The 115343-nt window shown below is 41.2% G+C and carries 107 protein-coding genes, 2 pseudogenes and 1 riboswitch (2 of these 110 cut by a window edge); of the genes and pseudogenes, 84 read left to right on the forward strand and 25 right to left on the reverse strand.

From position 1 onward, the window contains the following. Positions 1-962, forward strand: the 3' portion of a protein-coding gene (locus I4V44_RS01520) for a recombinase family protein (RefSeq protein WP_006857572.1). The gene continues 607 nt to the left of window position 1, outside the view; the window shows 962 of its 1569 coding nt (coding positions 608-1569); its start codon lies beyond the left edge, outside the window; it ends in the stop codon at positions 960-962. A gap of 83 nt (positions 963-1045) precedes the next feature. Here the strand turns inward: I4V44_RS01520 and I4V44_RS01525 are convergent. From I4V44_RS01525 to I4V44_RS01560, 8 genes and pseudogenes are all read right to left on the reverse strand, one after another. Then, positions 1046-1366, reverse strand: a pseudogene (locus I4V44_RS01525) (manganese catalase family protein); the annotation flags it as partial. Between the two features lie 129 nt (positions 1367-1495). Next, positions 1496-2911 carry a recombinase family protein gene (locus tag I4V44_RS01530; RefSeq protein WP_196002212.1) on the reverse strand — a complete coding sequence of 472 codons (1416 nt, stop codon included), beginning with the start codon at positions 2909-2911 and terminating at the stop codon, positions 1496-1498. A 169-nt stretch (positions 2912-3080) separates the two neighbouring features. Beyond that, on the reverse strand, positions 3081-3623 hold the full coding sequence (locus I4V44_RS01535) for a Uma2 family endonuclease (protein ID WP_055199929.1): 543 nt from the start codon (positions 3621-3623) through the stop codon (positions 3081-3083). Positions 3624-4052: 429 nt separating this feature from the next. Next, positions 4053-4883, reverse strand: a complete 831-nt coding sequence (locus I4V44_RS01540) for a hypothetical protein (RefSeq protein WP_008704148.1) — start codon at positions 4881-4883, stop codon at positions 4053-4055. 138 nt (positions 4884-5021) lie between these two features. Then, positions 5022-5345 carry a hypothetical protein gene (locus I4V44_RS01545; RefSeq protein WP_330380921.1) on the reverse strand — a complete coding sequence of 108 codons (324 nt, stop codon included), beginning with the start codon at positions 5343-5345 and terminating at the stop codon, positions 5022-5024. Between the two features lie 184 nt (positions 5346-5529). Beyond that, positions 5530-5757, reverse strand: coding sequence for a type II toxin-antitoxin system MqsA family antitoxin (locus tag I4V44_RS01550; protein WP_008704146.1), 228 nt, complete (start codon positions 5755-5757; stop codon positions 5530-5532). Further along, positions 5757-6077: a DUF4258 domain-containing protein gene (locus tag I4V44_RS01555; protein ID WP_008704144.1), complete on the reverse strand. Its 321-nt coding sequence runs from the start codon at positions 6075-6077 to the stop codon at positions 5757-5759. The genes I4V44_RS01550 and I4V44_RS01555 overlap by 1 nt, the downstream gene beginning before the upstream one ends. A gap of 1 nt (position 6078) precedes the next feature. Continuing rightward, positions 6079-6576 carry a helix-turn-helix domain-containing protein gene (locus I4V44_RS01560; protein WP_022381007.1) on the reverse strand — a complete coding sequence of 166 codons (498 nt, stop codon included), beginning with the start codon at positions 6574-6576 and terminating at the stop codon, positions 6079-6081. A gap of 160 nt (positions 6577-6736) precedes the next feature. Here I4V44_RS01560 and I4V44_RS01565 point away from each other — a divergent pair, with 160 nt between their 5' ends. The 4 genes from I4V44_RS01565 (at position 6737) to I4V44_RS01580 (ending at position 9080) form a co-directional block, all read left to right on the forward strand. Further along, the gene (locus I4V44_RS01565) at positions 6737-6970 is read left to right on the forward strand and encodes a DUF739 family protein (RefSeq protein WP_118585484.1); all 234 of its coding nucleotides are present in this window, start codon (positions 6737-6739) and stop codon (positions 6968-6970) included. Positions 6971-7079: 109 nt separating this feature from the next. Beyond that, positions 7080-7235 (forward strand): hypothetical protein, encoded by a 156-nt coding sequence (locus I4V44_RS01570; protein ID WP_196002213.1) that lies wholly within the window; start codon positions 7080-7082, stop codon positions 7233-7235. Between the two features lie 73 nt (positions 7236-7308). Continuing rightward, positions 7309-7602 (forward strand): phage holin family protein, encoded by a 294-nt coding sequence (locus I4V44_RS01575; protein ID WP_020994077.1) that lies wholly within the window; start codon positions 7309-7311, stop codon positions 7600-7602. 44 nt (positions 7603-7646) lie between these two features. Further along, complete coding sequence (locus tag I4V44_RS01580) at positions 7647-9080, forward strand: GH25 family lysozyme (protein ID WP_196002214.1); 1434 nt, start codon at positions 7647-7649, stop codon at positions 9078-9080. A gap of 98 nt (positions 9081-9178) precedes the next feature. Here I4V44_RS01580 and I4V44_RS01585 read toward each other — a convergent pair. From I4V44_RS01585 to I4V44_RS01595, 3 genes and pseudogenes are all read right to left on the reverse strand, one after another. Next, positions 9179-9277, reverse strand: a pseudogene (locus tag I4V44_RS01585) (manganese catalase family protein); the annotation flags it as partial. A 3-nt stretch (positions 9278-9280) separates the two neighbouring features. Further along, positions 9281-9556: a spore coat protein CotJB gene (locus I4V44_RS01590; RefSeq protein WP_008704137.1), complete on the reverse strand. Its 276-nt coding sequence runs from the start codon at positions 9554-9556 to the stop codon at positions 9281-9283. Continuing rightward, positions 9553-9876 (reverse strand): spore coat associated protein CotJA, encoded by a 324-nt coding sequence (locus I4V44_RS01595; RefSeq protein WP_055059535.1) that lies wholly within the window; start codon positions 9874-9876, stop codon positions 9553-9555. Before I4V44_RS01595 ends, I4V44_RS01590 begins: the two co-directional genes overlap by 4 nt. A gap of 364 nt (positions 9877-10240) precedes the next feature. Here I4V44_RS01595 and I4V44_RS01600 point away from each other — a divergent pair, with 364 nt between their 5' ends. Further along, positions 10241-11041 carry an MBL fold metallo-hydrolase gene (locus I4V44_RS01600; protein ID WP_026649085.1) on the forward strand — a complete coding sequence of 267 codons (801 nt, stop codon included), beginning with the start codon at positions 10241-10243 and terminating at the stop codon, positions 11039-11041. Between the two features lie 77 nt (positions 11042-11118). Here the strand turns inward: I4V44_RS01600 and I4V44_RS01605 are convergent, their stop codons facing one another. Then, positions 11119-11778 carry a TetR/AcrR family transcriptional regulator gene (locus I4V44_RS01605; RefSeq protein ID WP_022381012.1) on the reverse strand — a complete coding sequence of 220 codons (660 nt, stop codon included), beginning with the start codon at positions 11776-11778 and terminating at the stop codon, positions 11119-11121. A gap of 337 nt (positions 11779-12115) precedes the next feature. Here I4V44_RS01605 and I4V44_RS01610 point away from each other — a divergent pair, with 337 nt between their 5' ends. From I4V44_RS01610 to xerD, 42 genes are all read left to right on the forward strand, one after another. Beyond that, positions 12116-14206 (forward strand): efflux RND transporter permease subunit, encoded by a 2091-nt coding sequence (locus I4V44_RS01610; RefSeq protein ID WP_196002215.1) that lies wholly within the window; start codon positions 12116-12118, stop codon positions 14204-14206. A 58-nt stretch (positions 14207-14264) separates the two neighbouring features. Further along, complete coding sequence (locus I4V44_RS01615; RefSeq protein WP_196002216.1) at positions 14265-17279, forward strand: hypothetical protein; 3015 nt, start codon at positions 14265-14267, stop codon at positions 17277-17279. A 328-nt stretch (positions 17280-17607) separates the two neighbouring features. After that, positions 17608-18804 (forward strand): FtsW/RodA/SpoVE family cell cycle protein, encoded by a 1197-nt coding sequence (locus I4V44_RS01620; RefSeq protein ID WP_008704125.1) that lies wholly within the window; start codon positions 17608-17610, stop codon positions 18802-18804. Positions 18805-19052: 248 nt separating this feature from the next. Next, positions 19053-19286, forward strand: a complete 234-nt coding sequence (acpP, locus tag I4V44_RS01625; protein ID WP_008704123.1) for an acyl carrier protein — start codon at positions 19053-19055, stop codon at positions 19284-19286. Positions 19287-19452: 166 nt separating this feature from the next. Continuing rightward, positions 19453-20373, forward strand: coding sequence for an ACP S-malonyltransferase (gene fabD / locus I4V44_RS01630; RefSeq protein ID WP_022381155.1), 921 nt, complete (start codon positions 19453-19455; stop codon positions 20371-20373). A 1-nt stretch (position 20374) separates the two neighbouring features. Beyond that, positions 20375-21115 (forward strand): 3-oxoacyl-[acyl-carrier-protein] reductase, encoded by a 741-nt coding sequence (fabG, locus tag I4V44_RS01635; RefSeq protein WP_118408920.1) that lies wholly within the window; start codon positions 20375-20377, stop codon positions 21113-21115. Positions 21116-21129: 14 nt separating this feature from the next. Next, a complete protein-coding gene (gene fabF, locus I4V44_RS01640; RefSeq protein WP_026649079.1) occupies positions 21130-22365 on the forward strand; it encodes a beta-ketoacyl-ACP synthase II in 1236 nt (411 codons plus the stop codon). A gap of 87 nt (positions 22366-22452) precedes the next feature. Beyond that, positions 22453-22914: an acetyl-CoA carboxylase biotin carboxyl carrier protein gene (gene accB, locus I4V44_RS01645; RefSeq protein WP_022381152.1), complete on the forward strand. Its 462-nt coding sequence runs from the start codon at positions 22453-22455 to the stop codon at positions 22912-22914. 19 nt (positions 22915-22933) lie between these two features. After that, positions 22934-23365: a 3-hydroxyacyl-ACP dehydratase FabZ gene (gene fabZ, locus I4V44_RS01650; protein ID WP_055052490.1), complete on the forward strand. Its 432-nt coding sequence runs from the start codon at positions 22934-22936 to the stop codon at positions 23363-23365. 3 nt (positions 23366-23368) lie between these two features. After that, positions 23369-24715 (forward strand): acetyl-CoA carboxylase biotin carboxylase subunit, encoded by a 1347-nt coding sequence (locus tag I4V44_RS01655; protein WP_118408916.1) that lies wholly within the window; start codon positions 23369-23371, stop codon positions 24713-24715. A 269-nt stretch (positions 24716-24984) separates the two neighbouring features. Next, positions 24985-26700 carry an acetyl-CoA carboxylase carboxyltransferase subunit alpha gene (locus I4V44_RS01660; RefSeq protein ID WP_196002217.1) on the forward strand — a complete coding sequence of 572 codons (1716 nt, stop codon included), beginning with the start codon at positions 24985-24987 and terminating at the stop codon, positions 26698-26700. Positions 26701-27589: 889 nt separating this feature from the next. Then, entirely contained in the window at positions 27590-29041 is a 1452-nt protein-coding gene (gene gltX, locus I4V44_RS01665) for a glutamate--tRNA ligase (protein WP_022380849.1), read from the forward strand. A 2-nt stretch (positions 29042-29043) separates the two neighbouring features. Continuing rightward, entirely contained in the window at positions 29044-30870 is a 1827-nt protein-coding gene (locus tag I4V44_RS01670; protein WP_118521353.1) for an ATP-dependent helicase, read from the forward strand. Beyond that, positions 30867-31418 carry a 4'-phosphopantetheinyl transferase family protein gene (locus tag I4V44_RS01675; protein WP_008704112.1) on the forward strand — a complete coding sequence of 184 codons (552 nt, stop codon included), beginning with the start codon at positions 30867-30869 and terminating at the stop codon, positions 31416-31418. The genes I4V44_RS01670 and I4V44_RS01675 overlap by 4 nt, the downstream gene beginning before the upstream one ends. Before the next feature lie 3 nt (positions 31419-31421). Then, the gene (locus I4V44_RS01680) at positions 31422-32552 is read left to right on the forward strand and encodes a hypothetical protein (protein WP_025577324.1); all 1131 of its coding nucleotides are present in this window, start codon (positions 31422-31424) and stop codon (positions 32550-32552) included. A 34-nt stretch (positions 32553-32586) separates the two neighbouring features. Beyond that, a complete protein-coding gene (gene spoIIIAA / locus I4V44_RS01685; protein WP_118521372.1) occupies positions 32587-33525 on the forward strand; it encodes a stage III sporulation protein AA in 939 nt (312 codons plus the stop codon). Further along, the gene (locus I4V44_RS01690) at positions 33510-34028 is read left to right on the forward strand and encodes a stage III sporulation protein AB (protein WP_008704109.1); all 519 of its coding nucleotides are present in this window, start codon (positions 33510-33512) and stop codon (positions 34026-34028) included. The genes spoIIIAA and I4V44_RS01690 overlap by 16 nt, the downstream gene beginning before the upstream one ends. A gap of 81 nt (positions 34029-34109) precedes the next feature. Continuing rightward, positions 34110-34304, forward strand: coding sequence for a stage III sporulation protein AC (spoIIIAC, locus tag I4V44_RS17470; protein WP_008704108.1), 195 nt, complete (start codon positions 34110-34112; stop codon positions 34302-34304). A 52-nt stretch (positions 34305-34356) separates the two neighbouring features. After that, entirely contained in the window at positions 34357-34743 is a 387-nt protein-coding gene (locus I4V44_RS01700; protein WP_020994071.1) for a SpoIIIAC/SpoIIIAD family protein, read from the forward strand. Continuing rightward, on the forward strand, positions 34740-35969 hold the full coding sequence (locus tag I4V44_RS01705; RefSeq protein WP_196002218.1) for a stage III sporulation protein AE: 1230 nt from the start codon (positions 34740-34742) through the stop codon (positions 35967-35969). The genes I4V44_RS01700 and I4V44_RS01705 overlap by 4 nt, the downstream gene beginning before the upstream one ends. A 32-nt stretch (positions 35970-36001) precedes the next feature. Beyond that, a complete protein-coding gene (locus I4V44_RS01710) occupies positions 36002-36568 on the forward strand; it encodes a stage III sporulation protein AF (RefSeq protein WP_008704104.1) in 567 nt (188 codons plus the stop codon). Positions 36569-36608: 40 nt separating this feature from the next. Continuing rightward, positions 36609-36869: a hypothetical protein gene (locus tag I4V44_RS01715; RefSeq protein WP_226839499.1), complete on the forward strand. Its 261-nt coding sequence runs from the start codon at positions 36609-36611 to the stop codon at positions 36867-36869. A gap of 10 nt (positions 36870-36879) precedes the next feature. Beyond that, the gene (locus tag I4V44_RS01720; protein WP_020994069.1) at positions 36880-37632 is read left to right on the forward strand and encodes a SpoIIIAH-like family protein; all 753 of its coding nucleotides are present in this window, start codon (positions 36880-36882) and stop codon (positions 37630-37632) included. 155 nt (positions 37633-37787) lie between these two features. Next, the gene (locus tag I4V44_RS01725) at positions 37788-39377 is read left to right on the forward strand and encodes a peptide chain release factor 3 (RefSeq protein ID WP_026648457.1); all 1590 of its coding nucleotides are present in this window, start codon (positions 37788-37790) and stop codon (positions 39375-39377) included. A gap of 68 nt (positions 39378-39445) precedes the next feature. Next, the gene (locus I4V44_RS01730) at positions 39446-39832 is read left to right on the forward strand and encodes an Asp23/Gls24 family envelope stress response protein (protein ID WP_008704100.1); all 387 of its coding nucleotides are present in this window, start codon (positions 39446-39448) and stop codon (positions 39830-39832) included. Between the two features lie 64 nt (positions 39833-39896). Then, positions 39897-40319 carry a transcription antitermination factor NusB gene (nusB, locus tag I4V44_RS01735; RefSeq protein ID WP_008704098.1) on the forward strand — a complete coding sequence of 141 codons (423 nt, stop codon included), beginning with the start codon at positions 39897-39899 and terminating at the stop codon, positions 40317-40319. Next, entirely contained in the window at positions 40316-41545 is a 1230-nt protein-coding gene (xseA, locus tag I4V44_RS01740) for an exodeoxyribonuclease VII large subunit (RefSeq protein WP_118329954.1), read from the forward strand. The genes nusB and xseA overlap by 4 nt, the downstream gene beginning before the upstream one ends. After that, the gene (xseB, locus tag I4V44_RS01745) at positions 41523-41762 is read left to right on the forward strand and encodes an exodeoxyribonuclease VII small subunit (RefSeq protein ID WP_008704094.1); all 240 of its coding nucleotides are present in this window, start codon (positions 41523-41525) and stop codon (positions 41760-41762) included. Before xseA ends, xseB begins: the two co-directional genes overlap by 23 nt. After that, positions 41746-42633, forward strand: coding sequence for a polyprenyl synthetase family protein (locus tag I4V44_RS01750; protein WP_008704093.1), 888 nt, complete (start codon positions 41746-41748; stop codon positions 42631-42633). Before xseB ends, I4V44_RS01750 begins: the two co-directional genes overlap by 17 nt. A gap of 13 nt (positions 42634-42646) precedes the next feature. Beyond that, the gene (gene dxs / locus I4V44_RS01755) at positions 42647-44518 is read left to right on the forward strand and encodes a 1-deoxy-D-xylulose-5-phosphate synthase (protein ID WP_173684358.1); all 1872 of its coding nucleotides are present in this window, start codon (positions 42647-42649) and stop codon (positions 44516-44518) included. Next, the gene (locus I4V44_RS01760; protein ID WP_008704090.1) at positions 44515-45324 is read left to right on the forward strand and encodes a TlyA family RNA methyltransferase; all 810 of its coding nucleotides are present in this window, start codon (positions 44515-44517) and stop codon (positions 45322-45324) included. Before dxs ends, I4V44_RS01760 begins: the two co-directional genes overlap by 4 nt. A gap of 23 nt (positions 45325-45347) precedes the next feature. Then, the gene (locus I4V44_RS01765; RefSeq protein ID WP_008704089.1) at positions 45348-46208 is read left to right on the forward strand and encodes an NAD(+)/NADH kinase; all 861 of its coding nucleotides are present in this window, start codon (positions 45348-45350) and stop codon (positions 46206-46208) included. 18 nt (positions 46209-46226) lie between these two features. Then, on the forward strand, positions 46227-46685 hold the full coding sequence (gene argR, locus I4V44_RS01770) for an arginine repressor (protein ID WP_008704088.1): 459 nt from the start codon (positions 46227-46229) through the stop codon (positions 46683-46685). Positions 46686-46768: 83 nt separating this feature from the next. Then, positions 46769-48460 (forward strand): DNA repair protein RecN, encoded by a 1692-nt coding sequence (recN, locus tag I4V44_RS01775; RefSeq protein WP_118521356.1) that lies wholly within the window; start codon positions 46769-46771, stop codon positions 48458-48460. A 154-nt stretch (positions 48461-48614) separates the two neighbouring features. After that, a complete protein-coding gene (gene spoIVB / locus I4V44_RS01780; protein WP_020994066.1) occupies positions 48615-49832 on the forward strand; it encodes a SpoIVB peptidase in 1218 nt (405 codons plus the stop codon). 220 nt (positions 49833-50052) lie between these two features. Next, positions 50053-50859, forward strand: a complete 807-nt coding sequence (gene spo0A / locus I4V44_RS01785; RefSeq protein WP_008704085.1) for a sporulation transcription factor Spo0A — start codon at positions 50053-50055, stop codon at positions 50857-50859. A 53-nt stretch (positions 50860-50912) separates the two neighbouring features. Further along, entirely contained in the window at positions 50913-52361 is a 1449-nt protein-coding gene (glgA, locus tag I4V44_RS01790) for a glycogen synthase GlgA (protein ID WP_008704084.1), read from the forward strand. Between the two features lie 344 nt (positions 52362-52705). Continuing rightward, entirely contained in the window at positions 52706-53770 is a 1065-nt protein-coding gene (gene recA, locus I4V44_RS01795; RefSeq protein ID WP_022381059.1) for a recombinase RecA, read from the forward strand. Positions 53771-53772: 2 nt separating this feature from the next. After that, a complete protein-coding gene (locus I4V44_RS01800) occupies positions 53773-54360 on the forward strand; it encodes a regulatory protein RecX (protein ID WP_022381060.1) in 588 nt (195 codons plus the stop codon). Positions 54361-54534: 174 nt separating this feature from the next. Beyond that, on the forward strand, positions 54535-56094 hold the full coding sequence (rny, locus tag I4V44_RS01805) for a ribonuclease Y (RefSeq protein ID WP_008704078.1): 1560 nt from the start codon (positions 54535-54537) through the stop codon (positions 56092-56094). 218 nt (positions 56095-56312) lie between these two features. Further along, entirely contained in the window at positions 56313-56906 is a 594-nt protein-coding gene (locus tag I4V44_RS01810; protein ID WP_022381061.1) for a stage II sporulation protein M, read from the forward strand. 253 nt (positions 56907-57159) lie between these two features. Then, complete coding sequence (xerD, locus tag I4V44_RS01815) at positions 57160-58044, forward strand: site-specific tyrosine recombinase XerD (protein WP_008704075.1); 885 nt, start codon at positions 57160-57162, stop codon at positions 58042-58044. Between the two features lie 250 nt (positions 58045-58294). Here the strand turns inward: xerD and I4V44_RS01820 are convergent, their stop codons facing one another. Together I4V44_RS01820 and I4V44_RS01825 are read right to left on the reverse strand one after the other, a co-directional pair. Continuing rightward, positions 58295-59326, reverse strand: a complete 1032-nt coding sequence (locus tag I4V44_RS01820; RefSeq protein WP_055057376.1) for a 3-deoxy-7-phosphoheptulonate synthase — start codon at positions 59324-59326, stop codon at positions 58295-58297. Positions 59327-59590: 264 nt separating this feature from the next. Then, the gene (locus tag I4V44_RS01825; RefSeq protein ID WP_243100755.1) at positions 59591-60922 is read right to left on the reverse strand and encodes a polysaccharide biosynthesis protein; all 1332 of its coding nucleotides are present in this window, start codon (positions 60920-60922) and stop codon (positions 59591-59593) included. A 186-nt stretch (positions 60923-61108) separates the two neighbouring features. On the opposite strand from I4V44_RS01825, the gene I4V44_RS01830 reads away from it, so the two are divergent. From I4V44_RS01830 to I4V44_RS01845, 4 genes are all read left to right on the forward strand, one after another. Beyond that, positions 61109-61585: an RrF2 family transcriptional regulator gene (locus I4V44_RS01830; protein WP_022381064.1), complete on the forward strand. Its 477-nt coding sequence runs from the start codon at positions 61109-61111 to the stop codon at positions 61583-61585. A gap of 17 nt (positions 61586-61602) precedes the next feature. Then, positions 61603-62787: a cysteine desulfurase NifS gene (gene nifS, locus I4V44_RS01835; protein ID WP_055149412.1), complete on the forward strand. Its 1185-nt coding sequence runs from the start codon at positions 61603-61605 to the stop codon at positions 62785-62787. Positions 62788-62872: 85 nt separating this feature from the next. Then, complete coding sequence (gene nifU / locus I4V44_RS01840) at positions 62873-63322, forward strand: Fe-S cluster assembly scaffold protein NifU (protein ID WP_008704067.1); 450 nt, start codon at positions 62873-62875, stop codon at positions 63320-63322. Between the two features lie 195 nt (positions 63323-63517). Next, positions 63518-66052 carry a cation-translocating P-type ATPase gene (locus I4V44_RS01845; protein WP_196002219.1) on the forward strand — a complete coding sequence of 845 codons (2535 nt, stop codon included), beginning with the start codon at positions 63518-63520 and terminating at the stop codon, positions 66050-66052. Positions 66053-66128: 76 nt separating this feature from the next. Here I4V44_RS01845 and I4V44_RS01850 read toward each other — a convergent pair whose 3' ends face one another. Together I4V44_RS01850 and I4V44_RS01855 are read right to left on the reverse strand one after the other, a co-directional pair. Further along, positions 66129-68240, reverse strand: a complete 2112-nt coding sequence (locus I4V44_RS01850; protein WP_207744213.1) for an amylosucrase — start codon at positions 68238-68240, stop codon at positions 66129-66131. A 257-nt stretch (positions 68241-68497) separates the two neighbouring features. Continuing rightward, positions 68498-69316, reverse strand: a complete 819-nt coding sequence (locus I4V44_RS01855) for a histidinol-phosphatase HisJ family protein (protein ID WP_081016933.1) — start codon at positions 69314-69316, stop codon at positions 68498-68500. Positions 69317-69634: 318 nt separating this feature from the next. Between I4V44_RS01855 and gap the strand changes: the two genes are divergently transcribed. The 5 genes from gap to I4V44_RS01880 all read left to right on the forward strand — a co-directional run bounded on the left by gap (position 69635) and on the right by I4V44_RS01880 (position 75167). Beyond that, complete coding sequence (gene gap, locus I4V44_RS01860; RefSeq protein WP_008704062.1) at positions 69635-70654, forward strand: type I glyceraldehyde-3-phosphate dehydrogenase; 1020 nt, start codon at positions 69635-69637, stop codon at positions 70652-70654. A gap of 158 nt (positions 70655-70812) precedes the next feature. Next, complete coding sequence (locus I4V44_RS01865) at positions 70813-72006, forward strand: phosphoglycerate kinase (protein ID WP_055052483.1); 1194 nt, start codon at positions 70813-70815, stop codon at positions 72004-72006. Between the two features lie 44 nt (positions 72007-72050). Continuing rightward, on the forward strand, positions 72051-72800 hold the full coding sequence (gene tpiA, locus I4V44_RS01870; RefSeq protein WP_022381027.1) for a triose-phosphate isomerase: 750 nt from the start codon (positions 72051-72053) through the stop codon (positions 72798-72800). Between the two features lie 668 nt (positions 72801-73468). Beyond that, on the forward strand, positions 73469-74659 hold the full coding sequence (gene rlmD, locus I4V44_RS01875) for a 23S rRNA (uracil(1939)-C(5))-methyltransferase RlmD (protein WP_025577281.1): 1191 nt from the start codon (positions 73469-73471) through the stop codon (positions 74657-74659). Between the two features lie 34 nt (positions 74660-74693). Beyond that, entirely contained in the window at positions 74694-75167 is a 474-nt protein-coding gene (locus I4V44_RS01880) for a GNAT family N-acetyltransferase (RefSeq protein ID WP_022381025.1), read from the forward strand. 100 nt (positions 75168-75267) lie between these two features. Here I4V44_RS01880 and I4V44_RS01885 read toward each other — a convergent pair whose 3' ends face one another. Genes I4V44_RS01885 through I4V44_RS01890 form a run of 3 tightly spaced genes read right to left on the reverse strand, consistent with a single transcriptional unit; the run spans position 75268 to position 77266 of the window. Next, a complete protein-coding gene (locus I4V44_RS01885; protein ID WP_196002220.1) occupies positions 75268-76638 on the reverse strand; it encodes an NAD(P)/FAD-dependent oxidoreductase in 1371 nt (456 codons plus the stop codon). A 16-nt stretch (positions 76639-76654) separates the two neighbouring features. Continuing rightward, positions 76655-77011, reverse strand: a complete 357-nt coding sequence (locus I4V44_RS18450) for a DUF6783 domain-containing protein (RefSeq protein ID WP_420314752.1) — start codon at positions 77009-77011, stop codon at positions 76655-76657. A gap of 33 nt (positions 77012-77044) precedes the next feature. Continuing rightward, positions 77045-77266: a helix-turn-helix domain-containing protein gene (locus I4V44_RS01890; RefSeq protein ID WP_026648433.1), complete on the reverse strand. Its 222-nt coding sequence runs from the start codon at positions 77264-77266 to the stop codon at positions 77045-77047. A gap of 106 nt (positions 77267-77372) precedes the next feature. Between I4V44_RS01890 and I4V44_RS01895 the strand changes: the two genes are divergently transcribed. The 8 genes from I4V44_RS01895 (at position 77373) to I4V44_RS01930 (ending at position 87060) form a co-directional block, all read left to right on the forward strand. Beyond that, positions 77373-77633 (forward strand): hypothetical protein, encoded by a 261-nt coding sequence (locus I4V44_RS01895; protein WP_008704052.1) that lies wholly within the window; start codon positions 77373-77375, stop codon positions 77631-77633. 53 nt (positions 77634-77686) lie between these two features. Further along, positions 77687-78982 (forward strand): homoserine dehydrogenase, encoded by a 1296-nt coding sequence (locus I4V44_RS01900; protein WP_196002221.1) that lies wholly within the window; start codon positions 77687-77689, stop codon positions 78980-78982. Positions 78983-79177: 195 nt separating this feature from the next. Next, positions 79178-80719: a 2,3-bisphosphoglycerate-independent phosphoglycerate mutase gene (gene gpmI / locus I4V44_RS01905; protein WP_055057372.1), complete on the forward strand. Its 1542-nt coding sequence runs from the start codon at positions 79178-79180 to the stop codon at positions 80717-80719. A 245-nt stretch (positions 80720-80964) separates the two neighbouring features. Then, positions 80965-82305: an MATE family efflux transporter gene (locus I4V44_RS01910; RefSeq protein ID WP_118585605.1), complete on the forward strand. Its 1341-nt coding sequence runs from the start codon at positions 80965-80967 to the stop codon at positions 82303-82305. A gap of 295 nt (positions 82306-82600) precedes the next feature. Further along, the gene (locus tag I4V44_RS01915; RefSeq protein ID WP_196002222.1) at positions 82601-84166 is read left to right on the forward strand and encodes a L,D-transpeptidase family protein; all 1566 of its coding nucleotides are present in this window, start codon (positions 82601-82603) and stop codon (positions 84164-84166) included. A gap of 176 nt (positions 84167-84342) precedes the next feature. Continuing rightward, on the forward strand, positions 84343-84639 hold the full coding sequence (locus I4V44_RS01920) for a DUF3784 domain-containing protein (RefSeq protein WP_008704043.1): 297 nt from the start codon (positions 84343-84345) through the stop codon (positions 84637-84639). A 346-nt stretch (positions 84640-84985) separates the two neighbouring features. Next, positions 84986-86047, forward strand: a complete 1062-nt coding sequence (gene mutY / locus I4V44_RS01925; protein ID WP_196002223.1) for an A/G-specific adenine glycosylase — start codon at positions 84986-84988, stop codon at positions 86045-86047. Then, positions 86044-87060 carry a glycosyltransferase family 2 protein gene (locus I4V44_RS01930; protein ID WP_196002224.1) on the forward strand — a complete coding sequence of 339 codons (1017 nt, stop codon included), beginning with the start codon at positions 86044-86046 and terminating at the stop codon, positions 87058-87060. Before mutY ends, I4V44_RS01930 begins: the two co-directional genes overlap by 4 nt. A gap of 128 nt (positions 87061-87188) precedes the next feature. Here the strand turns inward: I4V44_RS01930 and I4V44_RS01935 are convergent, their stop codons facing one another. After that, positions 87189-87872, reverse strand: a complete 684-nt coding sequence (locus I4V44_RS01935; protein ID WP_022381018.1) for a phosphatase PAP2 family protein — start codon at positions 87870-87872, stop codon at positions 87189-87191. A gap of 305 nt (positions 87873-88177) precedes the next feature. Between I4V44_RS01935 and I4V44_RS01940 the strand changes: the two genes are divergently transcribed. The 4 genes from I4V44_RS01940 (at position 88178) to I4V44_RS01955 (ending at position 92334) form a co-directional block, all read left to right on the forward strand. Next, positions 88178-88846 carry a response regulator transcription factor gene (locus tag I4V44_RS01940; protein WP_008704038.1) on the forward strand — a complete coding sequence of 223 codons (669 nt, stop codon included), beginning with the start codon at positions 88178-88180 and terminating at the stop codon, positions 88844-88846. 211 nt (positions 88847-89057) lie between these two features. Continuing rightward, positions 89058-91262, forward strand: a complete 2205-nt coding sequence (locus tag I4V44_RS01945; RefSeq protein ID WP_196002225.1) for a DNA topoisomerase III — start codon at positions 89058-89060, stop codon at positions 91260-91262. Between the two features lie 26 nt (positions 91263-91288). Continuing rightward, complete coding sequence (locus I4V44_RS01950; RefSeq protein WP_118571550.1) at positions 91289-91666, forward strand: DUF6483 family protein; 378 nt, start codon at positions 91289-91291, stop codon at positions 91664-91666. Next, positions 91666-92334: a YkgJ family cysteine cluster protein gene (locus I4V44_RS01955; RefSeq protein WP_118758977.1), complete on the forward strand. Its 669-nt coding sequence runs from the start codon at positions 91666-91668 to the stop codon at positions 92332-92334. The genes I4V44_RS01950 and I4V44_RS01955 overlap by 1 nt, the downstream gene beginning before the upstream one ends. A 158-nt stretch (positions 92335-92492) precedes the next feature. Here the strand turns inward: I4V44_RS01955 and fliB are convergent, their stop codons facing one another. Together fliB and I4V44_RS01965 are read right to left on the reverse strand one after the other, a co-directional pair. Beyond that, complete coding sequence (gene fliB, locus I4V44_RS01960; RefSeq protein ID WP_196002226.1) at positions 92493-93695, reverse strand: flagellin lysine-N-methylase; 1203 nt, start codon at positions 93693-93695, stop codon at positions 92493-92495. 4 nt (positions 93696-93699) lie between these two features. Next, on the reverse strand, positions 93700-94539 hold the full coding sequence (locus I4V44_RS01965) for an AraC family transcriptional regulator (protein ID WP_196002227.1): 840 nt from the start codon (positions 94537-94539) through the stop codon (positions 93700-93702). A 371-nt stretch (positions 94540-94910) separates the two neighbouring features. Between I4V44_RS01965 and gnpA the strand changes: the two genes are divergently transcribed. Continuing rightward, positions 94911-97067: a 1,3-beta-galactosyl-N-acetylhexosamine phosphorylase gene (gnpA, locus tag I4V44_RS01970; protein WP_118669950.1), complete on the forward strand. Its 2157-nt coding sequence runs from the start codon at positions 94911-94913 to the stop codon at positions 97065-97067. Between the two features lie 199 nt (positions 97068-97266). Here the strand turns inward: gnpA and trpS are convergent, their stop codons facing one another. Further along, the gene (gene trpS / locus I4V44_RS01975) at positions 97267-98328 is read right to left on the reverse strand and encodes a tryptophan--tRNA ligase (protein WP_118669951.1); all 1062 of its coding nucleotides are present in this window, start codon (positions 98326-98328) and stop codon (positions 97267-97269) included. A 271-nt stretch (positions 98329-98599) separates the two neighbouring features. Between trpS and I4V44_RS01980 the strand changes: the two genes are divergently transcribed. From I4V44_RS01980 to ribH, 5 genes are all read left to right on the forward strand, one after another. Further along, on the forward strand, positions 98600-100090 hold the full coding sequence (locus I4V44_RS01980) for an AAA family ATPase (protein ID WP_118137324.1): 1491 nt from the start codon (positions 98600-98602) through the stop codon (positions 100088-100090). 85 nt (positions 100091-100175) lie between these two features. After that, a riboswitch (FMN riboswitch) is annotated at positions 100176-100290 on the forward strand. Between the two features lie 256 nt (positions 100291-100546). Next, a complete protein-coding gene (ribD, locus tag I4V44_RS01985) occupies positions 100547-101656 on the forward strand; it encodes a bifunctional diaminohydroxyphosphoribosylaminopyrimidine deaminase/5-amino-6-(5-phosphoribosylamino)uracil reductase RibD (protein ID WP_196002238.1) in 1110 nt (369 codons plus the stop codon). Then, positions 101637-102284, forward strand: coding sequence for a riboflavin synthase (gene ribE / locus I4V44_RS01990; protein WP_118341682.1), 648 nt, complete (start codon positions 101637-101639; stop codon positions 102282-102284). Before ribD ends, ribE begins: the two co-directional genes overlap by 20 nt. A gap of 164 nt (positions 102285-102448) precedes the next feature. Next, positions 102449-103648 (forward strand): bifunctional 3,4-dihydroxy-2-butanone-4-phosphate synthase/GTP cyclohydrolase II, encoded by a 1200-nt coding sequence (locus tag I4V44_RS01995; RefSeq protein ID WP_128867701.1) that lies wholly within the window; start codon positions 102449-102451, stop codon positions 103646-103648. 114 nt (positions 103649-103762) lie between these two features. Continuing rightward, positions 103763-104230, forward strand: a complete 468-nt coding sequence (gene ribH, locus I4V44_RS02000) for a 6,7-dimethyl-8-ribityllumazine synthase (protein WP_025579513.1) — start codon at positions 103763-103765, stop codon at positions 104228-104230. On the opposite strand, the gene I4V44_RS02005 is transcribed toward ribH, so the two are convergent. Then, the gene (locus I4V44_RS02005; protein ID WP_118569819.1) at positions 104227-105276 is read right to left on the reverse strand and encodes an RluA family pseudouridine synthase; all 1050 of its coding nucleotides are present in this window, start codon (positions 105274-105276) and stop codon (positions 104227-104229) included. The two genes, ribH and I4V44_RS02005, sit on opposite strands and share 4 nt — an antisense overlap. Positions 105277-105452: 176 nt before the next feature. Between I4V44_RS02005 and I4V44_RS02010 the strand changes: the two genes are divergently transcribed. Then, positions 105453-106364, forward strand: coding sequence for a ketopantoate reductase family protein (locus tag I4V44_RS02010; protein ID WP_196002228.1), 912 nt, complete (start codon positions 105453-105455; stop codon positions 106362-106364). A gap of 137 nt (positions 106365-106501) precedes the next feature. On the opposite strand, the gene pckA is transcribed toward I4V44_RS02010, so the two are convergent. Further along, complete coding sequence (pckA, locus tag I4V44_RS02015; protein WP_196002229.1) at positions 106502-108106, reverse strand: phosphoenolpyruvate carboxykinase (ATP); 1605 nt, start codon at positions 108104-108106, stop codon at positions 106502-106504. A gap of 457 nt (positions 108107-108563) precedes the next feature. Here pckA and I4V44_RS02020 point away from each other — a divergent pair, with 457 nt between their 5' ends. From I4V44_RS02020 to I4V44_RS02055, 8 genes are all read left to right on the forward strand, one after another. Then, a complete protein-coding gene (locus I4V44_RS02020) occupies positions 108564-109328 on the forward strand; it encodes a PIN domain-containing protein (protein WP_118571557.1) in 765 nt (254 codons plus the stop codon). A 258-nt stretch (positions 109329-109586) separates the two neighbouring features. Continuing rightward, positions 109587-109928, forward strand: a complete 342-nt coding sequence (locus tag I4V44_RS02025) for an arsenate reductase family protein (RefSeq protein ID WP_055052464.1) — start codon at positions 109587-109589, stop codon at positions 109926-109928. A 178-nt stretch (positions 109929-110106) separates the two neighbouring features. Further along, positions 110107-111123, forward strand: coding sequence for an AAA family ATPase (locus I4V44_RS02030; RefSeq protein WP_055149463.1), 1017 nt, complete (start codon positions 110107-110109; stop codon positions 111121-111123). A 222-nt stretch (positions 111124-111345) separates the two neighbouring features. After that, positions 111346-111822 (forward strand): DUF1653 domain-containing protein, encoded by a 477-nt coding sequence (locus tag I4V44_RS02035; RefSeq protein ID WP_196002230.1) that lies wholly within the window; start codon positions 111346-111348, stop codon positions 111820-111822. 164 nt (positions 111823-111986) lie between these two features. Continuing rightward, entirely contained in the window at positions 111987-112508 is a 522-nt protein-coding gene (locus tag I4V44_RS02040; RefSeq protein WP_118574645.1) for a cysteine hydrolase family protein, read from the forward strand. 84 nt (positions 112509-112592) lie between these two features. Beyond that, entirely contained in the window at positions 112593-113195 is a 603-nt protein-coding gene (locus I4V44_RS02045) for an HDIG domain-containing metalloprotein (protein ID WP_118574643.1), read from the forward strand. A 353-nt stretch (positions 113196-113548) separates the two neighbouring features. After that, entirely contained in the window at positions 113549-114145 is a 597-nt protein-coding gene (locus tag I4V44_RS02050; RefSeq protein WP_118521370.1) for a class I SAM-dependent methyltransferase, read from the forward strand. After that, a protein-coding gene (locus tag I4V44_RS02055) for a DEAD/DEAH box helicase family protein (RefSeq protein ID WP_196002231.1) crosses the window boundary here: on the forward strand, positions 114115-115343 show its beginning. It continues 1270 nt past the right edge of the window; only the first 1229 of its 2499 coding nucleotides appear in the window; it begins with the start codon at positions 114115-114117; its stop codon lies off the right edge, out of view. The genes I4V44_RS02050 and I4V44_RS02055 overlap by 31 nt, the downstream gene beginning before the upstream one ends.

Genomic DNA, 115343 nt, shown 5'->3' on the forward strand with positions numbered 1-115343 from the left:
GAAAGACCGCCATTGCCCGTATGCTGAATGACAGAGGAATACCAAACCCTACGGAATACAAACGACTTCATGGTTTGCGTTACAAGCAGCCTAAAACGAAAAACAGTACCCTATGGAAATATTTTGCCATATCAGATATGTTGGTGAATGAAATCTATATCGGGAATATGGTTCAAGGGAAATATGGCAGCGTTTCTTATAAGACAAAGCAAAACAAACCCAGACCCAAAGACGAGTGGTACAGAGTTGAGGGTACACATGAGCCGATTATTGACCGTGAGTTATGGGATAGGGTTCAAGCATTGGTAGCTCAAAAGGCAAAACCTTTCACAGTTGGCACAATCGGTTTATTTGCCAGAAAAGCTCGCTGTATGAATTGTGGTTATACAATGCGTTCGTCAAAGAATCATGGTAAGCATTATTTACAATGCTCTAACCGCCATGTAGCAAAGGACGCTTGTATAGGTTCTTTCATTTCAGTAGACAAATTAGAAAAAGCTGTGATTGATGAACTTAATAAGTTATCCGCAGAATATCTTGACAAAGATGAGCTTGAACAAAATGTGCAATTCAACAATGACTTGCGAGGTCAAAAAGAAGCTCTGGAAACGGAGATTGCTGCTTATCAAAAAAAGATTGCGGAATATACAAAAGGAATCCGAGAATTATATTTAGATAAGGTAAAGGGTATTCTTTCCGAACTTGATTACTTGGATTTATCCAAAGACTTCTCAACACAAAAAGAAAGGCTCGAAAAACTGATGATTGATACGCAGAAACAGCTTGATGTTATTGAAAGAAAAATGCTGATTGGCGACAACAGACGACAGTTAATCGAGCAATATACAAATCTTGAACACTTAGACAGGGAAACGGTTGAAAAGCTGATTGATTATGTATTGGTTGGCAAAAAAGACCCTGTAACTAAGGAAGTACCTATTGAAATACATTGGAATTTCTAGGGTTCTCATATCTGGCAGCTAGTATGCCAGATTATCGGGAACTTTCTTTTAAAACCTCAATGTTGTCTTTATACAATCGCACCCTCTGCAGCAAGATCCTCGAACAGATCAGTGATCGGATCACCTTTACTCTGAAATTCACATGCATTAAATGGTACGCCACCTGCTGCCTGTGGCCAGACTCCCACTGTGTGATCGATATAATACGGTCCAAATCCGGATTTCTCAATTTCCTCCATGGAAAGGTCCCGGGTAAGCTGATGTACAATAGTGGATACCATTTCCAGATGACTGAGTTCTTCTGTTCCTATGTCGTTGAGCAAAGCAGAAGTCGTTCGGTTCGGCATGGTAAAACGCTGGGAAAGATAACGCAGGGAAGCGCTGATCTCACCGTCCGGGCCACCAGAGTGCAGTACCCTATAATAGTCCCGCAACCCTAGTGTTTATGCGGGTTTGCGGGATTTTCAATTCTGAAAAAATATTACGAAAGTGTTAAAATGACTGAAATGGCACTTTTTATAGAAGTCTGAAATTCAGGAAATAATGATGTCAAAAGACATTTTTCCGGATTCTTTATCATATATAATCTGCTCCACAACACTTCTGATTAGATTTCCTTTTTCTTCATAACCTACGTCTGGATTCTTCAGGACATCCGCAACAGAACGGATCTCTTTCAGGACTTCTTCTGTATTAGGTTGCTCTGACTGTTCTTCCTGTAATAGCTGTGAAAGGGCAGCAGTCAATTCTAATCGGTCTGATACCAGACGATCCTTATTACTCTTGTATTCTTCTAGAGTATCTACGCCTGCCTCATAAGCCTCTTTGATTCTGCTTTCTCTCATGGTGAGCTTACTGATCTCTCTTTGTAACTGTTCGATCTGCAGTGAATGATCAGTCTTTTTCTTTTTGCATACATATGTAAATTCTGCTCCATCTAAGATCTGATCAAAATAACTTATCACAGCTTCTTCGGCCTTTTTGACTGATAAGGCAACAGAAGTCTTATGAAATCCTTTTGCATATTTCCAGCACTGGAAATAAGGACATTTATTATTACCAGTGTAAGAAAGCGTAGCCCCGCAGACAGAACACTTTAAAAGGCCGGATAGCCAGTGCTTACAGGCAGAGACATTCCGTGCCTTGACCGGACGTTTCCGGGAAGTGATCAGCTTCTGACGTTTTTCGTACCGTTCCCTGGAAAGACGTACCTCATGGCTTCCTTCAAATTCCACTCCGTTCCAGACAACAGTCCCGCAATAGAAGGGATTTCCAAGAATCCGGTCAACGCTGCGCCGCTCGAAGAGTTTTCCGCGTTTTGTCCGGTATCCGAGATCATTGCAACGCCTGGCAATAGCTGTCTCATCTAAGTTCTGATTATCATACAGGTCCATGATATAAGAGACAATGGCATATTCAGCCTCATTAATGACATAAGGCTTTCCATGTCCAACTGCAGTATAGCCAAGACAGGGAGATGTCTGATAGCCTTTTTGCAGGGCTTTTTCTTTCATGCCACGCAAGACCTCACCTGACAATCGAATGGAGTAGTATTCATCCATCCATTCGATGATGCGCTCGATCAGGCTACCAAAAGGTCCCTCGATCAATGGTTCAGATACACTGATCACGTCTACATTATCCTTCTTGAGCATACTCTTGTATACGATAGACTCTTCCTGGTTACGGGCGAAACGACTGAATTTCCATACCAGGATCACATCAATGGGGTGAGAGGGCTGCTTCGCCAGGGCGATCATCTTCTGAAACTCCGGACGCTTCTGTGCATGCCGGCCGGAAACACTCTCAGTAAAGATAAAGTCCCCGGAAACAATCATGTCATTCTTCTGAGCATAATCCAGCAAAAGACGTTTCTGCGCATCAGGAGAAAGTTCTGTTTGGTCCTCTGTCGAGACGCGGATGTAAAGACATGCCACTTTACTGCTCATAAATATCACCTCGGTTTTATAAAATATGTAATTTTAAGTATAAAAATAACAGCCACACAAACGTTCTGATTGTGTAACTGCTTCGAAGATGATACAATATCTTTGCCAAAGTACGGAATCTCTTCGGAGATTCTTGAGCCGTCCCTGCTACCAACAGGGGCGGTTTTTATTATAATAATTCAGAGATCACAATTGATAAATCGGGATATATACATACTAGAATTTCATCATCAAAAGAGTATAATCCGGTACCCGATTCATTTTCAAAATCGTAAACGTTTACAATCCCCTTCATAGGATTAATGATCCAGTATTCCCTGACTCCGGACATACGGTATTTAAACAGCTTTATTCCGTAATCTTTACTCTGGGTAGCAGGAGAAACAACCTCAATTACCCAGTCAGGTGCACCATGACAACCTTTTTCATCTACTTTGTCCGGTGAGCAGACAACTGTTAAGTCTGGTTCGACATAGTTCTTGTTATCTTCATTCAGGAACACTGCAAATGGAGAAACATATGGTTTACAGGATCCGTCTTTACTTTTAATGTAATTGCGGATAGTAGCATACAGTTCACCGACGATTACCTGATGTCTGGTATTAGGCGGTGCCATCATATAGATCTGCCCATCAATCAGCTCTGCACGTTCGCCATCCGGAAGAGCGTAGATGTCATCTATTGTATAAATCCGTTCTTTGGGTAATGGCATAATGAAAACTCCTTTCGTTAATCCATTGATGTGATCACATATATACAAATGTTCGACTTGTGTAACTGCTCCGAAGATGATACAATATCTTTGCTAAAGTACTGGATCTCTTCGGAGATTCTTGATCCGTCCCTGTTACCAGCAGGGGCGGTTTTTATATGAATTTTTGTGTGATTAGCTGATTTAAACGTTCAAGCAAATCGTTTGGAAAACCCAAAACATCAAATATGCTTTGACCATTGAAATGTATGTCTTTATAAGGTGAAAGAATATTAAATAATTCGGATCTAAATCTGAATTATTAGATATTCTCAATTCAATCAATTTCTGGTGATTCCCCGTCATTCGAGGCATCTGTTCAAACGAGAATGTTTGGTTGCTGTTACCAGTAAGGGCACTTTTTGAAGACATTATTGAATGCAATGATAATTAAATAAACAGGGATTCTTCAAAAAATCTGCTTGTATAGGAATTAGGGCATCTTACCCATCCAGAAATATCAGCATCCTCAGCCCGGATATATATATAGGCACTGCCGCCAGAATATTTAATTTTATTTACAGTACATACTTCGTAAGCATCTGTTGTATAGATAATATTTCCGTTAGGGGCGTTCTTTATATTCAATGATTTTGCACATTTCCACATATTTTGTCCACCAAGAAGGGGATTGTATGATTTGGAATAAGTGACAGGATATGTAGTTTTGGAAAGCTTCAGAGAGCTTCCGGAAAGTTTATAAGTTATGGTATATTGAATAGAACCGACTCCTCCTGGCATTGACTGCATACGGATTTGAATGTAATTTGCACCAACTTTTTGAGTAAAACTATTATGGCGAGCATTGAAAGCACCTTTACGATGCGACATTAAATTGACAGCAGATACAAGTTTTCCAGATTTATAAGTCAATAATTTGTCGTAATCAATGTGATCATTATCAATGTCTTGGCATTTTAGCTTCAAAAAATGTTTATTTCCATTGAGAGTATAAAGATCTGCATTTACAAGATATATGTTTTGGGCGTTTAAACTAAAACTTTTTTTGCCATTCACCTCAATGTTCAGATAAGATTCCGACTTGAAATTTATTCGAATTTTATCAGCCTTGCCATCACCGGTGATGTCATATTTAGAGTATGCTACATTTGGCCGAATGGAAATGTTACTTTTTTGAGCTGCTTTAACAGTTAGCGGCATAGATATGGTGCTGATTGTAATTAGGGCAACTGTAAAATATTTTAATAATGTCTTTTTCATGTGAAAAACCTCCTGTATTCAAGAACTCATTCGCAGTTCTATGAGCTTTTGGTGATATCCAGTCATTCTAGACATCTGTTCAATAGTAAAATCTCTATATTCTTCCAATAGCGAATCTGGTAATAACGGCTCCGTTCTTTAATCTGCTGATGAAATCATATGTATCACCGCAAATGGTTCAAAATAAATAACATAATTATCAACAACAGCGTATACACCGTATTTAGAATGATAACACTGTATAGCCTCTTTTAAATATTCTTCCGTAGCGTTCAGATATTCAGCCATCTCATAAAGATTCCCACATCCTGCTTCATAAGCGCTGATCAGACCGGTAAGTCCAATCTTTAGATTATACCCATAAAGCCGAGCTCGATATTCCTGCTTTCGGCTTTCTACCTTATTCTGGTCTAAAATGTTTCCGGAGCTGGTGCGATAATGCCCGATTTCTTCGGCAAGCACACAGGATTTTTCTGCTTGTGTTTCTATATCCTTTCGGATTGCTATGCGACTGCCCGGATCAGGTCATCATGTTCAGTAAGAGGTTGTTCTTTAACAAGTAACCCTTCTTGATCGGCAGCAGTCAGTAATTGTTCGTAATTCAATTGGGATCACCCCTTTAGCGATTAAAATAAAACAGTTCTCTCTAAGCTGTTTGCTTGTAGTCAACAACTGCAATTTCAGTCAGCATACCTTTAACTTTTTGAATAATTTCTTCAATTCGTTCAAGTGTTTCACCATTTAAGTATTCTTCCCCACATTGAGAACACTTTTCACAAGGAACATTCTTGATAATGATATAGCATCCCTGATAATCAGTCATGTAAGTTGTTGTAGAAGATTCAATATTACCTTTGCAGTAAAAACAAGTCATTATGCATTCTCCTTTCTGGTTTTGAAATCAGATTCCCATTTATCAAAACTGGGGAAATAAGCTGTTATAAGGAACAAATCCGATTCGTGATTTCCGATGACTACATGAAGATATTTATCTTCGATGCTCATCCCCAGAATTAAACAACTGGGGTAAGGATAATCATCTGGATATTGTTCGATGATTTCTCCATTCATAATACAGGCTATTACATCTTTTAAGAATATCCTACGCTGTTCCAGCCTTTTAGCTGCGTGGAGTGTAATACGAATGTTTTTAGGTATACATAGTTTACGCAATTCCAATATATCTAATGCCATATCATTCCTCCCATTTTGAATCATCATTCATAATATCCAAATCATGCTGAACACCTTCGGGTGTTTGCTCAACATCCGTCCGGGCATGAGCTGCAAGAAGATCTTCTTCCATCTGCTGGGCGGAGAGAAGGTTCTTAGAGTAGGCGAGAACCTTTCTCTGGTTATGAGGAGACAACTGATTGCAGATTTCTATGATTTCCTTGCACTGAGCAGAGACGGAAGAGTTCTGAACAGATTCTGCTTTATAGGGAGTTCTTTCCATAGGAACGTCAAAACCCATAAGCCATGCTTCACTTACGTTCAATGCATTTCCTAGAATAAAAAGCTTTTCCTGGTTAGGCTCTGTTTTTCCAGAACAGTATTGACTTATATCTGACTTATTCATTTTTACACTATACTTTTGACAATATGGAACAGTCAGATTAAGAATATCAACCTGCCGAAGTCCGCGCATATTCATTATTGTTTTTAAACGAATTGCAGTGTTTTCTTTCTTCATAATGTTCTCCTTTTCGTAATTGAAATATAACACATATTATGCAAAAGTTCAATAATAAAAACCTAAAAGTTAAAAAAATTGAATTTTATGTTGACAGAAAATGGACGACGTGATATTACACAGATAATTCAAAAGCTTGAACCGGAAAGGAGGTATCAAGTTGGCATTCGATTATAACAAGCTACGAGGAAGAATCGTGGAGATTTTTAACACTCAGTCGAACTTCGCAAGTGCAATGGGATGGTCGGAGAGCATATTGTCACTAAAGATGAATGGAATGTGTTCATGGAAGCAGATAGATATTTGTAAAGCAATACAGTTGTTGAAACTTACTATTGAGGACATTCCGATCGTATGTACTCGGGTAGGTCACTACTCTGTACTTACAGGATAAGAGCATATGAGAGGAGAGTCAACGAAAGTCGTTCGACAAACTGCTTAAATTTGTATAAACAGTAACTCATACATATCATTTCCCATACCATAAAGAAGAGGTGAGGAAGATGTCAGAATTAAAACTGGTAACAAGAAATATCCGTATTAATGGAATTCAGCATAAAGCCAGTGATATGTCAGAAGAAGAAATCAAATGCCTGCTCATCCAGAGACAGGATATAATTTTTCTGAATATGAATTACGAAAGAAAAGCCGCCGGTTAAGGCGGAGAAAGGAGGAACATATTAAGGTTGCGAATCATAGAATAGAAGACCTGGAAAGAAAAGGAGAATGATTATGGAACAGATCACAAACTATGTAAAACCGGAACTCATCGTAGTAGCTATTGCCTTATATTTCGTAGGAATGGCACTCAAACAGGCACAGGCAGTAAAGGATAAGTACATCCCGCTTATCCTTGGCGGAATCAGCATTGCAATCTGCGCGATCTATGTGTTTGCCACCTGCACCTGCGGTACCGGACAGGATATTGCAATGGCAATTTTTACAGCGATTACACAGGGAATACTGATTGCCGGTCTTTCTACATACGTGAACCAGATCGTAAAACAGGCAAATAAAGACGAATAAGGGATGAGAAACCATCCCTTTTCGCTCTATGAAAGGAGACGGACATGGAAATAAGAGGAATTGATGTATCTGCCTGGCAAGGGAAAATTGACTGGAAAACAGTTGCTGATTACGGCATGGGGTTCGCAATCCTGCGGATTACAGAAGCGGGAAACGTGATAGATAGCTACTTTGAGCAGAACTTCTCTGAATGCCGGAAATACAATATCCCGGTTGGGGCATATAAGTATTCCTATGCCATGACAGTTGCGGAGATACAGAGCGAAGCCAGAAAAGTAGTGGAAGTTTTGAACGGGCGAAAACTGCAGTATCCGGTCTGGCTGGATCTGGAATGGAATAATCAGAGAAGCCTCGGAGCTGAACAGATCCATAAATTGGCAGAAGCATTCGAAAAGATTATCACGGCAGCGGGATATAAATTTGGTATTTATTGCAATGTGGATTGGTACCTGAATGTAATTTGTAGCCATCTGAAAAAATACGATTTCTGGATTGCACGTTATCCGGCATCAGATAACGGTACTTTACAGGAACGACTCCGGCCGGACTTTGGTGTGGGCTGGCAGTATTCCAGTAAAGCAAAGATACCTGGCATCAGCGGAACTGTAGATAGAAATATATTTTACAAAGATTATAACGAAGCAAAAGATATAAAAAAGGAAAACACAGTCATGACAAAGAGTGAAGCTATCAACGTAGTTCTGGGAATTGCAGAAGAAGAGATCGGGTACCTGGAAAAGAAAAATAACAGTAAGCTTGACAGCAAGACTGGAAATGCCGGATCAGCAAACTATACAAAATATTGGAGAGATATAAAACCATCCTATCAGGGGCAGCCCTGGTGCGCAGCGTTTATCTCCTGGTGTTTCATGAAAGCTTTTGGTCTGGATAATGCAAAGAAACTCTTAAAACACTGGCCGTATGTATACTGCCCAACCTTAGGCGTCTTATTTGTAAAAAATGCCAATCCAAAAGTTGGAGATATTGTTATCTTTAAATACGGAGGTACCTTTACCCACACCGGCTTTGTAACAAAAGTAACCGGAGACAGGTTCTGGACGATTGAGGGAAATACTTCCGGAGCATCCGGTATCGTGGCAAATGGTGGCGGGGTCTGCCAGAAGAGCTATTACAACAGTAATCTTCCGGGGACAAAATTTTGTACACCGGACTATTCAATTGTTTTATCTGCAGATAAAGATGAAACAGACAAGACAACAAACCCAGAAGGAGGCAGCTACATGTTTAACCCAGAGACAGTAAAAGCAGGAGACAAAAATACATCTGTGCTTCTCTTACAGGAAATATTAAGAGCCAGAGGCTTTAAAGGCAAAAACGGCAAAGCCCTGAAACTTACATGGACAGCAGATGCAAACACGATTTACGCTCTGAAAGCTTATCAGGAATCCAGAAAAGAAGTTCTGGAAGTGGATGGTATTTGCGGATCTGCTACTTGGAAAGACTTAATTGCGATTTAAAGTAAATATAAATAAAAAAAGAGTATGGGTACAATGAATACCCTTACCCATAAGATATTGTGTCATTTTTCGGTATTTTTATATTATAGGGTATTGCTGTCCGGGCCACCGTACTGGCTCATGATATACTGTGCAATTTTGGCATTGGGTTGTGTGATATTGATCGGATATTGAAGCCTTTTTTCATAATTCCACATAAATTATCTGCACGCTCCTTCCTTTTCCCATGGGAATGGCTGTTCCATCCATTTCCAGATGGATTCTCCGGTCTGATCTGTAATGTCAATAATCAGGGGACCATATGCTTCGGCGTATTCTTTTAATAGCTTTTTTCGTTCCTGCACAAGTTCGTGACAGTAAGTCAGAGCCTTTTCATCACAGGGATGTGTGTCAAGGTACAGAGTCATATCATTGACTGCGAAACTGACCTGATCGATACGGTTTAATAACTGTTTTTGGGAGCAATCTGTTTTCATCTTCGAATACCTCTCTTTCCACAAAATGGTTTGCATAACTGTGGGAAAATGGTTCCTACATTTAATGCATACTGCAGTGGGAAATTCTCTGTAAACTTCTGGCAGGGAACATATGCCATTGCAGGTTCCAGATACTGAAGATGCGAAAACATTTCATGTTTTTTTTCTTTGACACCCGGTATAGTACAGCTACAGCCTGTCGTGTTTCTGACAGAGCATTCGGAACTGTTCATATTTCTATTTGAAGGCTGAGGCATATTCATACCGCAGGTACGGTTATAAGGGCGGTTGCCGGAACATCCCATCCGATAATTTTCCATATATAATTCCTTTCTCTGAAAACTGTTTACATTATATTTTATGTCATGCTCATAAAACCGTGCTCATACAAGTCGAAATTTCATTGCCATAGTGAAGATTCGTTACTGTTCACATACCACTATCCCGCGAGGTGTTTTGGCATGAATATGCCAAAATCCCGAGACATACAAGCCAAAATTCCATTGCCGCAGGCAATCTGGAATGAATTTTGGCTAAGTTACTGTGAACGGAGTGAACAGTAACGAAGATTCATATCGTCTGACAGACAGATTTCTTTTTGTTTTCGAATATGTTATTATATATAGGAAATATTTGCTGCCTTCTAAGTGTCAGCATCCAAAGAAAGTCGGGAGGTACATAAAGATGAAACTTACAATATTGGGAACCGGAAATGCAAAGGTGACGAAATGCTATAACACCTGTTTTGTGCTAAATAAAGATAAAGAATATTTTATGATAGACGGAGGTGGCGGAAATACAATTCTGAAGCAGCTGGAGGACGCAGGAATCAGCTGGAAAGAAATCAGCACTATATTTGTGACACATAAACACATCGATCATCTGCTTGGAATCATCTGGATGCTTCGTATGTATTGTCAGGGAATGGCAAGAGGACAGTTTGGCGGTGAAGTGACTATCTATGGACATGATGAAGTGATCAGCCTGCTGAAACAGATGGCAGAGATGCTTCTCACACCAAAGGAAACGAAATTTATCGGAGACAAAGTCCATCTGGAAGAAGTAAAGGACGGAGAAGATAGAACGATTCTGGGACACAGGGTGACATTTTTTGATATTCTGTCTACAAAGGCAAAACAGTTTGGGTTCTGCATGGAGTACGCAGAGGGAAAGAAGCTGACCTGTTGTGGAGATGAGCCATATAATGAATGTGAACAGAAATATGCCAAAAACAGCACATGGCTTCTTCATGAAGCATTCTGTCTGTTCTCTCAGGCAGATAAATTCAAACCATATGAGAAACATCATTCTACTGTAAAGGATGCCTGTGAGCTGGCACAGAAACTGGAAGCAGAGAATCTGATTCTGTATCATACAGAGGATAAAAATATTTCCAGACGAAAGGAGCTCTACACAGAAGAAGGCAGACAGTACTATAAAGGAAATCTCTGGATTCCTGATGATCTGGAAACCTACAAATTATAAAAAGACAAACCTCCGGAGGCTTGCCTTTTTTACAGCAATCTTTTTAAATGTATCATTTATGAGGGTTGCCATAGTGATTATGCTGTATGGTCCACATGTGTTTTAGTGTCGGAAGACAAAACTTCACATGTAGTATGATCCTGTGAAAAAGTTTCCATAATTCCTGAAATAGTCCTGTGCAGATAAGGACGGTACTCAGCCAGAGATACAGGCTGCTGATACAGAATGCAGCTGTAGCAGGTGGAACCTACCAGCTCAATGATCGTAAAGAGCATCAGTTCCGGATTTTTATAATGTAGTCCGCTTTGAGCAAGCATATCCAGATAGGACTGATAAAAATTATATTCGTCGTCAGGCATTTTTTCCTCAAAAGCACCCTTGAAGACACCCCAGGCAAGATTCTTTGAAATAAACAGCAGGAGAGTACGGTCTTTATTCAACTCAGTAAGAATGTAATCTATAATAAAATGTACCTGCCTGTCAAATTCGCTGATATGTGCATTCTGCACAGCCTCATGGGCCCGGAAAAATAATTCTCCGGTCTTGTGGGAAACCAGTTTATTCCGGATATCATATTTATCCTTAAAATAGAGGTAAAAAGTCCCCTTGGCAACCCCGGCCTGATCTACAATATCTGAAATTGTAGTTTTGGTAAGTCCCTTTGTCGTAAAAAGTTCAAAGGCAGTGTTGAAAAGAGCATCTTTTTTCTTCTTTTTATTCAGCTCCAGTTTTCCCATTTCAGATTCATTCCTTCCTCTATTGTATACATAACATTTTAACCGAATCAGGTAAGTCCCGCTGCGGAGTTTGCGAAAAGCAATAAGCGTCTTACTGTTCACAGCAACATAAGCTTACTTTGTAATTATATTGTGATCATATATAATTACTATTTTAAACAAAAATGACTGAAAGTCAATATTACATTTTTGTTCTGGAAAAATTTAGACAAATTGTGAAGAATGATTATTGACTGAAAGTCATTTTTGTTATATAACATTCCATGAAATAAAAAATGACTGTTGGTCATAGAATGATCAAACAGTATCAATAATAAAGAAAGAAGAGGAGAAAAAGATGATTAAGGTAGGAAAGTGGATTGCAAAACACAAGATACTGATCATTATCATCGGAATTACATTGCTGATTCCTTCATATCTCGGTATGGCGGCGACCAGAATCAACTACGATGTACTGAGTTATCTGCCGGATACCCTTGAGACAGTTGATGGACAGGACATTATGGTAGATCAGTTTGGGATGGGAGCCTTTTCCATGATAGTGGTGGAGGATATGGAACTGAAGGATGTAGCCGCTCTGAAAGAGAAAATCGAAGCAGTTGATCACGTGAAAAAAGTACTGTGGTATGACAGTGTCCTGGATGTTTCCGTTCCTGTAGAAATGCTTCCGAAGGATTTGAGAGAGGCATTTTTTAACGGAGATGCAACTATGATGATCGCGTTGTTTGATAATACAACATCATCAGAAACTTCCATGGAAGCTGTGACGCAGATTCGTAAGATTACTTCAAAGAACTGTTTTGTCAGTGGAATGACAGGCATTGTTACTGATATCAAACAGATCGCACTTAAGGAAATGCCGATTTACGTTGTGATTGCTTCCTGCCTTTCTCTGATAGTGTTGCTCCTTGCAATGGATTCTCTGGTAGTTCCGGTTTTGTTTTTGCTCTGCATTGGTGTTGCAGTCTTGTATAATCTTGGAAGTAATATTTTTCTTGGTCAGATTTCATACATCACTCAGGCACTGACAGCAGTCCTGCAGCTTGGTGTTACCATGGATTATTCCATTTTCCTGCTGAACAGTTATGAGGAGAATAAGAAGCGGTTTGAGGGTGATAAAGAGAGGGCTATGGCACATGCCATCAATGCAACCTTCAAATCTGTAATCGGAAGTTCTATTACAACAGTAGCCGGATTTATCGCACTTTGTTTTATGACCTTCTCACTTGGACGTGATATGGGTATCGTAATGGCCAAGGGAGTTGTTATCGGTGTTCTGTGTTGTGTTACTTTGCTCCCTGCTCTGGTGCTTACTTTTGACGGAGCCATTGAAAAAACAACACATAAGCCGCTGCTTCCAAGCTTTGATAAGGCATCTGCTTTTATTACAAAGCATTATAAAGTATGGCTGATCATTTTCCTGGTAATGCTTTTCCCGGCAATTCATGGAAATAACAATCTGAAGAATTACTACAATATTGACAAGTCACTTCCTTCCACGCTGGACAGTAATGTGGCAAATGCCAAACTTCAGGAAACCTTTGATATGAATAATGTTCATATGGTGTTATTAAAGAAAGGTCTGACATCAAAAGAAAAAACAGAAATGCTTGACCAGATCAAGGATGTTGATGGTGTAAAATGGGCACTTGGAATGGACTCTTTCGTAGGTGCGGCATTCCCGGATACCATGATCCCAAGTAATCTGAAGAAGATGCTGGAAAGCGATGAGTACGAGATGGAATTTATCTGTTCCAAATATAAAACAGCCACAGACGAGGTAAACAATCAGATTGATGAGATCCAGAAGATTGTAAAAGGATACAGTCCGGAATCTATGGTAATCGGAGAAGCACCTCTGACCAAGGATCTTCAGGATGTTACGGATGTGGATTTAAAGACTGTAAATACTATCTCTATCCTGGCAATTTTCATTATTATCATGGTTGTGTTTAAATCCATTTCGCTTCCGTTTATTCTGGTTGCAGTTATTGAGTTTGCGATTTTTGTCAATATGTCCGTTCCTTATTATCAGGGAAAGGAAGTGGTGTTCGTAGCAAGCATTGTTATCGGTTGTATCCAGCTGGGAGCTACTGTTGACTATGCAATCCTTATGACCAGCAGATACCAGAAAGAACGTGGTCTTGGAAAGAGTAAGAAAGAATCCATTGCCATCGCACATAAAACTTCCATGAAGTCAATTGTGATCAGTGGCTGCAGCTTCTTTGCGGCAACTTTTGGAGTTGGTCTTTATACACAGGTAGATATGATCGGAAGTATCACAAACCTGCTTTCACGTGGAGCTGTGATCAGTACACTGGTGGTATTGTTTATACTTCCGGCTATGTTTATGATATTTGATTCTCTCATCTGCCACACATCTATTGGATTTGCCAAGAAGAAACCGGCAAAAGAGAAGAAACAGTGATTCAGGATTTTTAAAAAGAAGCTTATTGTAAAGAGATAGAATAAAGGAGTAAGTTATTATGAACAGAAACAGAAAGAAAGCAGCTGCAGCAACGCTTGCAGCAGGAATGGCTGTAGTTCTCGGAGCAGGTACTGTAATGGCAGCTGCTTCAACAGGTGATAATGGATTGCAGAAAGAAGAAACCGTTTATGTAAATACAACTGCCGGAGGAGAAGTAACGGATGTCACAGTATCTGACTGGCTGAAAAATTCCGGAGACAGTTCCAATTCTGAGGTGAAAGATGCCTCTGATCTTCAGGATATAAAAAACGTAAAAGGTGATGAAACATTTACTCAGAACGGAAATGATCTGACCTGGAGTACTGATGGAAAGGATATTTATTATCAGGGAAAGACAGAGAAAAATCTCCCGGTTTCCGTAGGAATTAAATATTATATGGATGGAACTGAGGTTTCTCCGGAAGCTCTGGCAGGAAAGACAGGACATCTGAAAATGGAAGTGACATATACAAATACTTCTAAAACAACCAAAACAGTGAATGGCAAAAAGACTGATATTTATTCACCCTTTGTTATGGTGACAGGAATGATCCTTTCTACAGATAATTTCTCCAATGTTACAGTAGATAACGGTAAGGTTATTTCTGACGGAAGCAGAAATGTTGTTGTCGGTTTTGGTATGCCAGGAATGAAAGAAAGTCTGGATATGTCTTCTGATATTGCAGATGAAGTGAATATCCCTGAGAAATTTACAGTGGAAGCAGATGTTACAGACTGTGAGATGAGTTCTACATTTACCGTAGCACTTACAGACATTTTCAAAGATATTAATCTGGATGATGTGGATGGACTGGATGAACTGAAGGACTCAATGAAAGATCTGACGGATGCAGCAGTAAAACTGGTAGACGGAACCAAAGATCTTTATGATGGAACCAATAAACTCAATGACAAATATAAAGAATTTTATGATGGAATCGGAACTCTGAAAAGTGGTGTCAGTGATCTGAATGACGGAGCAAAAGAACTGGATGACGGAGCAAAGGAATTAAGCAGCGGAGCACAGACACTGAATACAGGGGCACAGACTTTAAACAGTGGTGTTTCCTCTTATACAGCAGGGGCAGACACACTTTCAGATGGAATCAAACAATATACAGCAGGAGTAGATACACTGGACAGCAAGATGGCTGAATATGAGGCTGGAATGAAATCTCTTTCCGATGGTGTAAATGCATATGTTGCAGGCGGCAATCAGCTTGCAGGCGGTGTGCAGAGTTATGTAACAGGAACAACTACTCTGACAGACGGAATGCAGCAGTATATTGCAGGAGTTAATCAGCTTGCAGGCGGTGTGGGTCAGTATGCTGGTGGTATCAAGAGTTTAGTGGATGGGATTGGTCAGGTTGTTCCGGGAATTGATACTGCTGTAAATGGAATCCAGACTGCTGTAGAAAAAATGACAGCTCTTTCATCTAAAATCGATGCAGATCAGATTGCTAATTTCAGTGACAGCATGACGGCTTATACAACAGGCGTTTCTGATTACACTTCTGCAGTTGGCCAGTATATTGAAAGTGTAGAACAGCTTGCATCAGGACTGAGCCAGCTTGAGAGCTCACTTGAAAACATGGGAGCTTCCACAGCTTCAGAAATAGAAGAAAGTGCAAATGCAATGTCCGGACAGTTAAATGACAGTGCTGAAACCATGAACAGTCAGGCAGATGCAATTGAATCTTGGATCAGTGATTCCGCAGAGGCTTCTGTAGATGCATCTTCTGTAGATGCAGGAGTTGCAGCAGTCAGCAGTCAGCTAGAAGCAGCAGAATCTGCTTTGTATAATATTGATACCAGCAATATGGATGATGAAACAGCAGCTGCTGTAGAAGCTGCGATTGATGGTGCGTTAGGTTCTATTCAGGCAGCTGAGGACAGTGCATCTAATATTGATACATCCACAATTACAGCCTCCGCACCTGATACGTCAGCATTGCAGTCAGCAGCAGACGCTTTAAGGGTATCTGCGTCCAGTGCGGAATCAACAGCAGATGCACAGGAAGAGGCAGTCAACAGCAGTGTTGAACAGATGAAACAGCAATTACAGGCATTAACTCAGGGAATGAAGACAGTGCAGGAAACTGTATCACAGTTAAATGCAGGTGCAAAAGAGCTTACTTCTAATGATGGCACATTAAAAGCAAGTGGAACCCAGCTTGCTCAGTCAGGAACCCAGATTGCTACAGCAGTAAATCAGATGAGTACATTATTTACCGGACTTGGACAGCAGCTTCCGGAAATGCTGCAGGGAATCGATCAGCTGAAAGCAGGCTCTGATCAGCTGACTACTGCAAATAAATCTCTCCAGAGTGGATATGAAAGCCTTGCAAAAGCAAGCACAGAACAGATGATTTCCGGCGCAGATACACTGCTTAGTTCCGGAAAGACACTGACAGATGGAATTGCACAGCTTCAGGGCGAAAATAATGTTAATGCACAGACACTGTTAAAAGGAGCCAAGACTCTTAAGAGCGCAAGAAAGAGCCTGACCAGTGGTATGTCTCAGATCAATTCTGCAACAGGTCAGATTACAAGTGGCGTGGAAACTCTGGCATCTAACAGTGGAACACTGTACAGCGGAGCAGATCAGCTTTCTTCGAACAGTTCTACATTAAACAGCGGAGCATCTCAGCTTGCATCAGGAACCCAGACACTTGTATCCGGAGCACAGACCCTTGCATCAGGAACAGGCAGCCTTGTATCCGGCACTCAGACATTAATGGATGGTGCGGATAAGCTTTCTGATGGCAGTGATCAGCTTAAAGATGGTATCAGCAATCTGAATGACGGAGCAAAAGAACTGAACAAAGGACAGAAGAAATTCTATAAAGAAGGTATTAAGAAACTGGATGATACAGTAAACGGAGATCTTCAGGATATTCTTGACAGATTTGAGGTAATCCAGTCTGACGATGTAATGTACACAACATTCACAGACAGATCCGGCGATATGAACGGAAATGTTAAATTTATTTTCGAATCTGACCCGATTGAAATCAGTGATGATGAGAAATAGATATCATAAACTTATAGCAATCCTCTAAAATAATGCATCTTAATCCAGCCCATCAGAGTGTGAAATCCTGCGTCAGATATCTTTGCCGTGCGTCAGCACGCCTGCAGATATCTTCCTTGTCTTTCGCACTCTGCTGAACTGTCTTAAATGCATTATTTACGAGGATTGCTATAAGACATACAGAATAAGGGAAAGATGAACAGCCAGACTTATCTAAAATGGGGCAGATGCAATCAGGCAACTGCCCCATTGCTTATGAAAAAGCTTTCTGTTATAATAAAAAAGTCAGATGGGAATTTTAGAAAACAAGAAAGCATCAGGTGATTAAATGGAAAATACAAAATCACAAAAAAAGTCGTATTCAACAGCATCTTCCAAGAGCAGGGCGCGTCGAAAAACAAAAACAGATTATTATGATTACAGTCTGGTAGCAGTTATTGTACTGCTGACCTGTTTTGGGCTTATCATGCTGTACAGTACAAGCTCCTATATGGCTCAGATAAATTACGGAAGCGACATGTATTTTTTTAAAAAACAGGCCATCATCAGCGTGGCATGTATTATCATGGCACTGATCATTTCCAGGCTCAATTATCGGATACTGAACCGTTTTAGCACAGCTTTGTATGTAGCGGCACTGGTGTTGATGGCACTGGTAAAAACACCGCTGGGGCAGTCTTCTCATGGTGCCCAGAGATGGCTGAATCTTGGACCGGTTCAGTTCCAGCCGGCAGAGCTTGCCAAGATAGCAGTTATTGTCTGCCTCCCATATATGATCGTGCATATGGGAAAGAAAGTCCATACCTTAAAGGGCTGTATGGTTCTTGCTGTTGTGGGAGGCGGACTGGCACTGGCTGCATATGTATTTACGGACAATCTGAGTACAGCAATTATTATTTTCTGTATTACTGCAGGACTGATTTTTGTGGCTCACCCGGATATTAAGATTTTTATTATTATTGCAGGTGTTGTTATTGCGCTGGCAGTGATCGGAGTCATTTTTCTGAATGCAACAGTGAGTGTTGATGGAAGTGGAAGCTTTCGTCTGAGACGAATCATGGTATGGCTTCATCCGGAAGAATATGCGGACAGTTGGGGGTATCAGACAATTCAGGCATTGTATGCGATTGGCTCGGGAGGATTTTTTGGCAGAGGACTTGGAAACAGTATTCAGAAGCTGGGAAGTGTACCTGAGGCACAGAATGACATGATTTTTTCAATTATCTGTGAAGAACTGGGGATTTTTGGAGGTCTTATCGTGCTGATGCTTTATGCATATCTGTTATACAGGCTGTTTGTTATTGCACAGAATGCACCGGATATGTTTGGCTCACTTATGGTCAGTGGGATTTTTATTCACATAGCATTGCAGGTTATTCTTAATATTGCGGTTGTTGTAAACCTTATGCCGAATACAGGTGTCACTCTTCCGTTTATCAGTTATGGAGGTACGTCGATCGTATTCCTTATGGCAGAGATGGGACTTGCGCTGAGTGTGGCAAGGCAGATTAAATTTGAGGAATAAAAAATGTAATAAAATAGTGCTTGACAAACAGGAGGGAAGAATATATACTTTGAACATCAAAGTAATCAATCCCGATAAAACCAAATCTGAATAAATGAGACGTATTTACTGGTCTGACGGATGATAAGGTTGAAAACAAGAAAAAGCAGAATCATCATCTGCTTAACAAAATAATAAAAAACAAGTGATAACCGGAGCAGGAAAAAGAGAAGCATTCCGGGGCTTGAATTAAAGGAGAAGAGAAAATTATGTTAGAAAAAATGAGTGAAATGATCGCAGAGCAGTTAAATTGTGATGCAGCAGGAATTACTGCTGAAACTTCTTTTAAGGATGATCTTGGCGCAGATTCACTTGACCTGTTTGAGCTGGTTATGGCTCTGGAAGATGAATACAATATTGAGATCCCGGCTGAAGATCTTACAGATTTAACAACAGTCGGAGCTGTTATGGATTATCTGAAAAACAAAGGCGTAGAGGCTTAATCATATAGAAATGACAAATAACTCCTTGGAGCCAGAGATGGCTTCGGGGAGAATTTTTTGACATTATAATTTGAATATCAAAATATTTTAAACTAAAATAATTTGCAATCAGAAACAAATTGTTATCATCTGATATAAACATAAAAATAAAGGAAAGGAAAATGATATGTCTAAAATTGCATTTGTATTTCCGGGACAGGGTGCACAGTATACAGGAATGGCGAAAGATTTTTATGAAAAATATGCTGTAAGCCGCGAAGTATTTGAAAGCGCATCAAAAGCATCCGGACTTGATGTGAAAGCTTTATGCTTTGAAGAGAATGACAGATTAAATATTACAGAATATACACAGATTGCCATGCTGACAGCAGAAATTGCAATCTTAAGAGCTGTAGAGGAAGCCGGAATCAGGTCTCAGGTAAATGCTGGACTGAGCCTTGGAGAATACGGAGCACTGGTGGCCTCCGGTGTTATGAAGGAAGAGGATGCATTTACTGTAGTGCGAAAAAGAGGAATTTTTATGCAGGAGGCATATCCTACAGGTGGTGCAATGTCCGCTGTTCTTGGAACAGATGCAGAGCTGATTGAAAAAATCTGCAATGAGACACAGGGAATTGTATCCATTGCAAATTATAACTGTCCGGGACAGATTGTGATCACAGGCGAGGAGACAGCAGTTGCAGCAGCAGGGGAGGCATTAAAGGCAGCAGGCGCCAGACGTGTGATTCCTCTTAAAGTCAGTGGCCCATTTCACTGTGAGCTTCTCAAAGGCGCAGGGGAAAAACTGGGACAGGAACTTGAGAAGGTAGAAATCCAGTCATTTACAGTACCTTATGTGACAAATGTAACTGCACAGTATGTGACAGGACCGGAGCAGGTAAAGGAATTGCTTGTCAGCCAGGTTTCATCCTCTGTGCGCTGGCAGCAGTGTGTAGAACAGATGATTGATGATGGTGTAGATACGTTTATTGAGATTGGACCGGGAAAAACTCTGACAGGATTTCTCAAAAAGATCAACAGAAATGTAAAAGCATTACATGTTGAGAAAACAGAAGATCTGGATGAAGTGAGAAAGGAGTGTCTGTAAAATGCTGAAAAATAAAATTGCCCTGATTACAGGTGCAGGACGTGGAATCGGACGAGCCATTGCTATTGCTCTTGCAAAGGAAGGTGCAGAGGTGGTTATCAATTACAATGGTTCTGAAGAGAGAGCGAAGGAAGTAAAACAGACCATCGAAGAAAACGGTGGAAAAGCTTCCATATATAAATGCAATGTCAGTGATTTCGCAGCCTGTGAAGCAATGATCAAAGATATAGTTAAAGAATACGGACACCTTGATATTCTGGTTAATAATGCAGGAATTACCAAAGATGGTCTGATTATGAAAATGAAAGAAGAGGATTTTGATTCTGTACTTAATGTAAACCTGAAAGGTACATTCAATACAATCCGTCACAGTGCCCGTCAGATGCTGAAACAGAGATGTGGAAAGATCATCAATATTTCTTCTGTTTCCGGAATCCTCGGAAATGTGGGCCAGGCAAATTATGCTGCATCCAAAGCAGGTGTGATCGGTCTGACAAAAACAATGGCAAGAGAGCTGGGCAGCCGGGGAATTACGGTAAATGCCATTGCACCTGGATTTGTAGAAACAGAGATGACAGGAGTGCTCTCAGAAGAAATCAGGGAAAATGCATGTAAGCAGATTATCCTGGGACGTTTCGGAAAACCGGAGGATATTGCAAATACAGCGGTATTTCTGGCATCAGACAAAGCAGACTATATTACAGGACAGGTCATCAGCGTAGATGGCGGTATGAACGTATAAATAAGGAGAACAAAATGAGAAGAGTTGTAATTACAGGTATGGGAGCAATCACTCCGGTAGGCCTTAGTGTAGAAGAATTCTGGAACAGCGTAAAAGAAGGAAAAACAAACTTTGCAGAAGTAACACGTTTTGATTCTACAAATTACAGAGCGCATATGGCAGCAGAGATCAACAATTTTAATCCAAAGGATTATATGGATTTCAAATCTGCAAAACGTATGGAGCTTTTCAGCCAGTATGCGGTAGCAGCAGCAAAAGAAGCTATTGAGCAGTCCGGACTGGATATGACAAAAGAAGATCCCTTCCGTGTAGGCTGTAGCGTGGGAAGCGGTATCGGAAGTATGCAGGTGGTAGAGAAATCCTGCGAAATTCTCAACACAAAGGGACCAGGAAGACTGAATCCTCTAATGATTCCTCTTCTGATCTCCAATATGGCATCCGGAAATGTTTCCATTCAGTTTGGACTCCGCGGAAAGAACATTAATGTTGTAACTGCCTGTGCAACAGGAACCCACAGCATTGGAGAAGCATACCGTACTATTCAGTGCTCTGATGCAGATGTTATGGTTGCAGGTGGAACGGAAGCAGCTATCACACCAACAGGCTTTGGTGGTTTTGCGGCACTGACAGCATTGACCTCATCCACAGATCCTGAGAGATGTTCCATCCCTTTTGACAAAGAAAGAAGCGGTTTTGTAATGGGTGAGGGTGCCGGCGTGGTAGTTCTGGAAGAACTGGAGCATGCCAAAGCACGTGGAGCGAAAATCCTTGGCGAGGTTGTCGGATATGGTGCAACAGGAGATGCTTATCACATTACATCCCCTGCAGAGGACGGTTCCGGTGCTGCCAAAGCTATGGAATGGGCTGTAAAAGAAGCAGGAATTTCCACAGATGATGTATGGTATGTAAATGCACATGGTACAAGCACACATCATAATGACTTATTTGAAACAATTGCCATTAAGAAAACATTTGGTGAACACGCAAAAGAAATGAAAATAAATTCTACAAAATCTATTACAGGACATCTTCTGGGAGCTGCCGGTGCAGTGGAAGTGATCACCTGTGTAAAAGAACTTCAGGAAGGCCTGATCCATCAGACTGTTGGTTATAAGGTGCCGGATGAACAGTGTGACCTGGATTATGTAGGAAACGGTAATGTAAAGATGGATATCAAATATGCACTTACCAATTCTCTTGGCTTTGGCGGACATAACGCATCCTTACTTATTAAAAAGTACGAAGACTGATCACGCAGATAATAAATGGTATGGTGATTTTGAAAACAATATACGACAGTGATCTTATAATATAGCTATTTCAGCAGGAGGAAATAAATGGAACTGGCAAATATATTAGAACTGATCCACGCAGTCAGCGATTCAGATCTCACAGAATTTAACCTGCAGGACGATACCTTAAATATTTCCATGTCAAAAGAGAAAACAATTGTACAGCAGATGGCAGTCAATACTGATCCGGCAGATGCTCAGCAGTATCAGCCGGTAGTGCAGCAGGCTGTACATGTAGAATCCGTCAATGCTGTTAACGATGAAGTACAGACAGGAAGTGTGGTAAAATCTCCTCTTGTAGGTACCTATTATGCAGCATCTTCTCCGGAAAATCCCCCCTTTGTAAAAGTAGGAGATAAAGTAAGCAAAGGTCAGGTCCTTGGCATTGTGGAAGCAATGAAGCTGATGAACGAGATTGAATCAGAATTTGATGGTACAGTAAAAGAAATCCTTGTAGAAAACGAGCAGATGGTAGAGTTCGGACAGCCGATGTTTGTGATAGAATAGAAGAAGGAGGTAAAAAACTATGAAACTTACAACAAAAGAAATCATGGAGATCATTCCCCACAGACACCCGTTCCTCCTGATTGATACTATTGAAGAACTGGTGCCGGGTGTGAAGGCAACAGGAAAGAAATGTGTTACCTATAATGAGCCGCATTTCGCAGGACACTTTCCACAGGAACCGGTTATGCCAGGAGTTCTGATCATTGAAGCGCTTGCGCAGACAGGTGCAGTTGCAATTCTGAGTAAACCGGAAAATAAAGGAAAGATCGCATATTTTGCATCGATCAACAATGCAAAATTCAAGAACAAGGTAGTTCCCGGAGATACCCTTACTCTCGAAGTAGAGATCATTAAGGAAAAAGGTCCCATGGGAGTGGGAAAAGCAAAAGCAACAAACCAGGACGGTAAGGTAGCAGTGATCGCAGAGCTGACTTTTGCAGTAGGAGCATAACAGATGTTTAATAAAATTTTGATCGCCAATCGTGGTGAGATTGCAGTGAGGATCATCCGGGCATGTCGTGAGATGGGAATCCGCACAGTAGCTGTATACTCAGAAGCAGACAGAGATGCCCTGCATACCCAGCTTGCAGATGAAGCAGTATGCATCGGAAAGGCACAGTCATCAGACAGCTATCTGAACATGGAGCGAATCTTAAGTGCTACCATTGCCACAAAAGCAGAAGCAATCCATCCGGGATTCGGATTTCTCTCAGAGAACAGCCGTTTTGTGGAAATGTGTGAGAAATGTAATGTGGCATTTATAGGTCCTTCCGCAGAAGTAATTTCCAGAATGGGAAATAAATCTGAGGCGAAAAACACAATGCGGAAAGCTAAAGTCCCGGTAGTTCCCGGCACAAAGGAACCGGTCTACACAGTAGAGCAGGCTTTGGAAGCTGTAAAGGAAATCGGTTTTCCGGTCATGATTAAAGCATCAGCAGGCGGCGGTGGAAAAGGAATGCGTGTAGCCGGAAATGAACAGGAATTTGCCAAATTGTTTGAGACAGCACAGCAGGAGTCGGTCCATTCCTTCTCCGATAATACCATGTATCTGGAACGGTTTGTGGAGAATCCCAGACATGTTGAAGTGCAGATTCTTGCGGATAAATACGGAAATGTAGTTCATCTGGGAGAACGAGACTGCTCTGTTCAGAGACGTCACCAGAAAATGATCGAAGAGTCTCCATGTATCGCAATCTCTGATGATCTGAGAAAGAAAATGGGTGAGACAGCAGTACGGGCAGCAAAGGCAGCAGGCTATGAAAGTGCAGGAACCATAGAATTTCTTCTGGATCAGTCCGGAGAATTTTATTTCATGGAAATGAACACCAGAATCCAGGTAGAACATCCGGTAACAGAATTTGTGTCTGGTGTAGATCTGATCAAAGAGCAGATCTGCATTGCGGCAGGTGAACCGTTAAGCGTTCAGCAGAAAGACATAGAAATCCGCGGTCATGCCATGGAATGCAGAATCAATGCCGAGGATCCTGAGAGACATTTCATGCCATGCCCTGGTAAGATCACTGACTTACATCTTCCCGGTGGAAACGGAATCCGCGTGGATACAGCAGTTTATAATGACTACGCAATCCCGCCCTACTATGATTCTATGATTGCCAAGATCATTGTTTATGACAAAGACCGCCGCAGTGCCATTCGAAAGATGATCAGTGCACTTGGAGAAGTTGCCATCGAAGGAGTAAAAACTAACGTGGATTTTCTGTATGAGCTTCTTAATCAACCGGATTTTCAGGATGGAAACATTACAACTGATTTCATTCCACAGCATTATCCGGAGTTGTAAAAGGAAATCTGGTGTAAATATACTTTATAGTTCAGTAGAAATTACAGATTTATTAAAAGGTAACTGATAAGCGAATCGATAAAATAATTTTTGATAGAATTAGTTTGATTAATAGTATAGCGAAAATTAAGTTTCTGCTATATTGATGCAGATGAAAAATCAGACAAGTCAATATAGCAGTTACTTAATATTCGCTGTAATAGTTATTAACGTTGTTTTGTTGTCTGAAAGCAACATCAAATTGGGTTACATGAAGGAGCAGGATTTTAATGGCAGACTTAAAGAGATTTTTTAAGAAAACAGTTTCAGAAGACCGGCATAAACAGGCCGCATCTGTTTCCGTACCTGAGGGTTTATGGATTAAATGTCCCAAGTGCGGAGAAATGGTTTACAGAGAAGACGTAATATCCAACGCCTATGTGTGCCCGAAATGCGGAGGATATTTCAGAATCAGCGCAAAACGCCGCATCAAAATGATTGCAGATAAAGGAAGTTTTAAAGAGTGGTTCACAGGAATTGACAACAGCAATCCCCTGGACTATCCGGACTATCCGCAGAAAATCGAGAATCTGAAGGAAAAAACACACCTTGATGAGGCAATTCTTATCGGAGAAGCCACCATCGAAGGAATCCGTACAGTGATCGGAGCCATGGATACCAGATTTCTCATGGCTTCCATGGGCTATGTAGTGGGAGAAAAGATCACCCGCTCATTTGAAGAAGCAACAAAACAGGGACTTCCGGTCATTCTGTTCTGTTGCTCCGGCGGTGCCAGAATGCAGGAAGGAATCGTATCACTGATGCAGATGGCAAAAACCTCCGCAGCCATTAAACGTCACTCCCAGGCAGGGCTTCTCTACACATCTGTGCTGACAGACCCGACTACCGGTGGCGTTACAGCAAGCTTTGCCATGCTTGGAGATATTATCCTTGCAGAACCAGGCTCCCTAATCGGATTTGCCGGCCCGAGAGTCATTGAACAGACCATAGGTCAGAAACTGCCGGATGGCTTCCAGAGACCGGAATTTCTTCTGGAACATGGATTTCTCGACGGAATTGTTGAACGAGGCTCTATGCGGGATGTTCTTTCGCTGATCCTGAAACTGCATGATACCAGAAAATGTTACGGAGAATTTCCACAGGAAACATCTGCCAGATCTTTCGATACTTTTGGCAAAAAGAAAAAGCAGAAGAAACAAAAAAATCTCACAGCCTGGGACAGAGTCCAGATTGCCAGAAGCAGTGACCGTCCGTCAGCAGCGGAATATATTGATGCCATTTTTGATGATTTCATGGAATTTCATGGTGACAGAGGTGTCAGAGACGACAATGCCATCATCGGTGGCATTGCTACACTGGACGGACAGCCCGTTACAGTAATCGGAATCCGTAAAGGGCATACTACAAAAGAAAACATCAGATGTAACTTCGGAATGCCATCACCGGAAGGGTACAAAAAGGCTCTTAGACTGATGAAACAGGCAGAGAAATTTGGACGTGCAGTCATTGCATTTGTAGACACTCCGGGGGCATTCTGTGGACTGGAAGCAGAAGAACGGGGACAGGGCGAAGCCATTGCAAGGAATCTTCTGGAAATGTCCGATTTGAAGGTGCCGGTTCTTTCGGTTGTAATTGGTGAAGGCGGCAGTGGCGGTGCACTTGCACTTGCAGTCGGCAATGAAGTCTGGATGATGGAAAATGCAACCTACACCATCCTTTCACCGGAAGGCTTTGCATCCATTCTCTGGAAAGACAGCAGAAAGGCACCGGAAGCTGCGGAGGTCATGAAAGTAACGGCGGCTCATCTGAAAGAACTGGGAATCATTGAACGGATCATACCGGAGGAATATCCTGCAAGTGAGGAGAATTTGCCGGAAATTGCAGAATATATGAAGATCAGAATGAAGCAGTTCCTGGAGAAACAAGCTGGTAAAAGTGGGGAACAGATCGCACAGGAACGGTATGAGAGGTTTCGTAAGATGTAGCGTGTGAATGGCAAAAGGGACGCGCAGAAAAATATTTTATTTGGAGTGCGGTTTCGGGGTCTAAGATATTCTAAGCTCTCAGAAATCTGCTAAAGGCATGAGCCGTCTTGTCAAACTCGCTCCGTTGCAAACTTCGCTCAGACAGTGATGCAGCCGGCTCATAACGCAGATTTCTGAGAACTAAGAATATCTAAGACCCCTGCAAATGCATTCCCAATAAAATATTTTTCTGCGCTGTTTTGTTGCATGTTGTTATGCGTTTTCTTAGGGTTTATATTTATAGCAAATCTCTTAATTAATGTATTTGAGACAGTTCAGCAGAGTGCGAAAGACAAGGAAGATATCTGACGCAGGATTTCACGCCTGATGGGCTGAATCAATATGCATTATTTATGAGGGTTACTATAGTTATGTTGTGTAGCAGGTATGTTATTTAGCCAATTGTTCTGTAAAGTCAGGAGTGGTATCTCCTTTACTGTTGTACACTAAATATGTTATATAACCGATAGTCAGCATGGGAAGCAATTATGTTTGGGGGCGAATTTGAGGGTTCATTGTAGTTCTTGGCATTTGGGAAGCCGCGTTATGAGTCGTCCATTTCACTGTTTGAGCGGAGTTTGCAACGGAGCGAGTTTGAGAGGGCGGCTCATGCTTTTAGCGGCTTTCCAAATGCCTAGAACTACAATGGTTCCGAAACTGAGCCCCCAAACATAATTGCTTCCCATGCGTCCCTTTCCATAACAAACTTTTTTAAAATTTCCTCCATCCCGACTTGAAATAAGAAAGCCTCTGACGTATAATAAACCCGAAAGTAGAAAGGCGCTGCTTTTAAGCAGGGTCTTTTTTTACAGATTTTGAATATATAAAAAATTCAGGAGTGAAAAAAGTTATGACCAAGATCAGAACAAGATTTGCACCAAGCCCTACAGGCAGAATGCATGTTGGAAATTTAAGAACAGCATTATATGCATACCTTATTACAAAACATGAAGGCGGAGATTTCATCCTCCGTATTGAAGATACAGACCAGGAACGTTACGTAGAAGGCGCTGTAGATATTATCTACCGTACTCTTGCAAAAACAGGACTTCTCCATGATGAAGGTCCAGACAAGGACAAAGGCTTTGGACCGTATGTTCAGAGTGAGCGTCAGGCACAGGGAATCTATCTGAAATATGCACAGCAGTTAGTAGAACAGGGTGATGCATACTACTGTTTCTGTAAGAAGGAAGAACTGGAAGGTATGAAACGTGTTGTGGCAGGAAAAGAGATTTCCATTTATGACAAACGCTGCCTTAAACTTTCCAAAGAAGAAGTACAGCGTCGTCTTGATGCAGGAGAACCACACGTAATCCGTTTCAATATGCCAACAGAGGGAACTACAACATTCCATGATGTAATCTACGGAGATATCACAGTAAACAATGAGGAACTGGAAGATCTGATCCTGATCAAATCTGACGGATACCCAACTTATAACTTTGCAAACGTAATCGATGACCATTTAATGGAAATCACACACGTAGTAAGAGGTAACGAGTATCTTTCCTCAGCTCCGAAATACAACCGTATCTACGAAGCTTTCGGATGGGATATCCCGGTTTATGTACATTGTCCGCTGATCACAGATGAGACACACCAGAAGCTTTCCAAACGTTGTGGACATTCCTCTTATGAAGACCTGCTTGATCAGGGATTTGTTTCAGAAGCGATCATCAACTATGTGGCACTTCTCGGATGGAGTCCTTCTGACAACAGAGAGATCTTTACACTGGATGAACTGGTACAGGTATTTGATTATCATCATATCAATAAATCTCCGGCAGTATTTGATATTGCGAAACTTCGTTGGATGAATGGTGAGTATATCAAGAAAATGGATGCGGATGAATTCTATGAGAGAGCACTTCCGTATATGAAAGAAGTTCTGAAGAAAGACTACAACTTCAAGAAGATTGCAGGAATGGTACAGACCAGAATCGAAACATTCCCTGACATTCCGGCTCTGATTGACTTCTTTGAGGAAGTACCGGAATATGATTCCGCCATGTACTGCCATAAGAAAATGAAGACAAATGAAGAGACTTCTCTTACAGTATTAAAAGAAGTACTTCCGGTTCTGGAAGAACAGGAAGATTATACAAATGATCCGTTATTTGAAACATTAAGTGCATTTGTAAAAGAGCATGGTTATAAGAACGGATATGTAATGTGGCCTCTGCGTACTGCTGTTTCCGGCAAGCAGATGACGCCGGCCGGTGCTACTGAGATCATGGAGATCATCGGTAAAGACGAGACAATCAAACGAGTAAAGGCAGCTATTGAGAAATTAAGCAAATAAATATGAAGAGAAATCCATCTCAACTTCGGGCAATCACTCACCTGTCAGGACCTATGATGGTCCTGGCAGGTCCCGGCTCGGGGAAAACTTCCGTTATTGTGGAGAGAACTGCATACATGATCAATGAGGGGAAGATACCGGCTTCTTCTATTTTGGTTGTAACTTTTTCCAGAGCAGCGGCAACAGAGATGAAAGAACGGTTTTTGAAATTCGTGGGACAGAACAGAAGCGAAGTGACTTTTGGAACTTTCCACGGAATTTTTTATGGGATTTTGAAAGCGGCCTATCATCTGAGTGCGGCCAATATTCTTTCTGAGGAAGAGAAATTCAGTATTCTACGTGAGATGACTGAGAAATATGGACAGGAAATGGCTCAGGAGGGAGATTTCATTGAAGAAGTTGCCAGGGAAATCAGTGTCGTAAAGGGGAACTGTATTTCTCCGGAGCATTATTATGCATCCTGTTGCTCGGATGAGATATTCAGGGACATTTTTCATGGCTATAAGCAGGCTCTGAAGGCGAAACGCAAGCTGGATTTTGATGATATGATCCTCTGTTGTTATGAACTTTTTTCTCAGAGACAGGATATCCTGAATGCATGGAGAAGAAAATTTGTCTACATTCTGGTGGATGAGTTTCAGGACATCAACAGCTTACAATACAAGATTTTGCAGATGCTGGCGGCACCTGTCAATAACCTGTTTATTGTAGGGGATGATGACCAGTCCATCTATCATTTCCGGGGCGCAAGACCAGAGATTATGTTAAATTTTACAAAGGATTATCCGAAGGCAGAGACAGTCCTTCTGAATGTGAATTACCGGTGCAGTAAGAATATCCTGCGTACAGCCATGGAAGTGATCGGATGTAATACCAGACGCTTCAAAAAGCAGCTGGATACTCCAAATGAAGAAGGGATGCCTGTGACGTGCAAGGAATTTGATAATCCAAGAGAAGAGTATATGTGCGTGGTGGCAGCACTGAAAAAAAGAATGGAGCGCGGCGAGGATCTGCTGAATACGGCAATCCTGCTTCGTACAAATCAGGAATCGGAAGGTCTGATCAATGTGCTGATGGAATATCAGGTTCCTTTTACAATGAAAGAACAGCTTCCCAATCTTTTCCGCCACTGGATCTGCCGTGCGCTTCTGGCTTATCTTGAAATGGCAGCAGGAGACAGGAGCAGGAAGAATTTGCTGGAGATCATGAACCGGCCAAATCGCTATATTTCCAGAGAAGCGTTGAACAGTTCGCAGATTAATTTTAATGAACTTCGGGAATATTATAAAGACAAAGACTGGATGTGCGACAGGATTACCACACTGGAAACGCATCTGAGGATTCTTGGTACTCTTTCCCCTTTTGCTGCGATTAATTTTATCAGAAAAGGAATGGGATTCGAAGAATACTTGCGTGAATATGCACAGTATCGTAAAATAAAACCAGAGGAACTGCTTGAGACCCTGGACCGGATCCATGAGAGTGCAAAAGGCATGAAAACCCTGGCGAAGTGGCAGGCTTACATAGAAGAATATACGAAGCGCCTGAATGAACAGGCAAGGAAACAGCAGGATAAAAAAGAAGGAGTGACTATATCCACACTCCATGCGGTAAAAGGTCTGGAATATGATATTGTGTATATTCTGAATGTTAATGAAGGAAGCATTCCATATCGCAAGGCGGTTTTGGCAGAAGCAGTGGAAGAAGAACGAAGATTGTTTTATGTAGGGATGACCAGGGCGAAAAAGAAGCTGGTGCTTGCCTATGTGAAACGCCAGTATGAGAAGGAACGGGAGCCTTCCCGGTTTCTTGAGGAGACAGGCCTATGAATAAAGGAATTATTTACTGTACAAAAATACGGGAAGAATATGAAGGCGCACATATGGAGCATATGATCGCAGAGAAACTTCTGGAAATCGCACTGAAAAAAGAATATGGAATCAATCTGTACAATGAACCCAGAGCAGAGGGAGAACATGGAAAACCATTCCTTTCCTATCGTCCGTCCCTGCATTATAATATCAGTCATTCCGGAAAATATGTGGTATGTATTCTGGCTGATCAGGAGGTTGGAATTGATGTGCAGATTCATTGCAGAGCCAATTATGAAAGAATGCTCAGACGTATGGTACCCCGGGAACAGTATCTCGAAATTCTCTCAGATATAAATGTGGAAAAGAAATTTTTTGAACAGTGGGTATTGAGGGAAGCTTATATCAAATGGACCGGTGAGGGGCTTTCCAGAGACATGAGGACTATATCCATGGATGAAGGCAGTCATATGCTGCTTGATATGGAAGACGGTTACAGTGGAGCAGTATGGGCAATGAATCCCATGGAAATCAACTGGAAATATGAAGACATCATACTTGGGTAAGACATGAACAGACAAACGAAGAAAGAAATCCGGAGACTGGCAGTGAAGATTCTTGTAGCAGTACTGGCACTTGGACTGGCTTTCTGGGGATATGCTTTCGTATACAGGGGTAAGACGGAACCTCCTGCAAAATATCCGGTAACCAACCAGGATGCTGCAGTGTATTCATTACGCGGACAGATACAGATGCTGTCGCAGCAGGAGGAGTTAAATACCTTTGCCTTTGAGGGCAGAAAAAAAGAAAAAGAGTACGGAACTTATATTATTCCCGGACTGAGATATACAAGAACATTCCTGAATGCAGAGGGTACAAAACAGGCGGTATGTACTTCCATGACTCCTCAGGGACTTGCAGTGACCGATGAGTATGTACTTGTAAGTGCCTATTGTCATACGGAAAAACATAACTCTGTTATTTATGTGATCAACAAAGAAACTCACAGATTTATCAAAGAGGTAGTCCTGCCAGGTCTGCCTCATGTAGGCGGACTTGCCTATGATCAGGAACATGATATGCTGTGGTATTCTTCAAATACCAATGGAATCGCACAGGCGATCAGCATTAAGATGGATGTGCTGCGTGACTATAATTATGCGGATAACCATATGCCTGTGCAGGTAAATCAGACATGTAGTCTTTATGGAATCGTGAGAGATTCTTTTATGACTTTCTATAAGGGGTGCCTGTATGTAGGATGTTTTAACAAATATACAGAGAGCACCATCGCGAGATATGCGGTGGATTCAAAAGGTGATCTGGTGAATACTTTTAATGAGGAACTTGGCATGATGTTTGAAATGGCGGTTCCGCTGGATTATTCTACAATATCAGAACAGGCACAGGGAATGGCTTTTTATAACGATAAGCTGTTGTTGTCTCATTCTTTTGGTATTCTGCCATCCAGGATTGTTTTTTATGAACAGTCGGATAAACGTCTGTATGTCAATGAAAATTCTGCAAGATCATACAGAATGCCTGAGATGATCGAGCAGATTGTTGTAGAGGGGGATGAACTTTACGTACTCTTTGAATCAGGAGCTTATGCGTACAGGGGGTATGCAGGAAATGTGGTAGACCGGGTTCTGAAGCTGAATCTGATAAAAATGGAAGAGTCTTATCAGGAAGAGTACTAAAATCGGTTTGTCCACATATATTAAGTGTAAAGAGGTGAGACATATAGAAGCGCAGCAGATTGAAAACCTGTTTGCCGGAAATATCCGGAATCTTTTAATGGATGCGAAGCTGGATTATGATAAATTATATGAGATACGCCTTCGTGTAGGGCGCCCGTTGTTTTTAACTTATGACGGAGGAGAGTGTTTTCTGCGAAAACCGGGCCAGGAACAGTATCTGGTGACAACGGAAGATCTGAAAGAAACACTGGAATATGTCACAGGATATTCTCTGTATGCTTATGAGGATGAGATCAGACAGGGATTTATCAGTGTTCAGGGTGGTCACAGAGTAGGTGTGACCGGAAAGGTAGTGCTGGATCGGGGCAGGATCATGGGAATGAAATATATTTCCTGCATCAATGTCCGTCTGGCACATGAGATTCAGGGATGTGCGGATAAGGTGATGTCTTATATCCGTACAGAGAAATGGGTTGCAAATACATTGATCATTTCACCGCCAAGGTGTGGAAAGACTACGCTGCTCAGAGATATTATCAGGCAGCTCAGTAATGGATGGGCAAATACTCAGGGTCTTACAATAGGTGTGGTGGACGAGAGAAGTGAGCTGGCAGGCTGTTATCAGGGAATTCCTCAGAATGATCTGGGAATGCGTACAGATGTGCTGGACTGCTGTCCGAAATCAGAAGGTATGCAGATGCTGGTACGTTCCATGTCACCGGATGTGGTTGCAGTGGACGAGTTAGGCTGTGAAGAGGATTTCAAGGCAGTTGACTCAGTAATCCACTGCGGATGTAAGCTGATTGCGACTGCACATGGAAGCTGTCTGGAGGATGTTCTGGATCAGCCATTCTTTTATAAGCTTATGGGCGAGAAAGTATTTGAACGTTATATTATCCTGGACAAAAATGATCAGGCAGGATGTCTGAAAGCTGTATTAGATGAAAATGGAAAAGTATGCTTAGAACAGTAGGATTGTGTGTAATTGTAATTTCCGGTGTCGGTTGCGGTTTTGCCATGAGCAATGAACTTGGCAGACGCAAAAAGATGATGGAAATGATCTTACGGATGATCATCCTCCTAAGAGGAGAAATACGTTATGGAAATAAATCTCTGTACGATGCCTTTACAGGTGCTTCCGGGAAACTGGAAGGGAAGTACAGAGAATTTTTTATACTTACGGCACAGAAAATGAAAGAAAAAACAGGGGATTCCTTTGGGACAATCTTCAGAGAATCGGCCGGAAAGTGTCTGGATCTGGATTGTCTTTCGCAGGAAGAGAGAGACAGATTTTATTCACTGGGAGATCAGCTTGGTTATCTTGGACTGGATATGCAGCTAAAACAGATGGATCTGATGGAAAAGGAAACAGAATATGCGATCAGGGAACTCAGGAAAGATTTTTGTGAAAAAAGAAAATTATACCGCAGTATGGGAATACTGGGCGGAATATTTGTGGCTGTGTTTTTTTGGTGAGCATGTATTTATAATCTGTTTCTTTACTGTGTAGATTACTGTTTTGCTATATCTGGCAGCAGAAGCCGGAAAGGAGAGACTGTGGAGGTAAGTCTTATTTTTAAAATCGCTGCAGTAGGGATTCTGGTTTCTGTTCTCTGCCAGATCCTGAAACACAGTGGAAGGGATGAACAGGCATTTCTGGTAAGCCTGGCGGGGCTTCTGATGGTGCTGTTCTGGATTGTTCCATATATTTATGAACTGTTTGAAAGTATTCAGCAGTTGTTTGTGCTGTGATTTCAAATCAACTGTTATGGCAGTTGACAGAACAGAAAGAGGTTTGAATGGCATGGATATTGTGAAAGTTTCAATCATGGGTATCTGCGGAATGATGCTTGGTTTTATTCTAAAAGAAACCAGACCGGAATTTGCTGCACTTGTGACCATGATGACGGGTTTTCTGATTCTTGGTCTTGCAGCAGGAAAAGTTTCTTATCTGTTTGAAACCATGAACAGGCTGAGAGAAAGCTTCCCCATAGACAGCAGTTATCTCACAGTTCTGGTTAAGATTATCGGGATTACATATATCGGACAGTTTTCATCTGCAATCTGCAAAGATGCCGGATATCAGATGATCGGAACACAGATCGACCTGTTCTGTAAACTGTCTGTGATGGTTCTGAGTATGCCGGTACTGCTGGCAATTCTGGATACGATTTCGGAGTTTATGATATGAGGCAGGATAAAGAGAGAAGTATCAGGGAACAGGCAGATCTGTGGAAAGGTTACTGGTGTATACTGGCATGTATACTTTTGGTAGGAAGAGTGTCATATCTTACATTCTTTCAGAATCATATAGTATCCGTATATGCCGCTGCGCAGACAGAACAGAAAGAAGATTCTTCAGTACAGATCCTGCAGGAGAATCTAATGGAAGAGATACAGATTGATGATGTGCAGAAAATGTTGGATGAGATTATGGATGACCATGTTTTTTCTGTCAGGGAAGCACTGATGAATATCATAAACGGGGAGGAGCCTGTTTCAAAAGAGACTGTACGGAGCTTTTTGTACAGTCTCTTTTTTTCGGATATAGAGAATGAAAAAGGATTAATACTGAAACTTTTACTTGTGATTTTTATTGCAGCGGTGCTGGCAGAGTTTGCTGATGTTTTCGGAAACGGACAGGCTGGCAGTATCAGCTTTTATATTGTCTATCTTGCGCTGTTTACAATGCTTATGGAGAATTTCTCAAGGCTTGGAAGTACGCTTACAAACTGGCTTCTTGGACTGACGGATTTCATGAAAGTTCTGTCTCCGGCTTATTTTATGACAGTGGCTGCATCAACCGGATCATCAACGGCTGCTGCATTTTATGAAGGGATTTTGTTGATGATCTGGGCGGTTCAGTGGCTTCTTGCAAATCTGTTTCTGCCTGCTGTAAACCTGAGTTTGCTTCTGAAAATGGTTAATTATTTGTCAAAAGAGGAGATGCTTACAAAAATGGCAGAACTTTTGGATGTAGCTGTAAACTGGGGGTTGAAAACTCTTCTGGGAGCTATTGTTGGTCTGCAGATTGTGCGGAATATGGTGAGCCCGGTGATGGATGCCATGAAGCGTTCTGCTGTTGGCAAGGCAGCGAGTGTGATTCCCGGCATTGGAAATGCAGTGACCGCTGTAACAGAATTAGTGCTGACCAGTGCAGTGATGGTGCGAAACAGTTTTGGCGCAGTAATCGTGATCCTTCTGTTGCTGATTGGAGCAGGACCGATTATCCATTATGGAAGTCTTTCTCTGGTTTATCGTTTTCTGGCTGCGATTGCACAGCCAATTTCTGACAAAAGAGTTGTGGGAGCCCTGAGTACAATGGGGGAGGGATGTGCAATGCTTTTAAAGCTTTTGCTGACAGCAGAAGTACTTTGCATGCTGACATTTCTGATAGTTGTAGTTTCTGTATCCTGATGAACTGACAGAAAGATTGCCGGAGGAAACATATGAAAGAAGAGCTGTATTTATGGATTCGGAATCTGGCAGTATTTTATATCTTTTTCACTGCGGTTCTGAATCTGATACCTGACCAGAAGTATGAGAAATATGTACGCTTTTTTATGGGCCTGCTGCTGATTTTTATGATGAGTACCCCGATATTTTCCATTCTTGGAAAAGGTTCGGAACTGACGGAAAGTTTTCTGGATAATTTTTCTGAAGAAAACAGAGAGAAAGAACTCCGGGAATTTCAGAATATTCAGAAAGTCTATCTGGAAAAAGGTTACGAACTGGAACTGGAACAGAAAATCCGGGAAACTCTGGAAAAAAGAGGCATAGAAGTATATAAGGTGAAAGTAAATATAGAAGGGGAGGAGACGCAGGCAAACCTTGTACTGAAGACAGAAATTTCTCAGGAGGAGAGAAAGGAGCTTAAAGATGCGCTGGTGGAAGAGTGGGGACTTAAAGAAAACAGAATTTGTATCCAGATTGTCCGAAATGAATCCGGCAAAATGGGGAATCCTGTTGCTCATCGGAGTACTTCTGGCAGTAGCGGCGATGCCTGTATCCAGTAAGCAGCAAAAGAAAAATACGGCAGGAGAGCAGAGTGAAGATATGCAAAAAAGTGTTCTGGAAGAGAAACTTGAAGCATTTCTTGAAAATACGGAAGGGGTGGGAAAGGTACAGGTTATCCTGATGACAGATGAGAAGAAAGACAGGCAGAGCTTCTATAATTCAGAAACCATACAGGTGACCGGTGTTCTGATTTCTGCGGAAGGCGGAGGAAATCCTGTAGTGGTCCAAAATATTCAGGAGGCGGTCATGGCATTATTTCAGGTGGATGCTCATAGAATTAGAATAATGAAAATGAAATGAGGAGATAAATGTGAAAAAAGTCATCGGAAAAAATCAGGTCATTATTACATCGCTGGCAATTCTGATTGCAGTGGCAGGATATCTGAACTTTGCGGATGTAGATCTTGGATTCAGGGATAAGGAGGCAAGTACGGACAGCAGCAGTATCCTTGAAGATGCAGGATATGATCTTACAGATGAAACTGCTCTTCTGGATGAAAATCAGGCAGATGGAGGTCTGACTGATAATAGTCTTACAGACAGTCAGGAAACGGATACTCCCGGGGAGGCTGTGTTTACGGGTTCTACAGGATTTGCCGCACAGGCAAAGATCAGCAGAGAACAGGTGCGCTCACAGAACAAGGCAGATCTGCAGGACATTATCAATAATGAAGAAATTGATGATGAAGAGAAGCAGGAGGCAATACATACGATGGTCTCGATGACAGACCTTTCAGAAAAAGAAGCGGCAGCAGAGCTTTTGCTGGAGGCGAAGGGCTTTAAGAATGTAGTTGTAAATCTTACCGGAGAAACTGCGGATGTTGTGATCCCTGAAGCAGAACTTTCTGATGCACAGAGAGCACAGATTGAAGATATTGTAAAAAGGAAAACAGGAATTGCGCCAGAAAATATTGTGATCACCCCACTGAAGGAGAGTGAAGATGCAGAAGATACAACACAGACAGATGAAACATCAGCAGATACTTCGTATGAGGAAGACAGCGAAACATCAGCACAGCCATATGAGGATACCGCAATCGATACAACTGATATTTATGACTGATATTTTGATATGAATATGCGAACATATATCTTGACAGAAAAGAGGTGCATATACTAGAATAGGAATGCTGTAAAAAAATAGAAAACGTAACTGATACCGGCTGTTGCCGGTGTTTTATGTAAACAATTATAAAAAAGCGCAACAGGAGGCTGAACGTGTCTAAGTATACGAATGAAATAGAAAAAAGAAGAACATTTGCCATTATTTCCCATCCGGATGCAGGTAAAACTACACTGACTGAGAAATTCCTGCTGTATGGCGGAGCAATCAATCTTGCCGGAAGTGTTAAAGGTAAGGCAACAGCCCGCCATGCAGTGTCAGACTGGATGGAGATCGAAAAAGAGAGAGGTATTTCCGTTACTTCCTCTGTTCTGCAGTTCCATTATGATGGTTACTGCATTAATATTCTGGATACACCGGGACATCAGGATTTCTCGGAGGATACTTACCGTACACTGATGGCAGCAGATTCTGCAGTCATGGTAATCGACGGTTCCAAGGGTGTGGAGGCACAGACCAGAAAACTGTTCAAGGTCTGCGTAATGCGCCATATCCCGATTTTTACATTTATCAATAAGATGGATCGTGATGCAAACGACACATTTGACCTTCTTGATGAGATTGAGAAAGAACTTGGCATCGCAACCTGCCCGATTAACTGGCCAATCGGTTCCGGTAAGAAATTCCGCGGTGTTTATGACCGTGATACAGAGAAAATACTTACCTTTTCTGATACACAGAAAGGTACCAAAGAAGGTGTGATCGAGGAAATCCCGTTAAGTGACAGCCGGGCAGATGAGATTATGGATCCGGAGCAGAAAGCACAGCTTCTGGACGAGATTGAGCTTCTGGACGGCGCAAGTGCAGATTTTGACCAGGAGCTGGTAAGCAAAGGTAAGCTGACACCTGTATTCTTCGGATCTGCGCTGACAAACTTCGGTGTGGAAACATTTCTGGAACATTTCCTGAAGATGACAACATCACCGCTTCCGAGAGTGTCTGATATTGGGGAAATTGACCCCATGGATGATGATTTCTCAGCGTTTGTATTTAAAATCCAGGCAAACATGAACAAGGCACACAGAGACAGAATCGCATTTATGAGAATCTGTTCCGGTAAATTTGACGCTTCCCAGGAAGTATATCATGTGCAGGGTGATAAAAAGATGCGTCTGCTTCAGCCGCAGCAGATGATGGCAGAATCCCGCCATGTGGTAGATGAGGCATATGCCGGAGATATTATCGGTGTTTTTGACCCGGGTATCTTTTCCATCGGAGATACAATCTGTGCACCCGGTAAAAAGTTTGCATTCGAAGGTATTCCTACATTTGCACCGGAACATTTTGCGAGAGTCCGTCAGATTGATACTATGAAGAGAAAACAGTTTGTTAAAGGTATCAATCAGATCGCGCAGGAAGGTGCTATTCAGATTTTTCAGGAGTTTAATACCGGTATGGAAGAAATTATTGTAGGTGTTGTAGGTGTCCTGCAGTTTGATGTTCTGAAATATCGTCTGGAAAATGAATATAATGTAGATATCCGTCTGGAAACACTTCCATATGAACATATTCGCTGGATTGCAAATAAAGAAGAAGTAAAAGTGGATAAGATCATTGGAACCTCTGATATGAAAAAAGTTACTGATCTTAAGGGAAATCCGCTGCTCCTCTTTGTAAATTCCTGGAGTGTGGGTATGACAGAGGACAGAAATCCTGGCTTAATATTAACGGAATTCAGTAAATAACCCTTTTCATTTATCTGTCGATTTGGTATAATGAACAAAGATTAAAGAATCCCTCAGGAGGTTTTCAGATGGCAGAGAAAAGAATAACATATAAAATACAGGATTTAGGAGGCATTGGTGAGGTCCAGATCGCAGATGAAGTGGTCGCTATCATTGCCGGACTTGCTGCTACGGAAGTAAACGGAGTTGCTTCCATGGCAGGCAATATCACAAACGAACTGGTAAGCAAACTTGGAATGAAGAATCTTTCCAGAGGTGTTAAGGTTACTGTACTCGAAGGAGTTGTAACAGTAGACCTGAACCTGAATATCGAATATGGTAAGAACATTCTTGAGACAAGTAAGAAAGTTCAGGAGAAAGTAAAATCATCCATAGAGAATATGACAGGTCTTGAGGTTGCAGATGTTAATATTCATATTGCCAGTGTAGATATGGAGAACGAAAAAGGAAAGTAACCCTTTCCTTTTTTGTGTACTTAAGAGATATTTAGAAAGGAAAGCTGTTTATACAGCAAAAATTATGCGAAGAAGAGAGCAGAGAGAACATATTTTTAAATTACTGTTCATGACAGAATTTAATTCAGAGGAAGAGATGAGTGAGCAGCTTTCACTTTATTTTGATACTCTGGAGGAACTTTCAGAGAAAGATCAGGAGTATATGAGCCGGAAATACCGCCATGTACTTGAAAAATTAGACGAGATCGATGCACTGTTAAATGAGACAAGCAATGGCTGGAAGACAAAGAGAATGAGCCGCGTTGACCTGACTGCCCTGCGTCTGGCAGTGTATGAACTGAAATATGACAAAGATGTACCTACAGGTGTAGCTATCAATGAGGCGGTAGAGCTTGCCAAACGTTTTGGCGGTGAGACTTCCGGTTCCTTTGTAAACGGTATCCTTGGCAAGATTGCCAACAGTGAAAGCGAAGAAAAATCAGAATGAAAAACACATATTCTGTAGGTCAGGTAAACCGTTATATCAAAAATATGTTTACCCAGGATTATTTACTGCAGAAGATTTATGTAAAAGGCGAGGTGTCCAATTGTAAATATCATACAAGCGGACACATCTATTTTTCCCTGAAAGATGAGACAGGAACATTGAATTGTGTGATGTTTGCCGGACACAGACGGGGACTTGCATTTGCCATGAAAAATGGCGATAAGGTGATCGTTGGCGGGAGTGTGGATGTATATGAACGCGACGGCCGCTATCAGATGTATGCAAAGGAGATTACCCTGGAAGGTGCAGGAACTCTGTATGAGAGATATCTTGCATTGAAGCAGGAACTGGAAGATATGGGAATGTTTGCACAGGAGTACAAACAGCCCATTCCGAGATTTATCAGACGTCTGGGTGTGGTAACTGCACCGACAGGTGCGGCTGTTCAGGATATCCGCAATATTTCCTATCGAAGAAATCCCTATTTACAGATTATTTTATATCCGGCTCTTGTACAGGGGGCGGGTGCGGCAGAAAGTATTGTAAAAGGAATACAGATGCTTGATAAGACAGATGTGGATGTGATCATTGTGGGAAGAGGCGGCGGCTCTATTGAAGATCTCTGGGCGTTTAATGAAGAAATCGTGGCCAGAGCTATTTTTGAGTGCAGTACACCTATTATTTCCGCAGTAGGTCATGAAACGGATTTTACAATTGCTGATTTCGCTGCTGATCTGCGAGCTCCTACTCCTTCTGCTGCGGCAGAGCTTGCGGTGGATGATTACAGAAGTGTGATTGAAGCAGTAAGTATTTACAGGCAGCGGTTATATCGTGCAATGAGTGGTAAAATGGATCTGTACCGCAGCAGACTGGAGCATTTTCAGACAAAATTTGCTTATCTGAGTCCGGAGAACAGGCTGCGGGAGCAGAGACAGCGTCTGGCAGATCTGGAGAATGCTGTACAAAATGGAATGAACAGGAAACTTCAGGATGAGAGACACAGATTGTCTGTTTATCTGGAACGTTTTGCAGGACTTTCCCCTTTAAAGAAACTGAATCAGGGATATTCTTATGTGGCAGATAAATATAAAAAGACATTGACAAGTGTAGAACAGGTACAAAATGGGGATACCATTTATATATCTGTGACAGACGGTACGATAGAAGCAGATGTTACAGGTACGGTGAAGGAGGAGAGAATCTATGGCGAAGAAAGAAAACTGTGAGCAGTTACAGGAGGAGAAATCTCTGGAAGAGATGTTTGCAGAACTGGATCTGCTGGCTGAAAAACTGGAAAACAGAGACACATCGCTGGAGGACTCTTTTATACTGTACAGACAGGGCATGGAACTTTTGAAACTTTGCAGCGGGAAGCTGGATACAGTGGAGAAGAAAATGCTGCAGCTTAATGAGGATGGTACATTTAGTGAATTTTCAAGATGAATTAGCAAAGAGAACGGAAGAAACAGAGAAAGTGATCAGAAGCTTTCTGCCTGCAGAGGCGGGATTCGCCGGAACAATGGCTCAGGCTATGAATTACAGTATGCTGGCAGGAGGCAAGCGCCTTCGGCCAATGTTGATCCGGGAGACATATCGCCTGTTTGATGGTAAGGAAGAAGTTGTAAAACCGTTTATGGCAGGAATGGAGATGATCCATACTCATTCCCTGATCCATGACGATCTTCCTGCACTTGATGATGATGATTACAGGCGCGGCAGACTGACTACACATAAGGTATATGGGGAAGCCATGGGGGTGTTAAGCGGTGTTGCGCTGCTTAATTACGCATACGAAACCATGTTTCAGGCATTTGCCCTGACAAAAGAGCAGGATCGGGTAATCCATGCGTTGAGAGTGGTCTCACAGAAAACAGGCATTCATGGAATGCTTGGAGGACAAAGTGTTGATGTGGAAAATGACGGAAAGCCCCTTGAAAAAGAGATGCTTGACTATATTTACAGAAATAAGACGTCAGCATTGATCGAAGCCTCCATGATGACAGGCGCAATTCTTGCAGGAGCAAATGAGCAGGAAGTATCTGCAGTGGAGAAAGCTGCCGGAAATATAGGACTGGCTTTCCAGATTCAGGATGATATTCTGGATGTGACCAGCACTGCAGAAGAACTGGGAAAACCTGTACACAGTGATGAGAAGAATAATAAAGTTACTTATGTGACTCTTTTTGGAACAGAGAAGGCTGCTGAACAGGTGGAAGAACTCTCAGAAAAGGCAATCGATCTGCTGAAGAGTCTGAATAAAAATAACGAGTTTCTGTATTTGTTAATTGAAAAATTAATAAACCGCAGAAAATAAAGGAAGGATACAAATGATTCTGGAAAAGATTAAGAAACCCAATGATATCCATAAGATACCATTGGAAGATTTCGAGCCTCTGGCAGCGGAGATCAGGGACTTTTTAATCCGGTCAGTAAGTCGGACAGGCGGACATCTTGCTTCAAATCTGGGAGTAGTGGAACTGACTCTGGCTCTTCATAATGTGCTGGATTTTCCGGAAGACAAACTAATCTGGGATGTGGGACATCAGGCATATACACATAAGATTCTTACCGGAAGAAAAGATGAATTTAAGAATCTGCGACAGGAAGGTGGATTAAGCGGTTTTCCTAAGAGAAGTGAGAGCCCCTGTGATGCATATGATGCAGGACACAGTTCCAATTCAATTTCGGCAGGACTGGGATATGTGCATGCCAGAGATATTCTGGGACAGAAGCATCATGTGGTTTCTGTGATCGGAGATGGTGCTCTCACCGGAGGAATGGCGTATGAGGCATTAAATAATGCTGCAGAGTTAAAGACAAATTTTATTATTATCATAAATGACAATAATATGTCCATTTCCAGAAATGTAGGAGGCATGTCCACTTATCTGAGTGCACTGAGAACTGCAGAAGCTTATACAGGAATGAAGATGGGTGTGACAAAGGCACTGAAGAAGGTTCCGAAGGTAGGGACTGCTCTGGTAGATACTATGAGAAAAACCAAAAGCAGTGTCAAGCAGCTTTTTATTCCGGGAATGCTGTTTGAAAATATGGGACTGACATATCTGGGACCTGTTGATGGTCATAATATGCGTCAGATGATGAAACTCTTTAATGAAGCAAAACGGGTAGAGGGACCGGTAGTTGTTCATGTCCTGACAAAGAAAGGCAGAGGATACGAACCTGCAAGTGCCCATCCGGACAGGTTTCATGGAACAGGTCCTTTTGATATTAAAACAGGCCGGGTACTTCAGAAGAAAACAGTGCCGGGTTATACAGATGTTTTTTCCAAAGCACTGGTCTCTCTTGGTGAGAAAAATAAAAAACTGACAGCTATTACCGCAGCCATGCCGGATGGAACCGGACTTGTGGAATTTTCCAGGAGATTTCCGGACAGATTTTTTGATGTGGGAATCGCAGAGGAACATGCGGTGAGTTTTGCGGCGGGTCTGGCTCTTGGCGGCCTGGTTCCTGTTGTTGCCATCTATTCATCTTTTCTGCAGCGTGCTGTAGATCAGATCCTGCATGATGTATGTATGCAGAAGCTTCATGTGATTTTTGCTGTTGACAGGGCAGGGCTTGTAGGCGCAGACGGGGAGACGCATCAGGGCTGCTTTGATCTGTCTTATTTGTCCATGATGCCGAATATGACTGTTCTGGCACCGAAGAATGACAGAGAACTGGAAGAGATGCTTGCATTTGCGGTAAGCTTTGACGGACCGATTGCAATCCGCTATCCGAGAGGCAGTGCGCATCAGGGGCTTCGGGAATATCAGGCACCTGTGGAATATGGCAGAAGTGAGATTATCCGCAAAGGAAAAAAAATCGCTGTGCTGGGAGTGGGAAGTATGATCCCGTCCTGCATGGAAATCTGTAAAGGACTGAAAGATGACGGCTATGATCCTACTTTTGTAAATGCCAGATTTGTGAAACCACTGGATGTGGATCTTCTTGATGAACTGGCAAAGGATCACAGTCTGTTTGTGACAGTAGAAGAGAATGTGAAAAGCGGCGGATACGGAGAGCATGTGTCTGCTTATATGGAAGCCTGTCATCCGGAAATAAGAGTGTTGTCGGCAGCTGTCTGGGATCGTTTCGTACCCCAGGGAAATGTAGAAAGCCTGCGCAGCCGGATTGGACTTGGAGTGGAAGACATCAGACAGGCAATAGAAGATAGTGAGGAATTAAGAGAGCAATGAAGAAACGTTTGGATATGCTTATGATGGAACGTGCCCTTGCACCATCCCGCGAGAAAGCAAAGGCATTCATCATGGCAGGCGATGTATATGTTGATGGTCAGAAAGAAGATAAGGCGGGAACCATGTTCCCGGAGACTGTAAAGATTGAGGTCAGAGGAAACACTCTTCCGTATGTAAGCCGCGGTGGGCTGAAACTTGAAAAAGCTATGAAAAACTTTGATGTCACATTGGATAGTAAGGTCTGTATGGATGTAGGTGCGTCCACCGGAGGGTTTACAGATTGTATGTTACAGAACGGGGCAGTAAAAGTTTATTCCATTGATGTAGGATATGGACAGCTTGACTGGAAGCTTCGTAACGATCCGCGTGTAGTCTGTATGGAGAAAACCAATATCCGCTATGTGGTACCGGAGGATTTGGGAGAACCGGCAGATTTTTCATCAATTGATGTGTCCTTTATTTCTCTTACAAAAGTACTGCTTCCTGTAAGAAATCTCCTTACAGATGAGGGTGAGATCGTATGTCTGATCAAGCCGCAGTTTGAGGCGGGGAGAGAGAAAGTCGGAAAGAAGGGGGTTGTAAGAGATCCTGCTGTTCATCAGGAAGTGATCGAAAAAGTGCGCGATTATGCCATGAGTATTTTTATGGAGCCATGTCATCTTTCTTTTTCGCCAATTAAAGGACCGGAAGGAAATATCGAATATCTTCTTCATCTGAAAAAACATCCGGAAGGTACCGGGGTTACCGACAGCCTGAAGGTATCTGTAGAAGCTGTTGTGGCAGAGGCTCATGGACAGTTGGATTAAAAAGGCTGAGTCAGGAAGAAACTATGGACAGGTTTTATATTATTACAAACAGTGACAAGGATAAAAAACTTGAAATCACAGAAAAAATCGCAGATTATCTGAAAACACATCACAAAAACTGTGAAGTACAGCAGGCAGAAAGGAAACATGAGGGTTCCTTTCATTATACAGATCCTGATAAGGTTCCGGACGATACACAGTGTATTATTGTTCTGGGAGGAGATGGCACACTTCTTCAGGCAGCAAGGGATGTGGTGCATAAGGAAATTCCTCTTCTTGGAATCAATCTGGGAAATCTGGGTTTTCTTGCAGAAGTGAATCAGACCTCTCTGTACAGTGCTCTGGATCAGCTGATGGCGGATGATTACGAGGTAGAAGAACGCATGATGCTGGAAGGAAGAGTGTACCGCGGCAGAAAACTGATCGGACAGGATATTGCATTGAATGACATTGTGATCGGCAGAGACGGTCATCTCCGCGTGGTCCGGTTTAAGAATTATGTAAATGATGTTTATCTTAACTCTTATAATGCTGATGGAATTATTATTTCAACACCTACCGGATCTACTGGATACAGTCTGTCAGCGGGAGGACCTATTGTATCGCCCAATGCCGCCATGACGATCATGACTCCCATAGCACCACACACGCTGAATACAAGAAGCATTATTTTTCCTGCGCAGGATGTGATCACTGTAGAGATAGGAAAAGGAAGACACTGTGACTGTGAAAAGGGAATCGCATCTTTTGACGGAGATACATTTATCCCCATGGTCACCGGTGACTGCATTCAGATCCGGCAGGCAGATGTAAAGACAAAGATTCTGAAGCTGAACCATTTAAGTTTTGTTGAGGTATTGCGCCGGAAGATGAGAGACAGCTGATCAGCAGGAGGAAATAAGGTGAAAGTTGCGAGACATGAGAAAATTATTGAACTGATTCATCAGTATGATATTGATACACAGGAAGAGCTGGCCTCCAGACTTAATGAGGCAGGATTTAAGGTGACACAGGCGACTGTATCCAGAGATATTCGTGCTCTCAAGCTGACAAAAGTGGCAGGAAAGGACGGAAAGTCCCGTTATGCAATTATTAATAATGAATCAGGAAGTCTTGGAGAAAAATATACAAGAGTACTGGAAGATACCCTGCTTTCTATTGATGTGGGACAGAATATCATTGTGATCAAAACCGTTTCCGGAATGGCCATGGGCGTGGCAGCAGCCCTGGATGCGTTGAAATGGCCGGAAATACTGGGATGTATTGCAGGTGATGACACTATTATGTGTGCTGCAAAGACTGCAGACATGGCACTGGGAGCAGCAGAGAAACTGAGAAGTTTTGTCAGATTGAATAAGTGATCCCACGAGTAACTGCTCAATACCTTTGCAGTTACGATCCTGAACTTTTAACATTACAAATGACTTGATTATGGAGGCAATAAATGTTAGCTCATCTGCATGTGAAAAATCTTGCACTGATAGAAGAAATAGAAGTGGAATTTGGTCCCGGACTGAATATCCTGACCGGTGAGACCGGAGCAGGTAAATCTATCCTTCTGGGGTCTATGCAGCTGATCCTGGGTGCAAAAACTTCTAAAAATATGATAAGGGAAAATGCATCCTATGCACTTGTGGAGCTGCTTTTTCAGGTAGAAAACGAGAAAGCGCTGGAGACACTGAAAGCACTGGATATCTGTCCGGAAGATGGACAGGTACTTCTGTCCAGAAAAATTATGGATGGAAGAAGCATCAACAAGATTAATGGAGAGACAAGTACTGTAGGTCAGATGAAGGCCGCTGCTGCATGCCTTTTGGATATCCATGGACAGCACGAGCATCAGTCACTTCTGTATCAGGATAAGCAACTTGCAATCCTGGATGCATATGGAAAAGAAAAAATCCTTCCTGCAAAGGAGAAAGTATCTCTGGCATATAAAGAATACAGCAAATGCAAAACAGAACTTGGTTCCATGAATATGAATGAGGAGCAGAGGAATCGTGAGCTGGCTTTTCTGGAGTTTGAGATCAAAGAAATCGAGAAAGCAAATCTGCAACCGGGAGAGGATGAGGAACTGGAAGCCCGGTACAGAAAAATGAGCAATGCAAAACTCATCGTTGACTCCCTGCAGCTTGTACATAATCTCACAGGCTATGAAAGCAAGGAAGGCGCCGGAGAGACTGTCGGAGAGGCATTAAAGGAATTCTCTCATGTAACACAGTATGATCCGGAGCTTACACCTCTTGCAGAGACACTTACTTCTGTAGACGGTCTTCTGAATGATTTTAACAGAGAATTATCCGCTTATCTGGACGAGCTGACCTTTGATGAAGGAGAGTTTTATGAGACAGAGAGAAGACTGGATCTGATCAATGGACTGAAGGCAAAATATGGACGTACCATTGAGGAAATTTTCACATATCGCAAACTTCAGGAAGAAAAACTGGAAAAATTACATAAATATGAAGAAAATTTACAGGAATTAAAGGAGCGTCTCAGAGAACTGGAAAATATTCTTGAGAAAAAGTCGGATGAATTAGCAGAAATCCGTAAAGAATACAGTAAACAGCTTGAGCAGAAGATTATTCAGGGATTGAAGGATTTAAATTTCCTGGATGTCAATTTTGCCATTGATTTCCGGAAAAAGAAAAACTACACAGATAATGGAACCGATGATATCCAGTATCTCATTTCTACAAATCCCGGAGAAACTCTGAAGCCACTGGGACAGATCGTATCCGGCGGTGAGTTGTCTCGAATCATGCTTGCATTAAAGGCAATCCTTGCAGACAGAGATGAGATTGAGACATTGATCTTCGATGAGATCGATACTGGTATCAGTGGAAGAACTGCACAGAAAGTCTCTGAAAAGATGGCAGTGATCGGACAGCATCATCAGGTACTCTGCATCACGCATCTGCCGCAGATTGCAGCTATGGCAGACAGTCATTTTGAAATTGAAAAACATCTGCAGGGAACTGAGACTATTACCCAGATTCATGTGCTTAAAGAACATGATTCCATCCGCGAACTGGCAAGACTGTTAGGTGGTGCAGAAATTACACCTGCAGTTCTTGAGAATGCGAAAGAGATGAAAGAATTGGCACAGAAACAAAAAAATACAAGATTTAAATAAAATAATTGACCACATACTAAGAGAGGATAATCTTTGTGACGGATTGTTCTCTCTTATTTTTGTACCTTTCGGATTTGCTGTGATGGGAAGTGTTTTATGGCAATTTCACAGTTACAGAATTTCATAAATACAGAATGAAAGGATGTGCATAACAATGAACAAAAGAAAATACAGACTTTTTGTCATCTGTTGTCTTGTGCTGGATCTGTTGGTGATGCTGATATCAGGTTACAGATATCTGGACAGAAAGATACCTGACGAAATTCAGATTTCCAGAGGCAAAAAAACAGAAGATGTCACAGAAGTTTTGTCAACACCATTTGTTACATTTGAAGAAGCAGTTACTGTTTCGCAGGATGGAGGCTATATTCTGCCCTGTAAACTTTTGGGTTATATTCCATTTAAAGAAATAAAAGTGACACCTGCAGATGATCAGGAAATTTATGTCAGCGGAAGCACCATAGGAATTTATATGCAAACAGAAGGTGTTCTGGTGATTGACACCGGTGAAATTCAGAATCGGAATGGTGAGACAGAGGAGCCTGCGAGAAATATTATCAGACAGGGAGATTACATTATCTCATTTAACGGAGAAAAAATCTCTACAAAAAGAGAACTGATCGATGACATCTCAGAACTTGATGGCAGCGAAGTTACACTGGGGATAAGCCGCAAAGGAGAGAGTATTCCTGTATCTGTAACTCCTGTAAAAGACAAAAAAGGAGACTATAAACTTGGAATCTGGGTAAGAGATGACACGCAGGGGATAGGAACGCTTACCTACGTAGATCAGAATGGTAATTATGGTGCCCTTGGCCATGGAATCAGTGATATAGACACTGCCCAGCTTCTGAATATCCGAAACGGAGCTTTGTATAAAGCCCGGATTCTTGCGATTAACAAAGGAAGTAAAGGCAATCCCGGCGAACTTGCAGGATACATCTGCTATGATGACAGAAATATTCTTGGAACTATCGAAGCAAACAGCAGAAACGGAATTTATGGTCAGTTCACAGGGATTGCAGATGATGCGATCACTTTAAAGAAAATGCCGGCTGCGTATAAGCAGGAAGTGAAGATTGGAACAGCCACAATTCTCTGCAGTACAGATGGCGAGGTAAAAGAATATGATGCAGAGATCAGAAAAATAGATTTGAATCATGAAGATACCAACAAAAGTTTTGTGATAAAGGTGACAGATAAAGAACTTCTGGAAGCTACAGGAGGGATTGTACAGGGGCTCAGCGGAAGCCCGGTTATCCAGAATGGAAAAATCATTGGTGCGGTAACTCATGTATTTGTTCAGGATGCTTCCAGCGGATATGGAATCTTTATTGAAAATATGCTGAAAAATACAGAAAGACTCTTTTAATGGATGATCAGGATTATGAAACAAAAATCTGATTATTGTCGAAATATATCAGATGCCTGTGAAAAATGAAAATAAAGAAAAAAGAATCACCAAAGCTGTCGACATAAAATAGGACAAATTTCCCTCTGTGTCTTGATTTTTCCGTAAGCATTCCTCTATAATATGTGATGAACCGAAAAAGAAAAGAGATTTATTGAAAAATGGGGGAGGAGTGAAATTTATGGAAAAATTAAATGTGGCAATTGCAGATGATAATGAGAAAATGGTGGAAGTACTTGGTCAGATAATAGAAGAAGACAAAGATCTGGAACTTGTGGGAAAAGCGCATAACGGAGAAGAAATCTGTAATATTATACGTGAAAAGGAACCGGACGTTGTGGTTCTGGATATTATTATGCCGAAAATGGACGGACTGGCAGTAATGGAGAAATTTGCCAATGACAAAAGTCTCAAAAAGATCCCATCATTTATCGTAGTTTCGGCAGTCGGTCAGGAACGTATTACAGAAAATGCATTTAACTTAGGGGCAGATTATTATATCCTGAAGCCTTTCGATAATCAGATGCTGCTTAATCGTATCAAACATGTGCGCAGAGCCGGCGAGAGAAGAATACGTCAGATCGGGCGGCAGCCTGAAAGGACAGAAGACAATCCGGTACCTGTGAGAAATCTGGAAACAGACGTGACAAATATCATTCATGAGATTGGAGTGCCTGCACATATTAAAGGATATCAGTATCTGCGTGACGCCATCATCCTGTCAGTTAATGACATGGAGATGCTCAATTCCATTACCAAGATACTGTATCCTACGATTGCAAAGAAGCATCAGACAACAGCCAGCAGAGTGGAACGGGCTATCAGACACGCCATTGAAGTTGCCTGGAGCAGAGGAAAAATGGACACAATAGATGAATTATTCGGTTACACAGTCAGTACAGGAAAAGGGAAACCCACAAATTCAGAATTTATTGCTCTGATTGCAGATAAAATCAGACTGGAATATAAAAATCGCTCTTTCCAATAGTCATAGTTTGGAGTATAATTATTCAATAAAGGCTACCAAGGAGGGTTTTTCGCATGAAAAATATTTTATTTGCAACATCTGAAGCTGTACCATTTATCAAAACAGGAGGTCTGGCAGATGTAGCTGGCTCATTGCCGAAATATTTTGATAAACGATATTTTGATATTCGTGTGATCTTACCGAAATATGCCTGTATGAAACAGGAATGGAAAGATAAAATGAACTATATCACACATTTCTACATGGATCTTGGATATAAGAACTGCTATGTAGGAATCATGCACATGGAGTACGAAGGAATTCAGTTTTATTTTATTGACAATGAATACTATTTCAGCGGACCCAAACCGTATGATGGAGGAACATGGGATCTGGAGAAATTTGCATTCTTCTCCAAAGCTGTACTGTCAGTTCTTCCGGTTATCGGATTCAGACCGGATATTATACACTGTCATGACTGGCAGACCGGACTTGTTCCCGTATATCTGCACGACAGCTTCCAGCAGAATGAATTTTTCTGGAATATCAAGACGATCATGACAATACATAACCTTAAATTCCAGGGTGTATGGGATGTACAGACAATCAAGAATATCACAGGACTGTCCGATTATTATTTTACAGCAGACAAACTGGAAGCATATAAAGATGCCAATTATCTGAAGGGCGGTATTGTGTTTGCAGATGCAGTCACTACTGTAAGCAATACTTATGCAGAGGAAATCAAGACACCGTTCTATGGAGAAAAACTGGACGGTCTGATGTGTGCGCGTGCAAACAGCCTGCGTGGAATTGTAAATGGTATTGATTACAATGAATTCAATCCTGAAACAGATCCATATATCACAAAGACTTATAATGCAACAACTTTCAGAAAAGAGAAAGTTAAGAACAAACTTCAGCTGCAGAGAGATCTTGGATTGCAGGAAGATCCGAAGACGATGATGATAGGTATTGTATCACGACTGACAGATCAGAAAGGGTTTGATCTGATCGCATATGTGATGGATGAGCTTTGCCAGGATGCTATCCAGCTTGTAATTCTTGGAACCGGTGATGAACGTTATGAGAATATGTTCCGTCACTTTGACTGGAAATATCATGGAAAGGTATCTGCTCAGATCTATTATGATGAGAAAATGTCTCACCGTATCTATGCATCAGCAGATGCGTTCCTGATGCCGTCCTTATTTGAGCCATGTGGTTTGAGTCAGCTGATGAGTCTTCGTTACGGAACACTTCCGATCGTCAGAGAAACAGGTGGACTGAAAGATACGGTCGTACCTTATAATGAATATGAGGGAACTGGAAACGGATTTTCTTTCAGAAACTACAATGCGCATGAGATGCTTGCAACAGTGCGCAATGCGGAAAGAATCTATTATGATAAGAAACGTGAATGGAATAAAATGGTTGATCGTGCTATGGCAGCTGATTTCTCATGGGGTAATTCCGCACGTCAGTATGAAGAAATGTACAACTGGCTGATCGGTGATAAATAGAACAGAAAGAAATATTAAAAATTACGAAAGAGCAGGGAATGTAAAAAAGCATATTCCCTGCTTTTAATGTTATGTTGAAGTTACTGTTCACACGCTACTATTCCGCGAGGTGTTTTGGCATGAATATGCCAAAATCCCGAGACATACAGCGCGGATTTGTGCGATTAGCATAAATCCTGCGCATCGCGAAGGGTGTTACTGAGAACGGAGTGAACAGTAACGTTATGTTGAATGAAAAGGTTATTCAGGCAGAATAAAAAGCTTGACATTTGACAGGAAGTATAATACTATAATGAATAGAAAACGAACATAAGTTCTTAAAGGGCTGAAGGAGATTAAAATAAATGATAAATGAAGAAAAGCAGAAAGCACTGGAAGCAGCGCTTGGACAGATTGAGAAACATTACGGGAAAGGATCAGTCATGAAACTCGGGGAATCCGGAGCAAATATGCAGGTGGAGACAGTCCCTACCGGATCTTTAAGTCTTGATATTGCACTTGGAGTAGGCGGTGTTCCCAAGGGACGTATCATCGAGATTTACGGACCGGAATCCAGCGGTAAGACAACCGTTGCACTTCACATGGTTGCGGAAGTGCAGAAACGAGGCGGGATTGCTGGATTTATTGATGCAGAACATGCTCTGGATCCTGTCTATGCAAAGAATATCGGTGTAGATATCGATAACCTGTACATATCACAACCGGACAATGGAGAACAGGCACTTGAGATCACAGAGACGATGGTGCGTTCCGGAGCTGTGGATATTGTGATCGTTGACTCGGTTGCCGCACTTGTACCGAAGGCGGAGATTGATGGAGATATGGGTGACAGCCATGTAGGTCTTCAGGCCAGACTGATGTCACAGGCTCTCCGTAAACTTACAGCAGTGATCAGTAAATCTAATTGTGTAGTTATCTTTATCAATCAGCTGCGTGAGAAAGTTGGAGTTATGTTTGGAAACCCTGAGACAACGACAGGTGGGCGTGCTCTGAAATTTTATTCATCTATCCGCATGGATGTCCGCAGAGTAGAGACATTGAAACAGGGCGGTGAGATGGTGGGAAACCACACCAGAATCAAAGTTGTGAAGAATAAGGTGGCTCCGCCGTTTAAACAGGCAGAATTTGATATTATGTTCGGAACCGGCATTTCCAAAGAGGGAGATATTCTTGATCTGGCAGCGGAATGCGGAATTGTAAATAAGAGCGGTGCATGGTACGCATATAACGGAGATAAGATCGGACAGGGACGTGAAAATGCGAAGATTTTCCTGAAAGAGCATACAGATATCTGTGATGAGATTGAGAAGCAAGTCAGAATCCATTATCATCTTCTTCCGGATGAAGAAGGACAGGCCAAAGAGCCGGTACCGGCAACAGGTGATGCACCGGATGCTTCTGAGGAGTGATCATGGGGAATTCATCCGGAGATCTGAGAGAATTTCTCAGGAATGCAGAGGCTTTAAAGAGACAGACTGTACAGAAACAACAGAAAAATTTAACGGAAGAACCTGAAGAATACAGAGACGCAAGGCGTAAAGCCATGCGTCTCTTAGAACATATGGATCGGACGGAGAAGGGATTGAGAGAGAAATTGCGCCAGGCGGGATTTACCAGTCAGGCGGTTGATCATGCTCTGACATATGTTGAAGCCTATGGATATATAGATGATGAACGATATGCCAGAACTTATATTGCATACAGAATGGATACAAAGAGCCGGCAGAAGATCATCCGGGAACTTATGGGAAAGGGAATAGACAGGAAAACAGCGATAAATGCATGGGAGGAAGAGGCTGCCTTAAATATGCCTGATGAAAAAGAAATCCTCTATCGAACCATAGAAAAGAAATATCCGCCGGATACTGAGCTGGATGAGAAAAAAATGCGTCGGCTCTATGGTTATCTTGTGAGAAGAGGATTTGGATATTCAGACATTGCAGATACTCTTGAGAATATGAATATCAGACTTGTACATACATATTCGGATGAATCATAGTATACTCCATTGTATGTATATTGCAAAATATATTACTGAGAACAGAACGAACAGTAATTAAATATAGGAAAAATATTCAAACAATTATCCTGAAAAACTTGACATAAGTATGAAAAAAAGATAAACTTGTATTGTTGTATTTGTACAATGAAAACTAAATAAGGAGGTGCTCCTGTGACAACAACAATTATTGTTGCAATTGTCGCTGTGGTAGTCGCGCTACTTATTGCAGTTCCTGTTACTTGCAAAGTCGCTGTGAACAATAAAATCCAGAAGGATGCCGAGATTGTTGGGACAGCAGAAGACAAAGCAAGAAGCATCATAGATGAAGCTCTGAAAACAGCTGAGACTAAAAAAAGAGAAGCTTTATTGGAAGTGAAGGAAGAATCTCTCCGTACAAAAAATGAACTGGAGAAAGAAACCAAGGAACGAAGAAACGAACTGCAGAAATATGAAAATCGTGTATTAGCAAAAGAATCCGCGGTTGACAAGAAAGCAGATGCAGTTGAGAAGCGTGAAGCGGAATGCACAGCGAGAGCAGCTGAGGTGCAGAAAAAAGAAAAACGGGTAGAAGAACTTGAGCAAAAAGGAGTACAGGAACTGGAACGAGTTTCAGGTCTGACCTCCGAACAGGCAAAAGAAGAATTACTCAGATCCGTTGAAGATGATGTAAAAGTGGATGTAGCCAGACTTTACAGGGAATTGGAAAGCAGGGCAAAGGAAGAAGCTGGTAAGAAGGCTAAGGAATATGTTGTCAATGCCATCCAGAAATGTGCAGTTGACCATGTAGCTGAAACTACCATTTCGGTTGTTCAGCTTCCGAGCGATGAGATGAAAGGAAGGATTATTGGTCGTGAAGGCCGTAATATCCGTACTCTTGAGACACTTACAGGTGTGGATCTTATTATTGATGATACACCGGAAGCAGTTGTGTTATCTGCTTTTGATCCGATCCGTCGTGAAGTTGCACGTGTAGCTCTTGAGAAACTGATCGTAGATGGACGTATCCATCCGGCCAGAATCGAAGAGATGGTTGAGAAAGCCCAGAGAGAAGTAGAAGCGCAGATTCGCGAAGATGGTGAGAATGCAGCTATGGACGTTGGAGTTCATGGTATTCATCCTGAATTACTGAAACTTCTTGGACGTATGAAGTTCCGTTCAAGTTATGGACAGAATGCTTTAAGACATTCTATTGAGGTAGCTCAGTTATCCGGAATGTTGGCCGGTGAGGTTGGCGTAGATGTCCGTATGGCTAAGAGAGCAGGTCTTCTTCATGATATTGGTAAATCAATTGACCATGAAGTAGAAGGATCTCATATTCAGATTGGTGTGGATCTCTGTAAGAAGTATAAGGAATCCCAGATTGTTATCAATACGGTCGCATCTCATCATGGTGACTGTGAGCCGGAATCTCTGATCGCATGTATTGTACAGGCTGCAGATGCTATTTCAGCGGCGAGACCTGGTGCAAGAAGAGAAACGCTGGAAACTTATACCAATCGTCTGAAACAACTGGAGGATATTACGAACCAGTTTAAAGGTGTTGATAAATCTTTTGCCATTCAGGCGGGAAGAGAAATACGTGTAATGGTAGTGCCGGAGCATGTTAATGATGCAGATATGGTTCTCCTTGCGCGCGATATTGCGAAACAGATTGAAGCAGAACTTGAATATCCCGGTCAGATTAAAGTCAACGTGATACGTGAAAGCAGAGCGATTGACTATGCGAAATAATATGATTGTTCATTTTATGGACTATCGTGGACAGTTCTTTGCAGATATAAACTGTGCAGATTGTATTTATACAGTCTGTGCAGTTTTTTTATGTTATGTTATAGGAAATTACTCCGTAATGTTCCTATAACATAAAAAGGCCCTCCGGACACGATTCTTTCTTGTAAAGACAGGAATACTTCCTGGAATTTCTCAGTAAACTGGTACAGGGTGATAGAATGAAGAAAAACAGAACGGGAACCAAAAAATTTCCTGCGCTTATTTTATTTCTTTTTGGATTTCTGGCCGGAAATCTGATACCGAATATAATCTGGAAGGCAAAATGGCAGCAGAAAACATGGGCATCGGTATATTTTCTGAGTACATTTGCAGGAAAAAATACAGGCAATATTGAATATCTGAAAGAAATATTAAAATACAGAGGTGTTTTTTATCTATTGAATATAATCTGTGGATTTTCGGTTTTTGGTGCGCCGCTTGCTGTTATAACGCTTCTGGGATCAGGATTGTATGCAGGTATGATAATGACTGTTTCTATACTGGAATTTGGATTTGCAGGCGGGGTGATCGGAATGGGACTTTTGCTGCCACAATATTTATTTTACATTCCGGTCTGGCTTTATTCTATGGAACAGGAATGGAAGATATCATCAGAAATATGGAGAAACAGAGGTCTGATTTCTGGAGAAGTCAGTATTTATCTTAAAAAAATGTGCATTGCAGCAGTAGGATATTTTCTGGGAATACTTATCGAATGCTATGTGAACCCTCTGATCATTGACATTATTCTGAAATATATAAAAATTTTTTAATGACATATTTACTATATTTAGTATTGGTTGTCATAAAATCTCCGACATATGGTATTTGATGCTAAAAAAGCTTGAAATACAAGGATTTTTATCGAAAAAAAGGTTTGATTTTATGTAAAATAAACAGTATAATACATATACATTTTATCGGAGAGAGTACGATTTTCTGCTGATAAACTGCGAAGAGGATTAATTTTCGTCTGATCGCAGGAGCTACAGGCAGCGGATATTTTGATTAAAAGGAAACGGGAATATGGACATAGAAATAAGGGAATTTATTACATATCTGCATAATACAAAAAAAACATCGGCAAATACAGAGATCTCATACCAGAGAGATCTGAAAAAAATGGCGGAATTTCTGAAGGAACGGGGAATCAGAAATTATAAAGATGTAAAAGAACTTGAGCTTGAAGGGTATATCAGTTACATGGAACGTGAGAAGTTTGCGTCATCTTCCATTTCCAGAAGCGTTGCTTCTATGAGAGCATTTTTTCAGTATCTGTGGAAGGAAGGCGTGATCGCAGAAGATCCGGCAGATAACCTGAAACCTCCGAAGGTTGAGAAAAGGGCACCTGAGATACTTACCATAGAAGAAGTGGATAAATTACTTCAGCAGCCGAAATTGGATACCCCTAAAGGGATAAGAGATTCAGCAATGTTGGAATTGCTGTATGCAACAGGTATGAGAGTCAGTGAGATGCTTCATCTTCAGATTTTTGATGTCAATCTCCAGTTTGGATATGTGGTCTGTAATGAGAATGGAAAAGAGAGGATCATCCCTATTGGTATTCCATGCAAGAAGGCAATGGAACGGTATCTGCAAACAGCCAGAACTGTTTTTGTGAAAGATGAGAAAGAAACAGCATTATTTACAAATTGTTCAGGGAAAGCGATGAGCCGTCAGGGATTCTGGAAAGTATTAAAGGGATATGCGGATGATGCCGGTATCAAAAGGGATATTGCCCCACATACATTGAGACATTCTTTTGCTGTGCATATGCTGCAGAATGGTGCGGATATACGAAGCGTTCAGGAAATGCTGGGACATTCCGATATTTCCACTACGCAGGTTTATCTGGGCATGAATATGAATAAAATGCGTGATGTGTATATGAAAACACATCCACGTCATTAAAAACTTATTATTTATGAGGATTGCTATAATGTCAAATGAAAAAGCTTCTATAGTCTGTTTTGAACAGTTTATAGAAGCTTTTTTAACTGAATCAAGTAAGTCCCCTGCTTTAATTGCGAAAAGCAATAAGCAGTGGGTGGCTGAATAGTTTTTTCCTGTAATGTCATAACATGTGCTATTTACAGATAATGTAATTACAGCGATCCATCTGATCAGAGAGTATGGAATGTTGTTTATAAACAATAACGGATCAACACATCTCAGCAATTGTATACAGAAGACGTTCGGATTCTTCCCATCCAAGACATGGATCGGTAATAGATTTTCCGTAAATATGATCACATCCGATCTTCTGATTTCCCGGTTCAATATAACTCTCGATCATAAGCCCTTTTACCAAAGTATGAAGTTCCGGGTCTACCTGGCGGCTGTGGAGAACCTCTTTTGCAATACGAACCTGCTGGTCATATTGTTTATTAGAATTAGAGTGGTTGGTATCAACAATAACAGCCGGATTTTTAAGGTTTTTCTCCTGATATTTCTCCCAGAGAAGACGAAGATCCTCGTAATGATAGTTCGGGATTGCCTCCCCATGTTTATTTACGGCACCGCGGAGAATTGTATGAGCCAGTTCATTACCTGTTGTTTCTACTTCCCAGCTTCTGTAGATAAAACGATGTCCACCCTGAGCTGCTACAACGGAATTGAGCATAACTGCAAGATCGCCGCTGGTTGGATTTTTCATACCTGCAGGAACTTCCATGCCGCTGACGGTAAGACGATGCTGCTGGTCTTCCACAGAACGTGCACCTACTGCCACATAAGAAAGCAGGTCAGAAAGGTAACGGTAATTTTCCGGATAAAGCATCTCATCTGCACAGGTCATACCACTGGTCTGGATTGCATGGATATGCATTTTACGGATTGCTACAAGCCCTGCAAGAAGATTTGGCTGTTTCTCGGGATCCGGCTGGTGAACCATACCTTTATAGCCTTCTCCTGTTGTTCTTGGTTTGTTTGTATAAACACGTGGAACGATCAGAACCTTGTCAGCTATTTTCTCCTGAACATTGCGTAATCTGGTAAGATAGTCCAGAACAGCGTCTTCATTATCTGCTGAACAAGGACCGATGATTGCAAGGAATTTATCGGATTTTCCGGTAAAAACATCACGCAGTTCTTTATCTCTTGCATCTTTAACAGCCTGAATTTCAGCATCAATGGGATACTGATTACGGATTTCTTCAGGGGTTGGTAATTTTTTGATAAAATCGAATCCCATAGTAATATCTCCTTTGTGTCTATTTGTCTTGCTTTTTTCGGAATTTATTATAAACCATTCCTATCTGAATGTCGATAGCCAAAATATTTTCGGATGACTTTCTGCGATCATATCAAGCGTTACTGTTCACTTCGTTCTCAGTAACGTAGCCAAAATTCATTCCAGATTACCTGCGGCAATGGAATTTTGACATATCCATGCCAAAACACCTCGCGGGATAGTGGAGTGTGAATAGTAACTATCAAGTCTCTTAATCAATATGCATTATTTACGGGGATTGCTATAGTTGTTTTGTAGTATCTGTAAACTGTGCAGGATGCTGAGCACCAGTTCGCTGCAGAGAATCCCGTACAGATATCCCCGGATTCCCAGAACAGGGATTGCAAACAGCACGAAACTGATCCGGATACAGACGCTGATCACACTGTGCAGCAGGCAGATGCCGGATTTTCCAAGGCCGTTGAGTACGCTGGTGAGAGTGGTGTTCAGGTACAGAAAAGGACAGATATACGACATGGTATGGATATAGATTCCGGCTGTCTGACTGTGAAACAGAAAATTTCCAAGAAATTCTCCAAGAAATAGAAAAAAAACCAAGCAGGATCCGCCTAGCAGCAGACAGTATCGGAAAATCCTGCCGATTACATATTGGATCCGCTTTTGATACCCCAGAGTCTGCAGCTGGGTAATGGAGGGAATCAGCATGGCAGCAGCCGAGTTTGTAAGCGTAGCGGGGAAAAGAATAAGCGGAAGTGCCATCCCTGTAAAGATTCCGTAAACACTCAGGGAATCTTTGGGAGTAAGTCCTGACATTTGCAGCCTTGCAGGTATAAGAATCACTTCAATACTTCCCAGAAGGGTGAGCAGTATTTTATTCATGGTAAGAGGAACGGAAATATGGAGCAATTTTCTGAGAACAGAAAGCGGTCTTCTGATATTCCGGATATTATAATGTGTTACCTTAAAATGCATACTGACTGCGAAAAGAGAAATAAAAGATGAGGCTATTTCCCCGATAAGATTTCCGCCGACTGCAATTGCCGGAGTGATGTTTCGCCCTTGCGATGCACAAATCAGATAAAGAATATAGCATCCGCCTGTGCGGAAAAGCTGTTCCAGAAGCTGGACTCCTGCGGGAAATCCGGCCTGTTTTCTTCCTAAATAATAGCTGCTGATACAGGTATGAAGTGTACTCAACGGAATACTCAGAGAAAGAATCCGTATCAGACCGGAGGTCTGTGACTCTTTCAGAATCTGTACTGCCCAGAAATCCGCATAGCTGTAAAGAAACCAGGAGAATACCAGGGAGAAAACAACAGAAAATACAGTTCCCACGACAAAATAATCTGAGATATGACGACTGGGATTTTTGGAAACTTTTTCTGCGGCAGTGAGGCGGGAGATTGCAGTCTGGATACCGGAAGCACAGATGGACATGATCAGAATCTGCAGTGGAAGTATAAGCTGAAAGATACCAAGCCCATGTGCACCAATAGTGTGTGACAGGAATATTCTGTAAAAGAACCCCATAAGTCTGCTTAATAAACCGGCAAATGTAAGAAGTAAAGTTCCTTTGATAAAAAGTTTTTTTGACATAATGAAAAATCCAGACCTTTTCATGCGCAGCAGGTGCGAATATCCGCTTGACTAAAAAACAGTAACCTGCCGAAACGCCTTTACAGCAATATATGAACAAAACAGCCTTGACAGAACGGTTTGTTTCTGGTAAAGTAATCATGAAATCCGAGGGAAACACTGGGAATTAAAAAACGAGGTGAGAAAATGAAACTCTCAACAAGAGCCCGTTATGGCTTGAAAGCACTGATAGATCTTGGTTTACACAGTGCGAATGAAGCGATATCTTTACAGAGTATTGCGGAGAGACAGGATATTTCCACAAGCTACCTCGAACAGCTTATGGCCATGCTTAAGAAGGCCGGTCTTGTAAAGAGCAGCAGAGGGGCTTACGGCGGATACCAGCTTGGCAAGCCGGCAGATGAGATCTCGGTCGGTGAAGTCCTGCGTGTGCTGGAAGGCAGCCTGGAAGCAGCAGCCTGTCCCGGGATTGAGAATGACGGAACCTGCCATGGCAGTGATGTATGTGTGGCAAAGCTCGTCTGGAAGAGAATCAATGACAGTATTACAAGCGCTGTCGATACCCTGATGCTTGGTCAGCTGATCGAGGAAAGCAGAAGAGTACATGAAGAAAAAATGGAAAGTCAGGGCATGGAAGAAAATGTACCGGACATACTTAAATAAAACAGGAGGACAAGAAAATGGGAAAAATGATTTATCTGGACAATGCAGCAACAACTAAAACAGCACCGGAGGTTGTCCAGGCAATGCTGCCATATTTTTCAGAATATTATGGCAACCCGTCCAGTATTTATGATTTTGCAGGCAAGAGCAAAGAGGCAATCACCAAAGGAAGAGAGCAGATCGCAGAAGTTCTTGGAGCAAAGAAAGAAGAAATTTATTTCACAGCAGGTGGTTCCGAGTCTGATAACTGGGCTTTGAAGGCTACCTTTGAGGCATATAAAGCAAAAGGAAACCACATCATCACAACAAAGATCGAGCATCATGCAATTCTCCATACCTGTGAATATCTGGAGAAACGCGGCGCAAAGATCACATATGTAGATGTAGACGAGAACGGTATTGTAAAACTGGATGAACTTGAGAAAGCAATCACACCGGAAACAATCCTGATTTCTGTAATGTTTGCAAACAACGAGATTGGTTCTATCCAGCCGATTAAGGAAATCGGACGTATCGCAAAAGAGCATGGAGTGCTTTTCCACACAGATGCTGTTCAGGCATTCTGTCAGGTTCCGATCAATGTGGATGAATGCAATATTGATATGTTAAGCTCCAGCGGACATAAGATCAATGGACCAAAAGGAATCGGTTTCCTCTACATTCGTAAGGGCGTAAAAATCCGTTCCTTTGTACATGGCGGTGCACAGGAACGTAAACGTCGTGCAGGTACAGAGAATGTGCCGGGAATCGTTGGATACGGTGCAGCAGCAGCACGTGCAAATGCATCCATGAAAGAACGTACTGACAAAGAAATCGCTATCAGAGATCATCTGATCCACAGAATTGAGACAGAGATTCCTTATGTAAAAGTAAACGGTGACCGTATAAAACGTCTTCCGAATAACGTAAATGTCAGCTTCCAGTTTGTTGAGGGCGAATCTCTCCTGCTGATGCTGGATAATTATGGAATCTGTGCATCCAGCGGATCTGCCTGTACATCAGGTTCTCTTGATCCGTCCCATGTACTTCTTGCAATCGGACTCCCGCACGAGATTGCACATGGTTCTCTGCGTATGACACTCAGCGAAGAGACAACAATGGAAGATGTAGATTTCGTAGTGGACAGATTGAAAGAAATTGTAGCGCACTTAAGAAGCATGTCTCCATTATATGAAGATTTCATGAAAAAACAGAATAAATAACAAAACAGAAGATAATTGTTTGTATTTTTGCAGTTACAACAGAAATAATATTAAAAGAAAGTCAGGATAACAGGAGGAAACACAAATGGCTTACAGTGAAAAAGTAATGGATCATTTTCAGCATCCGCGTAATGTAGGAGAAATAGAGAACGCAAGTGGCGTAGGTACAGTGGGAAATGCAAAATGCGGTGATATCATGAGGATTTTTCTTGATATCGATGATGAAACACATATCATCAAAGACTGCAAATTCAAAACATTCGGATGTGGTGCGGCAGTTGCAACCAGCAGCATGGCAACAGAGATGGTAATGGGAAAAACCATCGAAGAAGCTATGGAAGTTACAAATAAGGCAGTTATGGAAGCCCTGGACGGACTTCCGCCTGTAAAAGTACACTGCTCCCTGCTTGCAGAGGAAGCAATCCATGCGGCTCTGTGGGATTATGCACAGAAGCATCATATTGAGATTAAAGGTCTTAAGAAACCAAAGTCTGATATTCACGAAGGCGAAGAAGCAGAGGAAGAAGAATATTGATTATAGCAAAAAATCTGAATCTGTTTGTAATCTGAAATCGTTATTTATAAAGAAGGGGCGGGTGATACTCATCATCTGCCCTGTGCTTTATATTATGGCATTATATGATACCAGGGACAAAAGATATTTTGTGAAGCAGTTCCCGCAATTTTTATTATATGATGCTGCTATAAATATTTTCTGCAGGAGGTAGCAATGACAGGACTTACAAATGAACAGGTGCAGGAGAGGATTGCAGAAGGAAAAGTTAATGTCAACGAGAACCCGAATACCAGAACATACAAGCAGATCATTTTGGAAAACACGCTTACATTTTTTAACTTTTTAAATATTGCATTGCTTGTTCTGGTGCTTTTTGTGAGATCTTATAAGAACTCCATGTTTATGGGAATCATTCTGATCAATACAGTGATAGGTATTATTCAGGAGATCAGAGCAAAGAAGACGATTGACAAACTTGCAATCCTTACAGAGAGTAAAACAGTAGTTTTGCGTGAGGGGAAGAAATGGAGTATTTCCACAGAGAAACTTGTTCTGGATGATCTGATCTTTCTGAAAACAGGAGATCAGGTTCCGGCTGACGTAAGGGTACTGGAGGGAACTGTAGAAGTAAACGAGTCTCTACTCACCGGTGAGTCGGACAATCTGTCCAAAAGCCAGGGAGACGAACTTTTTTCAGGAAGCTTTGTGACATCAGGGGAAGCTTGCTGTCAGGTAATCCATGTTGGAAAAGATAATTATGCATCGCAGATCACAAGTGAAGCAAAGGAATTTAAACGTCATAATTCGGAACTTCGCAATTCTCTGAATGCGATTCTGAAGGTGATCAGTATCATTATCGTGCCTCTTGGTGCCATGTTGTTTTACAAGCAATATATGATCGTAGGAGATACACTGAAGGATTCTGTGGTAAATATGGTTGCCGCAGTACTTGGAATGATCCCGGAAGGCCTGGTACTTCTGACAAGTGTGGCACTGACATTGGGTTCTATGGTTCTTGCTACAAAGAAGACACTTGTGCAGGAGCTTTACTGTATTGAAACGCTGGCGAGAGTTGACACGCTCTGTCTGGATAAGACCGGTACGATCACAGAAGGTACCATGAAGGTTGAAGATGTGCAGTTGTATGATACAGCACAGACAACTGTTGTACAACATACAGCAAAATTTGATCCGGAAACAGGGGAGCCTGTTCAGAATGTGTCAGCATTAAAACCGGAGGTTACGGTATCAGCAGAGAAGGAAAACGGACAGATACAGGAAACAGTAAATTCAGAAACGGTATCTCAGGAAGAAAGACAGAAGCTTCAGGAAATTGACCACATTATGGGAAATATGATGTCAGTTCTTCATGATCAGAATGCAACAGCAGATGCGCTGAGAAAGCGCTTTCCTTCAAGAAATGACCTGAAACTGATCCATGCCATTCCTTTCTCCTCAGACAGGAAATACAGTGGTGCTGTTTTTGAAGGAAGAGGAACTTATCTGATGGGAGCTGCACAGTTCCTTTTTCCGGAAGAAAATGAAGAACTTCTGGAACATTGCAGCAGTTACGCACAGGAGGGATACCGTATCCTTGTTCTGGCTCACAGTGAACAGGAGACAAAAGGAACGGAACGCCCGACAGGACTTGAACCGTTGGGACTGTTTCTCATCACTGACGTGATACGTGAGGAAGCACCGGATACTCTGGCTTTTTTTGACAGTCAGGGAGTTGACCTTAAAGTTATCTCAGGAGATGATCCTGTGACTGTCTCTGCGATTGCAAAGAAAGCAGGACTGAAAAATGCCAATCATTATATCGATGCAACAACAATCAAAACTTCGGAAGAAATGCAGCGTGCAGTTGCAGAGTGCAGTGTATTCGGGCGTGTAACACCACAGCAGAAGAAACAGATGGTACAGGCTCTTCAGTCACAGAAGCATACAGTTGCGATGACCGGTGATGGTGTAAATGACGTACTTGCACTCAAGGAAGCAGACTGCAGTATTGCCATGGCAGCAGGAAGCGATGCAGCTAAAAATATTGCAAATGTCGTTCTTCTTGATTCTAATTTCGGGGCAATGCCTCATATTGTAAATCAGGGCCGTCGTGTTGTAAACAATATCAGAAGTGCGGCATCCATGTTTCTGATCAAAACAATTTTTTCTGTTTTACTGTCATTGATCACAATTTTCTTTGGAGATGCATATCCCTTTGAACCAATCCAGATGTCACTGATCAGTGCCTGCGCAGTGGGAATTCCTACATTTCTTCTGACACAGGAAAATAATTACAATAAGATTGACCATACATTCCTGAGGCACGTATTTATGAATGCATTTCCTGCGGCAGTAACCATTACAGGATGTGTATTTACGATCATGCTGGTCTGTCAGGATGTATACCATTCCAACGTCATGCTTAATACAGCCTGTGTTCTGGTTACGGGGTGGAACTATATGTCTGCATTGCGTACAGTTTATTCGCCGCTGAACACATACAGAAAAGTGATCATTTATGGAATGCAGTTTGCATTTTTTATAAGTGCGGTTGTATTGCAGGATTTGCTGACACTGGGTTCTCTGGAATTTGGAATGATCATTCTGGTATTTGTACTGATGACATTCTCTCCAATCCTGATCGAAACTATTACAGAATGGATCAGGAGGATTTATGAGAAGTCACTGGACAGAGAAGATGAAAATAAAGGATTTTTTGCAAGATTTTTGGAAAGAGTCCAGAAGTAAAAAACGAGGACAATCTGTAAAATATGCAGATTGTCCTCGTTTGCATTATGCGGTCTGCGTTATGCAGATTAATGGTTTATTTCTTTCTGCACAGCCAGAAGCATCCAAATGCAGGGATCATAATACCTTTAGCTTCCATCTCATGTCCTGAGATAAGATCAGTGTATATGCCGTCATCTTCGTTGATCCATGCAACCTTATCCTGATCGCTGAAGTTATAGATTCCGATGAATTTCTCCTCTGCATTTTCGCGTACGATTGCAAGGATAGAAGAATCCCAGGTATCGATTGTACGAAGATCAGCTGTTGTATCAAAAACGCTGTGTGAACTTCTGATATGTTCCAGATGATCCAGTGCGTGGAAAAGTTTTCCCTGTACTGTATCTGCGATATTTCTGTTTGGAGCAAGTGACCAGTTGAATTCTCCTCTGTGAAGATAGCGGGAATCAACTGCCTTGTCAGGATCATCTTTATAAGAATAGTCGTTTACCTGACCAATCTCATCTCCGCTGTAGATTACAGGGATACCTGACTGGGAAAGCATAAATGCATGAAGTGTGATGTCATAGCGCACACTTCTGTCAACACCAGCTACATTTCCTTCAAAACCATATTTCTCAATGCCGCACAGAGATGCGGTAGTACCGCAAAGTCTTGCATCACCCAGACGCGGGTCATCATTGTAAAGTTCACCGCGGCCAAATGTATCCGGATATTTGCCTGTAAAGAAATCATTCAGGAATTTCTTATGAGAAACCTCATCGATTGAGAAATTCTTCAGGAAATCATAATCCAGTCCCCAACCAATATCATCGTGGCAACGCAGATAATTCTGGAAGATGTATTCTTTTGGAAGAGATCCCAGAATATCCAGCTGTCTGCGGAGCAGAGATACATCTTTGGTTGCAACTGTGTGCCAGGTGCTTGCCATAGTAGTAACGTTATACAGGATATGGCATTCCGGCTTTTCAAGTGTACCGAAATATGGAACAACTTTTTCAGGAGCCATGACAACCTCTCCGAGAAGAAGGACTCCCGGGCACACGATCTCGCAGATCATACGCATCATACGTACGATTGTGTGAACCTGTGGCAGGTTGCGGCAGTTTGTTCCAAGCTGCTTCCAGATATAAGGAACTGCATCGAGACGTACGATGTCAACACCCTGGTTTGCCAGATATAACATATTGTAGACCATTTCGTTAAACACAACAGGATTTCTGTAGTTTAAATCCCACTGGTATGGATAGAAAGTAGTCATGACATGCTTGTGAAGGTCATCCAGCCATGTAAAGTTGCCCGGTGCGGTAGTTGGGAATACCTGTGGACAGGTCTTCTCATAGAGAGCAGGAACATCGTAGGTATCAAAGAAGAAATAACGGTCCTGGTATTCTTTTTCACCTGCGCGAGCCCGTTTTGCCCACTCATGCTCTTCGGAAGTATGGTTCATAACGAAATCAAGGCAGATGTTGATGCCGCGTTCATGGCATTTGGAGGTAAGCTCTGAAAAGTCCTCCATAGTACCAAGCTCAGGCTGCACTGTGCGGAAGTCAGCTACTGCGTAACCACCGTCACTTTTTCCTTTCGGAGATGCGAGCAGGGGCATCAGATGAAGATAATTGACATTGCATTCTTCCACATAATCCAGATGTTCCTCCAGACCTTTTAAAGTATGTGCAAAATTGTTTACATACATCATCATGCCTACAAGATCATTGCGTTTATACCAGTCCGGATCAGCCTCACGCTTTTTATCAGATGCCTTCAATGCTGAATTTCTGCTGTTATAGAAAGCTTCCATATTAGAAGTAAGATCATGCAGATAGGTCATGACATCATCACGATCCTGATATAATTCGCAATATAACCATTTCAGCTCATCATAATGTTTCTGAAAACGTTCGTTATATAAAGTAAGATCAACAGGAACGTCCAGTTTAACAGGTTCCACTTTGGAAGTCTCGACCTTAACAGGTTCCACTTTGGAAGTCTCGACCTTAACAGGTTCTACTTTAGAAGTCTCGACCTTAACAGGTTCCACTTTGGAAGTCTCGACCTTAACAGGTTCTACTTTAGAAGTTTCAACTCTGACAGGCTCAGTTTTGGAAGTAGTCACTTGTAAAATTTCTGATTCCTGCTTTCTGACTGTTGATGAAGAACGTTTCTTCTGGAGTCTTTTTTTAGCCATAATATTCCTCCCTGGTTTATGAAAAATACAGTAACCGGGCAGTGTCGGGACATATAAAACATAAATATGGAGACACCGGACAGTTACGAATATATACAGAAAGCTGCAATTTCCATATCTGCTGTCAGTTTTTTATCATGATCAGCTATGATGCAGACCAGAGAAACAGTATTTGGAGCAGTTTGGAAATTGGGCTTCTGAAATCATATGTAATATTATATTATAGGAACTGCCATATAGGCAAGTACTGACACGTTTTACAGAGAAATAAATTCCGGTTTACGGTCTTTGAAGATTGTATAGTAACGAAAACCACAGGCTTCCAGTACACTGGCAGCTTTATCAAATGCACAGGCGATTTTATCCGGAGTATGCGCATCTGCTCCGATGGTGATGATCTCTCCGCCAAGTTCTCTATAGCGCCTTATTACGGCAGTACATGGATTGGGTTCTCCAAGACCATAATGATATCCGCCTGTATTAAGTTCGATGCCTTTTCCCATGGAAATCAGTTTCTTCAGAATCTCATCCAGAATATCTTTATACCGTCCGTAAGAATATTCCCGGTTCTTGTTAGGACCATAACGGACAACATAATCAATATGTCCGTAAACATCAAATCCGTCATATGCGGAAATGTTTTCAAGAATGGATTCAAAATATTCCATATAACATAAAAATTCCTTACGTCCTTCAAAAAATTCCGGGTAATAAGGATCATACCCATGGACAAGATGGGATGAACCGATAACGAAATCAAAAGGTGTCTGAGAGAGAAGTGAGTCAAAATATTCTCCCAGATGCATCTGCAGTCCCAGTTCAATTCCGAAACGTACCTGAATTTTATCCTTATACATATCTGAAAGTTCAGCCAGCTTTTCTTTGTAAGCCGGAATATCCAGAGAAAAATCCAGATTGTCCGGAGTAACAGGGTAATCCGGATCCAGATGTTCCGTAAAAGTAATTCCCTGTAGTCCCGTTTCAACGGCGCGATGGATCATAACTTCCATAGGCGTATCCGAGTCAGCAGAAAAAGAAGAGTGCATATGACAATCCCACAATATTTGTCTGTCCATAATTTCAGTCCTTTCTTCTGTAAAAACAGTACTGTTATATTTGCGTGTGATATATTATAAATGAATATTGTGTCCTCTTAAATGGATATATCTGCACCTGAAATATCACAATTACAGGCCCGGATCAGTGTATTCATAAAGCACTGTATACACAGTATAACATATAATTTACATTTTTTACTTAATTTTTATCTGTTTTTTGGAAAATGGTCTTGAATTTTTGTTTAGAATTATGTACAATACATTACAGGTTGATGATTCTTTAACAAACAAAGGATTACCATAATTAACCACTTAATTCATAGGAGGAATTTTATCATGGCAGTAAAAGTTGCAATTAATGGTTTTGGACGTATTGGACGTCTTGCATTCCGTCAGATGTTTGGAGCAGAAGGATTTGAAATCGTAGCAATCAACGATTTAACATCTCCTAAAATGCTTGCTCACTTATTAAAATATGATTCAACACAGGGAAAATATGCTCTTGCAGATACAGTAACAGCAGGAGAAGATTCCATCACAGTTGACGGAAAAGAAATCAAAATTTACGCAAAAGCTAACGCTGCTGAACTTCCATGGGGAGAAATCGGTGTAGACGTAGTTCTTGAGTGTACAGGATTCTATACATCCAAAGACAAAGCTCAGGCTCATATCGATGCAGGTGCTAAACACGTTATCATTTCCGCTCCGGCTGGAAACGATCTTAAGACAATCGTTTACAATGTAAACCATGAAACTCTTACAAAAGAAGATCACATCATCTCCGCAGCTTCCTGTACAACAAACTGCTTAGCTCCAATGGCTAAAGCATTAAATGATCTTGCTGCAATCAAATCCGGTATCATGTGCACAATCCACGCTTACACAGGCGATCAGATGACACTTGACGGACCACAGAGAAAAGGTGATTTAAGAAGATCTCGTGCAGCTGCAGTTAACATCGTTCCTAACAGCACAGGTGCTGCTAAAGCTATCGGTCTTGTTATTCCGGAACTGAACGGTAAACTTATCGGATCTGCTCAGCGTGTTCCTACCCCAACAGGTTCTACAACAATCTTAACAGCAGTTGTTGAAGGAAACGTAACAAAAGAACAGATCAACGCAGCTATGAAAGCAGCTTCTAATGAATCCTTCGGATACAACGAAGATGAAATCGTATCCAGCGATATCGTTGGTATGAGATTTGGTTCTCTGTTCGATGCTACTCAGACAATGGTTCTTCCACTTGAGAATGGCACAACAGAAGTACAGGTAGTTTCCTGGTATGACAACGAGAACTCCTACACAAGCCAGATGGTTCGTACAATCAAACACTTTGGTAAATTACTGAACGCTTAATTTTCAGTAAGTGTAAAGGAATAGACTCCAACGAAGGGTCCGGTCTGATTTGGACCGGACCTTTTTCGCGTGGTCTGGAATGACAGCAGGAAATCAATAAGTTACTGTTTACAGATATGCAGTAACAGTTAAAGAATATTATTAAGGAGGCACCACAAATGCTGAATAAAAAATCTGTTGATGATATCAACGTAAAAGGCAAAAAAGTTCTTGTAAGATGTGACTTCAATGTTCCGCTTCAGGATGGAAAAATTACAGATGAGAACCGTCTGGTTGCAGCTCTTCCTACAATTAAGAAGCTGATCGCTGATGGTGGAAAAGTTATTCTCTGCTCCCACCTTGGAAAACCGAAGGGAGAACCGAAACCGGAATTATCTCTTGCGCCGGTTGCCAAACGTCTTTCCGAGTTATTAGGACAGGAAGTTAAATTTGCAGCAGATCCTGAAGTAGTAGGACCAAACGCGAAAGCAGCAGTAGCTGAGATGAAAGACGGAGATGTTATCTTACTTGAGAACACACGTTATCGCGCAGAAGAAACAAAGAACGGAGACGAATTCAGCAAAGAACTTGCTTCTCTTTGTGATGTATTTGTTAATGATGCATTTGGTACAGCTCACAGAGCACACTGCTCTAATGTTGGTGTGACCAAATATGTTGATACAGCAGTTGTTGGTTACTTAATGCAGAAGGAAATCGATTTCCTTGGAAATGCAGTGAACAATCCTGAGAGACCGTTTGTTGCTATCCTTGGCGGAGCTAAGGTTTCCAGCAAGATTTCTGTAATCAATAACCTTCTTGATAAAGTAGATACTCTTATCATTGGTGGTGGTATGTCTTACACATTCTCCAAAGCTATGGGCGGACATATCGGTGTGTCTCTCTGTGAGGATGACTATCTTCAGTATGCATTAGACATGATGAAGAAAGCAGAAGAAAAAGGCGTAAAACTTCTTCTTCCTGTAGATAACAGAATTGGTGACAGCTTCTCCAATGACTGCAATATTCAGGTTGTAAAACGTGGCGAGATTCCGGACGGATGGGAAGGAATGGATATCGGACCGGAAACAGAGAAGCTTTTTGCTGATGCTGTAAAAGATGCTAAGACAGTTGTATGGAACGGACCGATGGGCTGCTTCGAAATGCCAAACTTCGCTCATGGTACAGAAGCTGTTGCAAAAGCACTTGCTGAAACAGATGCCACAACTATTATCGGTGGTGGTGATTCTGCAGCTGCAGTTAACATCCTTGGTTATGGCGACAAGATGACACACATCTCCACAGGTGGCGGTGCATCTCTTGAATTCCTGGAAGGAAAAGAACTCCCGGGTGTTGCAGCAGCAAACGATAAATAAGAATATAATAACATCCCACAGGGATACTAAGGAGATAAATCATCATGGCAAGAAAGAAAATTATCGCTGGTAACTGGAAAATGAACATGACACCAAGCGAAGCCGTTAAATTAGTAGAAACATTAAAACCATTAGTAGTTAACGATGAAGTAGACGTAGTATTCTGCGTACCTGCAATCGATATCATCCCGGTTGTAGAAGCTGCTAAGGGAACAAACATCCAGGTTGGTGCTGAGAACATGTACTTTGAAGAGAAAGGTGCATACACAGGAGAAATCTCCCCTGCAATGCTCGTAGATGCCGGAGTTAAATATGTTGTTCTTGGACATTCCGAAAGAAGAGAATACTTCGGAGAAACAAACGAAGATGTTAACAAGAAAGTTCTCAAAGCTTTCGAACATGGAATTACACCTATCATGTGCTGTGGTGAAACTCTTACTCAGAGAGAACAGGGCGTGACAATGGATTTCATCCGTCAGCAGGTTAAAGTTGGATTCCAGGGTGTTACAGCAGATCAGGCTAAGACAGCAGTTATCGCTTACGAGCCAATCTGGGCAATCGGAACAGGTAAAACAGCTACAACTGAGCAGGCTCAGGAAGTATGCGCAGGTATTCGTGCATGCATCGCTGAAATCTATGATGAAGCAACAGCAGAAGCAATCCGTATCCAGTATGGCGGATCTGTAAATCCCGCAACAGCACCTGACTTATTCGTTCAGAACGATATCGATGGCGGCCTTGTAGGTGGTGCTTCTCTGAAAGCTGATTTCGGAAAGATCGTAAACTACAAATAAGAATAAAAAACTGATTATAAGCAGATAATCTTTGTGTCCAAACGAGAAATAATATAATGCCCCTGAATACAGGAAAATTGGTAATTTTACTGATTGGATTGTATTCAGGGGATTGTTATAGTTGAAGCAGGTAAGTTACCTGCTTTAATTGCTGTTGCGAATATTTGTTTGGCTATGTCAGACACATAGTATCTTATGAAATTAATATGTATAAAGAAAAAGACAGCTTCATTACTGAAACTGTCTTTTTTATCTGGTGTAAAAATCTGCTGTAAGCTGTTTCTTTTGTACTTTGGGTAAATCTCTTTTGTACGAAAGGAATGCCTCGATACTTTTGTATTTTGACTATTTATCAGGTGTATTTAGTTCATGTATTTTATCTTTTGTATTTTGGAGTATTTCTGAGTTTTTATCCTTGGTGATATAAATTTTTTTCTCTTTGGCAATTCGATGATTTTCTCTTTTGTATGTACAAACTATATCATATTTTTCTACATTCGTCTACAAGTTTCAACAGAAATCAGTCAAAAACATTTCGACAGAATCCCTGCTTTTTCGACATTCGGAGAGGAAATTGACAGATAAATAAAGATTGTCTGATTGCGGGAATCCATTTTCGCTGATATAATGTAAAAAATGTGTAATTATAGAAAGCAGGTTAATATTTTATGGAAGAAAAAGTAACAAAATGTAGTGTATCAAAGAAATGCGGAAGCTGCCAGTATCAGGGTGTTCCTTATAAAGAACAGCTTGCCGCCAAGCAGAAAAGGATGAAGAAGCTTCTTGGAAAGTTTGCAAATGTAAAACCAATCATTGGAATGGATGATCCCTTTTATTATAGAAATAAAGTTCATGCAGTATTTGACAGGGATAAAAAAGGTAATATTATCTGTGGAACCTACGAAGCGAAAACACATAAGGTTGTTCCGATAGAAGAGTGCATGATCGAGGATAAGATCAGTCAGGAAATCATCCGTACAATTCGGGATATGCTGAAATCTTTTAGAATCAAAACATATGATGAGGACACAGGATATGGACTTTTGCGCCATGTGCTGGTGAGAAGAGGGTTTTCCACAGATGAGATCATGGTGGTTCTTGTGATTGGTTCCCCGATCTTTCCTTCAAAAAATAATTTTGTGAAAGCTCTGAGAAAGAAATACCCACAGATTACAACAGTTGTGCTTAACGTCAATGATAAGAAGACCAGTATGGTACTGGGTGAGCGTGATATCGTCATTTATGGAAAAGGATATATCCGGGATACGCTCTGCGGATGTACATTCCGCATTTCTCCGCAGTCTTTTTATCAGGTAAATCCTGTACAGACAGAAATTCTGTATAAGACAGCAATTGAATATGCGGGGCTTGGACGAAAAGAAACAGTGATAGATGCATACTGCGGAATAGGAACAATCGGACTTGTAGCCGCAAAGCGGGCAAAGAATGTCATTGGTGTGGAATTAAATCCGGATGCAGTCCGCGATGCCAGAATCAATGCAAAGGAAAATAAGATTACAAATGCACGTTTCTATCAGGGAGATGCAGGAGAATTTATGGAAAACATGGCAGAAAACGGAGAACATGCAGATGTTGTGTTTATGGATCCGCCACGTACCGGCAGTGATAAAAAGTTTATGTCCTCCGTTATCAAACTGAATCCATCAAGAATCGTATATATCTCCTGTGGACCGGAAACACTGGCAAGAGATCTGGAGTATTTGACAAAACATGGCTATGATGTGAGAAAAATACAGCCGGTAGATATGTTCAGTTTTACAGACCATTGTGAAAATATTTGTCTTTTGACGAAAAAATTTGAGAAACAGACGAAAAATCAAAACGAATACAAATACTAAAAGAATATAAATGCCAAAAGAAAAGGAAGGTTTCATGGAAATAAGAAAAGCATCAGTGCAGGATCTTGGGCAGATCATGCAAGTTTATGATAAAGCCCGCAAATTTATGAGAGAAAATGGCAATGCAGAACAGTGGGGTGAAGATTACCCCTCAGCAGAACTGATAGAGCATGATATTGATAAAATGTATCTGTGCATGTCAGAAGGGCGGATTGCCTGTGTTTTCTATTATGCGGCGGAAGAAGATGAAGATTATAAAGAAATTAATGGAAAATGGCTGAATGAAGAACCCTATGGAGTAGTTCACAGGGTAGCGTCCACAGGAATAGTAAGAGGAGCCGCATCATTCTGTCTGGACTGGGCCTATGCTCAGACACAGAATCTCCGTATGGATACATACAGCGATAACATCCCCATGCAGAAACTTCTGGAAAAATGCGGATTTCAGTACTGCGGTTCATTTGAACGTCTGGGAATGGATAAATGGATGGCATACCAGAAAATATAATAAACAAGTCCCTATCTGTTTCAACTGTAAGAGACAGATGGGGACTTTAAGGTTATTGATTGCTGTAGTTAGAGGTATCCATCAGAAGAAATCCGGTCTTTTACAGATTCTCAACAATCTGGCGTGCTACATATACACCGCTTGCAGAAGCATGGGACAGGGAATGGGTTACACCGCTTCCGTCTCCAATGATATACAGGCCTTTGTATCTGCTTTCCAGATTTTCATCAATATCAACTTCCATATTATAGAACTTAACCTCCACACCATAGAGGAGGGTGTCGTCATTAGCTGTCCCGGGAGCGATTTTATCCAGAGCATAAATCATTTCAATGATTCCGTCAAGGATACGTTTCGGGAGAACAAGACTCAGATCACCGGGAGTAGCTGCGAGAGTAGGTCGTACCATACCTTCTTCGATACGTGCAACCGTACTCCTTCTTCCGCGCACCAGATCGCCGAAACGCTGTACGATCACTCCGCCGCCCAGCATATTGGAAAGACGGGCAATGCTTTCGCCATATCCATTACTGTCTTTAAATGGCTCGGAGAAATGTTTGGCTACCAACAGTGCGAAGTTTGTATTTTCTGTCTGTTTGGACGGATCTTCATAGCTGTGGCCATTTGCTGTGACAATGCCGTTTGTATTTTCGTTTACGACGATGCCATAAGGATTCATACAGAAAGTCCTCACATTATCTTCGAATTTTTCTGTTCTGTAGACAATCTTACTCTCATACAGTTCGTCTGTCAGGTGTGAGAAGATAACAGCAGGAAGTTCTACACGTACACCCAGGTCTACCCGGTTTGATTTGGTTGGGATATCAAGTTCTTTACAGATCTGTTCCATCCATTTGCTTCCGCTTCTGCCTACGGATACAATGCATTTGCTGCAGTCAGTGGTATCATTCTTTGTGATGATACGGTATCTGTCTTCAAGTACTTCCAGACGTTCTACAGGAGTGTTGAAATGAAAATCAACATGCTCTTTTAATTTTGCATATAAGTTCTCAAGAACCACATAGTTAATGTCTGTTCCCAGATGACGTACGGAAGCATCCAGAAGCTTTAATTTGTTCTGCATACAAAGTTTTTTGAATTTGGTTCCGGCTGTAGAATACATTTTTGTGTCCTGTCCGCCGTAGGCAACATTAATCTCATCTACGTAACGCATCAGGTCAAGAGCGTCCCTCTTTCCAATATGTTCATAAAGTGTTCCGCCGAAATCATTTGTGATATTGTATTTGCCGTCAGAGAAAGCACCGGCACCGCCAAAGCCGCTCATAATGGCACAGGTTTTACATTTGATACAGGTTTTTACTTTGTCACCATCAATTGGGCAATGTCTTTTGCTGAGAGGATTTCCAGCCTCAAAAACAGCAATCTTTAAATCGTTATTTTGCTTCATCAGTTCATAGGCAGAGAAAATGCCGCCAGGTCCTGCGCCGATGATCACTACATCATATTTCATATATACTACGATCCTTTCAGGTAAAAATATTTTGTAAATCTGCAGCAAGTCTCCTGAACGCACTATTTAACTGATAAATTGTGAAGCGGATGATATTATGCGCCTGAAGAGAATGCCATAGATAAGTCTGCGTTACTGAGAACGAAGGAGACAGTAATAAGTATACCATAAATAAATGAAAAAATCTTATGTTTTTGTGAATGGACTTTGTGGGATATTTTGCCCGGATGAGGGCGCCGTAGTGGGCTACGGCAACTGAATTCGGGTGAAATATCCCGCAAAGTGGGGCGTGCAGATTGCGGGAATGATTTTTCAGACACGCTCTAGCATCATGAGAAAGATGAAAAGAACAAATAGTTCTATAAAAGGACACAACTACATCATATTGATACTGAACCAGAAAAAATTATTTTTCCTCAGGTTCAGCATTATCCGGAATGTGTTCTACAATATCACCGAAATCGCAGTCAAGGATTGAACATAAGATATCAAGACTGCGGATTTCCACATTTTCATTATGACGGAGTTTATCCAGAAAAGAAGTGCTTATGCCATAGTGAGTGTACAGGGCATACTGGCTGATTTTCCGCTCCTTCATAGTCTTCCATAATTTTCTATAGCTTATCATATGTAATAACCGTCCGATTTGTTCTTGATTCATATTTATTATCGGGTTAAAATAGGTCTTGTAACAGTGTCGTTATAAAGACACTATTGAGAAGGAAAGTGATATAATGAAGACGATCAGAAAGATAATGGAAGGCGTGGCCGCAGCCTGCATATCAGTGGCAATGTATTACTGCTTCCTGAGTGGAGCCCCTGCCGGGGGAACTGAGAGAACTGTTTATATGATCCTGGATGGAATATTCTGTATTTCTGCCTGGGTGGCAGGAGTGGGGATATTATGGTATGTGAGATGGCTTCGCAGACGGAACAAAGAACTGGAAAATATGATAAAGATTTTGCTTAAAAATGCAGACAAACTTGACAAATAGGAAATTCTGCCATACTATAAAAACCAACGAAAACGAAAGGGGAATCCTGCAAAATGAATGAAAATGTCATCAAAGCCGCACTGTTAGGATTTGGAACAGTAGGAACAGGTGTATATAAGGTACTGAAGAATCAGGAAAAGGAAATGTCGGCCAAGATTGGCTGTAAAGTTGAGATAAAGAAAATCCTTGTGAGAAATATAGAGAAGGCAGCAGCGAAGATAGAAGATGCCTCTTTGCTCACCAGCCAGTGGGATGAGATTATAAATGATCCGGAGATTGAGATTGTGATTGAACTGATGGGTGGGATTAATCCTGCAAAAGAGTATATCCTTTCTGCATTAAAAGCCGGTAAGCATGTAGTCTCTGCAAACAAGGATCTGATCGCAGTACATGGTCATGAGCTTCTGGATGCGGCACATGAGAGTAAAGTGGATTTTCTGTTTGAAGCAGCAGTAGCAGGTGGTATTCCAATCATCAGACCATTGAAACAGTGTCTGGCAGGAAATTACATGACAGAAGTTATGGGTATTGTAAACGGAACCACAAACTTTATTCTGACAAAGATGACTCAGGAAGGCATGGAGTTTAAGGATGCCCTGGCACTTGCAACAGAACTTGGATATGCGGAGGCTGATCCGACTGCTGATATCGAAGGTCTGGATGCAGGACGTAAGGTAGCAATCCTTGCATCTGTGGCATTTAATTCACGTGTGGTATTTAACGATGTATATACAGAGGGAATTGCCAAGATCACATCAAAAGATATTCATTATGCGAAAGAAATGGGACGTGATATCAAGCTTCTGGGTGTTGCAAGAAACGAAGCAGACGGAATTGAAGCATATGTGTGCCCGATGCTGATCCCCAGTTCCCATCCGCTTGCAACTGTAAATGATTCCTATAATGCAGTATTTGTCCATGGAGATGCAGTGGAGGATGCCATGTTCTTCGGAAGAGGAGCAGGAGAACTTCCTACAGCCAGTGCAGTTGTGGGTGATGTATTTGATATTGTGAGAAATATTCTTGCGGGATGCTGCGGCAGAATCGGATGTACCTGTTACAAGAATATCCCTGTTAAGAAAATGGAAGATACACATAACCGTTATTTCCTCCGTCTCAAAGTAGAGGATCGCTGCGGTGTTCTTGCCGAGATGACTGCTATTTTTGCCAAATATCAGGTCAGTGTTGCACAGATTATCCAGAAAGATACCAAGGTGGAAGGGTGTGCGGAAGTAGTTGTGATCACTGAGAAGGTAAGAGAAGGTGATTTCAGAACTGCCATCGAAGAACTGAGAAACAGGGATTCCGTAAGAAAGATTTCAACGATCATTCGTGTATATGGAAAATAAGTTACTGTTCTTTTCATATATATATAGTAATGAAAATGAAACAGATACAAAAAAAGAATTGAAAAATCCTGAGATTTTGATACTATATAAGAGATATCAGATACAAAAGTCTTATTGTGCAGAGATGATCAGTTTTCTGCTCCTGATATCAGCAAAACAGTTATCAATTATGAATAAACATAAAAGGAGAACATTATGAGCAAAAAACCAACCGTATTAATGATTCTTGATGGATATGGTCTGAATGACAAAAAGGAAGGAAACGCTGTATATTTGGCTAAAACACCGGTTATGGACAAGCTGATGGCAGAATATCCATTTGTAAAAGGAAACGCAAGCGGACTGGCAGTAGGTCTTCCGGACGGACAGATGGGTAATTCTGAAGTAGGACATATGAATATGGGCGCAGGCCGTATCGTATATCAGGAACTTACCAGAATCACAAAAGAAATCCAGGACGGTGATTTCTTTAAGAATGAAGCTCTTCTTGCAGCAATGAAGAACGCAAAAGAGAATAACTCTGCAGTACATTTCATGGGACTTCTTTCTGATGGTGGTGTGCACAGTCATAATACACATCTTTATGGATTACTTGAGATGGCTAAGAGAGAGGGCGTTGAGAAGGTTTACGTACATTGTTTCCTTGACGGTCGTGACACACCTCCTGCATCAGGTAAAGAGTTTGTAGAGGCTCTTGAAGCAGAGATGAAGAAGATCGGTGTAGGTGAGATTGCTACTGTTTCCGGACGTTACTATGCGATGGATCGTGATAACCGCTGGGATCGTGTAGAACTGGCATATAATGCTCTTACATCAGGAGAAGGCGTAAAAGGAACAGATGCCCCGGCAGCAGTTCAGGCTTCCTATGATAATGATAAGACAGATGAGTTTGTTCTTCCTACAGTTATCGAGAAAGACGGACAGCCGACAGGTGTTGTATCTGATAAAGATTCTGTTGTATTCTTTAACTTCCGTCCTGACCGCGCACGTGAGATCACAAGAGCATTCTGTGATGATGATTTCCAGGGATTTGAAAGAAAAGCAAGACCACAGGTTACTTTCGTATGCTTTACAGATTACGATGATACCATTCAGAATAAACAGGTTGCATTCCACAAGGTTCAGCTTCACAATACATTTGGCGAGTATCTTGCAGCGCACAATATGACTCAGGCGCGTATTGCTGAAACAGAGAAATATGCACATGTTACATTCTTCTTCAATGGCGGTGTGGAAGAGCCGAACAAAGGAGAGGACAGAATCCTGGTTAAATCTCCAAAGGTTGCAACTTACGATCTTCAGCCGGAAATGAGTGCACCTCAGGTTTGCGGAAAACTGGTAGATGCGATCAAATCTGACAAATATGATGTGATTGTGATTAACTTTGCAAACCCGGATATGGTTGGACATACAGGCGTACAGGAAGCTGCCATCAAAGCAGTGGAAACTGTTGATGAATGTGTTGGCAAAGCAGTAGAGGCTCTTAAAGAAGTGGACGGACAGATGTTTATCTGTGCTGACCATGGAAATGCAGAACAGCTGATCGACTATGAGACAGGTGCTCCGTGGACTGCACATACAACAAATCCTGTACCATTCATTCTTGTAAATGCAGATCCGAAATACACACTGCGCGAGAACGGATGTCTTGCAGATATCGTTCCTACACTGATCCAGCTTATGGGAATGGAACAGCCTGTAGAAATGACAGGAAAATCTCTTCTTGTAGAGAAATAATATAATACAAAAACTGTGAGAACTGCTTGGCAGACATCAGCAGTTCGTGATATTGACGAAACCCTCTGACACAAATCAGAGGGTTTTTTGTTTGTTTTTGGTGATTATGTAGAAAATCATGGAATTAAAAAACACATCTTGAAATGGAAAATTTTTTCAACTATAATCGCTCTGATATCTGATAAAACAGATATCGAAAACAGCAAATAAAGAGGATTAAAAAAGGATTGGGAGGGTTTATTGGAATGCAGACAGACATGACAGTTGGGAAACCAATGAAGATGATACTTGACTTTACGATACCTGTATTTATAGGTAATGTATTCCAGCAGTTTTACAACATGGCAGATGCCATAATCGTAGGAAAATTTGTAGGAACAAAAGGGCTGGCAGCGGTTGGTTCAACAGGAACGATCATGTTTCTGATCATAGGTTTTCTTACGGGACTGACAGCCGGTTTTACAGTTCTGACCTCACAGAAATTCGGTGCAGGAAAGATGGATGAGATGCGTCAGTCAGTGGGAAATGCGGCATTACTTTCAATTATCATTTCGGTTATAATGACGGCTGTCAGTATGGTGGGGATGCACTCGCTTCTGACATTAATGCATACACCAGAGGATATTTTTCAGGATGCATATACCTACATTATGATCATATGCGGAGGTATTTTTGCACAGGTATTATATAATATCCTGGCCAGTATTCTGAGAGCACTGGGAAACAGTAAGACACCCTTGTATTTCCTGATTCTGGCGGCACTTTTGAATATAGTACTTGACCTGACGTTTATTATTGTTTTCCATATGGGAGTCGCCGGGGCTGCCTGGGCAACGATCACAGCACAGGGAGTATCCGGAGTGCTTTGCCTGATTTATATCATAAAATACGTACCGGAATTGAGACTGAAGGCGGATGACTGGAGATTTCGTTCAGAGATTGCCAAAAAAGAAATTCTTGTGGGCATTCCCATGGGACTGCAGTATTCCATCACTGCGATCGGAACCATGATGGTACAGTCTGCACTGAATATTCTTGGTTCCTATGCAGTGGCGGCATTTACGGCAGGAAATAAGATTGAGAATATTTTTACCCAGGCATATGTTGCAATCGGAACAACAATGGCAACATATAATGCACAGAATATAGGAGCGCGTAAACTGGACAGAGTCAGACAGGGATTTAACAGTGCGCATATTATAGGAATTACCTATGCCATTGTTACAGGTGTGATTATTTTCTTCTTTGGCAAATATTTGTCTTATCTGTTTATTTCAGATAATGCCGCAGAAGTCATTCCTATGGTTGATACTTATGTGAAATGCGTGGCAGTATTTTTCATACCACTTCACTTTGTCAATGCACTCAGGAATGGTATCCAGGGCATGGGATACGGACTGCTTCCCATGCTTGCCGGTGTTGCAGAACTGGCAGGACGTGGAATCACTGCTATGGTCGCGGCAGCTCATAAGAGTTACTTTGGAGCATGTATGGCCAGTCCGATGGCATGGGTGCTTGCCGGAGGACTTTTGATCGTCATGTATTTCTATGTGATGAAGGATATGAAACGCAGACTTGGCCTGTAAAAATAAGAAAAATCACAAGGGATTTGCCAAAGAAAACATTTTTCGGGGATATTACCTGCAAACAGTAATAAAAAATGAGAAAAAGGTGAATAGTAGGTGCAAATTGGAAGAATTATGTTATAATGAAACATGCAGCGCAGGTTTATGTGATCAGTACATAAACTCTGTGTATTGTGAAGCGTATTATTAAGAATTATAGCAAGCCTCTTAATTAACCGAATCAACAGTAATATGATTCAGAAGTAATAGGCTTCAGGAAAAATGAACGGTAACATTTATGTTGAGGAGAAAATAGATGGGCAACAAAGAGGAAAAAAACAACACAGTCCCAAATGGCAGTACGGAAACAACTGGCAGACGCCATAAATCCGCAAGACCGGGGAGAATTTCGTATGTACCGATCAGTGATGAAGATCTTGCACCTTATGAACCACCCGTTCGTAAGAAGCATAAAGGATTAAAAATTACAGGAATCGCAGTGGCAATGGTTATTGTAAGTGCCGGAGCCGCATATGCAGGTATGTCATATTATTATTCGGATAAATTCTTTGAAGGAACATCGATCAATGGCATTGACTGTTCAGGTAAAACTGCTTATGAGGCAGAACAGAAGCTTGCGAAGACAGTAGAGAACTATTCCATAGAGGTTGATTCCAGAAATCTGGATCCGCAGACGATCAGCGGAGATCAGATCGGCTATAGTTATGTTTCTGATGGAAGTGTTCTGAAACTTCTGAAAGATCAGAAACCTTATGAATGGATCAGAGGTTTTTTTGAAAAGAAGAGCTATACAGCCGCTGAGAACACGACTTACGATAAAGAAAAGCTGAAAAAACAGGTGAAGGCACTTAACTGTGCACAGAAAGAGAATCAGGTAGCTCCTGAGAATGCATATGTCGCATATGGAGATTCGCAGTTTGAGATTGTTCCGGAGACAGAGGGAAGTAAGCTGGATTTGAAAAATGCTTATAACGTGCTTTCGGAAGCTGTTTCGGGAAATAAAACTTCGGTTGATTTCGACAGTGAGCCGGACGTGTATGTAAAAGCAGATATTACCAGCGACAATCCGGATCTGCAGGCGTCTCTTAATGCATGTAACAATTTTACAAAAGCAAGCATTACGTATACTTTTGGAGATGAAACGGAAACCCTGGATGGAAATACGATCAAGGACTGGCTGAATTTTGATGAAAAAGGACAGCTGATCATGGATGATACATCTTTCAGACAGCACATCGCAGATTATGTGGCGCAGCTTGCAGCGGCCCATGATACGGTGGGAACTGAAAGAGAGTTCCAGACAACAAGTGGGAGAACTGTCAGTGTATACGGTTCTGCATATGGATGGCAGATAGACCAGGCTTCAGAGGTTGCACAGCTGACACAGGAAATCCAGTCAGGGACACAGACAACCAGAGAGCCGGTTTATTCTATGACAGCCAATGCACATGGTTACAATGATATAGGAAATACTTATATTGAAGTGGATCTGTCCGAACAGCATATGTATTTCTACCAGAACGGAGAAGATATCTTTGAGTCAGATATTGTTTCCGGTGATATGAGATATTCTGACCGTCAGACTCCGGCCGGTATTTATACGATTTATTATAAGAAGAGCCCGGATGTGCTCAGAGGTAAACAGCTGGCAAATGGTAAATACGAATATGAACAGCCGGTAACGTACTGGATGCCGTTTAATGGCGGTATTGGTTTCCATGATGCAAACTGGCAGCCATACTTTGGTGGAGATCGTTTCATGGAAGGCGGTTCGCATGGATGTATCAATATGCCACCGGAGAAAGCAGCAGAACTTTATAATATTATTGACTGCAATATTCCAATCGTATGTTTCTATTAATATTGATCAGGAATTACTTTTCTGTAATCTTTTAATTGGAGGCATTGAACAGTTTTCTGAAAAATAAAAACAGGTATGGATATTCCGGGATCATTGTATACGAAACAATAGTCCCGGATTTCTATAAAAAGAAAAAAGGTTCTGTATGGTAAAATGCAGAAAGAAAGGGGAAAGTTATGAATTTTGATTCTTTAAACATCATACTGACAATTGCCGCTTTCATAGTAGGAATAATGCTTCTGACAGGACATGGGGATATTTTCCTGAAAGGTGGAAACTCGGACATCAGTAAGAAGCTTTATGATGAAGAGAAGATGGCAAAAGCAAGTGGAGTTGCGCTTATTTTGATTGGCGTTGTTTCTGCTATAGATCTTTTTACTACAGCACTGGCCTTTAAAATAGCTTACATAGCAGCACTTCTGATCATTATTGTCGGGCTTGTGTGTTATTTGAGATTAAAATGTAAAAAATAATGAATAAAGCAAGAAGGATCGAGACACAGTAAAATGGTTACTGTTCACACACCACTATCCCGCGAGGTGTTTTGGCATGAATATGCCAAAATCCCGAGACATACACGCCAAAATTCAATTGCCGCAGGCAATCTGGAATGAATTTTGGCTATGTTACTGAGAACGGAGTGAACAGTAACGTAAAATGTGTACGGTCCTTTTTATTTTTATGTATTAGCGTTTTTTTCTGTTTTGTGATAAAATGACATGCAGGCCAAAATTCAATTGTCGCAGGCAATCTGAAATGAATTTTGGCAGCGTTACTGAGAACGGAGTGAACAGTAAATAAACGAGGAAAAGATAAATTATGGTACTTGAAGAGATTGTGCGGCCTCTGGTAAAATGGTACAGGGATAATAAGAGGATTCTTCCATGGAGAGATAAGGACAATGCTTATTATACATGGGTGTCGGAGATTATGCTGCAGCAAACCAGAGTGGAGGCAGTGAAACCCTATTTTCAGAGATTTATCACAGAACTCCCGGATATTCAGTCACTGGCGAAATGTCCTGAAGAGAAACTTCTGAAGTTATGGGAGGGACTGGGATATTATAATCGCGTCCGGAACATGCAGGAAGCGGCGAAAACTGTAGAAGATGAATATAATGGCAGACTGCCTGAAGATTATCGGGCACTTTTGTCGTTAAAGGGAATAGGAAGTTATACAGCCGGTGCCATTGCATCGATCGCATATGGGGAAAAGGTTCCGGCTGTAGACGGGAATGTACTGCGTGTGATTTCCAGAATTACAGAGAGTACGGAAGACATCAGCCGGCAGTCTGTCCGCAGAAAAATAGAACAGCAGGTTTCGCAGATCATGCCCTCAGATTGTCCGGGAGACTTTAATCAGGCACTGATGGAACTGGGAGCTGTGATATGTGTTCCCAACGGTCAGGCGAAATGTGCAGAATGTCCGATTGCATTTACCTGTCTGGCTCACAGACATGATAAAGAGGATATGATTCCTGTAAAAACACCTAAGAAAGCCAGAACACAGGACAACAGGACTGTGTTTATCATTCAGGACGGAGAATGCACAGCTATCAGGAAAAGACCTGAGAAAGGACTTTTGGCAGGCTTATATGAACTGCCAAATATTCAGGGACATTTAAAAAACGAAGATGCGCTTTTGTACGTAAAAGAGTTGGGACTTGATCCATTATATATAGAAGAACTTCCGCCTGCGAAACATATTTTCTCCCATATTGAATGGAGAATGCAGGCATACAGAATAAAGGTATCATCCCTAAAGACAACACAGGATAAAGAACTCATTTTTGTAAGTAAAGAACAGTCAGGTAAACAATACGCAATTCCATCTGCTTTTGGAGCGTATGCAAAGTATATCAAGGAGGAAAGAACAAGATGAAACTGTTAAGTATTGCGATTCCATGTTATAATTCCCAGGATTATATGGAGAATTGTATAGAGTCATTACTGGTGGGAGGAGAAGAAGTAGAGATTCTTATAGTAGATGACGGATCTTCTGACAGAACTGCCGAGATTGCAGATGACTATGCCAGGAAATATCCTACAATTGTAAAGGCAATCCATCAGGAAAATGGTGGTCATGGAGAAGCTGTCAATGCAGGGATCAGAAATGCTACAGGATTGTATTTCAAGGTAGTGGATAGTGATGACTGGGTAAATAAAGAAGCGTATGTACAGATTTTGAAAACTTTATATGAACTGCTCAGAGGTCCACAGACAGTTGACCTTCTGATCAGTAATTTTGTATATGAGAAACAGGGCGCAACCCGTAAGAAAATCATGCAGTACCGCAAATGCCTGCCGCAGGACAGAATATTTGGATGGGAAGAAGTGAAACATATGCCGAAAGGTAAATATCTTCTGATGCACTCCATGATCTATCGTACAAAACTGCTTCATGAATGCAATCTGGAACTGCCGAAGCATACATTTTATGTAGATAATCTATTTGCTTTTGAACCTCTTCCGTATGTAAAGAATCTGTATTATCTGGATGTGAATTTCTACCGTTATTTTATCGGGAGAGATGACCAGTCTGTAAATGAGAAAGTGATGATCAAACGTATTGACCAGCAGATCCGGGTAAACAAACTCATGGTAGATGCATATATCAACTGTAAAAATACAAATAAGCAGTTGAAAGCGTATATGTTCAGCTATCTGGATATTATTACAACTATTTCTTCCATTATGCTGATACGTGCCAATACAGAAGAGTCCCTTCAGAAGAAGAAAGAACTTCTGGAATATATCAGGACAGAGAATAAACAGGTATACAGAAAACTGCGTCACAGTCTTTTCGGAAGAGTTATGAACCTTCCGGGAAGAAGTGGAAGAAAAATGTCAGTGGCAGCCTACAAAATCAGCCAGAAATTCTATGGATTTAACTGATGTGTAAAAGCTTCACATCCGGATATCGGTTTTGGGAAAATATTTTATGAAATTGTTATAACTGTAAAAAAGCAGAATCTCTGAAAGACAAAAATGTATTTCAAAGATTCTGCTTTTTTTAAATCTTTCTAATTCTCGCTCTTTTTTCTCTTTACTTCTCTAAAGCAGACAGATTCAGAAGAAACGGAAACTCTTCTCGGATAAAAAACCAGAAAGCCAAACAATGCAAGTGTTGCACCCATGCATACATCGATCACAGAATGCTGTTTCAGGAACATGGTGGACATGATGATCAGCGCGGTCAGGGTGAAAGATGCTGCTTTTATAAATTTTTTATTTCGCAGTGTTTCGCAGTTTGTAAGCGACATATGTATTGCAAGAGAGTTGAACACATGAATGCTGGGCAGGATATTCGTAGGAGTATCTGTACTGTACAGCCATTTTACTATATCTGTGAAGATATTGTCTCTTGGAAATTCGGTCGGACGTATGTGCTGAGCATTTGGATAAACATAGGAAACAATCAGGAAAACAGTCATTCCCATCATAAGATTAAATGCCAGCTGATAGTATTCATGTTTGTTTTTGTTAAAAAATATAAAATAAATCACAGCCAGAATCATGTATGGAAACCACAGCATATAAGGAACGATAAAGAATTCACAAAATGGAATCCAGTCATCAAATACTGTATGTACGATATGATAGCTGTGAACCGGTCTGTGCTCCAGGTAACTGAAGAGCAGGATATAAATGATGCTGTAAACAGCAATCACAAGTCCATGCCGGTATTTGGAAATAAAACGTTTCAAAATTTCACCTTCTTTGGAGAATTATTTCATACCATACCATATCATAACATCTTCATACTGCTTTTACAAATAAATTTTCTCATAAAGTATATAAAAATTTTATAAAAAAATTCTCAATAAAGTGTAGCGTTTTACAAAGTTTTAACATAAAGCAGAACAAAGATTTTACGGCTTTTTATTATACTGATATCAACTGAGCCGGAGAAATTATAGTGATTTTCGAAAATGTCATGTTGTTTCCGGAGATTGTATACTGGTTTCGGCTTATGGCATTCAGCAAATAATTGTAAATGGAGAACAAAAAAATGATATATTTGGTAGAAGATGATGAGAGTATACGTGAACTGGTGATTTATACATTGAAAAGTCAGGGATTTGAAGCAAAAGGATTTGAAAGACCTTCTCACTTCTGGAAAGCCCTGGAAAAGGAAAAACCTGCACTTCTGCTCCTTGATGTGATGCTGCCGGAAGAGGATGGGATTTCCATATTGAAGAAATTGCGTATGCGTCCGGATACACGTAAACTTCCTATTATCATGCTGACAGCAAAAAGCAGTGAATATGATACAGTGGTAGGTCTTGACAGCGGGGCAGATGACTATATTCCAAAACCATTCCGCATGATGGAACTGATCTCAAGGATCCGCGCATTATTAAGAAGAACAGAAGATGACGGCGCAGAAGAATATCGGACAGGAAACCTTTATGTCTGCCCTTCCAGACATATTGCAACTGTAGATAAAAAGAATGTAAATCTTACATTAAAAGAATATGAAGTATTATGTCTGCTTCTGAAAAACAGCGGAACTGTACTTTCCAGAACCCAGCTTCTGAATCAGGTCTGGGGGTATGAATTCGACGGAGAGAGCAGAACCGTTGATGTACATATCCGAACACTGAGACAAAAACTGGGAAGTGCCGGTGAGCTGGTGGAGACAGTTCGTGGAGTCGGATATAAAATTAATATGAAATAAAGTTAAAGAATAACTGGAAACAGGAATTTATCTATGCTATACTTTTAAATATGAGAATTGCAGGAGTTGCAAAGAGCAAAGCAAAATAGCTTTTGATCCTGACATCTTAAATATAAGCAGATGCCAAAAATAAATGGACAGCTGCCCGAAATCAACGGTCAGGGATATCAGAAACCCTGACTGTAGATTTTTATAAGGAGTTATTTATTTTATGAAATCATTAGTAATAGCAGAGAAACCTTCTGTTGCCAGAGATATTGCCAGAGTACTTCACTGTACACAGAAAGGAAATGGTACTCTTGAGGGAAAAGATTACGTAGTCACCTGGGCACTTGGACACCTTGTTACGCTGGCAGATCCTGAGGAATACGATAAGAAGTATATGAAATGGGAAATATCCACACTTCCCATGATGCCGAATCGAATGAAGCTGGTAGTTATTCGACAGACCGGTAAACAGTACAATGCAGTAAAAACGCAGCTGTACAGAAAAGACATAAACGATATTATAATAGCCACAGATGCCGGAAGAGAAGGTGAACTGGTAGCCCGCTGGATTCTTGACAAAGCAGACTGTCATAAACCAATCCGCAGACTGTGGATTTCTTCAGTTACAGACAAAGCTATCAAAGAAGGATTCGGAAATCTGAAAAACGGACATGAGTATGATAATCTGTACAGAGCAGCTGTGGCAAGAGCGGAAGCTGACTGGCTGGTGGGAATGAACGGTACAAGGGCACTTACCTGTAAATATAATGCCCAGCTTTCCTGCGGGCGTGTACAGACTCCTACACTGGCGATGATCGCGAAACGGGAAGAAGAGATACGGGCATTTAAGCCGAAGGAATATTACGGAATCACCCTGAAAGCAGGTGATATCACCTGGACATGGAAGGAACCAAAGAGTAAGAGCTTCAGAACTTTTAATAAAGAACGGGCAGAGGAGATTTCCGATGTTCTCAGAAATCAGTCTCTGAAAGTAACTTCCGTAACCAGCAAAGAGAAAAAATCCTTTGCACCGGGTTTGTATGACCTGACCACACTGCAGAGAGAGGCAAATCGGAAATATGGATATTCTGCAAAGCAGACTCTGAATATCATGCAGCGTCTGTATGAAAATCACAAAGTACTCACTTATCCGAGGACAGATTCCAGATATATTGGAAAGGATATTGTTCCTACAATTAAAGAACGACTGAAAGCCTGCGCAACAGGACCGTACAGAAAACTGGCAGGCGCACTGATGAATCAGCCTGTTCGTGTAAATGGAAGTTTTGTGGATGATAAAAAGGTCAGCGACCATCATGCAATTATCCCTACGGAGCAGTTTGTGCAGCTTGACCATATGACAAATGAAGAACGTAAGATTTACGATATGGTAGTTCGCAGATTCCTCAGTGTGCTGTATCCGCCTTTTGTTTATGAACAGGTGAGCATGGAGGGAATTGTTGCTGGAGAACTTTTTGCTGCCAGCGGGAAAGTTGTAAAAAGTGCCGGATGGAAAGATGTGTATGAAAATACGGACGACACTGAAGAGGATGAGGATACTGCTGACGATGCGCAGAAACTGAAAGATCAGAAGCTTCCACAGATGAAGAAAGGTGAGAGACTGCATATAGAGAATGTATCCATGAATACAGGAAGGACAAAGCCACCTGCAAGATTCACAGAAGCAACGCTTCTTGCAGCAATGGAGAATCCGGTGCGCTATATGGAGAGTCATGATACAAAGGCAGCGAAAACTCTCGGTGAGACAGGTGGTCTGGGGACAGTTGCTACAAGGGCCGATATTATTGAGAAACTGTTTAACAGCTTTCTGATGGAGAAAAAAGGCAATGAAATCCATCTGACCTCCAAGGCAAAGCAGCTTCTGGAACTGGTACCCGAGGAACTGCGTAAGCCGGAACTGACCGCAGACTGGGAGATGAAGCTTGGAAATATTGCAAAGGGTAAAATGAAACAGGAAACCTTCCTGAAAGAAATCAGGAACTATACCTGTGACATTGTAGATGAGATCAAAACCGGACAGGGAACTTTTCGTCATGACAATCTCACAAACAAGATCTGTCCGAACTGCGGAAAGAAGCTTTTGGCAGTTAACGGAAAGAATGCAAAGATGCTGGTATGTCAGGACAGAGAGTGCGGTTATAAAGAAACCCTGTCCAGAACTACCAATGCCCGTTGTCCCAAGTGTCATAAACGTATGGAAATGTATGTGAAAGGCAAAGAAGAGACATTTATCTGTGCCTGCGGCTATAAAGAAAAGCTTTCTGCTTTTCAGGCGAGAAGAGCCAAAGAGGGAGCAGGAGTTAATAAGCGTGATGTTCAGAAATACATGAGACAACAGCAGAAAGAAGCCAAAGAGCCGGTGAATAATGCATTTGCACAGGCACTGGCGGGATTAAAACTGGAATGATTAAATAAAGAAGGGAAGATAACATTATGGCAGTACAGGATGATCATATGATAAGAAATATTCAGGATGTAGGAAGGCTGATCGCAAAGCTTCTGCTTCATGAGCAGCAGCCCAATTACAAACTTCCTGAAAATAAGGAAGATTACACAGAGGCAGATAAGCTTTTTTCAACTGTTATGAAGCTGGCAGAAGAAGGAAAGATCAATGAAGCAGAGAACGAATTGTACATGGGTATGGTTGAAGACGATGTAGATTATCTGGAACTGGCACTGACTTTTTATCTGTATCTGAATGATATGGATGGAGATTTCCTGGATGATAATGATTATTCCAGGGAGGAAGTTCTGGAAGGTATGAAAGATCTTGCTTCAGACTGGGGAGTTACAGGACTGGAGGCTTTCTGATGCGAAGAGAACAGACACTGGAAGAGATTTCAGACGGAAAGTTATATGATTCCAATGACATGGTAAAGGCAGACTGTCACGATTGCGAAGGATGCTGTGACTGCTGTCAGGGAATGGGAGATTCTGTGATCCTGGATCCATATGATGTACACAGATTATCTGTGGGACTTAAGAAGCCTGTGGAACAGCTTCTGCAGGAATGTCTGGAACTGGGAGTATCAGACGGCAATATCCTGCCTCATCTCCGGATGACAGGTGAAAAAGAACAATGTGTATTTCTGAATAAAGAGGGCCGTTGCAGTATTCATGCTGTCAGACCAGGCTTCTGCAGACTGTTTCCTCTGGGAAGACTTTATGAAGATGGGGGATTTAAATATATTCTTCAGATCCATGAATGTCCCAAAACAAACAGAAGTAAGATCAAGGTAAAAAAATGGATCGATACACCGGATCTGAAAAATTATGAGAAATTTGTCAATGACTGGCATTATTTTCTGCTGGATGTACAGGAAGTACTGTACAATGCTGAGGATCCAGATCTGATCAGAAATCTGAACCTCTTTGTGGTGAACAGATTCTATCTCAAACCATATGATCAAAATCAGGATTTCTACCTACAGTTTTATGAGAGACTGAAAGAAGGAAAAGAATTGCTGGCACTGGCCTGAGTGTGGTTGAAAAATGCTTTGGCGATAAAAACCTTGCTGTACAGAACAATATTCGTATAAAGATATTTTCTGTACAGTAAGGTTTTTTTACAAAGCATAAATGTTCATCTGACTATCTGAGGTGTCAGATGACACAGATAAGACAGGAAAAGTATGCATCAGCAGATCTTCAGCAGATTTTCAAAGGAGAAAATCTCTTTTTCAGACATTAATTCTTCAAATCTGTTCAGGTTAAGATCTGAGTGTTCCAGTTCTCTTGAAAACTGATAACAGATACGGATCTGGTCATCCAGCTTAAACTGCCGGTTGTTTTTCAGATAGGTTCCCACATTTAATTCATGGATGAACAGGGTGCACACAACTGCCATTTTCACCTTGGCGAAGATTTCATCATCATAAACTGCACCGCAGAAATAGGTATAGATCCAGTAAACAAGAAGCTGTTCTTCCTGAACCTGCCAGTCAGGATAAGAGAAATCAAATTCACTTTTCTGCCAGGAATAAAGATTTCCGGAGTCAGACTGCGGATCTGTATTTCCATTATACAGTGGAGTCAGACAATTCTTTAAGTATTCCTGCCATCCCGGGCGCAGAACCTCCATTTCCGGGACAACAGTTTTCCACATTTTTTTAAATAATTGTTCTGGTGTATTTGCACAGGCAGATGCAGCAGAACAGCTTTCTATGTTATCTGCATTTATACGAGAGTAAATTTTGCTGCAAAATCCATCTCCGTATCCGGAATCTTCATGTCGTTTTCGTATTTCTTCCCATTTAAAGAGTTCATTTTTATTTACACATAACTGGAAATCATGTGCAGCAGCCAGAAGTTTCCACAGACGTTTCTGCATAGGTACAGCTCTGTCCTGGATGACATCTATGAGCATATCCCGGGTGTCCATAAGTGCAGTGAACAGAAAATAATCAAAGTCATCATAGACTTCTTCTTTTGTCTTTTTTTCTTTTGTGATAAAGTGTACCTTTTCTTTTTGGGAAAGTAAGATCCTTGCTGCCTCAGGACAGGAGAGCGACAGGGAAATCTCACGCAGACCTTCAAATTCTTCAATATGTCTCGGATAATTTCTGCAGGTTCTGCAGAACATTTCCGGTCCTGCTTCTGTGTAGATATCACACAGGTTCTCTTCGTTAAGAAAAGCACAGCGCCTGTTATACTGGCGGAAAACATGTTCTTTCCAGTCAATATCATTGTGCAGGCGATTGCGGAACGGACCTTTAAAGTGTTGGTATTTTTTCAGTGTCTGATCGTCAATCACGATCTGCCATCCTGCGCAGCAGGTATCCGGACAGGCTCCTGCAATACAGGAAAATTCTTTATAGTAGTTTGGAAATGTGTATTGCATAATGTTAAATAGTATCCTTTCTTTTTTTCTTAAGTTTACGGTAAGTTCCTGCAGTCATGCCACAGGATTTGCGAAAGCTCTGGGAGAGATAACTCTGAGAGGAGAATCCTGTGAGATGTGCAATATCTGAAATCCCGTAATCAGTATTTTCCAGAAGTTCTTTACATACCTCGATTCGCTTTCTGTTTAGATAGTTCATAGGAGAAATCCCATAATATTTGGTAAATTCATGGCTGAGATAATACTTGTTCAGGTGGCTGATGGCAGACAGATGATCAAGAGAGATGTTTTCTCCGTAATTAGAATCAAGATATCGCTTGATATGTGCACATTCCTTGCTTGGATGTTGTGCAGTGATCAGTTCAAAAGGAGAATCTGTGATCCGCTGAAGCTGAAGGATCAGAATATTAAGCATATGTCTGCAGATTTTTTCGTACCCTTCCGATTGATTATCCAGTTCTTGAAACAGAGCATTAAAGTAAAAAAGCAGATCTGTTTTCTTTTTTCTGCAGTTAAAGATGCGATATTCTTTCTGATCATTAAAAGAGAAAGATAATCCGTCTACGCCCACTGTGAAATAGCTGAGAGGTGGGTTTCCTCTGGAAATTTCAGTGTGATTAATGTGAGGGTTAACAATGATCAGGTCATCTTTTGAAATAGGGTAGATTTCATCTTCAAGCAGAAATTCCCCCTGTCCGTCCCGCACATAAAATAATTCAGTGAATGCATGGGAGTGGGGAATGCTTGGCCAGTCACCTTCATAGAGGGAAGAAGATGCATTCAGAAGTGTGACCTCCTGTGGAGCAGTATCTTCAGGGCTGAAGCGAAGAGAATGTGTACTCATAAAAAAGTTCCTCCTCCATAATTTAGTGATTTTGTCTAATGCAAAAGAGCGAACAAAAATAATAGAGGGAATCTGTTCTGCATTTAGTTGTTATGATTGGACTAAATGCATAAAAAAACTTTGAAAAATAAAAAAATATAGGGTATTATAATCAAAAACAGAATTCCTTTCAAAATTTTCGATAACATTTTTTATATAATATCACAATTTGATTTGTACAGCAAGATTTCTAAAAAACAAAGCAAAAAGAGAATTGAAAATGTTTTGGAAAGAACGTATTCTATAGACAGATAAGGCGCAAGAAAGAGCAGAATCAGGTCAGATAAGTAAAAAGTAAGACAGGTTTATACAGAGAGAGGAGACAAACAACAATGAAAAAAGGTCGTGTAACAATACCAACCAATCTGGACGTAGTGCCACAGACACTGGAGATACTGGATGAATGGGGTGCAGATGCGATTCGTGACTGTGACGGAACAGAATTTCCGAAGGAATTAAAAGATACTGGCTCCAAGATATATGCAACCTATTATACAACCCGTAAGGATAATGAATGGGCAAAGGCACATCCTGAGGAAATCCAGCAGATGTATATCATGACATCCTTCCATACAGCAACAGAGGATAAGCTGAAAATTCATCTGATGGATCATTTATATCCGGATATGCTGGCGGTGAATACAAGAGATGATATCTACAGATGGTGGGAAGTTATAGACCGTACTACCGGGGAACCGGTATCAACAGAGCTGTGGAGCTATGATGAAGAAACCGGTAATGTAGTGATCAGAGCTGCAAAGCTGTTTCATGAATACACTGTAAGCTTCCTGGCATATATCATGTGGGATCCGGTACACATGTACAATGCAGTAGTAAATGACTGGAAAGATGTGGAACCGCAGATTACATTTGATGTGCGCCAGCCGAAAACAAAAGCTTATTCCCTGGAACGTCTGCGCAGATTTCTGGATACTCATGAGTATGTGGATGTTGTGCGCTTTACTACATTTTTCCATCAGTTTACTCTTATATTTGATGAACTTGCAAGAGAGAAATATGTAGACTGGTTTGGCTATTCCGCTTCAGTCAGCCCATATATTCTGGAGCAGTTTGAGAAAGAAGTGGGTTATCCTTTCAGACCGGAATATATCATTGACCAGGGATACATGAACAATACCTACCGGATTCCCTCAAAAGAATTCAAAGATTTTCAGGCATTTCAGAGACGTGAAGTTGCGAAACTTGCCAAAGAGATGGTAGATATCGTACATGAATACGGAAAAGAAGCCATGATGTTTATGGGAGATCACTGGATTGGCATGGAACCGTTTATGGACGAATTTGCATCCATCGGACTGGATGCTGTAGTTGGAAGTGTTGGAAATGGTGCGACATTGCGTCTATTCAGTGATATTAAGAATGTAAAATATACAGAAGGAAGATTCCTGCCATACTTTTTCCCGGATACATTCCATGAAGGCGGCGATCCTGTAAAGGAGGCAAAAGTGAACTGGGTAACAGCAAGAAGAGCAATCCTTCGAAGCCCGATCCAGAGAATCGGATACGGCGGATATCTGAAACTTGCCCTGGAATTCCCGGATTTTGTACAGTACATCAAAGAAGTCTGCGAAGAGTTCCGCACTTTATATGATAACATTCAGGGAACGACTCCTTATTGCGTAAAACGGGTAGCAGTCCTGAACTGTTGGGGAAAGATGCGCTCATGGGGTAACCATATGGTACATCACGCCATCTATTACAAACAGAATTATTCTTATTTCGGAATTATCGAAGCATTAAGCGGCGCACCGTTTGATGTATCATTTATCAGCTTTGACGATATCAAAGCAGACAAAGATCTTCTGAAGAAATTTGACGTAGTGATCAATGTAGGAGATGCGGACACTGCACAGTCAGGCGGCGAGAACTGGATCGACGAAACAATCATCACAGCAGTCAGAGAATATGTATATAATGGCGGTGGATTTATCGGTGTAGGAGAACCGGCAGCACATCAGTGGCAGGGCAGATTCATTCAGTTAGATGATGTACTTGGAGTAGAAGAAGAACATGGATTTAACCTGAATACAGATAAATATAACTGGGAAGAACACAGAGATCATTTCATCCTTAAAGATGCAGAAGGCGAGGTTGATTTCGGTGAAGGTAAGAAGAACATTTATGCCTTGCCGGAAACAGAAATCTTAATCCAGAAAGACCAGGAAGTGCAGATGGCTGTAAAGACTTTCGGTAAAGGAAGAGGCGTTTATATCAGCGGACTTCCGTACAGCTTCAAGAACAGCCGCGTGCTTTATCGTGCAGTCCTTTGGTCAGCATCCGCAGAGGAAGAACTTCACTGCTGGTATTCAACCAACTACAATGTAGAAGTACATGCTTACGTAAAAAATGGAAAATACTGCGTAGTCAACAACACTTACGAACCACAGGATACAGTAGTTTACAGAGGTGATGGAAGCAGCTTCCGGTTACATATGGAGGCAAATGAGATCAAATGGTATCAGATATGAAAGATATCGGATAGATTTTATCTGTAAAATAGATTGAAAAGAAAGTCAGTGAAGAAATAACAGAACAGGTTCAGACGTGAGCAGAATGCTTTTGTCTGAACCTGTTTTGATGTGCCAATAAGTTGACTTTTTGAACAATCTTGCGTTTGAATTTCTTATTTACGCATTGTTGTCGGTCGCTGTAGCCACCGGCATATAATTATTTGATTAAGCTGTTATCATCAAAGTAGTTGATCTGCATTGCTGAACGAACATCATGAAGTGTCTGTGCAGCTTTTGCTTCAGCAACCCTGCTTCCCTCTTTGAGGATATCATATACATCATCAAGATGCTGCTCCCAGTATTTACGTCTCTCGCGGATTGGAGAAAGCTCTGCCTGGAGTACTTTATTCAGGAATTTCTTAACCTTGACATCACCCAGACCACCGCGTGTATAATGGGCTTTCAGTTCATCCAGATTCTGATATTCAGGCAGGAACTCTGCAAAATATTCCGGTTTGCAGAATGCGTCCAGATAAATAAATACAGGGTTTCCTTCCACACGTCCCGGATCTTCCACACGAAGATGATTCGGGTCTGTGAACATGGACATAACCTTCTTCTTAACATCAGCTTCTTCATCTGAAAGGTAGATGCAGTTTCCGAGAGATTTGCTCATTTTTGCTTTTCCGTCAATACCTGGCAGACGTAAGCATGCTTTATTGGATGGCAGAATAATCTCAGGCTCTGTCAGAGTTTCGCCATAAACAGTATTAAATTTGTGGACGATCTCCTTGCACTGCTCGAGCATTGGAAGCTGATCTTCGCCAACCGGAACAGTAGTAGCGCGGAATGCAGTGATGTCTGCAGCCTGGCTGATCGGATAGCAGAAGAAACCGACAGGGATGCTTGCCTCGAAATTACGCATCTGGATCTCGGATTTAACTGTAGGGTTACGCTGTACACGTGCTACAGTAACAAGGTTCATATAATAAAAAGTAAGCTCTGTAAGCTCCGGAACCATAGACTGGATAAAGATAGTGGACTTCTCAGGATCAATGCCGCATGCAAGATAATCCAGGGCAACCTGAAGGATGTTCTGGCGAACTTTCTCAGGGTGTTCAGCGTTATCTGTTAATGCCTGTGCATCTGCGATCATAATATAAATTTCATCATATAAGCCGGAGTTCTGTAAACGAACACGCTCGGATAATGAACCAACATAATGTCCAACATGAAGGCGGCCTGTTGGGCGGTCACCGGTTAAAATAATTTTGCTCATTTTGCTCTCCTAAAAGTAAATTCCGATTTTCCAGAGAGTTTCTGGAAATTCTCAGTTACTACTATTATAAGGCCTGCGAATGTTACCGTCAATGATTTTGGGGGAATAAATGAGGATATAATTTATTGAATATTTATGCAATAAATACATTTACAGAATTGATTAAAAGAAAAGATTCTGCTAGAATAATAAATAGCTTCCGGCAGGATTGCAGAGATGCGTAACAGAAATATGTCATGCGTTGTATGATAAGATAAAAGGAGTATTTACCATGCCAGTATTTGATTTCAGCGGTGCTTCAGACAAGAAACCAGGTGTACAGTCTGAATGTACCTACACTACTTTCCAGTCTAATGAAAAGGAGACTTCCCCTGAGAAACCGATCATGATTCTGGATAACAGCAGCCGTCAGTGGAAACATCATTCCTGCGGTATTTTTACTAATCCAATCAAACGTACATCCTTTGAATTTAAAGAGGATGACGGCGTTTTCAGTGCAGATATCATCAGTATTGATTCAAGATTTGTAAGTCTTCTGAAATGGCTTGGGGAGAATCATATCAATGTGCGCCTTTCAGGAGAGAATAAAGAGAACGGTTATGCAGTTTATAAGATTCGTGAAACTGCTTTTGGCGGCGGCACGAAACTTTCCGCAGAGGACGGATTTCTTCAGTTTATGATCGAGAGACTTCTTGCAAGCAGTGCACCTGCAGAGATTGTTGAGGATGAAGATGAGGAAGAAACAGGGGACGAGATGAAGCTGACAAGCATTCAGAGCATCACTGACTTTATGACCTGTGCCGGAAGAACTCTGCCGGATAATATTCGTCTCTGGGCTCGAAGAAACCTTGCAGTTGCCCGCTCTCATGAGGTATCTCCGGAAGAGAGACGCCACGCTCAGCGTGCACTGTCCATTATGATGAACATTCAGTGGAAGAATAACTACTTTGAAGCAATCGATCCTCAGGAAGCGCGCAGGATTCTTGATGAGGAACTCTACGGAATGGAATCTGTAAAGCAGCGTATCATTGAAACCATCATCCAGATCAACCGTACCCATACACTTCCTGCATACGGACTTCTCCTTGTAGGCCCTGCAGGTACAGGTAAATCCCAGATTGCATACGCAGTTGCCCGTATCCTGAAACTGCCTTGGACAACTCTGGATATGAGTTCCATCAATGATCCGGAACAGCTTACAGGAAGTTCCAGAATCTATGCAAACGCAAAGCCCGGAATCATCATGGAAGCTTTCTCAGCAGCAGGAGAATCCAACCTTGTATTTATTATCAACGAGCTTGATAAAGCAGCGTCAGGTAAGGGCAACGGAAACCCTGCAGACGTACTTCTTACTCTGCTTGACAACCTTGGATTTACAGATAACTATATGGAATGTATGGTGCCCACAGTGGGCGTTTATCCCATTGCTACGGCAAACGATAAATCCCAGATCAGCGCACCTCTTATGTCCCGTTTTGCAGTGATCGATATCCCGGATTATACATCAGAAGAGAAGAAGATCATCTTCTCCAAATATGTTCTTCCGAAAGTTCTGAAACGCATGAGCCTCAAGGCAGAAGAATGCGTAGTAACAGAAGAGGGTCTGAATGCCATCGTTGAGTTGCATAAAAATACAAGCGGTATTCGTGATCTGGAACAGGCAGCAGAGCATATCGCAGCCAATGCCCTGTACCAGATTGAAGTAGATCACCTGACAGGTGTGACATTTAATGCAGATATGGTAAGAAGATTACTTTCCTGAAAAAAATCTTGACAGAGATAAAAGTTGAGAGTATACTGTCAGACATCAGCAAGATAAATCGCAAAAATTGCTGATAAAAATAAAATAAGATCTTCAGGGCAGGGTGCAATTCCCTACCGGTGGTAAAGCCCACGAGCCATAAGGCATGATTCGGTGCGATTCCGAAGCCGACAGTACAGTCTGGATGAAAGAAGATAACAGTAGAGATACAGAAGAATTAACTGATCTGTGAAAGCTGACTGCTCTGGAATAATTAATTTATTCCAGAGCTTTTTTATATCAATTAAAGTGATTTCAGTGATGAAATAAAGAGTCAGATTCATCGGAAGATAATTCATATCAAATATTAATTACCAAGCCCTGGATGTTGAAAAAACACCGGGGCTTTATTTTATGGAATTTTTATGGAATTGTTATAAAAGAGCAGGAGATGATGGATTGAAAAATATAACGGATATGGAACAGGACAGGCAGTACATGAAAATGGCTTTGGAACTGGCGCAAAAAGGAATGGGTTTTACAGCACCTAATCCGATGGTAGGTGCTGTGATCGTTAAAAACGGAAGGATCATTGGTCAGGGATATCACAGAAAATACGGTGAACTCCATGCGGAGAGAGAAGCTCTGGCAGCATGTACGGAAGAACCCGAAGGAGCATCTATATATGTTACTTTAGAACCCTGCTGCCATTATGGAAAACAGCCTCCATGCGTGAATGCAATCCTGGAGGCCGGAATCAGACGCGTGATCATCGGATCATCAGATCCTAATCCGCTGGTTGCAGGAAAAGGAATCCGGATTTTGAAGGATCATGGAATTGAAGTAACAGAAAATATTTTAAAAGAAGAGTGCGATAAATTGAATGAAGTATTCTTTTATTACATCCAAAATAAAAAACCGTATGTGGTCATGAAATATGCAATGACTATGGATGGGAAAATTGCCGCTTATACAGGTGAATCTAAATGGGTGACAGGAGAAGCTGCCAGAATTCATGTACAGAAACAGCGACTGAAATATACAGGAATTATGGTTGGAGTGGGAACCGTGCTGGCAGATGATCCGATGCTCACCTGTAGACTGGAAAACGGCAGAAATCCTGTGCGTATTATCTGTGATTCCCATCTGAGAACACCACTGACATCTAAGATTGTAAGAACAGCAGCGACAATTCCAACAATCTTTGCAACCAGCAGTAAAGACCAGCAGAAGATAAAGAATTATGAAGATATGGGATGTAAAGTTCTGGATGTCCCGGAAAAAAACGGACACATAGATTTAAACAGACTAATGGAACTTCTGGGAGCTGCAAAGATAGACAGTATCTTACTGGAAGGAGGAGGCACTTTAAACTGGTCAGCACTCGAAAGCGGTATTGTTCAGAAAGTCCAGACCTATATAGCACCCAAACTTTTTGGGGGAGAAAGTGCAAAGACACCGATAGAAGGAAAAGGATTTCCTGATCCTGCCAGCGCAATATTATTAAAAAACAGCGAAATAATCAGAATAGGAGATGATTTTCTTATAGAGAGTGAGGTGAAGAGTAATGTTCACGGGAATTGTTGAAGAACTGGGAACTGTGAAAAAAATAAAAAAAGGAGCAAATTCAGCAGTATTTACGATACGGGCAGAGAAAATTCTGGATGATCTGAGAACAGGGGACAGTGTAGCTGTAAATGGAATCTGCCTCACTGTAACTGCATGTCTGGAAGATGGTTTTACAGCAGATGTGATGCATGAGACATTGAATCGTTCTGCGCTGATTCAGCTTTCTTTGGGACAGCATGTAAATCTGGAAAGGGCAATGCCTGCAAATGGAAGATTTGGAGGACACATTGTTGCCGGGCATGTGGATGGAACAGGAAAAATCACGGAAATTCGCAGAGATGATAATGCTGTCTGGTACACCATTCAGGCTTCACCACAAATTATGAAATATATTGTGACAAAAGGTTCTGTAACAGTTGATGGAATCAGTCTTACAGTGGCAAAAGTCTCAGAAACAGACTTTTCCATTTCTGCAATTCCTCATACAGTAAAGATTACAGTCCTCGGAGAACGCAAAGAAGGAGATATCGTCAATCTGGAGACAGACATAATTGGAAAATACGTGGAAAAATTAATAACGCCTGTGAAAGAACAGCCGATAAAAAGTAATATTACACGGGATTTTCTGAACAAGTATGGCTTTTGACAGAATTAACCACAAAGCGGTTATTCGATTGATGCAGAACTGTACAGTGGATGTTTTATCTGCCTGACACGAACCAGATAAGCAGCCAATACGAATGATTTTGCCCTCTTAACAACAGAAAAATATATTGTATCAGAAAAATACATTGCATAAGGAGAGAAAAAATGAACGGATTTGATTCAGTAGAAGAAGCTCTGGAAGAACTTCGGAATGGAAAAATTATTCTGGTAACGGATGATCCGGACAGAGAGAATGAAGGAGATTTTATCTGTGCAGCAGAGTTTGCCACAACAGAAAATATTAACTTTATGGCAACTCACGGAAAAGGACTTATCTGTATGCCAATGTCTGAGGAATATGTAAGAAAACTGCAGTTCCCGCAGATGGTAGCAGAAAATTCAGATAATCACGAAACTGCTTTTACTGTTTCCGTAGACCATATCAGCACCACTACAGGAATCTCTGCGGCAGAACGTTCTGTTACTGCCATGAAATGTGTGGATGAGAATGCAAAACCCGAAGATTTCAGACGCCCCGGACATATGTTTCCACTTCTGGCGAAGAAGAACGGTGTTCTGGAAAGAAACGGACATACAGAGGCAACTGTAGACCTGTGCAGACTTGCAGGGTTAAAACAGTGCGGGCTGTGCTGTGAAATTATGAGAGAAGACGGCACTATGATGCGGACTTCTGAGTTACGGGAACTTGCCGGAAAGTGGAATCTTAAATTCATAACAATTAAAGATATTCAGAATTATCGTAAATGCCATGATATTCTGGTGGATCGCGTGACGACCACAAAAATGCCGACCAGATACGGAGAGTTTATGGCGTATGGATTTGTAAACCGCCTGAATGGGGAACATCATGTAGCACTGGTAAAAGGTGAAATCGGAGCTGGAGAAAACGTCCTGTGCCGTGTGCATTCAGAGTGCCTGACAGGAGACGTTTTTGGATCACAGCGTTGTGACTGCGGACAGCAGTTTGCAGCGGCGATGGCCCAGATTGAGGAAGAAGGCAGAGGGATACTCCTTTATATGAGACAGGAAGGAAGAGGAATCGGACTGATCAATAAACTTCGTGCCTATGAACTTCAGGAACAGGGAATGGATACACTCGAAGCGAATCTGGCACTTGGATTTGCCGGAGACGAAAGAGAATACTACATTGGTGCGCAGATTCTGAGAAATCTTGGGGTAAAAGAGCTGCGGCTGCTGACAAATAACCCGGATAAAGTTTATCAGTTGGAAGAATTTGGCATCAGGATCAAACAGAGAGTTCCGATACAGATGAATGCCACAGCGTATGATCTGCGTTATCTTAAGACAAAACAATTACGAATGGGACATATTCTGAAGTATTAAATACAGCGGGGATTTTCATATATAACGATAACGTTCCCGAAAATAAAATTTACCGTATATAAAAACCTGTACAGGTTAAAAAATATAAATTTACAGATGAAAGGACCAGAAAAAATGAAAACATTAGAAGGAAAATTAGTATCAGATGGAATGAAAGTAGGAATTGTAGCAGCCCGCTTCAATGAATTTATAACTTCCAAGCTGGTAAGTGGTGCCATGGATGGGTTGACACGTCACAATGTAAAAGAAGAGGACATCCAGGTAGCGTGGGTACCAGGTGCTTTTGAAATCCCACTGATCGCGTCTAAAATGGCAAAAAGTGGAAAGTATGATGCGGTTATCTGCGTAGGTGCTGTGATTCGTGGAAATACCAGTCATTATGATTATGTATGCAATGAGGTTTCCAAAGGGATTGCATCAGTATCACTGGAAACAGGAGTTCCGGTATTATTCGGAGTACTTACCACAGAAAACATCGAGCAGGCAATTGAACGCGCAGGTACAAAAGCAGGAAATAAAGGCTATGACTGTGCACTCAGTGCCATTGAAATGGTAAATCTGATCAAAGAACTTGAAGCTTAAATAGACAACAGGTCAGACCCTGAAAGTGAAACCAGTTCACGAAAATCGAAAGGTAATGGTGCTTCCAGAAGGAGCATTTCATCTCTGAAAGGATGCTGAAAAGAAACTTTCCATGCATGAAGGGCTGCCCTGGAAAAGGAAGCACAGGAAGATATTTTATCGTCTGAATGATAAAGAGTATCTCCAAGCAAAGGATGTCCTGTGGATGCCATATGGACACGGATCTGGTGGGTACGTCCGGTATCCAGCTTAAGTGTGATAAGCGACCAGTCCTGACTGGAAAAAAGAGTATGATAATGAGTAACTGCTGTTTTGATTTTTCCCGATAATGCAGATGAATGTAAGGAAAGATCAGCAGCAGTTTTCATTTTCAGATGATTCTCCGGGTCCTGCATCAGCGGTAAATCTAAGGTATGCCAGACGCCAGGCATATCTACAGGCAAAGTATCGGATACAGCGGCAAGATATTGCTTGTGAATTTTGCATGGAGATTTTACAGATTGAAGTCTTGAAGCTGCTACCTGATTTTTGGCAAAAACCACAATCCCGGAAGTCTCCTGATCCAGCCGCCCCACCGGGCGGACACAGACCTGTTCATTTTTCTCTCGAAAGTAACCGGCAACAAGATTGGAGAGGCTGTCTGTATAATGCATTCCCGTTGGATGCGTAACCATTCCTGCCGGTTTATCAACCGCCAGAATATCCGTATCTTCATATAAAATATTCAGAGAAAAAGAAGTTTCGGAAACTGGAGCTGAAGCTCTGTTGGAATGGAAATCCGACAAATCCTTACTTCTGATTCCGTCATTATAATTTTCAAGATGCGCAGAAGCAGTCCCGGCTTCCTCCAGACAAACGCAGATCACATCGCCTGGATATATTGTCTCAGTTACACGACAGCGAACTCCGTTTCTGGTAATCCCGTCCGGTCGAAACTTCGCCTGGCTGATCTGCCGTTTTGTAAGTCCTGCATTCTTTTTCAGAAATGCTTCCATTTTAAGTTCTGTAGTTTGTTCATCTATTCTAAATTCCAGATATCGTTCCATCTTAATACTTTTCCTGCGTAATATATTCTGATATTGATACCATTGATATTACAGGGCAAAAAATAAACTGTCAATGCAAAATTATGTCAGCGTAATGCATAAAATATACTGAAGAAAAATTGCAATTGTGCTATGATATAAGAATCAAAACAATGAAAGCGGGGCAGAAAATAAATATGAAATACTTAATCATTGGAGCCGGAGGAACCGGTGGTGTTACCGGATATTATATGAAAAAAGCAGGCAAGGACGTAACCCTGATCGCGAGAGGCGAACACCTGAAAAAGATCCAGAAACAGGGTCTTACATTGGAGAAAATGTGGGATAAAACAGAGGAAAACATAAGCATTCCTGCTACAGATATGGAGCATTATGCAGAGCATCCGGACGTAATTTTTGTCTGCGTAAAAGGCTATTCCTTACAGGAAACGATTCCGTTTATCAAACGCATTGCCAGGAAAAATACTATTGTAATTCCAGTGTTGAATATATATGGAACAGGTGGAAAAATGCAGAAAGAACTGCCGGATCTTCTGGTAACGGACGGCTGCATCTATGTTTCTGCCAACATTAAAGAACCGGGAAAACTTCTCCAGCATGGACAGATCCTGCACATTGTATTCGGCGTAAGAGACAAAGCAGAATTCCGACCGGAACTGAAAGAGATTCAGAAAGACCTCTGTGACAGTCATATCGACGGGACTCTTTCGGAAAACATCCGCCGTGAAGCACTGGAGAAATTTTCCTATGTATCCCCGATCGGGGCAGCAGGACTCTATTACCACGCAACTGCCGCAGATTTCCAGAAAGAAGGCGAAACCAGAGAACTTTTTAAGACCATGATAAAAGAAATCGCAGCACTTGCAGAAGCCATGGGAGTTCCTTTCCAGAAAGATATGGCAGAAGTAAATTTAAAAATCCTTTCCAACCTCGCACCGGAAGCAACCACTTCCATGCAGCGGGATATCATGGCAGGAAAACAGTCCGAAATTGACGGATTAGTTTACGAAGTAGTAAGAATGGGAGAAGAATATCACGTTCCGGTACCCGCATATGAGAAAGTGGCAGAAAAACTCAGAGCCCTGTAGCGAAGCGGATTGCGAATATCCGCTTGACCACCGAAACAACATGAAAAAGGGATGCGAATTACTCGCATCCCTTTCGTACTCATTTGGACAATAAAATTATAATTTAATTATAATTAACTTTAATTCAGCAATTATAATTATAACTGAGGACCAGCTGCAACAAGTGCTTTACCAGCAGCGTTTCCTTCGTATTTAGCAAAGTTCTTGATGAATCTTCCAGCAAGATCTTTCGCTTTTTCTTCCCATTCAGAAGCGTCAGCATATGTGTCACGAGGATCAAGGATACCTGTGTCTACGCCATTAAGCTCTGTAGGAACTTCGAAATCGAAGAATGGAATCTTCTTAGTAGGAACATTAAGGATATCTCCGTTAAGGATTGCATCGATGATACCACGAGTATCTTTGATGGAGATACGTTTTCCAGTTCCGTTCCATCCTGTGTTAACGAGGTAAGCTTTTGCTCCGCTCTTTTCCATCTTCTTAACAAGTTCTTCTGCGTATTTTGTCGGATGCAGTTCAAGGAATGCCTGTCCGAAGCAAGCAGAGAATGTAGGTGTAGGCTCTGTGATTCCACGCTCTGTACCAGCAAGTTTAGCTGTGAATCCAGACAGGAAATAGTACTGAGTCTGAGCTTCTGTCAGGATAGATACCGGAGGAAGTACTCCGAAAGCATCTGCAGACAGGAAGATTACGTTCTTAGCTGCCGGTGCAGAAGAGATCGGGCGAACGATGTTTTTAATGTGGTTGATCGGATAAGATACACGAGTATTCTCTGTTACGCTCTTATCTGCGAAATCAATCTTGCCTTCAGCATCAAGTGTTACGTTCTCAAGAAGAGCGTTACGTTTGATCGCATTGTAGATGTCCGGCTCAGATTCTTTGTCAAGGTTGATAACCTTAGCGTAGCATCCGCCTTCGAAGTTGAATACGCCGTTGTCATCCCAGCCATGCTCGTCATCACCGATCAGGAGACGTTTCGGGTCTGTGGAAAGAGTAGTTTTACCTGTTCCGGAAAGACCGAAGAAGATAGCTGTATTTTCGCCGTTCATATCTGTGTTTGCAGAGCAGTGCATGGAAGCCATGCCTTTAAGTGGAAGGAAGTAGTTCATCATAGAGAACATACCTTTCTTCATTTCTCCGCCGTACCATGTGTTTACGATAACCTGCTCTTTAGTTGTGATGTTGAACATTACAGCTGTTTCAGAGTTAAGGCCTAATTCTTTATAGTTTTCAACTTTAGCTTTGGAAGCGTTGTATACAACGAAATCTGGCTCGAAGTTTTCAAGTTCTTCAGCTGTTGGCTGGATGAACATATTTGTTACGAAATGTGCCTGCCAAGCAACTTCAACGATGAAACGGATAGCCATACGAGTATCTTTGTTAGCACCGCAGAATGCATCTACTACGAAAAGTCTCTTGTTGGAGAGCTCTTTTTTAGCGATTTCTTTTACTGCATTCCATGCTTCCTGAGTTGCAGGATGGTTATCGTTTTTGTATTCGTCTGTTGTCCACCATACTGTATCTTTGGAGTTCTCATCCATAACGATGTATTTATCTTTAGGAGAACGTCCTGTGTAGATACCTGTCATAACGTTAACTGCACCAAGTTCGCTGACATGACCTTTTTCAAAGCCTTCCAGTTCCGGTTTGGTTTCTTCTTCAAATAATACTTCATAAGAAGGGTTGTAGACAATTTCTGTAGTTCCGGTAATGCCATACTTGCTTAAATCGATTTTTGCCATCTTACGTTTAACCTCTTTTCTTCGTTAATGAAAGCGCCTGTTTAAACAGGCTTAAGATACCTTACCATAAAAGCGAATGGGTATCGCTTCTCTTTTACTATTATACATATTTAACGCTTAAAATCAACAGGATTTTTGCGTTTTTTTGAATTTTGTTAAAGATTTATCAACTGGAATTTGATGAAAAATCCGTCATTTTTCACAAAAGGTATGTAAATTTATTATAGTGGCAATATGGGAATACTATTCGTGGATATGATAATATTCTGTCTGACTGGAACAGGCAGGAAAGACAACCAGGAAATACTAACCAGGAAAGCTGCCACTATGTGGTTGTGCTGATAAAAGATGCATGTTAAAATAGGAAAGAATTATCCGGCTGAAAAATGACAGAGTATTATACAGCAGAGAAAATAAAGGTTACATTGCGGAGTGAGCAGTAACAAATAAAGAGAGGATGAAGATTATCAAAACTTATTATTTAATTGATTATGAAAATGTAGGAAGTGAAGGCTTCAAAGGATGTGGCAAATTACGGGAAACAGATATTATCCATCTTTTTTATACAGATAACAGCAGAAAAATAGACCTTGATATTATCAATGATCATGGAGAGTCAAAACTGGTCACACATAAAGTACCGACAGGAAATCAGTCTGCAGATATGCATCTGGGCTCTTATCTGGGATATCTGATAGGAAAAGAGTGCATAGGTCAGGATGGAGAATGTAAAATTGTTGTAATCAGCAAGGATACAGGCTTTGACCATATTATAGAGTTCTGGAAAACAGAAAAAGATGTGAAAGTCTCCAGAAATGAGAAGATTTCCGGAAAACAGGTGCATACAAGGAAACAGGTAAAAAAACAGACCGTCAAAGAAAAAGACGGACAGATGATCGAACAATCCGGTCAAAAAACAGAAAAACAGTTGAATGAACAACCTGAAAAGCAGTCTGCCAAACAATCAGAGAAGCAGAATACAAAAAAGCCAAAACAAAAGATAATTGACATGAATGCCGGAACAAAGAAATTACAGCAGGAACTGGTATTGGTTCTCGACAAGGCAGGCATGCCAAAGGAAGTGGTAAATTATGTTTCAACAACTGTGGAAAAAAACGCAGAAGACAAAAACAGAAAACAGCAGATTTACAGATCTATCATTTCCAAATACGGACAGACAAAAGGACTGAACATCTATAACCATATTAAAAAGAAAATCTAACGGAATAAAAAATAACGGAATAAAAGAAGGAGGCCGGGAACCTTATGGATTCCCGGCAAAAGTATGAAAAAGAAAAAGTTTTATTTGCAATTACTCTTTGCTCTGTACAAGTAATAATATAACCGGAAAATGTGAGAAATATGTGGTGAGAATTTGAAAAAAATGTGAAATGGATGGAAATTTAAAATGAACAGGCAGGAAAAGAGAAAATATAGCAGGAACAATAATTCTTAAAAAAATGGGAGAAAGCATTAGACTATGAATATACAGATTTTTGGTACAAAGAAAAACTTTGACAGCAAGAAAGCAGAACGCTATTTCAAAGAACGGGGAATTAAATATCAGTTTATAGATATGAAAGAAAAAGGCTTAAGTAAAGGTGAATTCCAATCTGTCTGCAAGGCAATTGGTGGTTATAACAAGCTGATAGATACTGACTGCAAGGATAAAGACCTGCTGGCATTGATTACTTATATTGCAGAGGAAGACAAAGCAGAGAAAATCCTCGAAAACCAGAGCATCATCAAAGTCCCTGTGGTAAGAAACGGAAAACAGGCGACAGTAGGATATCAGCCGGAGATCTGGAAGAGCTGGAAGTGATAGTTATAGCCTTTTACAAGCTTTCAGATTTTACAATATTATATTGAAGAAAATAGCTGTTTGACATATTTATATGTGTTATAATATAAAATTATTATAGAAGTTACTTTATATTATATTGTCGTGCAACAGATATAATGAACTGATTTATAAAAATGGAAATATTGAGGTGATGGAAATGCCATTAACAAAGATTGCAGCAGAGAATTTTACGGTATTTGAAGATATAAAGATTCCTTTTTGCGAAGGATTAAATGTATTAGTTGGTGAAAATGGTGTAGGAAAGACTCATATTATGAAATTAGCCTATGCAGCATGTCAGGCTTCTAAACATGATGTGTCTTTTTCGCAGAAAACAACAATGTTATTTCGTCCTGATCAGTCTGGAATTGGACGTCTGGTAAACAGAGGAAAGAGTGGAAGCAATAAAGCCATGGTTTCTGTGGAATCTGATACTGCCAAAATAGGAATGACATTTTCAACCAAGACACGAAAATGGGATGCAGAGATTAATTCAGAAGAGAAATGGGAAAAGCAGATGTCTGATCTCACAAGCGTATTTATTCCGGCAAAAGAGATTTTATCAAATGCCTGGAATCTGGATGCTGCAGTAAAAATGGGAAATGTGGAATTTGATGATACGTATCTGGATATTATTGCGGCTGCCAAAATTGATATTTCCAGAGGAGTGGATTCAACTGTAAGGAAAAAATATCTGGATATTTTACAGAAAATCAGTAATGGGAAAGTAACATTGCATGAGGATCGTTTTTATTTAAAACCTGGTACACAGGCAAAGTTAGAATTTAATTTGGTAGCAGAAGGATTACGTAAAATTGCTCTTTTATGGCAGTTGATAAAAAACGGGACACTGGAGAAGGGATCCGTTTTGTTTTGGGACGAGCCAGAAGCAAATATCAATCCGAAATATATTCCGGTGCTAGCTGAATTGTTGATCATGCTGGAGACAGAAGGTGTACAGATTTTTGTTTCTACACATGACTATTTTTTATCTAAATATATTGAAGTAAAGCGGAGACAGGACAGCAAAGTGCAGTACATTTCCTTATATAAAAATGAAAACAGCAAAGTATTATGTGAGATAGCGCCGGAATTTGAATTGTTGGAACATAATGCAATTATGGATACATTCCGTCAGTTGTATCGAGAAGAAATCGGGGTGGCATTAAAGTGAGCGTTATACCAGAATCAGGAAAAACGCAGAAGATATTACGTGGCTAGCCGGGCCATTGGCAGAATTAAGAGCCAGATTGCTTAAGGTCAGAAAAATATGGGGCGTTGAGGTGGTTGTTTTAAATGAAGAACTTGCTAGAGAATATAATCTAACGTGTTAGAGCGTGAAATCAGTACTTTTTTGGTTGCATGAAATAAGAACTATATGCTAGGAGATGATAAAATGACAAAAATCAGAATCATAAAGAAAAATAATGGCTGTAGCATGGAATACGAAGTAGGCGATATTTGTGAGGTCACAGGCACCTGGTATGGCGGCGTCCACATCAATGGCCGCTCCGGAATCCCGGTTTCCCTTGATAAAGAAGAATATATGGAACTCAACACAGAACCGGAAGAACCTGACAGTGCGGAAAATGAAAACACTTCGAAGACACCGGAACACGATATCCATGCAGGCGACATTGTGCAGCATTTCAAAAGAGAATGGGTATCCCCGGATACTTCCGAATATCTCTATAAAGTCCTTGCAGTAGCCCATCACACAGAAAATGGTGAAAAACTGATGATTTATCAGGCACTCTACGCACCTTTCAAAATCTGCGCCAGACCCTATGATATGTTCATGAGTGAAGTAGACAGAGAGAAATATCCGGATATTAAACAGAAGTACAGATTTGAAAAATATACTGCAAAATAGAGATGATTGATATTTTATGGAATTGCTATAGTAAAACTGGCACTTCTGCCTGTACAAAAATATTTTGTTGCTGTATAGTAATAACAAATAATAACAGCACACGTTTCCAGAGATTTTATGGGATTATCTGAAAAAATGTGCAGAAAGAACGAAGGGAAGGAAATATGCAGAAAGTATTAGTAGTCGTAGACATGCAGAATGACTTCATTGACGGAGCTCTTGGAACAAAAGAGGCAGTTGCCATTGTACCTGGTGTAAAAGAGAAAATCGAAAATTTTGATGGAGTTATTCTTTTTACCAGAGATACCCATGAAACTTACTATCTCGACACCCAGGAAGGAAAGAAGCTTCCTGTACCGCACTGTATCCGTGACACTGAAGGATGGCAGATCAGAAGCGAATTAGATGCACTCAGAAAAACAGAACCCATTGACAAAGAAACCTTTGGTTCCACAGATCTTGCAGGAGAACTGGTGGCAATGAATGAGGATAATGAAATCGAAAGTATCACATTCGTAGGTTTATGCACAGACATCTGTGTTATTTCCAATGCACTTCTGGCAAAAGCATCTCTCCCGGAAGTTCCGATCATCGTAGACGCTAAATGCTGCGCAGGCGTAACACCGGAAAGCCATGAGAATGCACTGAAAGCAATGGAAGCATGTCAGATCCAGATTGACAGATAAACTGCAGAGCAGTTATTCAGTTATAAACAAGCAGTAAAGCAGGTGATTTTATCCACCTGACAATTCAGATATGAGGAGTGACAAATGAAGACAATAACACGAGACGAGGCATTTACATTATTAAAAAAATACAACAAGGATCCCTTCCACATTCAGCATGCCCTGACTGTAGAAGCAGTAATGAAATGGTATGCCAATGAACTTGGCTATGGCGAAGATGCAGAATACTGGGGAATTGTAGGACTCCTCCACGACATCGACTTTGAACTATATCCGGAAGAACACTGTCTGAAAGCTCCGGAAATGCTCCGCGAAGCAGGCGTAGGCGAAGACGTAATCCATTCAGTTGTATCCCACGGCTACGGCATCACAGTGGGATGTGGCGCAACCATTGATGTAGCACCGGAACACGAAATGGAAAAAGTACTCTTTGCGGCGGACGAACTTACAGGACTTATCTGGGCAGCAGCACTTATGAGACCATCCAAAAGCACAAAAGACATGGAACTCAAATCCCTCAAGAAGAAATATAAAAGCAAAGGCTTCGCAGCAGGATGCTCCAGAGAAGTCATCGAGCGAGGCGCCGAACAACTCGGCTGGGAATTACAGAAACTGCTCACTATGACATTACAGGCAATGGCAGACTGCGAGGTTGAGATTAAGGCGGAGATGGATGCGGAAGAGTAATGGAATGTCTGATTTATTGACTTATTACCAGAAATGAATGATGGAATCAGAGAACCAGACTGTATATAGGGGAAGAAACCTATGTGCAGTCTGGTTCTCTTTTTTATATGGAAGTTGATGAAAGAGAAAAGATATCAAAAAAGAAATATGCAACAGTTTTTGCGTATTATAGATAAGTGAATATAATAAAAAATGTCTGACGAAAATTGTTGCTGTTTATGTCAAAAAAATGTATAATATGTCACAAAGAAGTTAGATTTATCAGAAAAATTAAGGCATAAGAAACAAAACAGGTATTTTGCAGATAAAACAGGAGTGAAATCAGTGCTGGATGGCATTTGGTGAGTGAACATATGGCAGATATAGATAAAACATTAAAATATTACAACGAAAATGCGCAGTCTTTTGCTTCTGGGACTGTTTCGGTAAAGTTTACAGAAGTGCAAGATAAATTTCTGGAGAAACTTAACCCAGATGCGTATATTCTTGACTTTGGCTGCGGTGCAGGTAGAGATGCAAAGTACTTTCTGAGTCGTGGATATCAGGTAGATGCAGTTGATGGTTCAGAACAATTGTGTCGGATTGCAAGTGAATATACGGGAATCAAAGTCAGGCAGATGTTGTTTCAGGAATTGGATGAAAAAGAAAAATATGATGGCATATGGGCTTGTGCATCTATTCTCCATTTACCCAAAAAACAACTGCGTGAAGTTTTGAAAAATATGTATGCAGCATTGAAATCGGAAGGATGGATTTATACCTCTTTCAAATACGGAGAATTTGAAGGTGAACGAAACGGAAGATATTTTACCGATTTTACGACAGATACATTTAAAAATTTCATACATTACATGCATGGCCTTAAAATAGAAGAATATTGGATTACAGGAGATGTCCGACCGGGAAGAGGTGAGGAAAAATGGCTGAATTTACTTCTGCAGAAAAAGTAAACATCGGGTATGAAAACGAATATTCCACAGATGCAATGACCGGCGGACCGGATAAAAGAAGACAGTTATATTATCAGCTGATCCAGAGTATGAAAAAAGCGGAAAGCGTTGATATCATTGTTTCTTTTCTTATGGAATCCGGAGTGAGAATGCTGCTGAAAGAACTGGAACATACTTTGAAACGTGGAGCCAAAATCCGAATCCTGACAGGAAACTACCTTGGAATTACACAGCCATCAGCACTATATCTGATCAAAAGAAAACTTGGTGACAGAGTTGATCTTAGATTTTATTGTGAAAAAGGACGTTCTTTTCATCCCAAGTCTTACATTTTTCATTATACAGATTACAGTGAACTTTACATCGGCTCTTCCAATATTTCCAGAAGTGCGCTGACCTCAGGAATAGAATGGAATTATCGGTTTAGCAGTCAGAAAGACCCGGAAAACTATAAAGAGTTCTTTCGTACATTTGAAGATTTATTTGCGAATCATTCCATTATCATTGATGACAAAGAATTAAAACGTTACTCCCAGAACTGGCATCGTCCGGCGGTGGCAAAAGACCTTGACAGATATGACTTTACAGAGCCGGAAACAAATGATACGAAAATAAAACCTTTATATGAACCAAGAGGAGCGCAGATCGAGGCATTGTGTGCTTTGGAGGACACAAGAGCAGAAGGAGCACAGAAAGCACTCATTCAGGCTGCAACGGGAATAGGGAAAACCTATCTGGCGGCGTTTGATTCTAAACCATATAAAAAGGTTTTGTTTGTTGCTCATAGAGAAGAGATTTTGCGACAGGCAGCGGTTTCTTTCCGGAATGTGAGAAATTCTGAGGACTATGGATTTTTCACAGGAGACGAAAAATGTACGGATAAATCAGTTATTTTTGTTTCGGTAGCAACTCTTGGAAAGGCAGAATATTTAAATGAAAAATATTTTGCACCGGATTATTTTGAGTATGTGGTAATTGATGAATTTCATCATGCAGTCAACAACCAGTACAGGAAAATTGTAGATTACTTTCACCCACAGTTTTTACTTGGACTGACAGCAACACCGGAACGAATGGACGGCAAAAATATTTATGAAATCTGCGATTATAACGTGCCATATGAGATTTCACTAAAAGATGGTATTAACAAGGGAATGTTAGTTCCATTTCATTATTATGGGATTTACGATGATACGGA

The sequence above is a fragment of the Blautia sp. 1001283B150304_161114_C9 genome (assembly GCF_015668165.1).
Classification (GTDB): Bacteria; Bacillota; Clostridia; order Lachnospirales; family Lachnospiraceae; genus Blautia_A; species Blautia_A wexlerae.

Bases quoted from the DNA above. Each gene is read 5' to 3' on its own strand.
- I4V44_RS01530 (WP_196002212.1), bottom strand. From the start codon at position 2,911: ATGAGCAGTAAAGTGGCATGTCTTTACATCCGCGTCTCGACAGAGGAC.
- I4V44_RS01535 (WP_055199929.1), bottom strand. From the start codon at position 3,623: ATGCCATTACCCAAAGAACGGATTTATACAATAGATGACATCTACGCT.
- I4V44_RS01540 (WP_008704148.1), bottom strand. From the start codon at position 4,883: ATGAAAAAGACATTATTAAAATATTTTACAGTTGCCCTAATTACAATC.
- I4V44_RS01550 (WP_008704146.1), bottom strand. From the start codon at position 5,757: ATGACTTGTTTTTACTGCAAAGGTAATATTGAATCTTCTACAACAACT.
- I4V44_RS01555 (WP_008704144.1), bottom strand. From the start codon at position 6,077: ATGGCATTAGATATATTGGAATTGCGTAAACTATGTATACCTAAAAAC.
- I4V44_RS01560 (WP_022381007.1), bottom strand. From the start codon at position 6,576: ATGAAGAAAGAAAACACTGCAATTCGTTTAAAAACAATAATGAATATG.
- I4V44_RS01570 (WP_196002213.1), top strand. From the start codon at position 7,080: ATGTCAGAATTAAAACTGGTAACAAGAAATATCCGTATTAATGGAATT.
- I4V44_RS01575 (WP_020994077.1), top strand. From the start codon at position 7,309: ATGGAACAGATCACAAACTATGTAAAACCGGAACTCATCGTAGTAGCT.
- I4V44_RS01580 (WP_196002214.1), top strand. From the start codon at position 7,647: ATGGAAATAAGAGGAATTGATGTATCTGCCTGGCAAGGGAAAATTGAC.
- I4V44_RS01590 (WP_008704137.1), bottom strand. From the start codon at position 9,556: ATGAAAACAGATTGCTCCCAAAAACAGTTATTAAACCGTATCGATCAG.
- I4V44_RS01595 (WP_055059535.1), bottom strand. From the start codon at position 9,876: ATGGAAAATTATCGGATGGGATGTTCCGGCAACCGCCCTTATAACCGT.
- I4V44_RS01600 (WP_026649085.1), top strand. From the start codon at position 10,241: ATGAAACTTACAATATTGGGAACCGGAAATGCAAAGGTGACGAAATGC.
- I4V44_RS01605 (WP_022381012.1), bottom strand. From the start codon at position 11,778: ATGGGAAAACTGGAGCTGAATAAAAAGAAGAAAAAAGATGCTCTTTTC.
- I4V44_RS01610 (WP_196002215.1), top strand. From the start codon at position 12,116: ATGATTAAGGTAGGAAAGTGGATTGCAAAACACAAGATACTGATCATT.
- I4V44_RS01615 (WP_196002216.1), top strand. From the start codon at position 14,265: ATGAACAGAAACAGAAAGAAAGCAGCTGCAGCAACGCTTGCAGCAGGA.
- I4V44_RS01620 (WP_008704125.1), top strand. From the start codon at position 17,608: ATGGAAAATACAAAATCACAAAAAAAGTCGTATTCAACAGCATCTTCC.
- acpP (WP_008704123.1), top strand. From the start codon at position 19,053: ATGTTAGAAAAAATGAGTGAAATGATCGCAGAGCAGTTAAATTGTGAT.
- fabD (WP_022381155.1), top strand. From the start codon at position 19,453: ATGTCTAAAATTGCATTTGTATTTCCGGGACAGGGTGCACAGTATACA.
- fabG (WP_118408920.1), top strand. From the start codon at position 20,375: ATGCTGAAAAATAAAATTGCCCTGATTACAGGTGCAGGACGTGGAATC.
- fabF (WP_026649079.1), top strand. From the start codon at position 21,130: ATGAGAAGAGTTGTAATTACAGGTATGGGAGCAATCACTCCGGTAGGC.
- accB (WP_022381152.1), top strand. From the start codon at position 22,453: ATGGAACTGGCAAATATATTAGAACTGATCCACGCAGTCAGCGATTCA.
- fabZ (WP_055052490.1), top strand. From the start codon at position 22,934: ATGAAACTTACAACAAAAGAAATCATGGAGATCATTCCCCACAGACAC.
- I4V44_RS01655 (WP_118408916.1), top strand. From the start codon at position 23,369: ATGTTTAATAAAATTTTGATCGCCAATCGTGGTGAGATTGCAGTGAGG.
- I4V44_RS01660 (WP_196002217.1), top strand. From the start codon at position 24,985: ATGGCAGACTTAAAGAGATTTTTTAAGAAAACAGTTTCAGAAGACCGG.
- gltX (WP_022380849.1), top strand. From the start codon at position 27,590: ATGACCAAGATCAGAACAAGATTTGCACCAAGCCCTACAGGCAGAATG.
- I4V44_RS01670 (WP_118521353.1), top strand. From the start codon at position 29,044: ATGAAGAGAAATCCATCTCAACTTCGGGCAATCACTCACCTGTCAGGA.
- I4V44_RS01675 (WP_008704112.1), top strand. From the start codon at position 30,867: ATGAATAAAGGAATTATTTACTGTACAAAAATACGGGAAGAATATGAA.
- I4V44_RS01680 (WP_025577324.1), top strand. From the start codon at position 31,422: ATGAACAGACAAACGAAGAAAGAAATCCGGAGACTGGCAGTGAAGATT.
- I4V44_RS01690 (WP_008704109.1), top strand. From the start codon at position 33,510: ATGCTTAGAACAGTAGGATTGTGTGTAATTGTAATTTCCGGTGTCGGT.
- I4V44_RS01700 (WP_020994071.1), top strand. From the start codon at position 34,357: ATGGATATTGTGAAAGTTTCAATCATGGGTATCTGCGGAATGATGCTT.
- I4V44_RS01705 (WP_196002218.1), top strand. From the start codon at position 34,740: ATGAGGCAGGATAAAGAGAGAAGTATCAGGGAACAGGCAGATCTGTGG.
- I4V44_RS01710 (WP_008704104.1), top strand. From the start codon at position 36,002: ATGAAAGAAGAGCTGTATTTATGGATTCGGAATCTGGCAGTATTTTAT.
- I4V44_RS01715 (WP_226839499.1), top strand. From the start codon at position 36,609: ATGCAAAAAAGTGTTCTGGAAGAGAAACTTGAAGCATTTCTTGAAAAT.
- I4V44_RS01730 (WP_008704100.1), top strand. From the start codon at position 39,446: ATGGCAGAGAAAAGAATAACATATAAAATACAGGATTTAGGAGGCATT.
- nusB (WP_008704098.1), top strand. From the start codon at position 39,897: ATGCGAAGAAGAGAGCAGAGAGAACATATTTTTAAATTACTGTTCATG.
- xseA (WP_118329954.1), top strand. From the start codon at position 40,316: ATGAAAAACACATATTCTGTAGGTCAGGTAAACCGTTATATCAAAAAT.
- xseB (WP_008704094.1), top strand. From the start codon at position 41,523: ATGGCGAAGAAAGAAAACTGTGAGCAGTTACAGGAGGAGAAATCTCTG.
- dxs (WP_173684358.1), top strand. From the start codon at position 42,647: ATGATTCTGGAAAAGATTAAGAAACCCAATGATATCCATAAGATACCA.
- I4V44_RS01760 (WP_008704090.1), top strand. From the start codon at position 44,515: ATGAAGAAACGTTTGGATATGCTTATGATGGAACGTGCCCTTGCACCA.
- I4V44_RS01765 (WP_008704089.1), top strand. From the start codon at position 45,348: ATGGACAGGTTTTATATTATTACAAACAGTGACAAGGATAAAAAACTT.
- recN (WP_118521356.1), top strand. From the start codon at position 46,769: ATGTTAGCTCATCTGCATGTGAAAAATCTTGCACTGATAGAAGAAATA.
- spoIVB (WP_020994066.1), top strand. From the start codon at position 48,615: ATGAACAAAAGAAAATACAGACTTTTTGTCATCTGTTGTCTTGTGCTG.
- spo0A (WP_008704085.1), top strand. From the start codon at position 50,053: ATGGAAAAATTAAATGTGGCAATTGCAGATGATAATGAGAAAATGGTG.
- glgA (WP_008704084.1), top strand. From the start codon at position 50,913: ATGAAAAATATTTTATTTGCAACATCTGAAGCTGTACCATTTATCAAA.
- recA (WP_022381059.1), top strand. From the start codon at position 52,706: ATGATAAATGAAGAAAAGCAGAAAGCACTGGAAGCAGCGCTTGGACAG.
- I4V44_RS01800 (WP_022381060.1), top strand. From the start codon at position 53,773: ATGGGGAATTCATCCGGAGATCTGAGAGAATTTCTCAGGAATGCAGAG.
- I4V44_RS01810 (WP_022381061.1), top strand. From the start codon at position 56,313: ATGAAGAAAAACAGAACGGGAACCAAAAAATTTCCTGCGCTTATTTTA.
- xerD (WP_008704075.1), top strand. From the start codon at position 57,160: ATGGACATAGAAATAAGGGAATTTATTACATATCTGCATAATACAAAA.
- I4V44_RS01820 (WP_055057376.1), bottom strand. From the start codon at position 59,326: ATGGGATTCGATTTTATCAAAAAATTACCAACCCCTGAAGAAATCCGT.
- I4V44_RS01825 (WP_243100755.1), bottom strand. From the start codon at position 60,922: ATGTCAAAAAAACTTTTTATCAAAGGAACTTTACTTCTTACATTTGCC.
- I4V44_RS01830 (WP_022381064.1), top strand. From the start codon at position 61,109: ATGAAACTCTCAACAAGAGCCCGTTATGGCTTGAAAGCACTGATAGAT.
- nifS (WP_055149412.1), top strand. From the start codon at position 61,603: ATGGGAAAAATGATTTATCTGGACAATGCAGCAACAACTAAAACAGCA.
- nifU (WP_008704067.1), top strand. From the start codon at position 62,873: ATGGCTTACAGTGAAAAAGTAATGGATCATTTTCAGCATCCGCGTAAT.
- I4V44_RS01845 (WP_196002219.1), top strand. From the start codon at position 63,518: ATGACAGGACTTACAAATGAACAGGTGCAGGAGAGGATTGCAGAAGGA.
- I4V44_RS01850 (WP_207744213.1), bottom strand. From the start codon at position 68,240: ATGGCTAAAAAAAGACTCCAGAAGAAACGTTCTTCATCAACAGTCAGA.
- I4V44_RS01855 (WP_081016933.1), bottom strand. From the start codon at position 69,316: ATGGACAGACAAATATTGTGGGATTGTCATATGCACTCTTCTTTTTCT.
- gap (WP_008704062.1), top strand. From the start codon at position 69,635: ATGGCAGTAAAAGTTGCAATTAATGGTTTTGGACGTATTGGACGTCTT.
- I4V44_RS01865 (WP_055052483.1), top strand. From the start codon at position 70,813: ATGCTGAATAAAAAATCTGTTGATGATATCAACGTAAAAGGCAAAAAA.
- tpiA (WP_022381027.1), top strand. From the start codon at position 72,051: ATGGCAAGAAAGAAAATTATCGCTGGTAACTGGAAAATGAACATGACA.
- rlmD (WP_025577281.1), top strand. From the start codon at position 73,469: ATGGAAGAAAAAGTAACAAAATGTAGTGTATCAAAGAAATGCGGAAGC.
- I4V44_RS01880 (WP_022381025.1), top strand. From the start codon at position 74,694: ATGGAAATAAGAAAAGCATCAGTGCAGGATCTTGGGCAGATCATGCAA.
- I4V44_RS01885 (WP_196002220.1), bottom strand. From the start codon at position 76,638: ATGAAATATGATGTAGTGATCATCGGCGCAGGACCTGGCGGCATTTTC.
- I4V44_RS01890 (WP_026648433.1), bottom strand. From the start codon at position 77,266: ATGATAAGCTATAGAAAATTATGGAAGACTATGAAGGAGCGGAAAATC.
- I4V44_RS01895 (WP_008704052.1), top strand. From the start codon at position 77,373: ATGAAGACGATCAGAAAGATAATGGAAGGCGTGGCCGCAGCCTGCATA.
- I4V44_RS01900 (WP_196002221.1), top strand. From the start codon at position 77,687: ATGAATGAAAATGTCATCAAAGCCGCACTGTTAGGATTTGGAACAGTA.
- gpmI (WP_055057372.1), top strand. From the start codon at position 79,178: ATGAGCAAAAAACCAACCGTATTAATGATTCTTGATGGATATGGTCTG.
- I4V44_RS01910 (WP_118585605.1), top strand. From the start codon at position 80,965: ATGCAGACAGACATGACAGTTGGGAAACCAATGAAGATGATACTTGAC.
- I4V44_RS01915 (WP_196002222.1), top strand. From the start codon at position 82,601: ATGGGCAACAAAGAGGAAAAAAACAACACAGTCCCAAATGGCAGTACG.
- I4V44_RS01920 (WP_008704043.1), top strand. From the start codon at position 84,343: ATGAATTTTGATTCTTTAAACATCATACTGACAATTGCCGCTTTCATA.
- mutY (WP_196002223.1), top strand. From the start codon at position 84,986: ATGGTACTTGAAGAGATTGTGCGGCCTCTGGTAAAATGGTACAGGGAT.
- I4V44_RS01930 (WP_196002224.1), top strand. From the start codon at position 86,044: ATGAAACTGTTAAGTATTGCGATTCCATGTTATAATTCCCAGGATTAT.
- I4V44_RS01940 (WP_008704038.1), top strand. From the start codon at position 88,178: ATGATATATTTGGTAGAAGATGATGAGAGTATACGTGAACTGGTGATT.
- I4V44_RS01945 (WP_196002225.1), top strand. From the start codon at position 89,058: ATGAAATCATTAGTAATAGCAGAGAAACCTTCTGTTGCCAGAGATATT.
- I4V44_RS01950 (WP_118571550.1), top strand. From the start codon at position 91,289: ATGGCAGTACAGGATGATCATATGATAAGAAATATTCAGGATGTAGGA.
- I4V44_RS01955 (WP_118758977.1), top strand. From the start codon at position 91,666: ATGCGAAGAGAACAGACACTGGAAGAGATTTCAGACGGAAAGTTATAT.
- fliB (WP_196002226.1), bottom strand. From the start codon at position 93,695: ATGCAATACACATTTCCAAACTACTATAAAGAATTTTCCTGTATTGCA.
- I4V44_RS01965 (WP_196002227.1), bottom strand. From the start codon at position 94,539: ATGAGTACACATTCTCTTCGCTTCAGCCCTGAAGATACTGCTCCACAG.
- gnpA (WP_118669950.1), top strand. From the start codon at position 94,911: ATGAAAAAAGGTCGTGTAACAATACCAACCAATCTGGACGTAGTGCCA.
- trpS (WP_118669951.1), bottom strand. From the start codon at position 98,328: ATGAGCAAAATTATTTTAACCGGTGACCGCCCAACAGGCCGCCTTCAT.
- I4V44_RS01980 (WP_118137324.1), top strand. From the start codon at position 98,600: ATGCCAGTATTTGATTTCAGCGGTGCTTCAGACAAGAAACCAGGTGTA.
- ribD (WP_196002238.1), top strand. From the start codon at position 100,547: ATGGAACAGGACAGGCAGTACATGAAAATGGCTTTGGAACTGGCGCAA.
- ribE (WP_118341682.1), top strand. From the start codon at position 101,637: ATGTTCACGGGAATTGTTGAAGAACTGGGAACTGTGAAAAAAATAAAA.
- I4V44_RS01995 (WP_128867701.1), top strand. From the start codon at position 102,449: ATGAACGGATTTGATTCAGTAGAAGAAGCTCTGGAAGAACTTCGGAAT.
- ribH (WP_025579513.1), top strand. From the start codon at position 103,763: ATGAAAACATTAGAAGGAAAATTAGTATCAGATGGAATGAAAGTAGGA.
- I4V44_RS02005 (WP_118569819.1), bottom strand. From the start codon at position 105,276: ATGGAACGATATCTGGAATTTAGAATAGATGAACAAACTACAGAACTT.
- I4V44_RS02010 (WP_196002228.1), top strand. From the start codon at position 105,453: ATGAAATACTTAATCATTGGAGCCGGAGGAACCGGTGGTGTTACCGGA.
- pckA (WP_196002229.1), bottom strand. From the start codon at position 108,106: ATGGCAAAAATCGATTTAAGCAAGTATGGCATTACCGGAACTACAGAA.
- I4V44_RS02020 (WP_118571557.1), top strand. From the start codon at position 108,564: ATGAAGATTATCAAAACTTATTATTTAATTGATTATGAAAATGTAGGA.
- I4V44_RS02025 (WP_055052464.1), top strand. From the start codon at position 109,587: ATGAATATACAGATTTTTGGTACAAAGAAAAACTTTGACAGCAAGAAA.
- I4V44_RS02030 (WP_055149463.1), top strand. From the start codon at position 110,107: ATGCCATTAACAAAGATTGCAGCAGAGAATTTTACGGTATTTGAAGAT.
- I4V44_RS02035 (WP_196002230.1), top strand. From the start codon at position 111,346: ATGACAAAAATCAGAATCATAAAGAAAAATAATGGCTGTAGCATGGAA.
- I4V44_RS02040 (WP_118574645.1), top strand. From the start codon at position 111,987: ATGCAGAAAGTATTAGTAGTCGTAGACATGCAGAATGACTTCATTGAC.
- I4V44_RS02045 (WP_118574643.1), top strand. From the start codon at position 112,593: ATGAAGACAATAACACGAGACGAGGCATTTACATTATTAAAAAAATAC.
- I4V44_RS02050 (WP_118521370.1), top strand. From the start codon at position 113,549: ATGGCAGATATAGATAAAACATTAAAATATTACAACGAAAATGCGCAG.